At 71.3% G+C, this 83,879-nt stretch carries 84 protein-coding genes, 2 tRNA genes and 1 other RNA gene (1 of these 87 cut by a window edge); 44 read left to right on the top strand and 43 right to left on the bottom strand.

Annotation, left to right across the window (positions count from 1 at the left end):
• Window positions 1-275 precede the first annotated feature (275 nt).
• Window positions 276-351: transfer RNA gene (locus tag EYW40_RS05525), tRNA-Cys, on the top strand.
• A 146-nt stretch (window positions 352-497) separates the two neighbouring features.
• Here the strand turns inward: EYW40_RS05525 and EYW40_RS05520 are convergent.
• The 10 genes from EYW40_RS05520 to EYW40_RS05475 all read right to left on the bottom strand — a co-directional run bounded on the left by EYW40_RS05520 (window position 498) and on the right by EYW40_RS05475 (window position 10,803).
• A complete protein-coding gene (locus tag EYW40_RS05520) occupies window positions 498-1,328 on the bottom strand; it encodes a HEAT repeat domain-containing protein (protein ID WP_135820591.1) in 831 nt (276 codons plus the stop codon).
• Window positions 1,325-2,203 (bottom strand): DUF8068 family protein, encoded by an 879-nt coding sequence (locus tag EYW40_RS05515; protein ID WP_135820590.1) that lies wholly within the window; start codon window positions 2,201-2,203, stop codon window positions 1,325-1,327. Before EYW40_RS05515 ends, EYW40_RS05520 begins: the two co-directional genes overlap by 4 nt.
• Window positions 2,203-2,940 (bottom strand): molecular chaperone TorD family protein, encoded by a 738-nt coding sequence (locus EYW40_RS05510; protein ID WP_135820589.1) that lies wholly within the window; start codon window positions 2,938-2,940, stop codon window positions 2,203-2,205. The genes EYW40_RS05515 and EYW40_RS05510 overlap by 1 nt, the downstream gene beginning before the upstream one ends.
• Window positions 2,941-2,950: 10 nt before the next feature.
• Complete coding sequence (locus tag EYW40_RS05505; protein ID WP_135820588.1) at window positions 2,951-3,781, bottom strand: ethylbenzene dehydrogenase-related protein; 831 nt, start codon at window positions 3,779-3,781, stop codon at window positions 2,951-2,953.
• Between the two features lie 104 nt (window positions 3,782-3,885).
• Window positions 3,886-4,959, bottom strand: a complete 1,074-nt coding sequence (narH, locus tag EYW40_RS05500) for a nitrate reductase subunit beta (protein WP_135820587.1) — start codon at window positions 4,957-4,959, stop codon at window positions 3,886-3,888.
• A complete protein-coding gene (locus EYW40_RS05495) occupies window positions 4,956-7,955 on the bottom strand; it encodes a nitrate reductase subunit alpha (protein WP_135820586.1) in 3,000 nt (999 codons plus the stop codon). Before EYW40_RS05495 ends, narH begins: the two co-directional genes overlap by 4 nt.
• Window positions 7,952-8,155 carry a DUF8120 family protein gene (locus tag EYW40_RS05490; RefSeq protein ID WP_135820585.1) on the bottom strand — a complete coding sequence of 68 codons (204 nt, stop codon included), beginning with the start codon at window positions 8,153-8,155 and terminating at the stop codon, window positions 7,952-7,954. Before EYW40_RS05490 ends, EYW40_RS05495 begins: the two co-directional genes overlap by 4 nt.
• Window positions 8,148-9,623, bottom strand: a complete 1,476-nt coding sequence (locus EYW40_RS05485; protein WP_135820584.1) for a cytochrome b — start codon at window positions 9,621-9,623, stop codon at window positions 8,148-8,150. Before EYW40_RS05485 ends, EYW40_RS05490 begins: the two co-directional genes overlap by 8 nt.
• Window positions 9,623-10,273, bottom strand: a complete 651-nt coding sequence (locus EYW40_RS05480) for a QcrA and Rieske domain-containing protein (RefSeq protein ID WP_135820583.1) — start codon at window positions 10,271-10,273, stop codon at window positions 9,623-9,625. The genes EYW40_RS05485 and EYW40_RS05480 overlap by 1 nt, the downstream gene beginning before the upstream one ends.
• Window positions 10,270-10,803, bottom strand: a complete 534-nt coding sequence (locus EYW40_RS05475; RefSeq protein WP_375137147.1) for a hypothetical protein — start codon at window positions 10,801-10,803, stop codon at window positions 10,270-10,272. The genes EYW40_RS05480 and EYW40_RS05475 overlap by 4 nt, the downstream gene beginning before the upstream one ends.
• Window positions 10,804-11,117: 314 nt before the next feature.
• Between EYW40_RS05475 and EYW40_RS05470 the strand changes: the two genes are divergently transcribed.
• Together EYW40_RS05470 and EYW40_RS05465 are read left to right on the top strand one after the other, a co-directional pair.
• The gene (locus tag EYW40_RS05470; protein WP_202614433.1) at window positions 11,118-11,756 is read left to right on the top strand and encodes a helix-turn-helix domain-containing protein; all 639 of its coding nucleotides are present in this window, start codon (window positions 11,118-11,120) and stop codon (window positions 11,754-11,756) included.
• A 114-nt stretch (window positions 11,757-11,870) separates the two neighbouring features.
• The gene (locus EYW40_RS05465) at window positions 11,871-12,029 is read left to right on the top strand and encodes a DUF7560 family zinc ribbon protein (protein ID WP_202614432.1); all 159 of its coding nucleotides are present in this window, start codon (window positions 11,871-11,873) and stop codon (window positions 12,027-12,029) included.
• A 21-nt stretch (window positions 12,030-12,050) separates the two neighbouring features.
• Here the strand turns inward: EYW40_RS05465 and EYW40_RS05460 are convergent, their stop codons facing one another.
• Together EYW40_RS05460 and EYW40_RS05455 are read right to left on the bottom strand one after the other, a co-directional pair.
• Window positions 12,051-13,361 (bottom strand): DUF342 domain-containing protein, encoded by a 1,311-nt coding sequence (locus EYW40_RS05460; protein ID WP_135820581.1) that lies wholly within the window; start codon window positions 13,359-13,361, stop codon window positions 12,051-12,053.
• Between the two features lie 83 nt (window positions 13,362-13,444).
• Window positions 13,445-16,261 (bottom strand): beta strand repeat-containing protein, encoded by a 2,817-nt coding sequence (locus EYW40_RS05455; RefSeq protein ID WP_135820580.1) that lies wholly within the window; start codon window positions 16,259-16,261, stop codon window positions 13,445-13,447.
• A 379-nt stretch (window positions 16,262-16,640) separates the two neighbouring features.
• Between EYW40_RS05455 and EYW40_RS05450 the strand changes: the two genes are divergently transcribed.
• Complete coding sequence (locus EYW40_RS05450) at window positions 16,641-17,471, top strand: hypothetical protein (protein WP_135820579.1); 831 nt, start codon at window positions 16,641-16,643, stop codon at window positions 17,469-17,471.
• 220 nt (window positions 17,472-17,691) lie between these two features.
• Here EYW40_RS05450 and EYW40_RS05445 read toward each other — a convergent pair.
• A tRNA-Lys gene (locus EYW40_RS05445) sits at window positions 17,692-17,765 on the bottom strand.
• Between the two features lie 94 nt (window positions 17,766-17,859).
• On the opposite strand from EYW40_RS05445, the gene EYW40_RS05440 reads away from it, so the two are divergent.
• The gene (locus EYW40_RS05440) at window positions 17,860-19,104 is read left to right on the top strand and encodes a M20/M25/M40 family metallo-hydrolase (protein WP_135820578.1); all 1,245 of its coding nucleotides are present in this window, start codon (window positions 17,860-17,862) and stop codon (window positions 19,102-19,104) included.
• A gap of 19 nt (window positions 19,105-19,123) precedes the next feature.
• On the opposite strand, the gene EYW40_RS05435 is transcribed toward EYW40_RS05440, so the two are convergent.
• Together EYW40_RS05435 and EYW40_RS19865 are read right to left on the bottom strand one after the other, a co-directional pair.
• Window positions 19,124-19,801 (bottom strand): DUF7119 family protein, encoded by a 678-nt coding sequence (locus EYW40_RS05435; protein ID WP_135820577.1) that lies wholly within the window; start codon window positions 19,799-19,801, stop codon window positions 19,124-19,126.
• A gap of 54 nt (window positions 19,802-19,855) precedes the next feature.
• Complete coding sequence (locus EYW40_RS19865) at window positions 19,856-19,993, bottom strand: hypothetical protein (protein WP_202614431.1); 138 nt, start codon at window positions 19,991-19,993, stop codon at window positions 19,856-19,858.
• 303 nt (window positions 19,994-20,296) lie between these two features.
• Here EYW40_RS19865 and EYW40_RS05430 point away from each other — a divergent pair, with 303 nt between their 5' ends.
• From EYW40_RS05430 to EYW40_RS05410, 5 genes are all read left to right on the top strand, one after another.
• Window positions 20,297-20,611 (top strand): DUF8134 family protein, encoded by a 315-nt coding sequence (locus EYW40_RS05430; RefSeq protein WP_135820576.1) that lies wholly within the window; start codon window positions 20,297-20,299, stop codon window positions 20,609-20,611.
• A gap of 117 nt (window positions 20,612-20,728) precedes the next feature.
• Complete coding sequence (locus EYW40_RS05425; protein WP_135820575.1) at window positions 20,729-22,507, top strand: nitrite/sulfite reductase; 1,779 nt, start codon at window positions 20,729-20,731, stop codon at window positions 22,505-22,507.
• 69 nt (window positions 22,508-22,576) lie between these two features.
• Window positions 22,577-22,861 (top strand): DUF6360 family protein, encoded by a 285-nt coding sequence (locus EYW40_RS05420; RefSeq protein WP_202614430.1) that lies wholly within the window; start codon window positions 22,577-22,579, stop codon window positions 22,859-22,861.
• Between the two features lie 349 nt (window positions 22,862-23,210).
• Complete coding sequence (locus tag EYW40_RS05415; protein ID WP_135820574.1) at window positions 23,211-24,332, top strand: hypothetical protein; 1,122 nt, start codon at window positions 23,211-23,213, stop codon at window positions 24,330-24,332.
• Window positions 24,333-24,432: 100 nt separating this feature from the next.
• A complete protein-coding gene (locus tag EYW40_RS05410) occupies window positions 24,433-25,725 on the top strand; it encodes an MBL fold metallo-hydrolase (protein ID WP_135820573.1) in 1,293 nt (430 codons plus the stop codon).
• A 28-nt stretch (window positions 25,726-25,753) separates the two neighbouring features.
• Here the strand turns inward: EYW40_RS05410 and EYW40_RS05405 are convergent, their stop codons facing one another.
• Window positions 25,754-26,968, bottom strand: a complete 1,215-nt coding sequence (locus EYW40_RS05405) for an MFS transporter (RefSeq protein ID WP_135820572.1) — start codon at window positions 26,966-26,968, stop codon at window positions 25,754-25,756.
• Between the two features lie 174 nt (window positions 26,969-27,142).
• Here EYW40_RS05405 and EYW40_RS05400 point away from each other — a divergent pair, with 174 nt between their 5' ends.
• Both EYW40_RS05400 and EYW40_RS05395 read left to right on the top strand, forming a co-directional pair.
• Window positions 27,143-27,700 carry a hypothetical protein gene (locus EYW40_RS05400; protein WP_135820571.1) on the top strand — a complete coding sequence of 186 codons (558 nt, stop codon included), beginning with the start codon at window positions 27,143-27,145 and terminating at the stop codon, window positions 27,698-27,700.
• A 92-nt stretch (window positions 27,701-27,792) separates the two neighbouring features.
• Window positions 27,793-28,815, top strand: a complete 1,023-nt coding sequence (locus EYW40_RS05395; protein WP_135820570.1) for a DUF7544 domain-containing protein — start codon at window positions 27,793-27,795, stop codon at window positions 28,813-28,815.
• A gap of 13 nt (window positions 28,816-28,828) precedes the next feature.
• On the opposite strand, the gene EYW40_RS05390 is transcribed toward EYW40_RS05395, so the two are convergent.
• Window positions 28,829-29,119 (bottom strand): WNWW family protein, encoded by a 291-nt coding sequence (locus tag EYW40_RS05390; RefSeq protein ID WP_135820569.1) that lies wholly within the window; start codon window positions 29,117-29,119, stop codon window positions 28,829-28,831.
• 86 nt (window positions 29,120-29,205) lie between these two features.
• On the opposite strand from EYW40_RS05390, the gene EYW40_RS05385 reads away from it, so the two are divergent.
• From EYW40_RS05385 to EYW40_RS05365, 5 genes are all read left to right on the top strand, one after another.
• Window positions 29,206-29,592: a 30S ribosomal protein S6e gene (locus tag EYW40_RS05385; RefSeq protein ID WP_135820568.1), complete on the top strand. Its 387-nt coding sequence runs from the start codon at window positions 29,206-29,208 to the stop codon at window positions 29,590-29,592.
• Between the two features lie 37 nt (window positions 29,593-29,629).
• Complete coding sequence (locus EYW40_RS05380; protein WP_135820567.1) at window positions 29,630-30,076, top strand: DUF7112 family protein; 447 nt, start codon at window positions 29,630-29,632, stop codon at window positions 30,074-30,076.
• Window positions 30,077-30,154: 78 nt separating this feature from the next.
• Window positions 30,155-31,252 (top strand): hypothetical protein, encoded by a 1,098-nt coding sequence (locus tag EYW40_RS05375; RefSeq protein ID WP_135820566.1) that lies wholly within the window; start codon window positions 30,155-30,157, stop codon window positions 31,250-31,252.
• A gap of 36 nt (window positions 31,253-31,288) precedes the next feature.
• Window positions 31,289-31,720, top strand: coding sequence for a DUF5807 family protein (locus tag EYW40_RS05370; protein ID WP_135820565.1), 432 nt, complete (start codon window positions 31,289-31,291; stop codon window positions 31,718-31,720).
• Between the two features lie 115 nt (window positions 31,721-31,835).
• Window positions 31,836-32,762, top strand: a complete 927-nt coding sequence (locus tag EYW40_RS05365) for a carbohydrate kinase family protein (protein WP_135820564.1) — start codon at window positions 31,836-31,838, stop codon at window positions 32,760-32,762.
• On the opposite strand, the gene EYW40_RS05360 is transcribed toward EYW40_RS05365, so the two are convergent.
• The 4 genes from EYW40_RS05360 to EYW40_RS05345 all read right to left on the bottom strand — a co-directional run bounded on the left by EYW40_RS05360 (window position 32,759) and on the right by EYW40_RS05345 (window position 35,826).
• The gene (locus tag EYW40_RS05360; protein ID WP_135820563.1) at window positions 32,759-33,571 is read right to left on the bottom strand and encodes a BtpA/SgcQ family protein; all 813 of its coding nucleotides are present in this window, start codon (window positions 33,569-33,571) and stop codon (window positions 32,759-32,761) included. The two genes, EYW40_RS05365 and EYW40_RS05360, sit on opposite strands and share 4 nt — an antisense overlap.
• Window positions 33,568-34,821 (bottom strand): DHH family phosphoesterase, encoded by a 1,254-nt coding sequence (locus tag EYW40_RS05355; protein WP_135820562.1) that lies wholly within the window; start codon window positions 34,819-34,821, stop codon window positions 33,568-33,570. The genes EYW40_RS05360 and EYW40_RS05355 overlap by 4 nt, the downstream gene beginning before the upstream one ends.
• A 90-nt stretch (window positions 34,822-34,911) precedes the next feature.
• Window positions 34,912-35,337, bottom strand: coding sequence for a universal stress protein (locus tag EYW40_RS05350; protein WP_135820561.1), 426 nt, complete (start codon window positions 35,335-35,337; stop codon window positions 34,912-34,914).
• A gap of 42 nt (window positions 35,338-35,379) precedes the next feature.
• Complete coding sequence (locus tag EYW40_RS05345; protein ID WP_135820560.1) at window positions 35,380-35,826, bottom strand: universal stress protein; 447 nt, start codon at window positions 35,824-35,826, stop codon at window positions 35,380-35,382.
• 84 nt (window positions 35,827-35,910) lie between these two features.
• On the opposite strand from EYW40_RS05345, the gene EYW40_RS05340 reads away from it, so the two are divergent.
• A complete protein-coding gene (locus EYW40_RS05340; protein ID WP_135820559.1) occupies window positions 35,911-36,390 on the top strand; it encodes a universal stress protein in 480 nt (159 codons plus the stop codon).
• Here the strand turns inward: EYW40_RS05340 and EYW40_RS05335 are convergent.
• Entirely contained in the window at window positions 36,382-36,918 is a 537-nt protein-coding gene (locus EYW40_RS05335; protein ID WP_135820558.1) for a GNAT family N-acetyltransferase, read from the bottom strand. The genes EYW40_RS05340 and EYW40_RS05335 overlap by 9 nt on opposite strands.
• Window positions 36,915-37,283: a universal stress protein gene (locus tag EYW40_RS05330; protein ID WP_135820557.1), complete on the bottom strand. Its 369-nt coding sequence runs from the start codon at window positions 37,281-37,283 to the stop codon at window positions 36,915-36,917. The genes EYW40_RS05335 and EYW40_RS05330 overlap by 4 nt, the downstream gene beginning before the upstream one ends.
• Window positions 37,284-37,417: 134 nt before the next feature.
• Here EYW40_RS05330 and EYW40_RS05325 point away from each other — a divergent pair, with 134 nt between their 5' ends.
• Window positions 37,418-38,077, top strand: coding sequence for a DUF5806 family protein (locus EYW40_RS05325; protein WP_135820556.1), 660 nt, complete (start codon window positions 37,418-37,420; stop codon window positions 38,075-38,077).
• A gap of 36 nt (window positions 38,078-38,113) precedes the next feature.
• On the opposite strand, the gene EYW40_RS05320 is transcribed toward EYW40_RS05325, so the two are convergent.
• Entirely contained in the window at window positions 38,114-38,596 is a 483-nt protein-coding gene (locus tag EYW40_RS05320) for a DUF7529 family protein (protein ID WP_135820555.1), read from the bottom strand.
• Between the two features lie 104 nt (window positions 38,597-38,700).
• On the opposite strand from EYW40_RS05320, the gene EYW40_RS05315 reads away from it, so the two are divergent.
• From EYW40_RS05315 to EYW40_RS05295, 5 genes are all read left to right on the top strand, one after another.
• Window positions 38,701-41,199 (top strand): dipeptide ABC transporter ATP-binding protein, encoded by a 2,499-nt coding sequence (locus EYW40_RS05315; RefSeq protein ID WP_135820554.1) that lies wholly within the window; start codon window positions 38,701-38,703, stop codon window positions 41,197-41,199.
• A gap of 160 nt (window positions 41,200-41,359) precedes the next feature.
• The gene (locus EYW40_RS05310) at window positions 41,360-43,000 is read left to right on the top strand and encodes an ABC transporter substrate-binding protein (RefSeq protein WP_135820553.1); all 1,641 of its coding nucleotides are present in this window, start codon (window positions 41,360-41,362) and stop codon (window positions 42,998-43,000) included.
• A gap of 15 nt (window positions 43,001-43,015) precedes the next feature.
• On the top strand, window positions 43,016-44,029 hold the full coding sequence (locus EYW40_RS05305; RefSeq protein WP_135820552.1) for an ABC transporter permease: 1,014 nt from the start codon (window positions 43,016-43,018) through the stop codon (window positions 44,027-44,029).
• Complete coding sequence (locus tag EYW40_RS05300) at window positions 44,026-44,988, top strand: ABC transporter permease (RefSeq protein ID WP_135820551.1); 963 nt, start codon at window positions 44,026-44,028, stop codon at window positions 44,986-44,988. Before EYW40_RS05305 ends, EYW40_RS05300 begins: the two co-directional genes overlap by 4 nt.
• 2 nt (window positions 44,989-44,990) lie before the next feature.
• A complete protein-coding gene (locus EYW40_RS05295) occupies window positions 44,991-45,329 on the top strand; it encodes a DUF7268 family protein (protein ID WP_135820550.1) in 339 nt (112 codons plus the stop codon).
• A 131-nt stretch (window positions 45,330-45,460) separates the two neighbouring features.
• Here EYW40_RS05295 and EYW40_RS05290 read toward each other — a convergent pair whose 3' ends face one another.
• The gene (locus EYW40_RS05290) at window positions 45,461-46,750 is read right to left on the bottom strand and encodes a dihydroorotase (RefSeq protein ID WP_135820549.1); all 1,290 of its coding nucleotides are present in this window, start codon (window positions 46,748-46,750) and stop codon (window positions 45,461-45,463) included.
• Window positions 46,751-46,789: 39 nt separating this feature from the next.
• Window positions 46,790-47,467 carry a lipoate--protein ligase family protein gene (locus EYW40_RS05285; RefSeq protein ID WP_135820548.1) on the bottom strand — a complete coding sequence of 226 codons (678 nt, stop codon included), beginning with the start codon at window positions 47,465-47,467 and terminating at the stop codon, window positions 46,790-46,792.
• 51 nt (window positions 47,468-47,518) lie between these two features.
• On the opposite strand from EYW40_RS05285, the gene EYW40_RS05280 reads away from it, so the two are divergent.
• The gene (locus tag EYW40_RS05280) at window positions 47,519-48,370 is read left to right on the top strand and encodes a DUF8155 domain-containing protein (protein WP_135820547.1); all 852 of its coding nucleotides are present in this window, start codon (window positions 47,519-47,521) and stop codon (window positions 48,368-48,370) included.
• On the opposite strand, the gene EYW40_RS05275 is transcribed toward EYW40_RS05280, so the two are convergent.
• On the bottom strand, window positions 48,367-48,939 hold the full coding sequence (locus EYW40_RS05275; protein WP_135820546.1) for a cysteine hydrolase family protein: 573 nt from the start codon (window positions 48,937-48,939) through the stop codon (window positions 48,367-48,369). The genes EYW40_RS05280 and EYW40_RS05275 overlap by 4 nt on opposite strands.
• Before the next feature lie 102 nt (window positions 48,940-49,041).
• On the opposite strand from EYW40_RS05275, the gene EYW40_RS05270 reads away from it, so the two are divergent.
• The 3 genes from EYW40_RS05270 (at window position 49,042) to EYW40_RS05260 (ending at window position 53,375) form a co-directional block, all read left to right on the top strand.
• A complete protein-coding gene (locus tag EYW40_RS05270; protein ID WP_135820545.1) occupies window positions 49,042-50,805 on the top strand; it encodes an Hvo_1808 family surface protein in 1,764 nt (587 codons plus the stop codon).
• 37 nt (window positions 50,806-50,842) lie between these two features.
• The gene (locus EYW40_RS05265; protein ID WP_135820544.1) at window positions 50,843-52,147 is read left to right on the top strand and encodes an Hvo_1808 family surface protein; all 1,305 of its coding nucleotides are present in this window, start codon (window positions 50,843-50,845) and stop codon (window positions 52,145-52,147) included.
• A 79-nt stretch (window positions 52,148-52,226) separates the two neighbouring features.
• Window positions 52,227-53,375, top strand: coding sequence for a nicotinate phosphoribosyltransferase (locus EYW40_RS05260; protein WP_135820543.1), 1,149 nt, complete (start codon window positions 52,227-52,229; stop codon window positions 53,373-53,375).
• Between the two features lie 15 nt (window positions 53,376-53,390).
• Here the strand turns inward: EYW40_RS05260 and EYW40_RS05255 are convergent, their stop codons facing one another.
• Window positions 53,391-54,161 carry a YihY/virulence factor BrkB family protein gene (locus tag EYW40_RS05255; RefSeq protein WP_135820542.1) on the bottom strand — a complete coding sequence of 257 codons (771 nt, stop codon included), beginning with the start codon at window positions 54,159-54,161 and terminating at the stop codon, window positions 53,391-53,393.
• 82 nt (window positions 54,162-54,243) lie between these two features.
• Window positions 54,244-54,566, bottom strand: an RNA gene (rnpB, locus tag EYW40_RS05250) — RNase P RNA component.
• A 309-nt stretch (window positions 54,567-54,875) separates the two neighbouring features.
• Here rnpB and EYW40_RS05245 point away from each other — a divergent pair.
• A complete protein-coding gene (locus EYW40_RS05245) occupies window positions 54,876-55,478 on the top strand; it encodes a TIGR00296 family protein (RefSeq protein ID WP_135820541.1) in 603 nt (200 codons plus the stop codon).
• 77 nt (window positions 55,479-55,555) lie between these two features.
• Here EYW40_RS05245 and EYW40_RS19860 read toward each other — a convergent pair whose 3' ends face one another.
• The gene (locus tag EYW40_RS19860; protein ID WP_202614456.1) at window positions 55,556-55,732 is read right to left on the bottom strand and encodes a hypothetical protein; all 177 of its coding nucleotides are present in this window, start codon (window positions 55,730-55,732) and stop codon (window positions 55,556-55,558) included.
• A gap of 1 nt (window position 55,733) precedes the next feature.
• Window positions 55,734-56,558 (bottom strand): amidohydrolase family protein, encoded by an 825-nt coding sequence (locus EYW40_RS05240; protein WP_135820540.1) that lies wholly within the window; start codon window positions 56,556-56,558, stop codon window positions 55,734-55,736.
• Between the two features lie 205 nt (window positions 56,559-56,763).
• Here EYW40_RS05240 and thsA point away from each other — a divergent pair, with 205 nt between their 5' ends.
• Window positions 56,764-58,308: a thermosome subunit alpha gene (gene thsA, locus EYW40_RS05235; protein ID WP_135820635.1), complete on the top strand. Its 1,545-nt coding sequence runs from the start codon at window positions 56,764-56,766 to the stop codon at window positions 58,306-58,308.
• Between the two features lie 232 nt (window positions 58,309-58,540).
• On the opposite strand, the gene EYW40_RS05230 is transcribed toward thsA, so the two are convergent.
• The 5 genes from EYW40_RS05230 to EYW40_RS05210 all read right to left on the bottom strand — a co-directional run bounded on the left by EYW40_RS05230 (window position 58,541) and on the right by EYW40_RS05210 (window position 65,411).
• Window positions 58,541-59,860, bottom strand: a complete 1,320-nt coding sequence (locus tag EYW40_RS05230) for a PKD domain-containing protein (RefSeq protein WP_135820539.1) — start codon at window positions 59,858-59,860, stop codon at window positions 58,541-58,543.
• Window positions 59,857-60,849, bottom strand: coding sequence for a CARDB domain-containing protein (locus EYW40_RS05225; protein ID WP_135820538.1), 993 nt, complete (start codon window positions 60,847-60,849; stop codon window positions 59,857-59,859). The genes EYW40_RS05230 and EYW40_RS05225 overlap by 4 nt, the downstream gene beginning before the upstream one ends.
• A gap of 3 nt (window positions 60,850-60,852) precedes the next feature.
• Window positions 60,853-64,020, bottom strand: coding sequence for a PKD domain-containing protein (locus EYW40_RS05220; protein WP_135820537.1), 3,168 nt, complete (start codon window positions 64,018-64,020; stop codon window positions 60,853-60,855).
• Between the two features lie 72 nt (window positions 64,021-64,092).
• Window positions 64,093-64,893 carry an SAM hydrolase/SAM-dependent halogenase family protein gene (locus EYW40_RS05215; protein ID WP_135820536.1) on the bottom strand — a complete coding sequence of 267 codons (801 nt, stop codon included), beginning with the start codon at window positions 64,891-64,893 and terminating at the stop codon, window positions 64,093-64,095.
• On the bottom strand, window positions 64,893-65,411 hold the full coding sequence (locus tag EYW40_RS05210; RefSeq protein ID WP_135820535.1) for a nicotinamide-nucleotide adenylyltransferase: 519 nt from the start codon (window positions 65,409-65,411) through the stop codon (window positions 64,893-64,895). The genes EYW40_RS05215 and EYW40_RS05210 overlap by 1 nt, the downstream gene beginning before the upstream one ends.
• Before the next feature lie 167 nt (window positions 65,412-65,578).
• Here EYW40_RS05210 and lonB point away from each other — a divergent pair, with 167 nt between their 5' ends.
• From lonB to EYW40_RS05195, 3 genes are read left to right on the top strand one after another with little or no spacing between them, the layout of a single operon-like run.
• Complete coding sequence (gene lonB / locus EYW40_RS05205; RefSeq protein ID WP_135820534.1) at window positions 65,579-67,711, top strand: ATP-dependent protease LonB; 2,133 nt, start codon at window positions 65,579-65,581, stop codon at window positions 67,709-67,711.
• Between the two features lie 3 nt (window positions 67,712-67,714).
• Complete coding sequence (locus EYW40_RS05200; protein ID WP_135820533.1) at window positions 67,715-68,590, top strand: CPBP family intramembrane glutamic endopeptidase; 876 nt, start codon at window positions 67,715-67,717, stop codon at window positions 68,588-68,590.
• 46 nt (window positions 68,591-68,636) lie between these two features.
• The gene (locus EYW40_RS05195; protein ID WP_135820532.1) at window positions 68,637-68,993 is read left to right on the top strand and encodes a hypothetical protein; all 357 of its coding nucleotides are present in this window, start codon (window positions 68,637-68,639) and stop codon (window positions 68,991-68,993) included.
• On the opposite strand, the gene EYW40_RS05190 is transcribed toward EYW40_RS05195, so the two are convergent.
• Window positions 68,994-69,452 carry an MGMT family protein gene (locus EYW40_RS05190; RefSeq protein WP_135820531.1) on the bottom strand — a complete coding sequence of 153 codons (459 nt, stop codon included), beginning with the start codon at window positions 69,450-69,452 and terminating at the stop codon, window positions 68,994-68,996.
• 203 nt (window positions 69,453-69,655) lie between these two features.
• Here EYW40_RS05190 and EYW40_RS05185 point away from each other — a divergent pair, with 203 nt between their 5' ends.
• Both EYW40_RS05185 and EYW40_RS05180 read left to right on the top strand, forming a co-directional pair.
• A complete protein-coding gene (locus tag EYW40_RS05185; RefSeq protein WP_135820530.1) occupies window positions 69,656-70,378 on the top strand; it encodes an SRPBCC family protein in 723 nt (240 codons plus the stop codon).
• On the top strand, window positions 70,375-71,541 hold the full coding sequence (locus tag EYW40_RS05180; RefSeq protein WP_135820529.1) for a zinc-dependent alcohol dehydrogenase: 1,167 nt from the start codon (window positions 70,375-70,377) through the stop codon (window positions 71,539-71,541). The genes EYW40_RS05185 and EYW40_RS05180 overlap by 4 nt, the downstream gene beginning before the upstream one ends.
• Before the next feature lie 23 nt (window positions 71,542-71,564).
• Here EYW40_RS05180 and EYW40_RS05175 read toward each other — a convergent pair whose 3' ends face one another.
• Both EYW40_RS05175 and EYW40_RS05170 read right to left on the bottom strand, forming a co-directional pair.
• Complete coding sequence (locus EYW40_RS05175; RefSeq protein WP_135820528.1) at window positions 71,565-71,765, bottom strand: helix-turn-helix transcriptional regulator; 201 nt, start codon at window positions 71,763-71,765, stop codon at window positions 71,565-71,567.
• Complete coding sequence (locus EYW40_RS05170) at window positions 71,762-72,178, bottom strand: DUF2178 domain-containing protein (RefSeq protein WP_135820527.1); 417 nt, start codon at window positions 72,176-72,178, stop codon at window positions 71,762-71,764. The genes EYW40_RS05175 and EYW40_RS05170 overlap by 4 nt, the downstream gene beginning before the upstream one ends.
• Before the next feature lie 145 nt (window positions 72,179-72,323).
• Between EYW40_RS05170 and trpC the strand changes: the two genes are divergently transcribed.
• The 7 genes from trpC to EYW40_RS05135 all read left to right on the top strand — a co-directional run bounded on the left by trpC (window position 72,324) and on the right by EYW40_RS05135 (window position 78,958).
• Window positions 72,324-73,124, top strand: coding sequence for an indole-3-glycerol phosphate synthase (gene trpC / locus EYW40_RS05165; RefSeq protein ID WP_237560565.1), 801 nt, complete (start codon window positions 72,324-72,326; stop codon window positions 73,122-73,124).
• Window positions 73,125-73,166: 42 nt separating this feature from the next.
• On the top strand, window positions 73,167-74,405 hold the full coding sequence (gene trpB, locus EYW40_RS05160; protein WP_135820525.1) for a tryptophan synthase subunit beta: 1,239 nt from the start codon (window positions 73,167-73,169) through the stop codon (window positions 74,403-74,405).
• The gene (trpA, locus tag EYW40_RS05155; RefSeq protein ID WP_135820524.1) at window positions 74,402-75,250 is read left to right on the top strand and encodes a tryptophan synthase subunit alpha; all 849 of its coding nucleotides are present in this window, start codon (window positions 74,402-74,404) and stop codon (window positions 75,248-75,250) included. Before trpB ends, trpA begins: the two co-directional genes overlap by 4 nt.
• Before the next feature lie 27 nt (window positions 75,251-75,277).
• Complete coding sequence (locus EYW40_RS05150) at window positions 75,278-76,072, top strand: 2-amino-3,7-dideoxy-D-threo-hept-6-ulosonate synthase (protein WP_135820523.1); 795 nt, start codon at window positions 75,278-75,280, stop codon at window positions 76,070-76,072.
• 50 nt (window positions 76,073-76,122) lie between these two features.
• Entirely contained in the window at window positions 76,123-76,899 is a 777-nt protein-coding gene (locus EYW40_RS05145; protein ID WP_135820522.1) for an SDR family NAD(P)-dependent oxidoreductase, read from the top strand.
• 67 nt (window positions 76,900-76,966) lie between these two features.
• Window positions 76,967-77,716, top strand: a complete 750-nt coding sequence (locus tag EYW40_RS05140) for a class I SAM-dependent methyltransferase (RefSeq protein ID WP_135820521.1) — start codon at window positions 76,967-76,969, stop codon at window positions 77,714-77,716.
• Between the two features lie 66 nt (window positions 77,717-77,782).
• Window positions 77,783-78,958: a 3-dehydroquinate synthase II gene (locus tag EYW40_RS05135; protein ID WP_135820520.1), complete on the top strand. Its 1,176-nt coding sequence runs from the start codon at window positions 77,783-77,785 to the stop codon at window positions 78,956-78,958.
• Between the two features lie 75 nt (window positions 78,959-79,033).
• Here the strand turns inward: EYW40_RS05135 and EYW40_RS05130 are convergent, their stop codons facing one another.
• The 3 genes from EYW40_RS05130 to engB all read right to left on the bottom strand — a co-directional run bounded on the left by EYW40_RS05130 (window position 79,034) and on the right by engB (window position 81,060).
• Window positions 79,034-79,438 (bottom strand): zinc ribbon domain-containing protein, encoded by a 405-nt coding sequence (locus EYW40_RS05130; protein ID WP_135820519.1) that lies wholly within the window; start codon window positions 79,436-79,438, stop codon window positions 79,034-79,036.
• Between the two features lie 29 nt (window positions 79,439-79,467).
• Window positions 79,468-80,151 (bottom strand): type I 3-dehydroquinate dehydratase, encoded by a 684-nt coding sequence (locus EYW40_RS05125; RefSeq protein WP_135820518.1) that lies wholly within the window; start codon window positions 80,149-80,151, stop codon window positions 79,468-79,470.
• A gap of 291 nt (window positions 80,152-80,442) precedes the next feature.
• Window positions 80,443-81,060 (bottom strand): GTP-binding protein EngB, encoded by a 618-nt coding sequence (engB, locus tag EYW40_RS05120; RefSeq protein ID WP_135820517.1) that lies wholly within the window; start codon window positions 81,058-81,060, stop codon window positions 80,443-80,445.
• A gap of 129 nt (window positions 81,061-81,189) precedes the next feature.
• On the opposite strand from engB, the gene EYW40_RS05115 reads away from it, so the two are divergent.
• Together EYW40_RS05115 and EYW40_RS05110 are read left to right on the top strand one after the other, a co-directional pair.
• Complete coding sequence (locus EYW40_RS05115) at window positions 81,190-82,560, top strand: TIGR00341 family protein (protein ID WP_135820516.1); 1,371 nt, start codon at window positions 81,190-81,192, stop codon at window positions 82,558-82,560.
• 90 nt (window positions 82,561-82,650) lie between these two features.
• Complete coding sequence (locus EYW40_RS05110) at window positions 82,651-83,421, top strand: SIMPL domain-containing protein (RefSeq protein WP_135820515.1); 771 nt, start codon at window positions 82,651-82,653, stop codon at window positions 83,419-83,421.
• A 43-nt stretch (window positions 83,422-83,464) separates the two neighbouring features.
• Here EYW40_RS05110 and EYW40_RS05105 read toward each other — a convergent pair whose 3' ends face one another.
• On the bottom strand, window positions 83,465-83,879 hold the 3' end of the coding sequence (locus tag EYW40_RS05105; RefSeq protein WP_135820514.1) for an NOG1 family protein. 545 nt of this gene lie beyond the right edge of the window; only the last 415 of its 960 coding nucleotides appear in the window; its start codon lies off the right edge, out of view; it ends in the stop codon at window positions 83,465-83,467.

Genomic DNA, 83,879 nt, shown 5'->3' with positions numbered 1-83,879 from the left:
ACACGGACGTTAAGCCCGCCAGCGTTCCGGCAAGTACTGGAGTGCGCGAGCCTCTGGGACCACCGGATCGCCGCCTCCCACTCATACTACAGCCCAGTCGGCACCCGCCGACTGGGCTTTTCTCATATCATTCGCGGAGCCACCAGGCTCCACCACACCTCTCCCGTCGAGTAGCACGCTCGACGAGACCATCACCGCCCAGTGCCGACAGTCGACTGCGAGCCACGCCTCGGAAGCGCTAGGCTTAAACGCCGGACGCCAGTAGTATCACCCGCGCCAAGGTGGCAGAGTCCGGCCGAACGCAGCGGCCTGCAGAGCCGCCCATCGCCGGTTCAAATCCGGCCCTTGGCTTTTCAAACTATTCGCGGAGAGGCATCTCGGTACCTCCGCCGGGGCGATAAGCGATCGGGAGAGACCGCCCTCCACGTTTTACAGCGGCGGGCACGCCGCCGCCAGTCGGAACGATCCGCCGAGCGCCGGCAGCGCCCACGGCCGGATCAGAGGTTCGGCGTCCGGTTGAGTTCGTCCTCGCCGGGGAGCGTGCGGTCGGATTCGTCCAGCGTCCCGCTGAACTGGCGGCGGAAGCTGCCGGCGTCGACGGTCCGGGCATTGGCGGCCGTCTCGCGCACGATCCGGCTGTCGTCGTCCACAAGGTCGGCGAGCGTTTCGTCCGCGCGTTCGTCCGCGACGCCGCCGAGCAAGTGGGCTGCCCACTCGCGGACGCGTTCGCTCGGGTCGGCGGCCGCGTCGACGAGGGCGGGGAGGGCGTCCTCGCCCCGGAGTTTGAACAGCGACACCAGCGCGTTCCGGCGGACGGCGTGGTGGTCGTCGTCGAGCGCGTCGGCGATGGCGGCCTCGTGTTCGCCGCGGTCCAGTCTGTCGAGCGTCACGAGGGCCTCGGCGCGGACCCACGGTTCGGGGTCGTCGGTCAGCGCGAGCGCGGTCTCCGCCGCGACGGCGCCACCGACTTTCCCGAGCGCCTCGACCGCGAACTGCCGCACCTCGGCGTCGTCGTCGCCCGTCGCGGCGGCCTGCAGCGCCCGGCGGACGCGTTCGCTGCCCTCCCGCTCGGCCAGCGCGAGCGCTGCGCGGCGGCGTTCGACCGCCTCGTCCCCGGCCAGCGCGTCGAGCAACTCCGCGGTTTCGTCGTCGGCGACGGGGTCGGTGTCGCTGGCCGCCAGTTCCGCGGGCGACGCCTCGCCGATCGTCACGTCGCGGTCGACCTCGATGTCGTCGAGCCCCGCGGGCGCATCGCCAAAGCCCGGGCTGCGCTCGGGGCGGAGCCCCGGGTCCGGCGGACCGTCGGTCGCCTCCTCCTCGTCCCTCACGGCAGTTCACCCCCTGCCTCGACGAGCAGCGCGAGGGCGACGACGACCCCCAGCGCCCGGGGCAGCGTCGCGGGGACGCCGGCCGCGAGCAACAGCCCCGCGCCGACCGCCAGGTCGCCCCGGCCGCGGCGGAGCGCGCGGGCGACCCCGGCGACGCCGCCGCCGACGGCGAAGGCGACGGCTCCGAGGGGCGCGCCGACGACGCCGCCGCCGACCAGCAACACCGCGCCGGCGACGTACGGCGCGCTCGTCGCCAGCGCGAACGTCAGGACGCCGGCCAGCGCCCCGACCGCGAGGCTCGTCCGGTCGCCGCCGACCAGCAGCGGCGTCAGCCCGACGCCGACCAGCGCGAGGCCGGACCCGAGCGGGCGCAGTGTTGCCGCCCCGACGCCGGCCGACGCCGCGAGCGAGGTGACGACGCCGGCCACGAGCACGCCGGCCACGCCGACGCGCCGCGCTTCCGGCCGGCCGTCCCGGGCCAGCTCCGACCCGACCGCGAGGCCCCCGCCGAGGACGGTGCCGACGACGGCCGGGAGCCAGGCCGCCGGGGACGCGAGCGACACCAGCCCGAAGCCGCCGACGAAGGCGAACCCGACGCGCTCGCCGGGTCGGTCGGCGGTCGCCGTGAGGCACAGCGCCGCGACCGCCGGCCCGGCGACGACGAGCGGGAGTGCGGCCCCGACGACCGCCGTGACTGGGCGCGGTAACGGCCCGGGCGCGTTGAGCGCGACCCGGTACAGCGTCGCCAGCGCGACCGGCAGGAGCGTGACCAGCCCGGCGGCGGTCCGCGGCGACACCGGCGACCCCGCCGAGAGCCTGGCGAGGCCGGCCGCGCGGCGTCCGTCGGTCGGCTCCCCGACTCGGCCGCCGCGCATCAGCCGTCACCCCCTTCGAACCGCCCGGCGAGGTCGGTCTGGTCGGCGGCCACGAACCGGTCGAGGAACGCGGCCAGGTCGCCGTACAGGGCGGTGCCGGGCTCCTCGGCTATCCGCTCGGCGACCCCGCCGGCGACGACGTGGAGGTGTCGGTCGTGGAAGTCCAGCCTGGCCCGCGCGGCGTCCGTCGACGACTCGGCCTCCCGGCGCGCGAGGTAGCCCGCGAACTCCAGCTGATAGGGCAGGTAGTCGTGGTTGTCCCGGACCGACCGGTCGACCTCCAGCCCGAAGTGGTCGTACGCCCGCGCGAGGTCGAGGTTCACGTCGTTCCACGACGCCTCCGGCCGGTACGACGTCTCGTACAGCGACACCGGCGGCCCGCTGCTGTCGAGCGACCCGTCGCTCCGGTCCTCGTACTCGGCATAGCCGACCGTGAACAGGTCGTTGAACCGCGCGCACAGCGTCTCGTGGTCGTCCGCGACGGTCAGGTCCGGCGGCTCGACGTCGAGGCCGCTCGCTTCGACAAGCTCCCGGCAGGCGGCGTCGACCTCGCCCGCGCGGAGTCGCCGGTGGAGCGACTTGCTCGGCTCGTCGAACAGCGTCGCCGCGAGGGCGTACACGCCGCCCCGCGCGGCCGCCGCCGGGTCGACGTCCGCCGCGTCGATGCGCTTTGCCCCCTCGTCGGGCGCGTTCGTCTCGGGTCCGTCCGTCGTGCCGTCGTTCGTGTCGATGTCCATTCGGGTCACCTCAGGTGCTCCGCACCGCGTGGACGGTCACCAGCGCGACGCCGGCGATCGCCAGCCCCGCGACGGTCCACAGGATCGTCTCGTACGGCGGTCCCTGCGGCCCGCCGCCGAGCGGGACGTGGTGCCACTCGCTGACGGCCTTCCGGCCGGAGCGTTCCATCCCCGAGCCGTTCCACACGGCGAAGGCGACGTCGACGTCGTGGTCGACCGCGAGCGAGGTCCGGTTCTCGGCGTTGGACTCCAGGTCCCGCGACATGACCACTGTCCAGCGGCCGTCGTCGTGGGTCGCCGTCGCGTTGACGCCGCCCTCCTCGATCTCGGTCGTCGTCCCGGCCCCGCCGGCGAGCAGTTCCTCCCCGTCGCCGTCGGCGCGCCAGTACCAGACGTTCACCATGTTCCGCGTCCCGCCCATCGCTATCGGCGGGCGGGTGCTGGCGTCGGCCGGCACCTGGACCGCCGCGGCGTCGACGAACCTGCGCGGCCCCGTGACGTTCCGGTCGGCCGTCCCGTCGGCCCACGACAGCCGGACGTAGAACCGGTCGTCCGTCCGGGCCGACTGGACGCGCACCGTCTCGACGGACGTGTCGCTGGCGTTGGGCAGGCCGCTCGGCGCGCTGGCCAGCGGCACGTCGGCCGCCGGCACCGTGTCCCACGCCTCGCCCGACGGCCGCTCGGGGTTCCCGTCCGCGGACACGGACTCGACCGGGACCTCGTACGCCGGGCGCGCCGCCACCAGCGCCGGGACGAGCGCGCTGACGACGAGGATCAGGCAGGCGAGCGCGACCGCGCCGACGGCGACGGCGCGGCGGTCGCCGTCCGCTTCGCTACGCATCGTCGAACACCTCCGGAACGACGTTCCGGCGAGCGCGACGATGCTTCGCTTCGCTCGCGACCGTCGGCCGCTCGCGTTGCCGAGCGGCGTCGGGGCTCGCTTCGCTACGCATCGTCGAACACCTCCAGCCGGTACTTGCGCGCCGGGTTGGTGTCGGTGAGCAGGTCGAGCAGTTCGCTGTCGCCGCCGCGGTTCACGCGCTCTCGCTCGCGCTCGATGGTGTCGAGCGCGTCGTGGACGCGCTCGCCGAACAGCTCCTCGAGGTACGGCCGCGGGATGCGGTCGACGTCGACCGTCTCGCCGTCCTCGGAGTGCTGGGGCGGCGCGAACGGGGGGATGTAGTACACGTTCGGCTGCGTGCGGTACTCGGGGTGGAGCGGCAGCGCGACCCCGTACTCCTCGACGAGCTTGTAGATCGGTCCCTCCTCGTCGTCGAGGTAGCCGACCAGTCGGAGCTGGGGCGGGCAGTCCTCCGCGCAGGCCGGCGCGAACGTCTCGCCGTCCGGGCCCTCCCCCTCGATGCGGGGGTAACAGAAGATGCACTTCTCGGACGTCTTCGTCGTCGCGTTGTAGTACACCTTCTTGTACGGACAGCCCTCGACGCAGTAGCGGTAGCCGCGGCAGCGCTCCTGGTCGATCAGCACGATGCCGTCCTCCTCGCGCTTGTAGATGGCCTTCCGCGGGCACGCCTCGACGCAGGAGGGGTGCGTGCAGTGGTTGCAGATGCGCGGGAGGTAGAAGTAGTAGGAGTTGGGGTACTCGCCGGCCCCCTCGTCCTCGTCCCAGTTCGGCCCCCACTCGGGGTCGCTGTCGGGGCGGAGCGGCTCGTCGCTCCCGTCGTACATGATCGACTCGTGGTTGAACTCCCACGCCTCCCCGTAGTCCTCCTTGGCCGGGATCTCGCCGGGCTGGCGCTCGGCGTGCTCGCCGGACTTCCAGCCGCCGCCCGACTCCTCCCAGCCGCGGGGATACCCCTCCCCGGGTTTCGTCTCGACGTTGTTCCAGTACATGTAGTCGCTGCCGTCGCCCTCGGTCCACAGCGACTTGCACGCGACCGTACACGTCTGACAGCCGACGCACTTGTTCAGGTCCATCACCATGGCGACCTGGTGGTCGACCCCCTCCGCGAGGCCGACGCCGTCGTCCTCGCCGTCGGACTGGGATCCGTCGGTGCTCATCCGCCGTCACCCCCTTTCTTCCGCACGTCGACGCGGACGTCGCTGTTGACGCCGGTCGGTCCCCAGTAGTTGGGGAAGAAGTGGAGGTGTTCGCCCGAGTCCTCGGGGTACTGCACCAACTGCGTCGGCTTCATGTACATCGGGACGAGCGTGTTGAAGTTGTTCCGGCTGTCGTACTGGAACCGCTCCCACGAGAAGTAGTGGCGGACGGTTCCCGGCTCGCTGCTGGGGTAGATCTTCGCCTGCACCTCGACGCTCCCCATGTCGTTGTACACCTCGACCGTGTCGCCGTCCTCGATGCCCCGCTCGGCGGCGTCCTCCGGGTTGAGGAAGACGGTCGGCTCGCCGCGCTGGAGGCGCAGCAGCTTCTCGCTGTCCCGCCAGGTCGAGTGGATCGCCCAGCGGCTGTGGGGCGTGTTGTACGACAGCGGGTAGTCGCCGCCGGTGTTCTCCGGCCCCTCCTTGTGGGTCGGCAGCTGCTCGTCGAGTTCGAGGAACCAGTCGTGGTCGACGTAGTACTGCTGTCTGCCGCTGACGGTCGGCCACGGGTTCTTCTCCTGCACGAAGTCCTGCCACGGGGCGTACGCCTCGCCGTCCTCGATGTCGGAGGTCCAGTGGTCGCCGGCCGCGAGCAGCCGCTGGGGCTGTTCGACGGTGTCGGCGAACTCGATCCGGTCGTCGGTGTCCGCGGGGTTCGTCTCCGCGGAGTGTTCGAGGATGTACTCGCAGGCCGCGCGGTCCTCCGCTAGCGCGCCCGGCTCGTCGGTCTCCCAGTCGCGGACGTAGTCGTCGTGGATCGACTGGAGGTCGATCTCCCGGTCGAACTGCCGGTCGGGGACGGGGTCGACGCCGCGCTCGGTGGCGACCTCCTGGATCTTCGCGGCGAGTTCGCGGAAGATCTGCCAGTCGGTCTTGGACTCGCCCAGCGGCTCGACCGCTGGCGTGAACGGGTGCACGTAGGTGTGCATGTCCGTCATCGAGAGGTCGTGTTTCTCGTAGTGGCTCGCGGCCGGCAACACGATGTCGCTGTACATCGCCGTCGAGTCCATCCGGAAGTTGATGTCGACGACGAGGTCGAGTTTCGGCCACAGTTCCTCCTCGACGGCGACGTTGCCCTTGGCCTGGTTGAAGTAGTTGCCCCGCCAGACGAACATCGTGGTGGGGTCGGGCCGGGAGCCGTCCTCGCGCTCCTCGGGGTACACCGGCATCCACCCCTCGTCGACTGCCTCGCGGATCTTCGCGGCGGTGTCGGCGTCGGCGGTGTCGAGGATGCCCGAGTGGTAGTACGTCCACAGCGTCGTCGGCACGCCCCGGACCGAGCCGGTCGGGAACGAGAGCGTCTTCCAGCCGTGGAACGTCCAGATCTTCTCCTGGCCGACGTAGTGGTCGAGGCCGGTGCCCTGCTCGCCGAGGTTGCCGGTCAGCGTGACGAGCAACTGGATCGCGCGGTTGCCCAGGTCGTTGTGGTACCAGTCGTTGACGCCCTTGCCGTGGACGATCTTCGCCTTCCCGGCCTCGGCGAACTCGCGGGCGATCCGCTGGTACGTCTCCCGGCCGACGCCGGTCTCCTCGTGGACCGTCCCGGGGTCGTACTCGGCGAGTTCGTCCCGGAGTTCGTTCCACACCGTCCGGACCTCGACGGGGCCGTCTTCGGTCTCGACAGTCAGTTCGGCGTCGAGCCGCGGGTCGAAGTCGAGGTCGATGCTCTTCGAGTAGTCCTTCTGTCCGTCGCGCTCCCCGAGCGACCCCGGGGCCTCCCGGAGGTTCCCGTCGCCGTCGACCAGCAGGAGCATCCACTCAGGCCGGTCGGCGTCGGAGTCGACGGCCGGCACGTCGCTCGCCCGGAGGAACTTCCCGGTGTCCTCCCGGACGAGCAGCGGCATGTCGGTCTGCTCTTTCAGGTGCGCCTCGTCGTACAGCCCCTCGTCGACGATGGTGCGTGCCATCCCGAGCGCGAGGGCGGTGTCGGTGCCGCCCTCGGGGCTGATCCACTCGTCGGTGTGGATGGCGGTCTGGGAGTAGTCGGTGAACACGCCGACCCGTTTGGTCCCGTCGTAGCCGGCTTCGAGGAAGTACTTCGCGTCGGGGATGCGCGTGACGTTGATGTTCGACCCCCACGCGATGATGTAGTCGGCGTTGTACCAGTCGGCGCTCTCGGCGTTGTCGGTCTGGGTCCCCCACGTGATCGGCTGGCCCGGCGGGAGGTCCGAGTACCAGTCGTAGAAGCTGTGGGAGACGCCCCCGAGCAGGTTGACGAGTCGGGAGCCGCTGGCGAACGACACCGGACTCATCGCCGGGATGGGGGTGAAGCCGCTGATCGCGTCGTACCGGCCCGCCTGCACCTCGTCGACGACGTGTTCGGCGATCTCGGTCAGCGCCTCGTCCCAGGAGATCCGCTGCCACTTCCCCTCGCCGCGCTCGCCGACGCGCTTGAGCGGGTGTTTGATCCGCTGGTCGGCGTTGACGTAGTCGGTGTAACACGCGCCCTTCTGACAGCCCCGCGGGTTCGGATCCGGCAGGCTCTCGTCGAAGCGCGGGTAGTCGCCCGACTGCTCCTCGCGCCACACCTGCCCGTTTTTCACGTAGACGTTCCACGAGCAGCTCCCGGTGCAGTTGACGCTGTGCGTCGAGCGGGCGACGGAGTCCCAGTCCCACTCCTCGCGGTAGAGGTCCTCCCAGTCCCGGTAGGGGTAGTTGCCGATGGGGTCGTCGACCGCCTCCAGCCCGTCCATCTCGAACAGGCTGTCGGCCGCCGACGCCCCGCCCAGCCCGAGCACGGAGGCGATCCCGACCCCTTCGAGGAAGCTCCGCCTGGAGACGGAGCCGTCGGCGGGGTCGCCGATCGGGTCGCCGACGTCGGGGCCGTCGCCCGGGTCGGCGTCGGTTCCGTCGCCGTCCGGCGGGGCTGCCGTGCCGTCCGAACGGCCGGCGGTCTCGTCGCCCCCCGGTGGGTCGGTCGTCTCGTCGTCGTCGGTGGTGTAGTCGTTTCTGCTCATTCGTTGGTGCGGAGGAAAACGGTCGTCAGTGCCAGTACCGCGCCGACCGCGCCGAGCGCGACCCCGGCGAGGGAGTCGCCGCCGAGTTCGAGGCCGACGGCGACAAGCCCCACGCCGAGGAGCTTGCTCGCGCGGTCGAGGTGCCGATACGCCCGTGCCGACAGTTCGACGCCGCGGACGGCGTCGCCGGCCTCAGTCATCGTCGACCGCCTCCGTCGTGGTGTCGGCGTCGGCCGCCTCGCTGCCGCCCCGGAGCACGTAGTAGGTCACCAGCCCCGAGACGACGGGAACGACGACCAGCGCGGCCGAGAGGATCGGGTTGACCGTCCCGGTCCCGACGCCGAGGGCGCGGCCGAGCAGGTTGTTCATCCCCGCGATGGAGGCGACCATGATGAACTGGACCGCCGCGACGCCGACCGCGGTCTGCCACGGCCGGTCGAGCGGGCTCGCGGTGAAGTGGGTCGGCTCCTCCCGGTAGTCGACGAACGGCCAGAGCGCGACCGCCGCGAACACGAGCGTCGGGAGGACCACGCCGCCGAGGAACTCCGTCGACACGTGGACGCCGAGGACGGTGAAGCTCATCCACGTCGGGAGCAGCTTCAGGAAGCCGTACACCCACATCAGGAACCAGTCCGGCATGATGAGCTCCGGGGTCGCCGCGGGGTTGTTCGGGCCGTACTCGGCGATGTTGTGGACCGGCAGGAAGCCGGCCAACGCCGACAGCGCCGCCAGCGTCAGGAAGAACACGACGGCGCTCACGGCCGCCTGGTTCGGGAACGCCGGCAGCCCGACCACGACGGTGTCGTCCTCCTTCGCGACGGTCGCCTCGCCGCCGTCGCTGACCGCGGGCGCGTCGCCGGCGTCGCCCGCCGACGCCTCGCCGGGCGCGGCGGCTCCGTCGGCGGGCCGCGCGCCCTGCCCCGGAACGTCGTCGTCACGGGGCGCTTCGGTGTGTTTCTGCCGGACGAGGATCGCCATGTGGACGGCCAACAGGACCGCGATGGCCGCCGGGATGACGAGCACGTGGAGGAAGTACAGCCGGGGGATCGTCGCGCTCGACGGGAACTCACCGCCGAACACGGCCTTCCCGATCACGTCCCCGACGAGCGGGACGGAGGTGGCGAGGTTGTAGCCGATCCCCGTCGCCGTCGCGGCGAACTCGTCGAACGGGAGCGCGTAGCCCGTGTAGGCCGCACCCATCGCCAGCCCGGCGAGCCCGGTCCCGACGACCCAGTTGGGCTCGCGCGGGTTGCGGTACGCCCCGGTGAAAAACACCCGGAGCATGTGCAACCCGATGGAGGCGACGAACAGGTGGGCCGCCCAGTGGTGCATCCGCCGGATGAACATCCCGAAGGGCACGTCGTAGGTGATCTGCAGGACGCTCGCGAACGACTCGGGCACCTCCTCGCCCTGGAACTTCTGGACGCTGCCCTCGTACTCCACGCCGGTCGTCGACGGCTCGAAGAACATCCCGAGGAAGATCCCGGTCAGCACGAGCACCAGGAAACAGACCAGCGCGACCTCGCCGAGCAGGAACGAGTCCTCGGCGGGGAACGCCTTCCCGAGGAACCGCCGGCCCCGCTCCACGTCGAACCGGTCGTCGAGCCAGCCGTAGGCCCGGCCGCTCGCGCCCGACGCCCGCTCGGAGAGGCGGTCGATCCGGGACATCACTCACCACCCGGGCCGACCGGCCCCTCGAAGTCGCCAGTGGCGACGAGATACCCGTCGCTGGACAGCGTGATCGGGAGCTGCGGCAGCGCCCGCGACGGCGGCCCGCCGACGACCGACGCGCCGCTCGTCGGGTCGAACTTCCCGAAGTGACACGGGCAGACCAGCGTCTCGCCCTCCTCGTCGGACACCATACAGCCGGCGTGGGTACACACCTTCGAGTACGCCGCGTAGCCGGCGACGGTGAACTCCATGCTCGTCTCGCCGCCGTACGCGTCCTCGGGGTGGCGCACGAGCAGCGTCGGCGCGCGCTCGATCCCCGGCCGCGGTTCGGGGAACACGGTCAGCTTCTCGCCCTCTTCCAGCGCCGACTCCCCGATCCGGTCGCCCTCGCCGTCGACGAGGTAGATGCCGTCGGAGTACACCGGGCCGGTGTACGACCGGTCGAACACCCGCGTCAGGCCGGCCAGCGGCGCGGCGAGGCTCCCGACGGCTGTCAGTCCGCCTACCGTGGCGAACAGCTTCGCGTAGTCCCGGCGGGCCATCGACGCCCGCGCGTCGGTGAAGATGCTCTGGCGGTGGCCGCCGTCCGCGCAGTCGGCACAGCCCCCGTCGCAGTCGTCGTCGGCGCGGTCCGTCCCCCGGCTCATGAGTGCTCCCTCCGTTCGGCGACCTGCACGTGCGGGAGGAACCAGGCGTAGTACGCGACGGTCAACAGTGCCAGCGAGACGAACATCCCCGTCGCGTAGACGCCGAAGTACTGCGTCCGCGCGAGGGTGAGGTACTCGCCGGTAAACAGCGCGGCGAAGACGATCGCGAGGATCGTCAGCCCACCCATCGCGAGGATCCCCTCCATCGCGTCGGAGGCGTCGTGGTACTCGACCACCCAGCGGTCCTCGGTCCGGAACCACGGCAGTCCGACCCGCCCGCCGTCGGCCACGGCCGTCTCGCTCGCCGCCTCCGGGTCGTCGGGCCGCACCGCCGAGTCCATGAACCGGTGGACCGCCGCAAGCACGCCGACGAGGCCGAACAGCGCGACCCAGACGATGACGCCGACCTGGCTGGGTGCGAGTTTCTCCGGCGTGTCGACGATCCCGGAGAGCGGCCGCATCTCGCTGACGCCCTCGTCGATCGCAATCTCCTCGCTCGGTGGCTCCCCGTGGAGCGCCACGAACCACATCGGGCCGAGCACCGCGGCGATCAGGAGGCCGACGACGGCGGCTTCGCGTCTCACGGGGGACCACCCCGGTACCCGGGCCGCCGCGGGGCCCCCGACGGCGGCCTCGCGCCGCCGGGGGCCGCCGGCCGAACGATCCGCCAGACCGACCGCAGACCTGTTCGAGACATGTGCGACACGTCAAAACGTACCCGCCGTACCCCGGTAACCCCCGCACCATAGGATGTTGGGGATTTAAGTCAGGGATCGAACGCCCCCGACGGCGGCCGAACATGTTCAGAAAAACCGCCTAACCGGAGCCGATCCCAACCCCTCATATGGTGGCTCAGGGCGTCCACGCGGAGGTCGAGGTCGCGGCGTCGGCCTGCCGCGTCATCGACGTCTCCCGCGAGGCCGGGACGGTCCGGGCCGTCTCGCGGTGTGCGTCCCCGGCGGACGACCCCGTCACGGTCGAGTTCAGCGCCGACGCGTCCGCGGAGTTCGACGACGTCGAGGAGGTGTTCAACTGCGGCGACGAGGCGGTGTACCGGTTCGACTGCGAGCGCGGGTCGACGTCGGACTGTGCGTGCGAACTGGTCGAGAGTCGCGGCTGCCCGGTCCGGCACCTCCAGGTCGAGGACGGGGTCATCGTCCTCTCCTTCGTCGCCGGCGACGTCGCGGACCTCCGGGAGACCGTCGCGGACCTCCGCGAGCGGTTCGACGAGATATCCCTGCGGCGGCTCACCCGCTCGAACCGCCCGGAGGCGGGCGACGACCTCACGCTCCTCGACCACGCCAGGCTCACCGAGAGGCAACGCGAGGTGCTGGAGACGGCCCACGGGATGGGCTACTTCGACCATCCGAAGGAGGCGAACGCGACCGAGGTGTCCGACACGCTCGGGATCAACCGGTCGACGTTCTCCGAACACCTCTCGGCCGCGCAGTCGAAACTCCTCGACTCCCTGCTCGAAGCATGACCCGGGCCGCGACCGACCGAAGTGGGGTCGGCCGGCGGCCGTCGCGCTCCCCCCGCGCGTCCCGGGGGCGACGGCCGGACCCCCACGATACCGGACCGCTGTCGGAGGTGTAGCGTGTCGAACCAGTTCACCTTCGACTGCCCGGAGTGCTCCGTCGACGTCGTCGTCGACGACCCCATCCGCGCCCAGATACTGGTCGACGGGTGCGTGCTGTGTGGCGCGCCCGTCGGCACCGACGCCTTCAGCCGGGCCGACCCCGCAACGTCGGGGTGACGGCCCCCCCGTCCGGCCGCTTCAACAGGTGCTCTCCTGCCCGCCCTCGGCGTCGATTTCGCCGTTCGTCGTGACGTCACAGCCGACGTACACCGTGCCGTCGGTCTCGACGTCGCCGTTGACCGAGGCCCCGTTCGTCAGGTAGACGTCGCCGCCGGTCTCGACGTCGCCGTTGACGGTCCCGCCGTCGACCGTAACGGCGTCGGAGGCCTCGATGCTTCCGGCCGTTGAGCCGTCGCCGAGCGAGACGCTCCCCTCCGACTCTATCCCGTCGTTGACGTTGACGTTCTCGCCGGCCGTGACGTCGCCGTCCGATTCGACGCCGTCGTTGACGGCCGCCCCGTCGCCGACCGAGACGTCGCCGTCGGCCTCGACCCCGTCATTGACGTTGGCGTCCCCGCCGACGGTCACGTCGCCGCCCGCTTCGACCTCGCCGGCGGTTTCGCCGTCGGGGACGGCGGCGTCGCCGCTCGTGTCGACGCTGCCGCCGTTCTCGGCGACGGCGACGACCGAGAACGAGGCCTGGTCCGTCCGCCCGGCGGCGTCGCTGTACTCGACGGTGCCGCCGTCGGCCGACTCGACCGCGAAGTTCTCGACCCGGATCTCGATTGTGCCCTTGGGGTTGCCCTGTGGCTCGTAGGTGATCTCGTCGCTGGCCGCGTCGTAGCTGGCGCTTCCCTTGCCGCTGACGACTTCGACGTCCCCGGCCGTCATCGTCGTGTAGTCGATCCCGCCGTTCTCCTGCGGGTCGGTCAGGTCGACCGTCGCGCTGTCCTTGGACCCGAGACCGGCGGCGTCGAACGTGAACGTCTGGCTCGGGGTGTCCGCGGTCGAGTCGACGTCGCTGGCGGTGAACGACGCCGGCCCGGGGTCGTTACCACCGCCGCCCGTACAGCTGTAGTCGAACGTGTGGCTGTACTGGTAGTCCCGGATCTCGATCCCCGAGCCGGTCGCGTTCGAGGTGATATCGACCGTCGCCGTGCCCGACCCGCCGCCCGAACACGTCAGCGTCAGTCCGGTCGTCCCGCCGGCCGCGAGGCTCCCGGCGAACCCGTCGCTGACGGCCAGCGTCGGATCGTCGACGGTCACCTCCGTCTCCAGGTTCGAGAAGTCCGTCCCGGCGTTGTTCGTGATCTCGACGACGACGGCGTCGCTTTGCTGGTCCGGCGTGTTTCCGGTCGCCTGCACGCCGAGCAGCGCGTCGGCGTCGTCGGTGACGGTCACCGTGCTCGTCCGCTCGGCCGCGATAGTCGTGAACCCGGACGTCGGAACGGCTAACAGGAGGCTCCCGGAGACGACGAACAGCACGGCGAGCTTCGTGAGCGACCGCATCGTGCGTTCCCATCTAGGTTTTGATTCGAAATTGGTAAAAAGTGCCTGTTTCGCTACCGCCCGACGGCCGGCCGACCCGACCGCTACGGCCCCGCAGGTCTGGTCGTCCCGTTCCCGGTGTCGGTCCCGTTCGGCGCGTCGGTGGGTTCAGTTGTAACCGGCTCCGTGCCGTCGGTAGTCGCCGCCGGACCAGTCGTCGTCTCGGCATCGGTCCCGTTCGGCGTTCCGGTGGCGTTCCCGTCGTCGGTGCCGTTCGTCGCCGCCCCGTCGTCGGACATGCCGTCCGGCGGTTCGACGACGCCGGCGAGACCGTCGTCCGCGCCGTCGGCCGTTTCGTTCGTCCCGTTCGCGGCCGCGTCGGTATCGTTCGTCGCCTCGGTCCCGTTGGCCGCCGCGCCGGTGTCGTTCACGTCGCCGTCCGCGACGGTCACGAACGCGTCGTCGACGACCGGACCGCCGGTGTCGTTCAGGTACGGGCCGTCGTCGTCGCCGCCGGACGTCAGGAAGTCGAACGTCCCGTCGCCGTCGGTGTCCCGGTGGACCATCGCCACGAGCGTCTGACTCCCGTTCAGCGCGGTCCGGTTCGTCTCCAGCCCGGGCACGTCGAACAGGTCGACGGTGACGTTCTCGGCCTGGCCGGCGTCGACGAACGCCGAGACGCCGACCACGTCGCCCACGCCGCCGGTCGGGGTCGTCTCATGGACCGCGACGAAGCTCCCGTTCGTGCTGTTCGTGGCGTTGACCACGACGCTCGTCCCGTCGGAGGTCTGGTTCTCGAACGTAACGTTCGCCGTCTCGGGCTCGTCGGCCGGGGTCACGGCGTAGCTGACGTTCGTCCCGTTCAGGGTCGCGCCGGTGTCGGCGTCGACGACTGCGACGCGCACCGTGGCGTTCTCCTCCAGCGGCGGGTCGAGGGTGAGGTTCCCCTCGAACGTCCCGTTCGCGTCGACTGCGGTCTCGTTCAGTACCGTACCGTTCTCGCTGGCTTCGACGACGAAGTCGACGCTGGCCGTCGCCTCGTCGACGGTGAGATTCGTCCCGTCGCCGGTCTGGTTCGAGACGTTGAGCGTCGCCGTCGGCGGTGCCGGTTCCGCCCCGGTCACGGTGTACGCCACCGTCCGGTTGGCGAGTTCGTCGCCGGTGTCGGCATTCACGACAGCCACGCGCACCGTCGTGTTCTCCTCCAGCGGCGGGTCGAGCGTGAGATTCCCCTCGAACGTCCCGTTCGCGTCGACCGCGGTTTCGTTCAGGGTCGTGCCGTTCTCGCTGGCTTCCAGGGTGAAGTCGACGCTGGCCGATGCCTCGTCGACGGTGAGGTTCGCCCCGTCGCCGGTCTGGTTCGCGACGGCGAGTTCGGCGGTTGGCTCCGGGGGCTCCGCGTCCGTCCCGTTACCGACGGTGTCGTTCTCGCCGGCCGCCCGCTCCACGGTGTCGTTCGCGGCGTCGGCGATCTGTCGCTGGTCGGTCACGCCGTCCTCGGCCGCGTCCTCGGCGGCCTCGCTCGCGGCGCGCCGGGTGACGGTCTGGACCTGCTCGACCGTCACCTCCTGGCGCTGCACCAGCCCCGTCGCGCCGGCGGCGGCACCGCGGGCGGCGCTCTGGATCTGGACGACGCTGGCGGACTGGCTCTGCGACACGGCCCCGCTCGACGCGCCGTCGGCGATGACCTGGATCTGGACGACGTTGACCGTCTGGACCTGCACGATCGAGCCCTGCCCCGCGCCCCGCGCCGCGGCCTGGATCTGCCGGACGTCGACGACCTGCTCCTGGGCGGCGGTGCGGGCCGCGCCGCTCGCGGCCCCCGCGGCGGCGCGCTGGACCTGCACGACGTTGACCGTCTGGATCTGGACGACGCCGCTCGCGCCGCCCTGCGCGGCGGACTGGATCTGCTCGACCGAGGCCGACTGGGACTGCGACACCGACCCCTTCGCCGCGCCGTACGCCGCCTCCTGGGTCTGTGTGACGCTGACGCGCTGGCGCTGGGTCAGCGCCCCTCGACACGCGCCGCGGGCGGCGGCCTGCACCTGTTCGACGCTGGCCGTCTGCGTCTGGACGAGCGCGCCGTGTGCCGCGCCGGTCGCGGCCGCGCGGATCTGTTTGGGGTCGGTCGTCCCGTTCTCGTCGTACGCGCCCTCCGCGGCACCGAAGGCCGCGGCCTGCACCTGCCGCACGGTGACGGTCTGGCGCTGCTCGCCGTCGCCCTGCTCTTGCTCGGCCTCGACCGCCTGGCCCTGCACGACGGTGACGTTCCGCGCCCCCGCGAGCGCGCCGTAGGCGGCCCCCTGTCCGGCCTCCGCGATCATCGACACGTTCTCGGTGTCCCGGTCGACGGCCATCGCGGTCGCCCCGCCCGCGGAGCCGTTGGCGACGCGCCGGAGCTGTGCGGTCGTCGCGTTCCCGCTGCCGGCGACGGTCCCGTGGGCCGCGCCGTACGCCGCGCTCTGGACCTGGACGGCGGTCGCCGCCTGCCGCTGGGCCGCACCCGCAGTCGCCCCGCGGACGGTCGCCCGGATCTGCGATTCGTTTGCCCGCTGGCCCTGGATCAACACCCCGTGGGCGGCCCCCTGTGCGGCCGCGCGTATCCGCGATGCGTTGCCGCCCGTCGCGTTCGCGACCCGCGTCGCGGCCGCGACCGCACCCGCAACGGCGGCATCGCGCTGGGCCTCGGTGACGTTCGCGCCCCGGGCCTCGGCGAGTTCGATCCCGTCCTCGACGCCCGCCTCCGCGGCGGCTTCCGCGTCCTCCTGCGTGACCTGGGCCTGCGCGGCGTCGGTCGCGGCGGCGCTCGTGTCGCCTCCGGCAGTGACAGCGCCCCCCGCGGCGACGGGCGCGCCGCCGGCACTCGCCACCATGAGCGCGGCGAACGCGAGCGCGCCGAGCGTCGTCCACCTGCCGCTCATCGGCGGTCCCCCGTGGGTGCGTCCGGTACCGCGTCGTTCGGCCGTCCGTCCGGCCGCCCCGTCCGGTCGGGCGTCGGCCGGTCGAGCGCGCGCTTCGCTGCGGGTTCGGTCATGACCGGTTCGGTCGATGGATCGGTCAATAAACGCGGGTAACCGTTTCGCCGGCTTCGTGTCACGGCCACGTGACGTGTGCGCGTCACGCCGCCTTACCGCGGGCCGCCACCGCGCCGTCTCCGCCGCGCGACCTGACCGCTCGACTGGACGTCGGCGCGGCGTAGGACCGCGTTCACCGCCGACCGGTCGGGCTTTCCGAGAGCTTCGCGCGACTTTCCTCGGGCGAAAAGTAACCGTTTTAGGGAGTGCGTACGTCGGTCGACACATGCAACGACGAGCAGCGGCGGTGTATATCGCGTTCTTCCTCGTGCTCGCTGCCGGGTCGTACGCGTTCATCGCGACGGCGCAGGGCCCGTCGGTAACGCTCGAAAACCCCGAGTACGAACTGCAGAACGGAACGCCGGTCGATGCGGGCGACCGGGCGTACACGGTGACGAGCGTCACCGCTCCGACGGCCGAGGATCCGGGCGAGGCGACGCTGTCGTGGACGAACGAGTCCGCACCGTTCTCCGCGACGCTCCAGAACAACGCGACGGCGACGTACAACGGGAGCGACCACTACGTGTTCATCGCCAACGTCTCGGACCCCTCCGAGGCGACGCTCCGCACCACGCCGGCCAACGGCACCAACGCGAACATCACGTACGACGGCGAGGCCGGTCAGTACTACGTGGTCCGCGAGTTCGACGACGGCAGCCGCGAACTGACGCCGTACCTGCAGGACGAGGCGTTCACCAACCTGACGATATCCGAGGGGCAGGAGTTCGAGTATCAGGGTAACTCGACGACCGTCGCCAACATCACGACCGACGGCGTCCTGCTGGAGTGGAGCGGCGAGCGCACCGAGGAGGTCTCGGTTACCGAGGGCGAGCCGTTCATCCTGAACTCCTCGCAGACCGAGGGGACCGAGTACGTCGCGCACTTCCCCAGCGACGACACATTCGTCCTGACCACCGACATCGAGGGCTACGAGGACCAGATCGCCGAGCAGGAGCACTTCCACGAGCGCATCAACGGCGTCTGGGCGGTCGTCATCATGAGCGGCCTCGCGGGCGTCCTGCTCACCGGGCTGGCGTACCTCCCGCGGAAGGAGTAGCCGGCTTCGGTTTTCGCCGTTTTCTCGCGGGTTTCCGACTGCGACCGATCCGTCTTTCTGCCGCCGCCGCACCGTGCTGAGAGAGCGATTTCACGGCTCACTGTCGTTAAACGGGCCGGGAGGGAGTTGAACTACGCCCGGACTGCTCGCTTCGCTGCGCGTCCGGTCTACTTCAACTCCCACGTAACCGCTGCGCTCCTCACGTCTGTTCGTCGCCCAGCGGGCCGGGAGGGAGTTGAACCCCCGACCATCTGGTTAAAAGCCAGACGCTCTGCCTAACTGAGCTACCGGCCCGCAGTCGAGGATTCACGCCGGGACGGCTAAAGGGTTATCGTTCCACGCGCACGCCGGCGAATCGTTTTTGCCCTCCCCCTGCGCGTGTCTCGGTATGAGTGACCTCGACGAGGAGGCCGCCTTGCGCGAGTTTCTCGAGGAACTGCTGCGGTTCGACACGACCGGCGGGAACGAGGCCCCGGCGATGGCGTGGCTCCGGGACCGGTTCGAGGCGTTCGGCTTCGACACCTACGAGTGGACCGCGGACGCCGCCAAACTGGCCGAACACCCGTCGTTCCCGGACGACCCGGCCGAGATCGAGACGGCCGACCGGCCGTCGGTCGCGGGCGTCGTCGAACTCGGCGACCCCGAGGCGGGGCCGACGCTGGTGCTGAACGGCCACGTCGACGTGGTGCCGGCGACGCGGTCGGCGTGGTCGAGCGACCCGTTCGACCCCGAGTGGGACGGTGACCGCGTGACGGCGCGGGGCGCGGCGGACATGAAGGGCGGCCTGACGGCCTGCGTGTTCGCGGCGCGGCAACTCGCCGACCGGACTGACCTCGACGGGCGGATCGTCGTCGAGGGCGTGGCCGGCGAGGAGGAGGGCGGGATCGGCGCGGCCGCGGCGGCGCTGTCGAACCCCTACCCGTTCGAGCGCGACGCCGCGATCATCGCGGAGCCGACGGAACTGGGCGTCGTGGCGGCCGTCGAGGGGAGCGTGATGAAACGCCTCCGGCTCCGCGGACGGGCGGCCCACGCGGCGACGCGCTGGCACGGCGAGTCGGTGCTGCCCCACTTCGAGCGGATCCGGCGGGCGTTCATGGATCTGGAGGCGGAGCGCGAGGAGCGCGTGACCCACCCGCTGTACGAGGACCACCCCGTGAAGTGGCCCGTCACTGTCGGGACCGTCGAGGCGGGCAACTGGGCGTCGTCGGTGCCCGACGAACTCGTCGCCGAGGTCCGGATCGGCGTCGCGCCGGGCGAGAGCGTCGCCGAGGTGGAGGCGGAGTTCCAGGAGCGGCTGGACGCGGTGGTCGCCGACAGCGACTGGCTCAGCGAGCACCCGCCGACGTTCGAGCGGTTCTCGATCCAGTTCGAACCGGCCGAGGTCGACCTCGACGAGCCGATCGTGGGGGCGGTCCGGGACGCGGCGACCGAGGCCGGACTGGACGCGACGCCGTGGGGCGGGACGTTCGGCGCGGACAGCCGACACTACCTGGCGGCGGACATCCCGACCGTGGTGTTCGGGCCGGGGAGCATCGACCAGGCGCACTTCCCGGACGAGTCGATCGACGCCGGCGAAGTGACGCGGGCGGCGGCCGTCATCGCGGACGCCGCCGAGCGGTTCTGCGAGGGGTGAGCGCGGGACGGGGCCGCGCTCAGAGGTAGCGGTCGAGCGCCTCGGCGACGAGTTCGTCCGGGTCGGTGTTCCGCAGGGCGGCCTCGCGGCGGAGCCGCTGGTACACGTCCGGCGGGAGCGTCGTCGTCAGTTCGCCGACGGCGACGCCGTGGTCGGCCAGCGCCTCCTCGACGTCCGTGCCGCCGTTGACCGCGCTGGCGACGCTGCGGACCTCGCGGACGGTCAGGTCGCCGTCGAGGACGGCGAACGCGAGGAGAAACCGGGCGTTGCCCGCGACGCGGGCGACGTGTTTCGCCGCGGTGGGTGCGATGTGGCCCATGGCGACGTGGCGGCGGATCGACTCCGGGAGGTCGTGGACCCGCGCCCACTTCCGGATGAACGCGACGGTGGCCTCGCCGCCGGCGCGCTCGGCGGCGGCCTTGTACGACCCCTCGCCCCGGACCAGCGCGGCGCAGGCCGCCGCCCCGCGGAGCATGTACACGTTGTCCTCGCCGCCGACGGTGTTCTCGGCGAACGCCCGCACCGTCTCGGCGGCGTCGGCGAGGCTCTCGGGGTCGTCGGGATCGAACTGAACGGCGTCCCGCGCGTGCCGGCCGGTGACCTCCGCATCCCCGCGCACCACCGGCTCGCCGACCGGCGACTCCCGGTCGGCCGGCAGCCGCCCCCCGTCACTCTCGTCCGACCCGTCAGGCGTCATCTACCCATCCTATGGAGAGCACGGTCAAAAACCCACCCCGTCGTCGGTCCGTCGCTACTCGTCTTCGCGCTGCTCGGAGAGGTGCTCCCAGATCTCGGTACAGCCTGCCCCCTCCTCGACGTCCGCGAGGTGGTCGTCGACGGCCTCCTCCTCGTCGGGGCTCTCCTCGTCGGCCTGTGTCGTCGTGGTCATCGCTGTCCCTCCGTCTCGTACAGTTCGGGCGCGACGTCGGCGGACGTGTGCTGGCGCGAGCCGTCGCGCGAGCGAGCGTCGTCAGTCATCACCCCTTCCTTGTGGCGCTCACCCCTTAAGCCGCCCTTCGTCCACAAGCCCTACCCGGACTCCCGATTACCGGATACACTGTCCGGTACTGCGGTCGGCAACCACGGACAGAACCGCGTGACTGCGGCGCGACCGACGCCGGAGCGGCGTCATCAGGCGGTAAGCCTTGTGACTGTCGACGGGCTAAGACGTGCCCGGGGGCAAGGGCGGGCGATGACGGTGCCCGTCCGCACGCTCGACGACGGGGCGTGGATCAGCGTGAACAACGCGCGAGCGGTGAGCAACAGCGAGGTCTGGCCGGTCTCGGGGGCCGGCGTCTGCGACTGCGAGGTGGCGCACCTCCTCCCCGAATCGTTCTACGACGTCTCCGTCGGCCGCGACGCCGTCGCGGTCGGGGCGATCGTCCAGTGTATCGACTGCGGCGGCCACGGGACGATCGACGCACTGCCCGTTGGCCGGGTCGTCGACGGCGAGTTCCGCGAGTTCGACCCCGGCGCGGTCCGGCGGCCGCGGGCGACCGACGGTTGACCGCACCGCCGTCTGGCATGGCGTCACACGCCAGGCAAACCTCTCCGGTATATCCGAGACGAGGGGAGTACTGACGGTAGGGGCGGGGGTTTACGGGATGATCCCGTACGGAGGCACATGCCTACCGACGTCGAGGAGTGGAAAGAGGAGGTCTACGGCACGGACATCCGTGCCCATATGGAGCGGTTCGCGGAGGAGGGGTGGGAGGCGATCCCCGACGACGAGCACGACGCCTGGTTCGAGCGGTTCAAGTGGTACGGGCTGTACCACCAGCGCGCCGGCCAGGAGAGCTACTTCATGATGCGGATCGGGACGCCCAACGGCGTGCTCGAACCCGGCCAGCTGCGAACCATCGGCGAGGTGGCGAAGGAGTACTCGCAGGGGCCCGTCGAGAACCCCGAGTTCGGCAACGGCTGGGCCGACTTCACGACGCGCCAGTCGATCCAGCTCCACTGGATCCGGATCGAGGACATGCCGGAGATCTGGGACACGCTGAACGAGAACGGGCTGGAGACGATCCAGGCCTGTGGCGACTCGTGGCGCAACATCGTCGGCTGTCCCGTCGCCGGCAAGGACAAACACGAGCACGTCGACGCCCTCGACACCATCCACGAACTGCACGACACGTTCAAGGGCAACGACGACCACTCGAACCTCCCGCGCAAGTGGAAGGTGTCGGTCACCGGCTGCGACGAGGGCTGTGGCCAGGGCGACATCAACGACCTCGCGTTCGAGCCGGCCCGGAAGGAGATAGACGGCGAGACGGTCGAGGGGTACAACGTCCGCGTCGGCGGCGGCCTCGCCCGGAACGAGCCGCGGTTCGCCCGGAACATCGACGTGTTCGTCCGGACGGAGCGCGCGGCCGACGTCGCCGGCGGCCTCTCGGCGCTGTTCCGCGACCACGGCGACCGCGAGAACCGCTACAACGCCCGGATCAAGTTCCTCGTCGACGAGTGGGGCCCCGAGAAGGTCCGCGAGACGCTCCAGGACGACTACGTCGACTTCGAGCTCGAAACCGCGGGCGAGGACATGCGCGAGGGCTACTCGTACAACGCCGGGACGAAAGAGGGCCACGCCGACCACGTCGGCGTCCACGAGCAGCAGGACGGCAACTACTACGTCGGCCTGAACGTGCTCGTCGGCCGGATGGGCGCCGACGAGGTCATCGAACTCGCCGACCTCGCCGAGGAGTACGGCAGCGGCGAGGCCCGCCTCACCCAGCGCCAGAACGTCATCCTCACCGACGTCCCCGAGTCCGAACTCGACGACCTGCTCGACGAGCCGCTGCTGGAGCACTACAGCCCCGACCCGAGCCCGCTGATGCGCGGCTCGATCGCCTGCACGGGGACTGAGTTCTGCTCGCTGTCGATCATCGAGACGAAGAACCGCCAGGTGCGCTACGCGCGCTGGCTGAAGGAGAACGTCGACCTGCCCGACGACGTCGACGACTTCCACATCCACCTCTCGGGCTGTACGGCCTCCTGCGCCCAGCCCCAGATCGCCGACGTGAGCCTGCGCGGCATGAAGACCCGCAAGGACGGCGAGCCGGTTGAGGCGATGGACATCGGCCTCGGCGGCGGCCTCGGCGAGAACCCGAACTTCGCGGACTGGGTCACCGAGCGCGTCCCGGCCGACGAGGTGCCCGGCGCGATCCGGAACCTCGTGGACAACTACGCCGACGCCCGCGAGGACGGCGAGACGTTCCGCGAGTTCGTCGTCGACCGCGACGAGGAGGAACTCGCCGACCTCGTCGAGCCCGAGGAGACGGACTACGACGACCCGTACATGCACAACACGAAGCGGACGTGGTACCCCTACGCCGAGGACGACGACCTGGACGAAAGCCCCGCGCCGAAGTCCGTCGTCGACGACGGCTCCGCGCCCGCCGACGACTGACCGGCGCTCCCGCTTTCCGTCCCGGCCCGCTCCGCGGGCGCTAAGTGGTTCTACCTCCTCCGTTCGCCCATGGCAGACCGACTGATGAAGGTCAACGCGTACACGACCTTCGACCTGATCGACGCCACCGTCACGGGCCACGACTTCGAGATGGAGACGCTCGCCGTCCTCAACGCGACGTCGCCGCGGAAGCACCCCGACCGCGTGCAACTCCAGTTCGAGGTCGACAACATGCAGGAGGAGCACCTCCCGGCCCACATGGAAGAGGTGACGCTCTCGCCGGACGAGGCCCGGGAACTCGCGGCCGACCTGGAGAAACACGCCGACAAGGTCGAGGCGGCCACGGAGGGGTGACGCGTCCGGCGGCGGGCGGTCGTCGCGTGGGGCGCTAGCACGCCGCCCGCCGTAGCTGTCGGCGCGGTTGCCTGTTCCCCGGTTACGGGCCGACGCGCTCGTGTCGCGCCGCCGGCCGGCGAACCGTTCGGACCGTTTCGAACCGTTGTTCCGGCACCGGCGTCGCGGCTAAGCCGCCGTTACCCCCGGTCGAGACAGGTGTCGCCGCGCGGACCAGCGGCCGGCGCGCCTCCGCCCGCGGACAGATACGCGGACGGAGCCGAAACCCGACCTTGTGGCGGGAAACCTCTCCCTCCGAAATCGAACGGTTTCGGCCGCTTATGCGGCCGAGAGCCCTCTTCACGGTTGCATGAGACGCCGAACCGCAAGCGCCGTTCTGATGGCGCTCGTCGTAGCACTGACAGCACCCGCCGTCGCCGCGCCCGCCGCGGCGGCCGCGGGCGCGGAAACCGACTCGGCCGACTCGACGGTCGTCCTGCAGGAGGTCACCGTCGAGGAGCTCGAACTGCAGAACGTGACGGTCGAGAACGCGACGATCGAGTCGCTGACCGTCGAGGAAGCCGACCTGGCGGAGCAGGAGGGGGCGGACGAACTGAACGATTCGCTGAGCGAGAACGGGACGACGACGCTCACGAACGTCTCCTTCGAGAGCCTGACGCTGGAGTCCGTCGGCATCGAGGACCTCAACGTCAGCCTCTCGAACGAGACCGACCTCTCGGACGTGGACGCGCTGAACGAGTCCGGCGGTGACGCGAACGCGACCGACACGACGGCCGACGGGAGCCACGAACTCGTCGTGGAGAACCTGACCATCGAGCGGATGACCGTCGAGTCGCTGACCGTCGAGAACCTGACCGTCACCGGCAATGCGACCGCCGACGAATCGGAGGGCGTGCTCGGCGACAACGAGTCGAGCAACGAGAGCGACGAGGACGAGGGCGTCCTCGGCAGCGACGACAACGAGTCGAGCAACGAGTCCGACGGGATGGCCGCCAACGACACCGTCGGCGACCGGAACTCCGACGCGGAACGCCTCGACAACGTGACGATCCGGACGGTCGAGGTCGACGACATGACGATCGAGAACATGACCGTCTCGGAACTCGACGCCGGGATGGGCGAAAACACCACCGCCGGCGACGGCCTCGGCGACAACGCGTCGAGCAACGAGTCCGACGAGGGCGTCCTCGGCAGCGACGACAACGAATCCGAGAACGAGTCCGACGGCATGCTGGGCGACAACGAGTCCGACGCGATGACCGACGGGGACGCGGGGATCGTCATCGAGACGTTCTCCGCGGGCAACGTGACCGTCGAGAACGCGACGTCCGACTCGCTGTCGTTCCGGACCGAGAACGGCACGATGGCCGACGACGGGGCGCTGGACGGCAACGACACGACCGACGACGGCATCGACCTCGGCAACGAGTCCGACAACGGGACGGACGCCGACACGGCGGTCCCGGCGTAACGCTCGCCGACTTTTTTCGGTCGCCGCCCGGACAGCGGCGGCGCTGCGCGTCGCAGCGGAACCGACGGGTCCAAGCCGCCGCGGCGACTACCGTCGGGCAATGGACGTTCGGTTTCTCGGCGGCGCACGCGAGGTCGGTCGGAGCGCCGTCCTCGTGAACGACGCGCTCCTCCTCGACTTCGGGATGCTGGCCGGCAACCCGCCGCGGTTTCCCGTGGAGACGCCGGAGCCGGACGCGGTCGTCGTCTCGCACGGCCACCTCGACCACGTCGGGGCGCTCCCGTCGCTGCTCTCCGGCAGCGCTCGGCCGCCGATACACTGGACGCCGCCGACCCGGGAGCTGGCGCTGACGCTGGCGCGGGACACGCTGAAACTCCACGGCGGGACGATGGCGTGCCCGTTCACCGAGAACGACGTCCGGCGGCTCACGCAGGTCTCCGAGACCCACGGCTACCGCGAGACGTTCGAGGCCGCCGGCCACGAGGTGACGCTGTACGACGCCGGGCACATCCCCGGCTCCGCGCACGTGCTCGTCGACGACGGCGACACGCGACTGCTGTACACGGGGGACTTCCACACCGAGGACCGGCGAGGCGACGCCACCGCCTTGGGCCGCGCGAACGGACGCGGGGGGTCCGTGAGCGGACAGCGGCTCGTCCCCGGGACGACGGCGCGGCCGGACGCCGACGTGGTGATCTGCGAGAGCACGTACAGCGACGTGGAACACGAGGACCGCGCCGCCGTCGAGGAGCGCTTCGTCGAGAGCGTCGAGCGGACGCTGTGGGAGGGCGGCACGGTCGTCGTCCCCGCGTTCGCGATCGGCCGCACGCAGGAGATGCTGCTGGTGTGTGCGGCACACGACATCCCCTGTTACGTCGACGGCATGGGACAGGAGGTGACGCGGATGCTCGACCGCCACCCCGCGTTCGTCCGGGACGCCGACGCGCTGGGCCGCGGCAAGTCCCACGCGCGGTTCGTCACCGGCCGGAACGGCCAGCGCGAGCGGATCACCGACCAGCGGGCGGCGATCGTGACGACGAGCGGCATGCTCTCGGGCGGCCCAGTGATGACGTACATCCCCGAGATCCGGCGGAATCCGACGAACAAGATAACGATGACCGGCTACCAGGTCGAGGGGACGCCCGGCCGCGACCTGCTGGAGACGGGCAGCGCGGAGATCGACGGCCGCCGGATGCCGGTGAGCGCGCAGGTCGAGCAGTACGACTTCTCGGCCCACGCCGACCGGGACGGCCTGCTCGGCTTCCTCGACTCGTACCGCGACGCGACGGTGCTGGTGAATCACGGCGACCGCTGCGGGGCGTTCGCGGACGAACTCGCCGCGGACGGGTTCGACGCGAGCGCGCCCGAGGTCGGGGACGCGTACGCCGTCTGAGCGCCGGACGGTCGCCCACTCCGCCGAGTCAGCCCGAATCCGCGGCCGCCGCGGGGGGCGACCCCGCCGCCCCGCTCCCCTCCCGGACCGGCGAGGCCGCCAGCCAGAGCACGGCCGCGGCTCCGGTGACGGTCAGCCCCGCCCACGGGAGCACGCCGACCGCGCCGAACGTCCCGGCTGCGGCCCCGCCGACCAGTTGCGCCGCGCCGCCCGCGAGCGACAGCGCCATCGACGCGCCCGAAAGCACCGTCGCCCGCCCCACGTCGTCGAGCCGGTCGTTCAGGTACTGGTTGCGCAGGGGGCGGGTGACGGTCCGCGTGGCGCGGTACAGCACGAGCACCGGGACCAGCGCGAGCGGCGTGACTGCGACGGCGGCGTACGCGACCGCGAACCCCGGCACGAGCAGGCCGAACGACCGGCGGACGCCGACGGTCTCCTCCAGCCAGCCGGTCGCGGAGGCGGCGACCGCCGAGACGGCCTTGAACCCGGCGTACAGGAGGCCGATCCCGACGACCGGGACGCCGACGGCGTCGAGGGCCGGCTGCTCGAACGTCCGGGTCACGCCGAACAGGCCGGCGAACAGCGCGGCGTAGGCGACGAACCACCGCACCTCGGGGCGGGCGGCCTGTGCGTGGAGCATCCTGACCGCCTCGCGGACGGTGAACGCCCCGTCGCTCTCGGTCTCGCACTCGATGCACGGGAACGTCGCGAGGACGAGGACGCCCGCGAGCGCGAGGCCGGCGTTCACGAGGAACGGCAGCCCGGCGTCGACCGTGTACAGCGCCCCGCCGACGACGGCCCCGACGCCGGAGGTGACGAGCAACACGGTGCTGCCGCGGCCGTCGATGCGGGCGTACTCGGACTCGTCGAACCGCGTCGACAGCAACTCGTACAGCAGGGCGCTCTGGGTCCCCGAGCGGAACGCCCAGCCGACCGCCCAGACGGCCTTCACGAGGAGGATGCCGAGGGCCGACCCCGCGAGGACGTATCCGACCATCGCGCCCGCCCGGAGGGCGTTGCCGAGGGCGAGCGTCTCCCGCCGGCCGAGGCGGTCGCCGAGGTAGCCCGACGGGATCTCCGCGGCCAGCATCCCGAACGAGAAGACGGCCTGCGCGAGGCCGATGAAGGCCAGGCTGTACCCCTGGTCTTTCATGTGCAGGATGCTGACGGGGAGGTAGAAGCCGGCGGCGCTGCTCGCCCGGTAGGCGTAGTACTTCCGGATGAGTCGCCGGGACTCCGTCATCGATCGATCGTTCGTCCGCCGGGCTGATGTTCGTTCCCGGAAACGTTCTTTTGTAACCTCGGTGTCACGCGGCGGCGCGACGACGGCACGGCTAACCCGGCTCAATCGCGGTAAAGTCGCGTTGACGGTGTCGGGCCTCTATGTCCGCCGGCCCCCTCGGCCCGGCGTGCAACGATGCACCTCGACAGATCGCCCGTCGCGGTCGGGCACGACACGGTTCGATCGGTGAGCAAGCTCCTGCTCGGCGCCGCGTCGCTCGTCTTCGTGCTGTACCTCGTCACGCTCCTGCCGGGCGTCGACCGGCTGGTCCCGCGGACGCCGGTGACGTTCGCCGCGGTCGTCAGCGCCGTCGCCACGGCCGTGCTGGCGGGGCTGTTGCTGTACGCCGCGCCGAAGCTCGCGCTGCTCACGCGGCTGACGCTTGCCGGCCCCCGCGCGGTCGTCGGGAACGTCGCGTCGGTCGCGTACTGGCTCGCCGTCCTCGCCGCGGTGCTCGTGGCCCACCGCGGGCTGGCCGGCGTCGTCACCCCCTTCGTCGACGGCGGGCTCTACGACCTCGGGTTCCTGTTGCTGGCGCTCCCGGCGGTAGTGACCGTCGCGGCGCGGCTGTACGCCGCGCTGGACCCGGGTGCCGACGCGCTCGCCGACAGGCTCGCCGGCGACGCGGCGGGCGACGGCGAAGCGACCGCTGACGCGGCACCGGACGGCGACGCCGACGGCGACGCGACGTAGCCCGCCGGCGCGTGCCTGACGACGCCCCGGTGTTTCGTGCCGCGAAACCGAACCCCCGGATAGATGTGGCCCCGGGGTGAATCCCGTGGCACATGTCCCTCCACGCGGTCGAAGCGATCGACGACGCGATAGACGCGACGCGGGCGTTCCTGTGGCCGATAGACGTCGGCACGTGGGTGCGGCTCGCGCTGGTCACCCTGTTTGCCCTCGGTCCCGGCACGAACGTCACCTCGATCCAGGTCAACGCGCCGACCGGCGGGGGGACCGTCCCGGACGGAACCGTAACCCCCCCGGACGGCGTCCCCGCCCCGGCGCTCGACGAGCCGTTCTGGCTGGCGGTCGCCGGGGCCGTAGCCGCCGCGCTCCTGCTCGGCCTCCTGTTCCTGCTGGTCGGGTCGGTCATGGAGTTCGTCCTCGTCGAGTCGATCCGGCGGGAGTCGGTGTCCGTCCGGGAGTACTGGGGGCGGCGCTGGCGGCAGGGCGTTCGGCTGTTTGCCTTCCGCCTGGCGTTCGCGCTGTTGCTCGTCGGCGGGGCCGCCGCGGCGGTCGCGGTCGTGGTGTTCCCGGCCGCCTTCGGCGGCGGGGACGGCCTCGCCGTCGCCGCCGTCCTGCTTCTGTTCCCGGTCGCCGCCGTCGCCGCGGTCGTGCTCGGCCTCGTCCACGGGTTCACGACGGCGTTCGTCGTCCCGGTGATGGTCCTGGAGGACTGCGGCGTCCTCGCCGCGTGGCGGCGGCTCTGGCCGGCGATCGCCGCGAACCCCGTCGAGTTCCTCGCGTACGCCGTCGTCGGGTTTCTGCTCTCCATCGCGGGCGGCATCGTTGTCGGGACCGTCGTCGCCGTCGCCGCCGTGGCGCTGCTGATCCCCTTCGGGATCCTCGGGGCGATGGGCGTCCTCCTGGTGGGCGTTGCCGGGCCGGTTGGGATCGCGGTTGTCGCCGTCGCGGTCGTCACGTTCGTCGCCGCCGTGGTCGCGGCCGTCGCGGTCGTTCAGGTCCCCGTGATCACGTACCTGCGGTACTACGCGCTGTTCGTGCTCGGCGACGTCGACCCGGACCTCGACCTCATCCCCGAGCGCCGCGCGGCGGTCCGCGGGGAGCCGGAGCCGACCGGCTGACGGTCGGCCGCGGTCACGCGTTCGGCGCGTCCTCCTCGTCCCACCGCGTCACGACGAACCGCTCGTACCCCCCGAACGCGGCCTCCAGCGCCCCCATCCACCAGTTCCACCGCTCCGCGGGGGTGCCCTCCCGGCAGTCGGCGAGGTTCTCCACCACGAGTTCGGCCGTCAGTTCCTCCCCCCGGTCCTCGGCGAACCGCCCGGAGTCGACCAGGTCGCTGGCCGCCCGGGCGACGGCCCGCCGCTCCGCCGGCGTGCCCGCGAACGCCTGGCGCAGTTGCAGCATCAGCACCTCCCGGTCCATACCCCGGCGTTCGCGCTCCGGGGGCTTGACTCTCCCGCCGCGGCCGTTTCGATGTCCTTTTGGGCCGCGACCGACTCGTTGCAGCCATGGCAAGCTTCAAAGTCGTCGTCTCGGACCCCGAAACGGGCGAGACGTACCAGCGCGACGCGGACGACCAGGACGCGAACCGATTCCTCGGCCGGTCGCTCGGCGAGGAGGTCGACGGCGGCGCCGTCGGCCTCGACGGCTACACGCTCGAACTCACCGGCGGCTCCGACGACGCCGGCCGCCCGCTCCGCGCCGACGTCGACGGCCCGGACCTGCAGGAGATCCTCTCGGACGGCGGCACGGGCTTCAACCCGACCCGCGAGGGCGAGCGCAAGCGCATCACCGTCCGCGGGGCCGAGATCAGCGAGTCGGTCGCCCAGATCAACGCGAAGATCGTCGCCCGCGGCGAGGCGTCCGTCGAGGACCTCCTCGCCGACGAGGAGTAACGCCCCAGCCAGCCGCGAGTTTTCTCCCTTCTCTTCCATGGCAGACCGTATCCCCAGCGACCACGACTCCGTCACCACCGTCCGCGCGACGCTCGGCACCGCCGGGTCCACCCGTCGCCCGCGCGTCGAGGTCCCCGCGGACGACGCCGAGCAGTTCCCGGCCGACGAGGTGGTCCGCCTCGTCGTCGACGGGGCCGAGCGCCACGCCCGGATCGAGACGGCGCTCGGCGACGACCGGCGGGTGATCCCCGGCGCGTACGACGCCCCGCGGCTCGCCCGCGACCCCGGCGACGCACCGAACCGGCTGCTGGAGTGGGTGGACGCGACCGACGCCGTCTCGGTCGGCGGGTCGGTCCTCGTCGACGTGATCGAACCGGAGTTCAAGTACGGCGTCCGCGCGCCCGGCGAGCGGGCCGTCTACGAGGCGACCGAGTCGCCCGACGAGAGCCTCGCGTCGATCGCGGAGCGCCTCGAGGACGGCTGATCCGACGGATCGGACGAACGGCGAACGCCTCGCCGATCTACCATCAGATTCTTTATCTGTCGTGGGAGTGGTGGGGGCATGGACAGGCGCACGTACCTCCGACTGCTCCCGGCGGCGTCGCTGGTCGGCGTGGCGGGGTGCTCGTCGGACGACGGCACAGGCGGCGGTGGAGACGACACTGCGGAGTCCGCGACCGACGCCGAAACGGAAACGACCGACGCCGGAACGGGGACGCAGTCCGACGACGAACCCGAGACCACCGACGCCGAAACGGAGACGACTGAGGCCGAACCCGCGGTCGACCCGGAGGCGTCGATCGCCGACGCGGCCGCGGCGCTGGACGACGCCCTTGACGGTATCGACAGCGAGTCGGACTCCTTCGGGGACATCTCCGGCGGTGCGAGGTTCGAGGACGCCCCGATACGGTCGTCGGTCGAGTCGGCCCGGGGCCACCTGGACACCGCCGAGGAGGCCGACCTCTCCGCCGAGCAGCAGGCGGCGGTCGACGGACTGCGCAACCTGGCCGACTACGTCTCGGCGCTCACCGACGCGATGGTGCCGATCGCGAGCGGCTTCGACAGCCTGGGAACGGCCCAGAGCTACATCGACACCGAACGATACGGCGACGGGATCGACGCGCTAGACGAGGCCCGCGACGCCTTCCGGACGGCGAGTACGCGCCTCGAAACCGCGCGGACGGCGTTCGACGGGGTCGACGAGGTCGCGTTCGACTACGTCGACGCGACGCAGTCCGAGAGCGAGGCGGGACTCGACACGGTCGACACGGTCGTCGAGACGATGGACCCGTTCATCTCGGGATATCGGGGGTTCATCCGCGGGTACCAGGAGTTCGAGGCCGGGACCACGGCGCTCGAAGCCGAGGAGTTCTCCGACGCGGCGAGCCAGTACGACGCCGCGTCCGTCCGGTTCGACGACGCGGAGTCGGCGTTCATGGACGCCGAGGACGTCGCGCCGCCGGAGATGCGCTCCGACGTAATCGACCTGACCTGTTTCTCCGGGGCGCTCCGGGACGCGTCCAAGCACTACGCGAACGCGGCGCGGGCGCTGGAGGAGGGCGACCGGTCGACCGCGAACGAGGAGGTCGAGGCGGCCGAGGAGGACGCGAACCGCTGCGAGTCGGGCAGTTCCGCGTCGCTCGCGACGCCGGCGCTGTAGCGGACCCTTTTTGCCCGTCGCCCGGCAACCGCGGGTATGACAGATTCGAAGCGCGACGCGTTCCTCGCCGGCGAGCGCCCCGAGGACGTGGCGTTCTACCTCGCCGAGGACGCGGTCGACGACCTCGGCAAACTCGAGGACTACGGCCAGCGGGTCGGCGACGGCATCGTCATCGTGGTGAACGGCGACGACGGGCGGTCGGCGTTCCAGGCCGCGACCGGGCTGGACCCGATGGCCTTCGCCAAGGAGGCGATGGGCAACGAGGGGACGATCCACGCCGACCTCGAGGGCGGCGACTGCCCGGCCGGCGACGGGCCGGACCACGCGGCCCGGTTCGTGTTCGCGTTCGCCGAGGAGCGAAACGACGAGGTCGGCGGCATCTACGCCGAGGGCGACGTGATCCACGCCTACGCGCAGTGTGACTGCGGGGACGCGTACTCCCAGAAGTGGGTCGTCGGCGAGCGCTGACCGGGACGACTGTCCCGGACTGCGGTCGCGGGTCGGATACACGGCCCCTCCGGGACTCCCGAGAACGCGCCCGTCGTCGTAAGCGGTTTCTCCGCCGACCGCCTCGGTCACGCCGATGAGCGAGTTCGACGTGCTGACGGTCGGGAGCGCCGTCGTCGACCGGGGGCACGCGGTGACGAACCTGCCGGAACCGGACGGCGGCGCGTTCGTCCGCGAGTCGTCGACGGCGGTCGGCGGCGTCGCCGCGAACGTCGCGGCCGCCGCCGCGCGACTGGGCCGTGAGGCCGGCGTGGTGTCCCGCGTCGGCGACGACGCGGACGGCGAGCGCGTGGTCGCGGACCTCCGGGAGCGCGGCGTCGACGCGACCCGCGTCCGCCGGGGCGACGAGCGGACCTCCTACACGCTGATCTTCCGCGACCCGGACGGGCGGCGGATGATCGTCGCGGGCGGCGAGAGCGTCCCGAACCTACGGCTCGACGCCGCTGACCTCGACTACCTCCGGCGCGGCGACGCCGCCTTCACCAGCGCGTACGCGCCGGACCCGGTCGTGTCGGACCTCGTGGCCGCCGCGGCCGACGACCGGCTCCCGCCGCTGGCGTTCGATCTGGCCGGCCCGCTTTCCGAACTGGAGGGCCGCGGGGCGAACCGGGAGACGATAGACGCGGCGGCGACCGCCTGCGACCTGTTCGTCGCCAACGAGGTGTCGGCGCGGTCGTACCTCGACTGCGGGCCGCGGGAGGCCGTCGAGGCCCTCCGCGAGCGGGGCGTCCGCCGGGCGGCGGTGACCCGTGGCGCGGACGGCGCGCTCCTGCTCGACGGCGACGAGGTGATCCCGGTGCCGGCCGTCGACGCCCCCGTCGTCGACACCACCGGCGCGGGCGACGCCTTCACCGCCGGCCTGATCCACGCGTGGCTGCTCGACGGGCGGCCGACGGCCGAGGCCGGGCGATTTGCCGCCGCAGCCGCGGCGAAAAACTGCACCGCAGAGGGCGCACGCGGCGGCCTGCCGACGGAAGGCGAAGCGAGCGAACTCCTCGATTAGCGCGCGTCGTCGGCGGCCGCGACCAGTTCCGCGACCCGTTTTTCGTCCACGGGGTTCGTCGTCTCGCCGCCCTCCTTCAGAGCGGTTCCGACGATGACTCCGTCCGCGGTGTCCAGCAGGTCTGCGACGTTCTCCACGGTCGTCCCGCTCCCGACGAAGACGGGGGCGTCCAGCCCGGCCCGGTCGCGGGCCTCGGCGACCGCTTCGAGGTGGTCGCCCGCGACCTCGTGGCCAGTGCCAGCGCCGCTGACGACGACGCCCTCGGCGAGGCCGCGCTCGACGGGTTCGGCCACGGCCTCGGCGTCGATCCGGCGCTCCGCGATGGGCGCGGAGTGTTTCACGTCGAGGTCCGCGAGGACGGCCACGTCCGAATCGAGTCGGTCGCGCAGGCGGATCGTCTCGTGGGCCTCGCCCTCGACGATCCCCTGGTCGGTGACGCGGGCGCCGACGTGGACGTTCACCCGGACGAACGCCGCGCCGACCGCGCTGGCGACCGAGAGGGCGGCCGTCGCGTCGTTCCGGAGGACGTTGACCCCCATCGGCAGGTCGACCGCGTCCCGGACCGCGCCCGCGACGCGGGTCATCGACGCGACCACGTGCTTTGGCACGTCGTCGGGGTAGAACGGCGCGTCGCCGAAGTTCTCCAGCATGAGGGCGTCGACGCCGCCCGCTTCGAGTCGGCGGGCGTCCCGCAGGGCGGCCTCGCGGACCGCGTCGAAGTCGCCGTCGAACTTCGGCGCGCCCGGCAGGGGCGGCAGGTGGACCATGCCGACGACCGGCTTCGCGGCGTCGACGGCGTCGAACGTCATTCGTCGCCGTCCGCCGCGTCGCCGTCGGTCCCCTCGTCGGCGTCCTCCTCCGGCACCAGCGTCCGGAACGCGTCGAGGATCACCTGCTTGGTCACCGCGCCGCGGGTCGTCCAGTGGTTCGCGTAGTCCAGCATGTCGTCGTAGATGTCGGGCTTGCAGCCCGCGGCCTTGGGGTGCCCGCCGCCGTTGACCTGCCGGGCGACCTCGTGGCACCGCTCGAACGCGTCCGTGCCGCGGATGGACGCCGACCCGGCGGGCTTGACGACCACGGAGGCGTCGGCCCCCCGCTCGCGCAGGCCCTCCGCGACCTCGTTTTGCGAACAGCGGCCGTAGGTGACGCCGACCGTCCACGGGCCGACCTCGCGCATGTCGGCGCGGGCGACGGCGCGGTCGATCAGCGCCTGCTTCTCGACGCGGCGCTCCTCGACGAACGCCCGCGCGTCCTCGGGCAGGTCCGGCCCGTGGCGCATCACGACGTCGACGTACTCGCCGGGGTCGCTCCAGTACGAGAAGTCCGCCAGGTCGTCGCTCCGGGGGTCCTCGCGGATCCAGAGGTCGTGGTCGCGGGTGACCGCGGCCAGTTCGGAGAAGCGCTCGGGGAACTCGTGGTCGAGCGAGCGCAGCGCCACGTCGGCGGTGCACTCCTCGTCGCTGTCGCCGATCACCAGGTCGACGCCGGCCGCCCGAACCCGCTCGGCGACGTCGTCGTCCCACTGGTGGTGGTCGAACCAGCGCACCGCGTCGGCCGTCTCGACGGCGGCTTCGAGTTCTTCCTCGACGTACTCGTAGCGGTCGGGACACAGATCACAGACGAAGAGATCGATCCCCTCGGCCCCGTACTCCGCGACGTACTCGATGCCCTCCTCCAGGTCGTGTGGCCCGGCCGGCACCAGCGCCACGTCGCGGGAGACGCGGCCGGGGGCCTCCTCCGCGACGTCGATGGGGGCGTCGGGGTCGACGGTCCCGTCGGGATCGGTCGTTCCGCCGGCCGTACCGGCCGACGCGTCCGCCTCGTCGCCCGCCGCTTCGGGCGGGTCGTCGCCGTACAGTTCCCGCAGGAGCGCGACGCAGGCGAGTCCGTCGGCGTCGGGGTCGGCGACGACCGCGACGCTCGCGCCGTCTAACGCCTCGGCGGCGGCCTCCTCCTCGTGGCTCTCCTCCAGCGAATCGGGGACGAAAAATCCCTCACCGGGGATCACTGACTTGCGCCCGAGCGAGAGGTCGTCGTCGTCGATGAGCGAATCGTCCATACCCCAACGTCCGGGCGGCGCGGCAAGAACCCGCCGGTTTCCGGGGTGGCGGCGGGCCGCCGGGTCACCCCGCGCCGGGTCCCGCCCCGGCTACTCGCTCAACTGCCGCACCGTCAGCACGGGGACGGGACAGGAGCGGACGACGTGTTCGGCGACGCTGCCGATGAGAAAGCGGTTCTCGCCGTGGCGGCCGCGGGTGCCGGTGGCGACGAGGTCGACGTCGTTCTCCCGGGCGTACTCGCAGATCTCGACGGCCGGCCGCCCCTCGCGGACCACGGGTTCGACCTCGCGGTCGGCGCGCCCCTCGACGGTCGTCAGCGCTTCCTCGCCGGTCTCCTGCAGCGCCGCCCGCAGGTCGTCCCGGATCGACTCCGGCGAGGAGTCCACGTCGCTCTCGTCGACGACGTACAGCGCGTGGACGGTCGCGTCGAAGCGCCGCGCGAGGTCGAGCGCCACGTCGACGGCCCGCTCGACGCTCTCGGAGCCGTCCGTGGCGATGACGACGGTGTCGATCATACGCGTCGTTTCCGGGGGACGGGGCTTTAAACCATCGCGTCGCTACGCCGTCAGCACCGTCACCGGCCCGTCGAACTCGAGCGCGACCTGCTGGGCGCGGTCGCCGAACAGCGCCTTCCCGGTCGGCGAGCGCTGGCTGCCCTGCACGAACACGTGGTCCACCTCGAACTCGTCGGCGGCCGCGAGGATCTCCTCTATCTCGTCGCCGAGGCGGCCGACGGCCTCGAACTCGACGTCGCGGTCCGCGAACACCTCGCGTCCGATGTCGCGGGCGAACTGCTCGGCCCCCTCCTTGGCCTGGCTGACCCCGTACGCCGCGTCGAAGTCGGTGATCCCGGCGAGGGCCTCCTCGCGCTCGGCGAACTCCTCCTCGCTCGTCACGTGCAGGAGGACCAACTCGGCACCGATGCCGGCGGCGATCCCGCCCGCCTCGCGCAGCAGTTCCTTCGTCGATTCCTCCCCGTCGACGACCGCCAGTGCGCGCTCCATGCGTGGTCCTTCCCCCGACCCGATGATAAATCATGTCCTTTCGGAGGCCGAGGGTTTTTGCTCCCCGGTTTCGCAGGTTGGGGTATGCATACGGAGCAGGGTGCCGCCGCCGCCGACGAGCCGATCGCGGTCGAGACGGTTCTCGTCCCCGTCGACGGGAGCGAGGCGTCGGTCCGGGCCGTCGAGTACGCGGTCGCGGTCGCGGACCGCTACGACGCGGCCGTTCACGCGGTGTACGTCCTCGGCGAGGGGCTCGTCCGCGCGATAGAGAGCGGGTCGGTCGAGGAGGAGGAGGCCGCCTCCGAGGCCCGGGGGTTCATCGAGGACGTCCGCGAGGTCGCGGACGAACACGGCGTGTCGCTGTCGAACTCGACGACTTACGGGTTCTCGACGAGCAGCAAGATGACCCACCCGGGGAGCGTCGTGCTCGACACCGCCGACGACGTCGACGCGGACTTCATCGTCGTCCCGCGCGAACAGCTCACGGGCGAGCCCGGGGAGGTGCTGTCGAAGGCCGCGGAGTACGTGCTGCTGTACGCCAGCCAGCCGGTGCTGTCAGTGTAGCCGGAGCGACATCTCCAGCTCGAAGCTCTCGGCGTTGCACGTCTCGAACCCCATCTTCTCGTAGAGGTTGACCGCGGCCGTGTTCCAGCGCTCGACGGTCAGCCACACGCGCTCGACCCCCTCCTGCTGGCCGTAGCCAAGCAGCGTCTCCATGAGCCGGCTGCCGATGCCGGCCTCCTGGTACTCCTGCAGGACGAAGATGGCGAGTTCGTACGTCGTCACCCCGTCGTCGCCGTCGGGCACGAGCGTCGCGTGGCCCGCCACGTCGTCCCCGTGCCAGGCGACGACGTTCAGCCCCTCGTCGACGAGCGTCTCCAGCCACGACCGGACCCGGGTCTCCCCGGTCGGCGGGATGCCCTGCGCGCGGTCCTGCGGGTCGAACTCCAGGTACATCTCGACGACGGCGTCCAGTTCCGACGCGTCGAACGGCCGGACGCGGATCTCCCGCCCCTCGCGGTCCTCGAACGTCACCGGCGGCTCGGGGAACCCCTCTGCCGGCTCGTCGGGGTACACGCGGTCGTCACTCATCGTACCAGCGTCACCGACACGCGCGCGTTCAGCAGGACGAACTCCGTGATCGACCCGAGTTGGATCTTCCCCATGGGGCTGCGCTGGCCCCCGCCGATGACGAGTCGGTCGAACCCCTCGTCCTCCGCGATGCGGACCAGTTCGCTCCCGGGGTTGCCCGTGACGTGTCGGACCGTCGCGTCGACGCCGACGTCCTCCAGCACCGCCTCGACCTCAGCCTCCATCTCGTCCCCGGTGCGGTCGTACTCCCCGTCCTCCAGGACGGCGACGGTCAGGTCGTCGCCCGCCTCCGCCGCCCGTTCGACGGTCTCGCGGAGCGTCACGTCCATCTCGTCGCTCCCGGCGAGTCCGAGCAGCACTCTCATGCGCTGGTGTTCCGCCCGCCGTGTCAAAACAGTTGCCCCCGGCGGCCGCGGCCCGGACGGCCGTCCGACACCCGCGCTATCACTTCCGCCCCGCCGTGGCAACCCTTTTGCCCGCCGCTCGGAAAGGGAGGGACATGACCGACGACGCGCCGACGGCGGACGACCCGGACGGGGACGACTCCGAAACGCCGGCGGACCCCGCCACCGAGGGCGACTCGGCCGCCGGCGGCGGCGACGCCGACGAGCCGACCGACCCCCAGCCCGGCGTCCCCGAGGACGTGCGGAAGTACGACCGCTTCCGGAAGATGGACGGGGCGCAGTACGACCGCGCCAACGAGTTCCTCCGGGACCGAACGTACATCACGGCCCGCGAGTGGGCGATCGCACGGCTCTGTGCCGACTTCCGCACGGAGACCGGCGTCGAGATGACGAAGATAGGCGAGAACCTGCCGGAACTGGTCCCCTTCATGACCGACACGTACACGCCGCAGGCGGTCAACCAGGCCCGCGCCTCCTTCGAGGAGAAGGTGCGCAAGGCCGGCGCGACGTTCCTCTACGGCGCGATGTGTGACTTCTTCACCGCCGAGGAACTGGACGAACTGATGTACGAGACGACGGAGGTGGCGAAGTTCCTGCTGGAGGTCGAGGGCGTCGACCTCTCCGTCGAGGAGGAACTGGAGGCCGAGGACCGCATCTCCGAGGTGATGCGGGAGGTGCGGGCGTCGAGCGAGCGGCTCCGCCACGAGGGGACCGAGTGCCCGAACTGCGGCCACGAGATAGCCGGCGACGACTGACCGCGGGCGATCCCGCGGCGCCGGTCAAAGAGCGCGCTACTCCCCGCCGGGCGGCAGCAGCGGCGACGGGTCCGACGGCTCGAACGTGACCACCTCGTCGACCGAGAGGGGGCGGAGGTGGATCGGCAGTTCGCCGCGGGCGGCGGCGCCCTCGACCGTCTCCCGGGCCTCCCGGACGCCGTAGAACGCCGGGACGACGACGACGCGCTCGGTCGCCGCGTCCTCGACGGCGACGACGAGGAAGACGCTGTCGCCGGTCGCGGCGCGGAACACCTCGACGGAGTCGAACGCCGCGTCCGGGTGGTCGACGGCGTCGGCGACGGCGTCGAACTCCCCGTCGGGCACCAGTACGTCCAGCCCGAACCGCTCGTGGTCGGGCGGGAGCGCGGTGACGTCGCCGGGGTGGACCTCGATCGGATCCCAGCCGTTCTCGCGGTACTCCGCCGCCGTGGCCTCCATGTCGTCGACGACCTCCTCCCAGAAGTCGGGGACCGGATCCCCGGTGCCGCGGCCTGTCATACTCGACACCGCGAGGGCCGACGGTCAAAAACCTTCGTTTCTCAGTTCCGGGCCGTCGATCGTGTAGAAAGCTATTTCACGTCCGACCGACGGAATGCGACATAGTGAGCGATCTACTGTCACTCTCCGACCTCCGAACGCAGTTCGCCACGGACCGCGGTCAGGTGAAGGCCGTCGACGGGATCGACCTGACCATCCGCGAGGGTGAGACGGTCGGTCTCGTCGGGGAGAGCGGCTCCGGGAAGAGCGTGACGGCGCTGTCGGCCATGGACCTCGTCGAGGACCCCGGCGAGGTCGTCGGCGGCGAGGTCCGGTTCCACGACCCCGACCTCGCCGACCGGCTCGCCGACGAGTTCCCCCGCCACGCGGACGCGTTCGTCGACCGGAGCGCGGGCACCGTCGACCTCACGAGCGCCCCCGAGCCGGCGATGCGGTCGATCCGCGGCGGCGAGGTGAGCATGATCTTCCAGGACCCGATGACCTCGCTCAACCCCGCCCTCACCGTCGGCGAGCAGGTCGCCGAGAGCCTCCAGCTCCACCAGTACGGCGGCCGGAAACCCGACTCGTGGTGGAACGGGCTCCGCGAGACGCTGCCGTCGCTGCGGGGCGACGGGATCAGCGAGGAGGTGCTGGACGCGACCGTCGAGATCCTGGAGGACGTGGGGATCCCCGAGCCGGGCGCGCGGCTCGACGACTACCCCCACGAGTTCTCCGGCGGGATGCGCCAGCGCGTCCTGATCGCCATCGCGCTGGCCTGCCAGCCCCAGTTGCTGATCGCCGACGAGCCGACGACGGCGCTGGACGTGACGATCCAAGCCCAGATCCTCGACCTCATCGACGACCTGCAGGACGAGGTCGGCATGTCCGTCCTCTTCATCACGCACGACCTCGGCGTCGTCGCCGAGACGTGCGACCGCGTCGCCGTGATGTACGCCGGCGAGATCGTCGAGGAGGGGCCGGTCGAGGAGATATTCCACGACCCGAGCCACCCCTACACGTACACGCTGCTGGAGTCGATCCCCCGCGAGGAGAAAGAGCGCCTCACGCCGATCGAGGGCAACGTCCCGGACCTCATCGACATGCCCGACGGCTGCCACTTCGCGCCGCGGTGTCCGTGGGCCCAGCCGGAGTGTACCGAGGGCGAGATACCGTTCCTCCAGCACGGCCCCGACGACGTGAACCACCGCTCGAAGTGCGTCCTTCAGGAGTTCGACGAGTCGGAGTACGGCGAGGGCGCCGGCGGGATGGCCGCCGGCAGCGAGACGTTTGGCGGCGACCCCCTCCTCTCCGTCGACGGCCTGAAGAAACACTTCTCGGAGGCCGACGACCTGCTCGACCGGTGGCTCGCCGACGAGCCACAGGCCGTCAGGGCGGTCGACGGCGTCGACTTCGACCTCTACGAGGGCGAGACGCTGGGCCTCGTCGGCGAGTCCGGCTGTGGCAAGTCCACGACCGGCCGGGCGCTGCTCCGCCTCGTCGAGCCGACCGACGGCACGGTGCTGTTCGCGGGCGACGACCTCGCGACGCTCGACGACGACGCGCTCCGCGAGCGCCGGAAGGACATGCAGATGATCTTCCAGGACCCGCTGTCGTCGCTGGACCCGCGGATGACCGTCGCCCAGACGGTGATGGAGCCGCTGAAGATCCACGACCTGCCCGAGCGGCCGCCCGACGACGACCGGTCGAAGCGGGAGGCCCGCCAGGAGCGGGTCGACGAGCTGATCGAGGCGGTCGGCCTCGACGTCGACCAGCGCGACCGCTACCCCCACGAGCTGTCGGGCGGGCAGCGCCAGCGTGTCGGCATCGCGCGGGCGCTCGCGGTCGACCCCGACTTCATCGTCGCCGACGAGCCGGTGTCGGCCCTGGACGTCTCCGTGCAGGCCCAGATCCTCAACCTCATGGAGGACCTCCAGGAGGAGTTCGACCTCACGTACCTCTTCATCGCCCACGACCTCTCGGTCGTCCGCCACATCAGCGACCGCGTGGCCGTGATGTACCTCGGCAACATCGTGGAGGTCGCCGAGACCGCCGAGCTGTTCGCCGACCCGAAACACCCCTACACGGAGGCGCTTCTCTCGTCGATCCCCGAACCGGACCCGCTCGCCGACACCGACGACCGGATCATCCTGAAAGGCGACGTTCCAAGCCCCATCGACCCGCCGAGCGGCTGCCGGTTCCGCACCCGCTGTCCGAAGGTGATCCAGCCCGACGGCCTCGACGTGGACCAGGACGCCTACCGCGCGGTGATGGACTTCCGCGAGCGCGTCGAGAACGAGGCCATCTCCGTCGAGGCGATAGCGGAGTCGGCCGCTGACTCGCGTGCGGCGACCGACGGCGGGCAGACCCGGACCGACTCGGCGGCGTCCCCGTCCGCGGGCGACGACCCCGCCGTCTCGGACCTCCGGGCACACCTGTTCGACGACCCGCTCCCGCCGGAACTCCGCGACCCCGTCGACGAGGCGCTCGCCCTCGTCCGGGACGGGGAGTGGGACGAGGCGGCCGACCTGCTCCGCGACCGCTTCGAGAGCGTCTGCGAGCGCGAGGAGCCGACGCTCGGCGACGTCTCCCACCCGGCGGCCTGTCACCTCCACCCCGACAGCTAACCCCCGGTTCCGGCCGCTTTCGGGCGGTCGACCCTTATAGTATCCGCGCCGATCCGTTACTACGACGATAGTAAACTCGTCCCCGTTCGGCGGTCTCGGTGTGGCAATACCTACCGCAAGTTCGTTATATTTATACAGGGGTGAGGTCACATAGCAGGGTATGGCACGGGATATGGACCGTCGCACGTTTCTGACCGCGGCGGGCGGTGCAGCGGTAACGACTTCGATGACCGCCGGGTGTATCTCCGGACTCGTCGGAGAGGACGGCAACGACAACGGCGGCGAGGGCGGCACCCTCACGTACGGCCGCGGCGCGGCCTCCGACACGCTGGACCCGCAGGGGTCGACCAGCGGCGAGGTCGCCAAGGTGACCAACCAGGTGTACGACGCGCTCATCGGCTTCGAGCCGGGCGGTTCCGCGCTCGTCAAGTCGCTGGCGACGAGCTTCGAACTCGACGGGACGACGGCGACCCTCGAACTCCGCGAGGACGCCACGTTCCACAACGGCGACGACTTCACCGCCGACGACTTCATCGCGACGTACCGCCGCTTCCTCGACGAGGAGTACGAGTACTACTTCGAGGACGGCTCGATCTACGGCCCGTACCTGCTGGGCTCCGTCGAGGACGTCACCGCCGAGGACGACTACACGCTGACCTTCGAGATCAGCAAGCGCTATGCCCCGTTCCTAGCCAACCTGGCGGCGTTCGCGCTGGTCGTGCTCCCCAAGTCCGAGATCGAGAGCGGCACCGACTTCTCGACGACGATGGTCGGGACCAGCGCGTTCCAGTTCGAGAACCTCGACGAGGGCAGCGGCCGCATCCGCCTCTCCGGGTACGACGACTACTACGGCGAGGGCCCCCACGTCGACGAGGTCGTGTTCGAGGTCGTCAGCGAGAACTCGACGCGCGCCTCCTCGCTGAACGCGGGCGAACTGGACATCATCGACGGGCTCGACCCGCAGTCGGTCCAGCAGGTCCAGAACGGCGAGGGCGAGGTCGAGCGCATCGCCGGCATGAACGTCGGCTACATGGCGATGAACATCGCCGAGTTCGAGCCGTTCCAGGACAAGCGCGTCCGGCAGGCGATGAACTACGCCGTCAACACCGAGGAGCTGGCAAACAGCATCTACCAGGGGATCGCGACCCAGGCCAGCCAGCCCATCCCCGACAGCATCATGGGCTACAACGAGGACCTCGACCCGTACCCCCACGACCCCGACCAGGCGCAGTCCCTGCTCGAGGAGGCCGGCTACGGCGACGGGTTCGAGATGGAACTCGCCACGTTCCAGAACCCCCGCGCGTACAACCCCTCGCCGGTGCAGGCCGCCGAGACGGTCCAGTCGTACCTCGAGGACATCGGCCTCAGCGTGACGATCAACCAGCAGACCTGGGAGTCGTACCTCGAGTACACCAGCCAGGGCGAGCACGACGCCTGCTTCCTCGGTTGGATGACCGACAACGGCGACCCGGACAACTTCTACTACGCGCTGCTGCACCCGCAGGTCGACGCGCCCGAGGACCAGGACTGGGTGAGCTGGGACACCGAGGGGTACAACACCTCCAACCGCGCGGCGTGGGCGAACAACGAGTTCATGGGGCTCGTCGAGGACGGGCAGACGACCTACGACGACGACGAGCGCGAGAGCGTCTACCAGGAGGCCGGCGCGATCTTCCACGAGGAGTGTCCGTGGGTGCCGCTGGTCCACACCGAGGAGCTCCGCGCGCGCGGTTCCAACGTCGATAACTACGTCGTCGAACTGATCGGCGGCCCTTTCCTCAATCAGGTGGAACTGAGCTAACCCCTCGCTCACCTGATGATTAGCAAGCGATACGTCCTGAAGCGTCTGCTGTTGCTCGTCCCGGTGTTGCTGGGAGTGGCGACGCTGGTGTTCTCGATACTGCAGCTCTCGCCGGGCAACCCCGCGCGGGTGATCGCCGGCGAGCGCGCGAGCCGCGCCGCCGTCCGCGAGGTGGAGCGCCAGCTCGGCCTCAACGACCCGATCTGGGTGCAGTACGGCCGGTTCCTCTGGGACCTGCTCCACCTCGACCTGGGCGAGTCCTACATCATCCGGCGGGGCCAGCCGGTCACGAGCGTCCTTCGCTGGAAGTTCCCGATCACGCTCGAACTGGCCGTCTACGGGCAGATATTCGGCATCCTGTTCGGCATCCCCGTCGGGATCATCAGCGCCGTCAAGCAGGACACGCTCACCGACCACTTCTCGCGGTTCGGCGCGCTCGCGGGTATCAGCGTCCCGATCTTCTGGAGCGGGCCGCTTTTGATCCTGCTTTTCTCCGTCGAACTGGGGTGGTTCCCGACGAGCCGGCGGATCGGCTCCGAGTTCGCGGTGCCCCAGCTGACCGGGATCCTGAGCGTCGACACCCTGCTTTTGGGCCGGGTCGACGCGTTCGTCTCGGCCGTCCACCACCTGCTGCTCCCGTCGCTGGTCATCGGCGTCTACTCGATGGCGCTCATCTCCCGGATGATGCGCTCGTCGATGCTGGAGGTGATCCGGCAGGACTACATCCGGACCGCACGCGCGAAGGGGCAGGGCGCGAAGATCACGCTGATGAAACACGGGTTCAGGAACGCGCTTATCCCGGTCGTGACCGTCATCGGGATCCAGTTCGGCAGCCTGCTGGGCGGCGCGGTGCTGACCGAGACGGTGTTTGCCATCCCCGGGATCGGCCAGCTGCTGGTCGACGCGATCCAGGACGGTGACTACCCGCTCGTCCAGGGCACCGTCCTCGTGTTCGCGTTCGTCTTCACGCTGGTGAACCTCGTCGTCGACCTGACCTACTCGTATCTCGATCCGAGGATCGAACAATGAGCACGGACACCGACACCGCCGCCGAGGAGCGAGCGAGCCGCGGCCTGATAGACAGGCTGCGGGCCTCGCCGTTCCTCTCCGAACTCCTGTCGAACCGCCTGGCCGTCTTCGGCCTCCTCATCATCCTGGCGATGGTCCTTACCGCCCTCTACTCGCGGATCTTCCTCGACGTGGAGGCGATAAGCGACACGGCGCTGAGCTCGAACCCGCAGCTCGCCGGCCCCTGCGGCCAGCGCACGCTCACGGGCGCGCTCGGCAACGCGGGCTCGTGTGCTCACCCGTTCGGGACCGACATCCAGGCGCGGGACGTGTTCCTGCGCACCCAGTACGGGGCGTGGCTGGCGCTGAAGTACGGCACCGTCACGGTCGCGGCGTCGACGACGCTCGGCGTCGGGCTCGGCATCGTCGCCGCCTACTACGGCGGCTGGGTCGACAACGTGATCATGCGGACGATGGACGTGCTGCTGTCGTTCCCGTCGCTGCTGCTGGCGCTGGCGCTCGTCGCCATCTTCGGCGTCGGCCTCTGGAAGGCCGTCTTCGCGCTGACGCTGGTGTACACGCCGCGGTTCGCCCGCGTCGTCCGCGGCGCGGCGCTGAAAGTGCTTGAGGACGAGTACATCGACGCTTCCGTCGCGCTCGGCGCGCGGGACTCCCGGGTGATCGTCCGCCACGTCCTGCCGAACTCGCTCGCGCCGATCACCGTCCAGAGCACGCTCAACTTCGGCCTGGCGATCATCGACCTGGCGGCCCTCTCGTTCCTGGGCTTCGGCGCGCAGGCCGGCACGCCGTCGTGGGGCCTGATGCTGTCCAACGGCGTCCGCAACGGCCTGCTGGCCGGGGTGTGGTGGTGGTCGTTCTTCCCCGGTCTGTTCCTGGCCGTCACCGTCCTCGGGTTCAACCTGCTGGGTGACGGGATGCGCGACGCCCTGGACCCGCGGATGCGGGAAGCGGTCGACTGACCGTGGCCCCCGCGTGGCTCGCCGCCGCCGCCCGCCGGTTCCTCCTCGCTGCCGCCGCCGGCGGTGGGGTCGGCGTCGCCGGCGTCGCGGCGTTCGTCGTCCGGGCCGATCTCCGGACGGCCACCGAGCAGGTGTTTGCCCTCGGCGCGCTCGCCTTCGGCCTCGGCCTGCTCGGCTGGTCGGGGTCGGTGATGGCCGGCCGCGGCTTCGAGAACATGCAGCGCTACCTCGACACCGGGTCGAACTGGACCGAGTCGGACTCCCGGCGCGCGATGGGCCGGATCGCCGGGTTCGGCCTCGGCGTGATGGTCGCGGCGTCGCTCGCGACCGTCGGGCTGTAGCGGGTCCGCCCGCTACGCCACACCTTTTTCCGCGAAGCCGCGGCCAACGGGCGGCGTGACCTGACCGCCGCCCCGCGGCGCTCCGCGATAGCGCGACACGCCGCCGCGGGTCCCCCAGTGTCGCCTGCCCGCTAGCCGCGCACGTTCTCCCCGTCGGCGTCCCCGAACCGCTCGCCCTCGCGGGCGTCGTACACGACCTCGCCGCGGAGCAGGGTTAGCTCCGGGAACACGGCCGTCCGTCCCTCGAACGGCGTCCACCCGCACTTCGAGTGCAACTCCTCGCCGCGGACCGGCCGGGCGTCATCGGGGTCGAACAGGACCAGGTCGGCGTCCCGCCCGGCTTCGATCCGACCCTTGTTCGGCAGGCCGAAGATCGCGGCCGGGTTGGCCGCCACGAGGTCCCGCACGCGCTCGTAGGAGAGCCGGCCCTGCCGGGCCTCTTCGAGCAGCAGCGGGAGCATCGTCTCCACGCCGGGGACGCCGCTGGGCGCGTCACGGATCCCCGCGTCCTTCTCCGCGCGGGTGTGGGGCGCGTGGTCGGTGGCGACCACGTCGACGGTGCCGTCGGCGACGCGCTCGTACACCGCCTCGCGCCGGTCCTCGCTCCGGAGCGGCGGGTTCATCCGGCCGAACGTCCCGAGGCCGTCGAGGTCGTCCCGCGAGAGGAAGAGGTGGTGCGGCGTCACCTCGCAGGTCGCGCCGGCCTCGCTGGCGGCGTCGATCCCCGCTGGCGTGCTGGTGTGAGCGATGTGCAGGTCGGCGTCGGCGTCCGCCCCGACCTCGACGGCGCGCTCGACGGCGGCGGCCTCGGCCGCGGCGGTCCGGTAGGCCGACCACGCGTCGGCGTCCGCGTCGCGGCCGGTGCCGTCGCCGGCCCGCTCCAGCGCGCCCGCGTCGAACAGTTCGGCGTCCTCCGCGTGGACCGTCACCGGCACGTCGGCCTCGCTCGCCCGCGCGACGGCGTCGGCGAACCGGTCGGCGTCGATCCCCATGTCGCCGGTCGAGTCCGCGAGGAACACCTCGCCGAGCGCGAACAGCGGCCGCTCGAACAGCGAGTCGGGGTCCCAATCCGGCGACACGCCGCCGTTGATCCCGTAGTCCACGTGGGATTCGCGGGCGAGCGCCGCCTTCTCGTCGAACGCCGCCCCGGTCACCGTCGCCGGGTCGGTGTTGGGCTGGTCGACGACGGTCGTCACCCCGCCTGCTGCGGCGCTTTTGCTCCCGGTCGTCCACGTCTCCTTGTGCGGGAACCCCGGCTCCCGGAAGTGGACGTGGGCGTCGACCGCGCCGGGGAACAGCCGCTTTCCGGTCGCGTCAACGTCGGGTTCGCCCAGCCCCGTCTCGACCGCGGCGATGGTCCCGTCCTCGATGCGCACGTCGCGTTCCCGCCCGTCCGGCAGGGTCGCCGACCCGATGATCATACGGCCCACTCCGCGGGGCGTGTCGGTAAGTCCCCCGGATCAGTCCACGCGCTCGACGGCGGCGTCGCGGTCGCCGACGAACGCGCCCTCGATGGCTGCCCGAACCGGTTCCGGCTCCGCGGGGCCGCCCGCGGCGGCGACGCTCCCGACCGAATCCGGGTCGAACGGGACGCCGAGCGCGCCGTACACGTCGGTCAGCACGGTGGCCAGTTCCTCGCGGTCGGTCACGATCACGACGCCCGCGACGAGCGCGGCGTCCTGCCGGACGCGCTGGGCGATGCCGACGAGTTTCCCGTCGCTCCGGAGCGAGTGCGTGCCGGGACAGAACGCGTCGGCCGGTTCGCCGCGCTCGGCGTCGACGCCGACGCTTCGGAGCGCCCGCTGGACCGCCGCCGTGGCGCGCTCGTAGCGTTCGTCGATCCCCCCGCGGAGGTCAGCGACGGGTTCGGCGAGCGCGAAGGCGAGCGTCGACCCCGCGTACGCGACGGCGCGGCCCCCCACGTCGCGCTCGACCGGCTGGAACCCCCGATCCGCAGCCGCGGCCCGCGCGGCGTCGTAGCCGTCCGCGCGGGCGTCGCGCCGGCCGAACGCCACCTGGCGGTGCGGCGTCCAGACACGCAGGGCGGGCTCGCCATCCTCGCCAGTCGTCGACAGCATCCGCGCCGTCGCGTCGCGGTCGGCGTCGACCGTCGCCGCGCGGCCCCGGAGTACGCGCATACCGGCCCCTGAACCCGAGACGACAAAACGCCTCGGTCCCAACGGCGGACGATGGCCGTCACGCTGTCGGTGCCACTCGACTCACCGTACCCCCGGTTCTCGCTGTACAACTCCCCGTACGCGGCCCACGACCGCGGCCGCGCAGTCGACCTCTACCCGGCGACGAACGACGCGCCGAGCCCGGTCGCCGGCGAGGTGGTCGACACCCGGACGGTGACCGCGCCGGGGAAGCCGTACGCCGTCGAGCACGACCACCTGATCCTGATCGCCGTCGACGAGGCCGCTTCGCCCGTCGAGCGCCCGGACGGCGACGGCCCCGTCGCCCGCGTCCTCCACGTCGACCCGGCCGTCGAGGCGGGCGACCGTGTCGCCGTGGGCGAGTCGCTCGGTGAGATGGTCCGGTCGGGCTTTTTCGCGCCGTGGGTCGACAACCACCTCCACGTGGGCTTCCGCGACCCCGACGCGAACCCGTACCGGGCGTCGGGGTCGCTCTCGCTCGACGTCGCCGCGGACGTGCGACCGCTGGCGTGGGACGGGACCGGAATCGTCGTCGAGACGGGGGAGACGTACGCCGTCCTCGACTCGCCCGCCCATCCCGCCCCCGGCGCGTACTACGCGGGGATCCGCGCCGGCGGCGGCGTCCTTGACGGCGGCCTCCCGCACTACGCCGGCGGCGGGCTGCTCGGGGACCGCTCGGACGGGCCAGTGTCGCTGCTTGGCACGCGGGTCGGCGTCGCGGACGGGCGGACGGTCGCCTGGGACGACGTGGCGGTGACGGCGAACGGCGACCGGGTTATCGGGCTCTCGCTGTTCCTCGGGCGGGACCGCGCGGGCGCGAAGATCGTCTGTCCCGACGCGGATCTGTCGGTCGGGGACTGCGTCAGCGTCGCCGTTCGCGACTAGTCGAACGCGACCGCGTCGAGCGGTTCGACCTCGCCGAACAGCCACTCGGCGTGGTCCAGGGCGTACTCGCGGTGGTCCTCCTCGATGAAGCCGACGGCGTCCTCGACCAGTACCGGCCGGTAGTCCCGGAGGCCGGCGCTGCCGGCGGTGTGGAGGACGCAGACGTTCGCCAGCGTCCCGCAGATCACGAGGTCGTCGACGCCGTGGCTGTCGAGGTGGCCCTCCAGGTCCGTCCGGTAGAACGCGTCGTACGTGTGTTTCGTGACGACGTGGTCGTCCTCGGCGACGTGCAGGCCCTCGACGATCTCGGCCTCCCAGGACCCCTCCACGACGTGCTCGCCCCAGCGGTCGAACTCGTCGTAGTAGTGGGCGTCCTCGAACTGCTCCGGGGGGTGGACGTCGCGGGTGAACACGACGGACGCCCCGGCGTCGCGGGCGCGCCCGAGCAGGTCGTCGATCGGGTCGATGACGTCCTCGCTGGCGGGGGCGTACAGGCTCCCGTCGGGGTGGGCGAAGCCGTTCTGCATGTCCACGACCACGACCGCGGTGGAGTCGGGATCGAGTCGCATGGCCGACCGTACGCGTTCGGGTGGAAAACCGTTTGGGCCGCCCCCGGGTCGGGTCGGCTTTCCGATCTTTTTTACACTCCCGCACCAACCGTCGACTATCGTATGCGAGCGATACCCACAGCCCTGATCGTTGCGATGGTCGCCCTCTCCGCGGTGGTGCCCGCTGCGGCGGCGGCCGACGCGTCGGACCGGCCGACCGTCGAGCGAACCGCCCCGGACCGGCCGGCCGCCACGCAGGCAACGGCCGCACAGGAGGCAAACGACACCGCACCGGCCGACCCCGACGAAGACGTGATCGGCTGGGAGAACGGCCACTGGTACAACGAGAGCGTCGACGTGGTCCGGAGCGACGGCCTGAACGACACCGAACTCGACGCCGTCGTCGCCCGCGGGATGGCCCGCGTCGAGCGGGTACGCGGGCTGGAGTTCGAGCGGACGGTCCCGGTCGACGTGATCTCCCGCGACCAGTACCGCGAGGAGAACGCGGGACAGTTCACCAACCTCACCGACGCACAGGCCCGCCACGAGAACGTGAAGTGGGAGGGCACGCTGATGGTCGGCGAGGACACGGACGCGGTGGCCGCCCAGGAGAGCCTGTACGGCTCCAGCGTCGGCGGCTACTACAGCCCTTCCGAGGGGCGGATCGTGGTCGTCTCGGAGAACACGACTTCCCCCGAGATGGACGAGATCACCCTCTCGCAGGAGCTGTTCCACGCCCTCCAGGACCAGCAGTTCAACATCTCCGGCTACAACCAGTCGACGCGGGAACTCCACAACGCCCGCGACGGGATCATCGAGGGCGACGGGAACTACGTCGACTACCTGTACGAACAGCGCTGTGAGTCCGAGTGGGACTGCCTGATGCCGAGCGGCGGCCAGAGCAGCGCCGGCGACGTCCACCTCGGCATCTACCTCACCATCTTCCAGCCGTACAGCGACGGCCCGTCGTTCGTCGAGGGGATCTACGAGAGCGAGGGCTGGGACGGCGTCAACGCCGTCTACGGCGACCCGCCCGCGAGCACCGAGCAGGTGATCCACCCCGAGAAGTACCGCGAGGACGCGCCGACGAACGTCTCCGTCGCCGACCCGCCGAGCGACGAGTGGGAGCGCCTGGCGATCGAGAACGGCATCGACTACGCTAGCTTCGGCGAGGCCGGCATCTTCTCGATGATGCTGTACCCGACCTACGACAGCAACGGGGCGACCCAGATCGTTCAGGTCCAGAACTTCATCAACCGCGGGAGCGACGGCCAGCCGAACACGCTCGACCCGTACAACTACTCCCACCCCTACAGCGACGGCTGGGACGGCGACAAACTCGTCCCGTTCGTCAGCGACGACGCCGCCGAGAACGAGACGGCGTACGTCTGGAACACGACGTGGGACTCCGAGGCGGAAGCCACGGAGTTCGTCGAGGGCTACCGGCAGGTGCTGGAGTACCGCGACGCCGAGGCGGTCGAGGGGTACGACGGCGTCTACCGGATCCCCGACGAGGCGGCCTTCGGCGACGCGTTCGCGGTCCTGCAGGACGGCGACACCGTCACCATCGTGAACGCGCCGACGCTGGACCAGCTAGACGCGGTCCACGCCGACGCCCCCGACGTGACCGGGTACGACACGGGCGACGAGGAAGACGGCAACGATTCCGGCTCGGACACCGAATCCGGGAGCGGCGACTCGGATAGTGACTCCGATAGCGATGATTCTGATTCAGACGACAGTGACTCCGACTCGGATAACGACTCCGAGAGCGACGACTCAGGTTCGGATAGCGGCCCCGACTCCGGCGGTCAGCCCGGCTTCGGCGTCGGCGCGGCCGTCGCCGGCCTGCTCGCCGCCCTGCTGCTGGCCCGGCGGCACGCGTAGGCCAACGGTTATCCTCCCCGCCCCCTTTCTTCCGACGATGCGCGTCCGCGTCCTCGTCGTCGCCTGCCTGCTCGTGACCGCCGGCTGTGCTCTGCCCGGCGGGCGGGACACGCCGGCGGGCCACGACGAGGACCCCCTCGGCTGGGAGGACGGCCGCTGGTACGACGACGGCGTCGACGTCGACGCGAGCGACGGCCTCGACGAGCGGGAACTGGAGGCGGTCACCGCCCGCGCGAAGGCCCGCGTCGAACGGATCCGCGGGCTGGAGTTCGAGGGCGACGTGTCCGTCGAGGTGATCTCCCGCGCGGAGTTCCGGGAGCGCGGCGGGCTGGGGCGGTCGTACTCCGCCCACGACGACCAGGTGTGGGAGGCGGCGCTGCTCGTCGGCGAGGACACGACCGCGCAGGCCGCGTTCGGCGAGGTGTACGGCGGCTCCGTCGCGGGCTACTACTCGGGCGGCCGGATCGTCGTCGTCGCGGACGACCCCGACGTGGCGGCCGTCTCCCGGGAGACGCTCGTGCACGAACTGGTCCACGCGCTCCAGGCCCAGCACCTCCGGCTGGGCGGGTCGGCGTCGTCGGTCGACGGGCGGCGCGCCGCCACGGCGCTGGTCGAGGGCGACGCGAACTACGTGATGGACCGCTACGAGGAGCGTTGCGGGAGCGAGTGGGACTGCATCGAGCGGGCCCAGCGGGGGTCGTCCTCGCGGTCGTACAACCGCGGGCTGTTCGTCGCCACGTTCCTCCCGTACTCCGACGGGCCGGAACTCGTTTCCGACCTGCGCGAGCGCGGCGGCTGGGACGCCGTCGACGGCGCGTACGACGACATGCCCGCGAGCACGGAGCAGGTTATCCACCCCGAGCGCTACCCGGACGAGAAGCCGGTCGACGTGACGGTGCCCGACCGCTCGGCCGACGGCTGGGAGCGGTTCGGCGGGACGGAGACGCTAGGCGAGGCGACGCTGTACGCGACGTTCCGGCACAACGGCGTGATCCCCGAGGACCACCTGACGAGCGACGCCCGGCGGTACAACTACTCGCACCCGATCACGGACGGCTGGGCGGGCGATACGGTGGTCCCGTACCGCTCGGGCGGCGAGTTCGGCTACGTGTTCGAGAGCGAGTGGGACACCGTCGCCGACGCCCGCGAGTTCGCCGGGGCGTACCGCGACCTGCTCGGCGAGCGCGACGCGACGGCGGTCGGCGACGGCGTCTACCGCGTCCCGGAAGACGACGCGTTCGGCGACGCGTTCCGGGTGGTCCGCGAGGGCCGGACCGTCCGCGTGGTGAACGCGCCGACGGTCGACGACCTCCCGGCGGTCCACGCGGAACGGGCCGGCTAGACGGGTCGGCGCGAGCCGTCCCGCCGGGGACGCGGGTCGGACCGGATAGCTTTTTCGCGAGCGCCGGGAACGTGCCGGTATGACGAACCCCTTCGACACGGTGTCGGCCGACGCGATCCTCGACGGGACCGCGACGGACGCCTACTTCGAGCGCACCGAGCGGACGCTCGAACACGCCGGCAGGAACCCCCGCGTCGTGGCGGAGGTGACCTGCGACCAGTTCCCGACCGGCGAGTTCCAGGCGTTCGCGGGCGTCGAGGACGCCGCACAGCTGTTCGAGGGTCGCGACGTCGACGTGGACGCGCTCCGCGAGGGGCGGCTGTTCGACGGCGGGCCGGTCCTCCGTATCGAGGGGCCGTACCTGGAGTTCGCCCGCTTCGAGACGTCGCTGCTTGGCTTCCTCTCGGGGGCCAGCGCCTTCACCACGAACGCGCTCCGGGCGCGCAAGGCGGCCCCCGAGTCGCTCGTGCTCTCCTTCGGCGCGCGCCACGTCCACCCGGCGATCACGCCGGTCGTCGAGCGCGCCGGCCTGGTCGCCGGGCTCGACGGGTTCTCCCACGTCGCCGCCGGGGAGGTGCTGGGCCGGGAGGCCGGCGGCACGATGCCCCACGCGCTGATGATCTGCTTCGGCCGGGGCAATCAGGAGGCCGCGTGGGCGGCGTTCGACGAGGCCGTCGGCGAGGACGTGCCCCGCGTCGCGCTCTGTGACACGTTCACCGACGAGAAGGACGAGACGATCCGCGCGGCCGAGACGCTCGGCGACGCCCTGGACAGCGTCCGCCTCGACACCACCGGCTCGCGGCGCGGCGACTTCCGGCACATCGTCCGGGAGGTGCGCTGGGAGCTGGACGCCCGCGGCCACGAGGACGTGGGGATCTTCCTGTCGGGCGGGCTGACGCCCGAGTCCCTGCGGAACCTCCGCGACGTGGCCGACGGCTTCGGGATCGGCGGCTACGTGACCGACGCCGACCCGTTCGACTTCGGGCTGGACATCGTGGCCGTCGACGGCGAGCCGGTCGCCAAGCGCGGGAAGCTCTCCGGGACGAAGCAGGTGTACCGCACGCCCGACGGCCGCCACCACGTCGGCCTGGCGGCGGCGGACGCGCCCGCCGACGCCGAACCGCTGCTGGAGCCGCTCGTCCGCGACGGCGAGATCGTCCGCGAGTTCGACATCGACGAGGCGGCGGCCCGCGCCCGGGCGGACGTCGAGGCGGTCGGGTTCGAGTGAGCCGCCGGCCGCGGGTCAGCCGGGCCGTCCGGGCTGTCTGACGGCGTTTACCGCCGCGCCGAGCAGGACGACGATGCTCGCGAAGTACAGCCACGTGACGAACAGCAACACGCCGCCGATGTAGCCGTAGGCCTCGTACGTCCCGGCGTTGGCGGCGTACAGGCGGAACCCGAGCTGGAGGAGCACCCAGCCGACGGCGGCGACCACCGTCCCCGGCAGCACCTCCCGGACCGTCACCTCGTCCGGCGGGAGCACGTAGTACAGCGGCAGGAAGGCCAGCGCGAGGACGGCGACCAGCGCGAGCGTCCCCAGCACGTTGACGTACGGGATCCGGAGGTCGATCACCCTGAGCGCCAGCGCGACGGCGACCACCAGCGTCGCGGCCGCGCCGACGGCGACGACGACGACGAGCGCGTCGCGGACCTGTTCGGCCAGCCCCGGCTGCTGCTCGTCGCCGTACACCTCGTCGAACGCGATGTCGAGTCCCCGGAACAGCTTCAGGCCGCTCCAGGTCAGCGCGACGAGGCTCACGACCGACGCGCCGACCCGGCCCTCGGCGTTGGTCAGCGCCTCGGTCACGACCTGCTGCCCGGACCCGGACAGGTACTGGCCGGCCAGCGAGACGACGCGGTCGGCGAAGGCCTGCCCGCCGACGGCCGAGGCGACGACGAGCGCGAGCAGCATGAGCGGGATCAGCGAGACGAACGCGTAGTAGGCGATGCTCGCCGCGAGGAAGGTGAGGTTCCGTTCCCGGACGAGCCCCGCCACGGAGCGAGCGGTCGACACGTCCGACGTACGACGTCAAGGGGGTCGTTCGTTCGGCCTCGCGGCGGCCGGCGCAGCCGCTGGACGCGTGTAGCTGGCAGAGAGGAGTAAGCCCCCTTCTGTTCGGCCCGACATTCGGCTGAGCGTCCGCGCCACCCCGAAGGGTTCGCCGGGCTACCTGTCGCGCGGACTTGCACCGGCGAGGTTTCGCCGTTCCACCGCTCCTCCGTCGTCGGCGTGGTCACGGAGTGACCGCGCGTCCCTCGGCGGGTCAGCTCCCCTCCCTCGCGGTCGGGTTCGCGCGCCTCATCGGTCGGACGGAGACGTGTCGTTTCTGTTCCAGAGCCAGCGGTCTCCCGCTCCGGACTTGCGCCCGGTCGCCCGCCCGGCGGTGGGGGGACTTTCCTCGCGGTCGCGGGGCGTCCCGGGGGGACCGCCCCGCGTGGCACGCGCGGCCCGTCGCCGGGCCGCGCGCCGCGGCAGTCAGGCTCTCTCTACCGGCCGATCGTACTCCGTTCGCGCGGTTAAGTCGTTCGGTCGGATCGCCACATGCCGCGCCGGTAAGACCGTCTTACGCCGGGTAACGTCGCCTTTCGGCCGCCGGCGCGGTGCTTGCGAGGTACGTACCAGTCCGAGGCCGAATACCAACGTTTCGGAGCCGCTTCCCCGGGAACGAATCCAGTTTCGACCGTTCGAAGGGAAGGGTTGAAGGCCGTCTACCCCTTTGGAAGGTGTATGTCTCAGGTACAGAGCGTCGATCTCTCGTACGAAGACGGCGCGCGAGCGGTGGAACTGGCGCGGGAAGCCGTCGAGTCGTACGTTCGAAACGGTCAACGCGAGCAGCCGGGAAGCATGCGCGACGCGTTCTACGCCCGTACCGGCGCGTTCGTCCGTCTCGAATCGACGCGAGGGCGGGGGAGTCTCCGGGGCTGCTCCGGCGGGTATCAGGGCAACGACCAACTCGGCCACGTCATCGTCGACTCGGCGATCCGCGCGGCCAGCGACGACTCCTGTGGCTCCGAGGTGACGCCCGCCGAGCTGTCGAACCTCACTGTCTCGGTCTGTGCCGTCTGTAACGTCGTCCTCACGGACGACCCCGTCGCGGACATGGAACTCGGCACACACGGCGTCGCCGTCGACGCCGGCGGCAAGAGCGGCTGGCTCTACCCGACCGTCCCGGTCGAGAACGACTGGTCCGAGGCCGAGTACCTCGCGCGCGTCTGCCGCAAGGCCGGCCTCCCCCCGAACGCCTGGCAGGACGACGACGTGATGGTGAACCTGTTCGAGGGGCAGATCTTCCGCGAGCGCGAACCCGAAGGGAGCACCGAGGAACTGTAGGGACGCTTCTCCGATCGACGCTGCGGCCGTCACAGCGACGGCTCAAGCGGCAGGTCCACCCGGTGATGCCCTCCGCGTCAGTCCTCGGCCGCGTCGTCCGACTCGCCGCCCGTCCCGCCGTCACCGGACGTGTCGGCCTCGGCGGTCCGCGGGTCAGCGTACTCCCGACCGAAAAAGCCCCGAAGCGCCATCGTGGTCCCGATGTACGACGCGGCGACGAGAAACAGGAACCCGACGACGAACTCCCAGACCATCCTATCGCTCGCCCTCCGGCGCGAGTGCGTCTATCACGCGCGCGGCGTTCTTCGAGAACGCCCGGCGCATCTTGTCCTCGGAGACGTCCAGCGTGAGTAGCTCCATGACGCCGACGTTCGGGTGGGCCGACGGCGCGCCGCTGCCGAACATGACCCGGTCGGGGTGTTCGAGCAGGGCGCGCTCCAGTTGTTCGCGGTAGCGGACGAAGCTCGTGTCGAGGTAGTAGTCGTCGAACTCGCCAAGCAGGTCGATCGCATCGTCCATCAGTCCGCGGTCGAGCGGGTGGCCGCCGAAGTGCGCGAGGACCACGGGGAACGAGCGGTCCAGCAGGGCGTCGGCGACGACGTCCGGCGGACAGGACGCGCCGCCGTGGACCAGCACCGGCAGCCCGACGTCGTCGAGTTCGTCGAGCACCCCCTCGTCGGGCAGGCCGTCCGTGGCGGGGTTTATCTTGAAGCCGTAGAAGCGGTCGTCGTAGGCGTACTGCTCCACGTCCTCCGGGGAGGTGTGGCTGTCGTCGCGGGACGCCGTCAGGTTACGGAGCCGCGCGCCGGCGGACTCGCCGGGCGTCCGCGGGCCGTTGATGCGGGCGAAGGCGACGAACGGGCGCTCGACGGAGAGCCGGGCGACGGCGTTGTTCGACTGCAGGTAGCTCCGGCCGTCGCCGGAGCCCGGGAACACGACCGAGCGGACGACGCCGGCCTGGTGCATCTCGCGCTCCAGCTTGTCCGGCGAGATGGCCCGGCCGCGGACGGCCGAGACGTCGTCCGGGTTCAGCCGCGCGTGCACGTCGACCACGCGGAACCGGTGTTCCAGCTCCAGCATTTCGTGGACGTTCCCGGTCGCGGTATTTCTGGATATCGGTTCCTCCGGGGCGGGGCGCCCGCGGCCGTCGTCACGCCCGCCCCGACGATTGCTTGCGGTTCGCCCGCCCGGGACCACCAATATTTATATAGAACCGCAAACGATTCGTAGGCGAGGATTCACCATGGCAGACTCGAACCCACAGCAGCGCATGGGCGGACAGCCGATGTTCGTACTCTCGGAGGACAGCCAGCGAACACACGGGAAGGACGCCCAGCAGTCCAACATCTCGGCCGGGAAGGCGGTCAACGAGGCCGTCCGGACGACGCTCGGCCCCCGCGGGATGGACAAGATGCTCGTCTCCGACTCCGGCGACGTCGTCATCACGAACGACGGCGCGACGATCCTCCAGGAGATGGACATCGAACACCCCGCCGCCGAGATGATAGTCGAGGTCGCCGAGTCCCAGGAGGAGGAGGTCGGCGACGGCACCACGACCGCCGCCGTGCTCGCGGGCCAGCTCCTCGCCAAGGCCGAGAGCCTGCTGGAGGACGACGTCCACCCGACGACGATCGTCGAGGGGTACCACGCCGCCGCCGAGGTGGCCGTCGACGCCGTCCAGGACCAGGCCGTCGACGCGGACGTTGACGACGACCTGCTCGCCCAGGTCGCCGAGTCCAGCATGACCGGCAAGGGCACCGGCGGCGTCGCCGCCGAGGCGCTGGCCCGGACGGTCGTCGACGCCGTGGCCCACGCCCGGACGGACGACGGCGTCGACCGCGACGCGGTCACCGTCCACACGCGCGTCGGCGCGAGTTCGACGGCGACCGAACTCGTCGAGGGGATCGTCCTCGACGAGGACCCGGCCAACGACGGGATGCCCCGCGCGGTCGAGGACGCGACGATCGCCGTCCTCGACGTGGACCTGGAGGTCAACACGGGCGACGTCGACGCCGAGTACTCCGTCGACTCCGTCGACCAGCTGACCACCGCCATGGAGTCCGAGGAGCGCGAGCTCCGCGAGTACGCCGAGACGCTCGACGACGCGGGCGTCGACGTCGCCTTCACGACCGGCGACCTCGACGACCGGGTCGCCTCCTACCTCTCGAAGCGCGGGATCCTCGCCTTCTCCGGCGTCGACGACGACGACGCGAAGGGGATCGCCCGGGCGACGGGCGCGGCCCGCGTCGGCGCGCTCGACGACCTGGCGGACGACGACTTCGGCAGCGCGGACCGCGTCCGCACCGAGGCGTTCGGCGACGACGAACTGGCGTTCGTCGAGGGCGGCGCGGCCGCCGAATCCGTCACGCTGTTCGTCCGCGGCGGCACCGAACACGTCGCCGACGAACTGGAACGGGCCGTCAACGACGCGCTCGACGTCGTCATCGCCGCCGCCGAGACGGGGCAGGTCGTCCCCGGCGCGGGGGCCAGCGAGATCGCGGCCGCCGACGCGGTCCGCGACGCCGCGACCGGCACGGAGGGCCGCGAGCAACTCGCCGTCGAGGCGTTCGCCGACGCGCTCGACGTGCTCCCGCGCACGCTGGCCGAGAACGCGGGCATGGACCCGATCGACGCCCTCGTCGACCTCCGGGCCGCCTACGACGCCGAGGGCCGCGCGGGCCTCATCACCGACGGCCAGTCCGGCGAGGTCGGCGACCCCGTCGAGCACGGCATCGTCGACCCCGTGGCCGTCAAGCGCGAGGCCATCCAGTCGGCCACCGAGGCCGCGACGATGATCGCCCGCATCGACGACGTCATCTCCGCGGAGTGACGCGGTAACCGCCTCCGCCCGTCCGCGACTTTTACCTCCGTCGGCGTCGCCGGGACCGCGCTGTTTTTCCCGCTGTTGCTGTCACCTCTACGTCGACCGGCGCGGCGCGTTCGTGACGGTGGTGGCCGTCGCGACGCTGGTCGTCGTGGCCGAACTCGCGTACTTCGAACGGCGCTCCCTCCTGGAGGGGGTCCGGCGCGTCGAGAAGCGCGCGTAACGGGTCGCCGGCCGCTCACCTGTCGTCCAGTTCCGATCCGCAGTCCGGACAGAACTCCAGGGTCGGCAGGTCGTACTCCGCGAGCGCCGCCCCGCAGTGTGGGCAGTACGCCGGGGACTCGATGGTCCCCTCGGGCTCGGTGCCGGCCCCGGATTCCGGTCCGCTGTCGGGAGCGGCAGCGCTCGGCGGGTCGGCGTCGCCGCCGCTCGGCGGTGCGGGGTCGTCGTTCGGCCGCGATTCCGCGGCGGTGGCTCCGCCGCCGACGTGCCGGTCCGGCTCCCCACGGGCCACCCGCCCAGTTCCACCCGCGGCCTGCCTACCGTTCGCCGCCCGCCGCTCGCGACCGGCGCGTTCCCGCGACGCGGACCGGTCGTCCGGCGGCGCGTCCTCGTCTGTCGGTCCGGGATCCCCGCTCCGCGACGGCCCGCTCGCCGCGCCCGGGTCGGAGCCGTCGGCGGGAGCCGCGTCGTCGCCGTCGTCGCCGCCGACGAGGTACCAGCCGGCGAACAGGACGAGCAGCGCCGCGCCCGCGGCCCCCAGGAGGAGCGGCGCGTTCTCCAGGTCGAACGGCGACCCGTCGTGGGCGGCGGCCGCCGCCGCAGTCGTGTTCCCGTCGCCGTCGTCGTCGCCGCTACCGTCGGTCGTCGCCGCGCGCACCTGGACGTCGCGCACCTGCATCGCCTTCGCCCCGTCGTCGTCGGTGACCTGCAGTTCGACCGCCCGCTCCCCGGGCTCCTCGAAGGCGTGTTCGACCGTCGCGCCGGTCGCCTCGTAGCTGCCGTCGCCGTCGAGGTCCCACTCGTAGCGTTCGATCGTCCCGTCAGGGTCCGACGACCCGGAACCGTCAAGCGTCACCGCCTCCCCGACGGTCGCCTCGGTGGGCGCGTCGACCGACGCCTCCGGGGCCCGGTTCGGGGGCACCACGTCCACCGTGACGCTCCGGCGAGTCTCGGTGTCCCCGCTCGCGGCCCGGACGGTGAACTCGTAGGCGTCGGTCGGGGCCGCCTCGTCGACCGCGACAACGTACGTCGCCGTCACCGTCCCGCCGGCCGGCACCGGGTCGGTCCAGAAGACGGAGTTGCGGTTCGCGGCGACGGAGCCGTTCGGCGACCGGATCTCGGCGACGGTCAGCGAGTCGGGGACCCCTTCGACCCGGACGCCCATCGCGTCCGACGGCCGGTCCCCGTCGTTCGTCACGGCGACCGTGACCTCGACGGTGCCTCCCGGGGTCGTCTCGCCCGGGTCGGACACCGAGAGGGCGATCGGCACGGTCGCGGCGGCGGCCGGGACCGCGAGCAGCAGGGCGACGGCCACGACGGCGAACGCCCGTCTCATGACCCCCGCCGGTTGTACGCGGCGATGACGCCGACCACGTCGGCGAAGTCGAGGGTCATCCCGTCGGTCTCGGGGACCGGTTCGTCCTGGTTGTAGAGGCTGATCGCGGTGACGACGCCGTCGAACGTCACCTCGCCCTCCGGCCCGGCGATGGCCTCGACCGGCGTGGCCGGCTCCCCGGCTTCCTCGCGCACGACCACCGTGGTCTCGCCGCTGGAGACGCCGCCGCTCTCGGAGTCGACCCGGAAGTCGAGGGAGTACTCCCCGGGCCTCGTCGCAAGCACCGTGAACTCGACGTCGCGGCGCTGGCCGGGTTCGACCGGGACCGGCCCACGCCGGTCCGGGCTGGCGACCAACCCGTCCTCGGCCTCGACGGTCACCGTCACGTCCCCGGCGCGGCGGTCGCCGACGTTCTCGACGGTGGCCGCGACGGCGAACTCCTCGTCGACGGCCCGCTCGGTCGCGGCCCCGTCGATCGCGACGACCTCGACGCTGGCGGGGAGCGTCGTCGATTCGAGCGTCTCGGCGACGCTCTCGGCCGACGACTGTAGATCCCGCTCCTTGCCCTGGAGCGTGTCGGCCGCGTCGGTGACGTCGCCGGTATCGGCCGACCGGTCCTCCAGATACGTCGTCGCGGCCCCGAGGAAGCCGGCCCTGTCGAGGCTCGTCTCGGTCGCGTTCTCGATGTGTGCCTGCAACGCCGCCAGCGTCTCCCGGTCCGGGTCGTCCTCCTCGCGGGTCAGCGCCGCCTGTTCGACGGACGACCGCTCCTCCGGTCTGCGCTCCTGTATCCGGCCCTCGATCCGTCTCAGGAGCGTCTCGGCCTGCGCGTCGTCGCCGCGCTCAACCGCCGTCCGGAACTCGTCGAGCAGTTCCGGAAGCGGCGGGCTGGCCTCGGTGATCGCCCGCTGGGCGTCGAGCGCCGTCTCGATGTCTCCGGTTCGGATCGCCTCGGCGAGTCGGTCGTGGTGGTGTGGGATGTCCGTCATCTGTTACCCCGGCGTCCAGCCGTCGACGCGGTGTTCGCCGGCGAGCGCGCTGTCGACGACCTCCGCGTGTATCTTGCGTGCGATCAGGATCGCGGTGCCGGTCGCGCCGACCGCGAAGCTCTCCACGAGCAGGCTGAAGATGCTCGACAGCAGCGAGACGAGCGCCTGCAGGGCCTGGAGGCCGTAGTCGGCCCAGGAGTCCGCTTCGCCGATGTCGGCGACCGAGTCGACGACGTTGAAGTCGCCGAGGTCCTGCTTCAGCGTGTCGAGGTCCGACGCGATGCTCTCGAAGTTCCGTTTGACGGTGGCGACGGCGTCGTCGCGGGCCCGTTCGACCGCGGCCGTGCTCCCCGGGAGCCCGCCCGCCACGCTGTCGGGCTGGAACCCGCTGTGTAACTGGATCTGTTCCTTCCAGATGCTGGTTCCGAACGCGATGTCCCCGAGCGACTCCGGCGGCGACGACATCGACAGCGGGGCGACGCGGGAGAACTCGACGGTGGCGCGGACGATCCCCTCGACGACGTCCGCGAGGCTCTCTATCGCCTCGGCGATGAGGTCGGCCGTCGCCGCCGCCCCCGCGGCGATGTCGCCCCAGAGGTTCCGGCACTCCGATTTCGCCTCCGTGCGTGCTTCGGTCCGGCCGTCGTCGGCCGGGAGCATGTTCGTAAACAGGTAGTCGACCCCGTCGGCGATCGTCTCCCCGGCCGTGTACAGCAGGCCGCTCGCCAGCACTCCGGACGCCATCGACGCGAGCTTCTCGCCGATGGCGATCTTGAACAGCAGGAGCTTGATCCCCGCGCTACACACCGACTCCGCGAGCCGCCGGGCGAACCGCAGCCCGGTGGTGTCGTTGCCGGGACCTATCGCCTCCAGCACGCCGTGGGTCGCCTCCTCGCCGATACGCAGCCGGCGGACGGCCTCGTTGCCCGCGCCCGGGCTGATCTCCCCGGTGGCGGCCGCCGTCTCCAGTTCGCCGATCGTGTACGCCGCGAGCTCCCGGTCGCCGGCAACCTCCGTCAGCGGGTCGAGCGTGGAGAGGACCGAGTCGTCGTCGATCGACTCCGCGAGGTCGAGCTTCTCCGAGCGCCGGCTGCGGAACGTCGCGCCGACGTTTACCTCCCGCCGGGCGACGCCCTTCAGCCCGTCGTCGTCCGTGATCCGCAGGGACACCTCCGTCGACTCGGCCGTCTCGAACCGGTGGGCCACTCGCTGGCCGCGGCTCTCGTACTCCCCGTCGCCGTCGAGGTCCCACTCGTAGGTCGCGACCGTTCCGTCGGGGTCGGTGGAGCCGGACGCGTCGAACGTGACCTCCTCGCCGAGCGCCGGCTCGGCGGTCGAGACCGAGATGTCCGGCTCCGGCCCCTGTAGCTCGGCGACGGACACGGTCCGGGTCACGTCGTCCGTCGCGCCGGCGTCGTCGGCCACCCGGAGCGTGACCGCGTGGTCGCCCGCCTCGCCGAACGCGTGGTCGACGGTTCGGCCGGTCGCCTCGTAGCTGCCGTCGCCGTCGAGGTCCCACTCGTAGGTCGCGACCGTCCCGTCCGGGTCCGTCGACCCGGACGCGTCGAGGGTGACCCGCTCGTCGACCGCCGGGTCGGCCGGGGCGTAGTCGAACGCCGCGGACGGCGGCTCGTTCGCCGTCGCGACGCCGACGGTCCCGGTCGCGGTGTCGGTCGCGCCGTCGTCGTCCGTGACCCGCAGCGTCACGTCGTACGTCCCCGCCGAGTCGTACGTCACGCCGACCGCCTGACCCCCCGTCTCGTAGCTGCCGTCGCCGTCGACGTCCCACTCGTAGCTGGCGATGCTGCCGTCGGGATCGCTCGCGGGGCTGCCGTCGAGGGTCACTCGCTCGCCGACCGCCGGGTCCGACGGCGAGACGGTGAAGTCGGCGGTGGGGCCGGCGTTGCCCTCGCCGACCGGGACCGTCCGCTGGGCTGTGTCGTGGCTCCCGTCGTCGTCCTCGACTGCGAGCGTCACCGTGTACTCCCCGGCCGACTCGTACGTGTGGCGGACGACCTCGCCGCGCACGTCCGCGGTGCCGCTCCCGTTGAGGTCCCAGTTGTACGCCTGAACCGTCCCGTCGGGGTCGGCGGACGGGCCGGCGTCGAACGTCACCTTGTCGCCCACGGCGGGGTCCGACGGCGAGTAGGTGAACGCGGCGTCCGGCTGGCTGTTGGCCCCGCTGACCGGGACCGTCCGGGTCGTCGTGTCCTGGTTCCCGGCGTCGTCGGTCACCCGGAGCGTCACGTCGTAGTCGACGTCGTCGGTGAACCGGTGGTCGACGGTCCGCCCCGTAACGTCGAACGAGCCGTCCCCGGTGAAGTCCCACTCGTAGCTCGCGATGCTGCCGTCGGGGTCCTCGGAGCCGCCGGCGTCGAACTGCACCGTCTCGTCCGTCACCGGCTCCGAGGGCGAGAAGGTGAACGCCGCCGACGGCCCGCCGCCGTCGCCGGTCGTCAGCACCACGTCGTCCCAGTACACCGTGAACTCGCCGCTGGACAGCGTGAGCCACGAGATGTCGTTCTCGAAGTCGGTGACCGGCCGGGTCGCCGACCCGCGCTCCTCGCCGTCGACGGCGAAGCTGAGGCTGACCCCCGTGTCCGTCCGGTCGTAGGTGAACTCCAGGGTCTGCCACTGTCCGGTCTCGTACGGCCCGAGGTCGGTGCCGCCGGGGCCGACCAGCCGGCCGTCGAGGCCGAACTGGACCAGCCGCCAGCCGTCGCCGTCGTCCCACGACTCGGCGCTCGTCCCGAGGCCGACGTCCCCGCGGTTGTCGTGGCAGCCGACCTCGCCGTTCGTCGTCGGGTACACCGAGAGCCGCAGCGTCGCGGAGCCGGACTCCGGCAGCTCTATCGGCGCGTTCGCGATCGCCTCCCAGCAGCTGCCCGAACTGCCTGTCAGCCGCAGCGCCCTGCTGCCGCTGGCTGTCGGCGCGTCGACGACCTGTTGGTCGGTGTTTCCGTTCTTCTTCCACCCGTTCGGGTAGTCGCCGACCGCGTAGTCCTCGAACCCCTCCGAGAGCGTCGCCGCGTCCCGTCCGGCGGCGGTCCCCGCGCCCCCGACGACCCCGACGCCCAGCGACCCCGCAGCGGACTTGAGCACCGTCCGCCGACGTACCGGCAGCGTCCCCTCGCTACCGGCGTCTCCCGGCGGCGGCTGTTCGGATCCCATAGATGTTCGATACCTAATGTTGGCCGATGAAAATGTTAACGGCCGAGACAGAATACTGCGACGGTGCGTGCGCTAGAGTTCCAGCCGCACCGCGTCCCCCGGCTCCACGCCGAACGCCTCGTCGCCGCGCCCGCGATTCACGTCGAGTTCGACGTTGCCGTGGCTGCCGACGGTGACGAGCCACTGCCCCTCCGGCACCGCGGCGAACGTCTCGCCGACGGGGACCGACTGGCCGTTCACGGTCACGGCGTCCAGCGCGGCCACCACGTCCCCGGGGACGTTCGTGATGGCGTTGCCGAAGCCGTCGACGACGAGCACCTCGCCGACGACGGCGTCGTCCTCGACGGTCGGGTCGGGGAAGGTCAGGTCCTTGACCCCGTCGACGGGCGTCAGCCGGTCCAGCGAGCCGAGGTCGGCGACGCCGGCCTCGTGGACCGCGGCGGCGGCCGGGGCGAACACGTCGCGGCCGTGGAACGTGTTGCTCCTGCGTCGCGGCTCCGCCGCTTCGCCCGCCGCGGGGCGTGGCACCTCGGCCGCGTCCTCGTCGATGGCGAACCACTCGACGGCGCCGCCGCCGGCGAGTTTCCGTGCCGCCGGCACCAGCACGCCGTTGTCCGGCCCGACGAGCGCGTGGCCGCCGGCGCGGGCGACGACGGCGGCGCGGTCCGTGCCGACGCCGGGGTCGACGACGGCGAGGTGGACGGCCGGCGGGAACCACGGGAGCACCTCGCGGAGCCAGAACGCCGCCGCGCGCACGTCCTGCCGCGGCAAGTCGTGGGCGACGTCGACCAGGCGGGCGTCGCTCTCGTTCAGGATCACGCCCTTCATCGCCGCGGGGTACGGCGAGCCGAAGTCGGTGGCGAGCGTGATCATCACTCGCCGTTGCTGTCGCTCTCGCTGACCCGCTGGATGCGCTCGATCCCGCCGATCTCTTGGATGACCTCGACGACGGGGTCCGGCACCAGCGGCTGCCAGTTGGTGCCCTTGATCATGCGCTCGCGGACCTCCGTCCCCTCCAGGACGTCGCGGTTGAACATCGGCGACTGGCGCACCTCCACGCCGGCCTCGTTGAACAGCTGGATCACGAGGGGGTTGTTCGAGTAGGCGACGTCGAAGTCGGGGCTCATGCTCTGGACGTGGCTCACCCACACGGAGTTGCGGTCCAGGTCCTCGATGGGGACGGCGTAGGTCACGAGGTCGACGTCGACCAGCGCCTTCGTCACCATCATGATCCGCTCGCCCGCGGTGAAGGGGTCGTGCTTGCTGTGGGAGTCCCCGGCGCTCCCGATGCCGAGGACGAGTTCGTCGACGTCCTCGGCGATAGCCTGTACCATGTTGCGGTGGCCGTTGTGGAAGGGCTGGAACCTGCCGATGTAGAAGCCCCGTTGCATCGTTCGTACCTGGGACCTGTCTGTTTATAAGGGTGGCGAGTCCGGGGGTTCGGGGAGATCGGGGGCTACAGTTACTGTACTGGTGTTTCTAGGCGTATGGGAGATCGGGAAAGCAGGGAGAAAGTATATCAGTTCCCCAGCCTTCGGATCAGCCAGCAAAGCATTCTATGAGCAACGATACGGACACGGACGACGTCTCCCCCGAGTCGGCGGAACACGACCCCGGCGAGGGGGCCGACGTCCCCGCCGACGAAGAGGAGGGCGTCGCTCGGGGCCCGGACGAGACCCGGGAGCCGGACGACGCTCCGAACCCCGACGAGCGCCCCCGCGCCGAGGCGTCGGACGCGGAGGCCGAGGAGGACCCGCTGGCTGACCTCGGGAGCGAGGTCGACGCGGAGATCGTCGACGACTCCGAGGAGGACAACCTGCTCGGGGGGCTCCAGATAGAGTCGACCGAGGACATCGACGTGCCGGACAAGCTCGTCGACCAGGTCATCGGGCAGGACGACGCACGGGACATCGTCAAGAAGGCCGCCAAGCAGCGCCGCCACGTGATGATGATCGGCACCCCGGGGACGGGGAAGTCGATGCTGGCGAAGGCGATGAGCGAGCTCCTCCCGAAGGAGGACCTCCAGGACGTGCTCGTCTACCACAACCCGGACGACGGCAACGAGCCGAAGGTCCGGACGGTGCCGGCCGGGAAAGGCGAGCAGATAGTCGAGGCCCACAAGGACGAGGCCCGGAAGAAAAACCGGATGCGCTCGTTTTTGATGTGGATCATCATCGCCATCGTGCTTGGCTACACGCTGCTGTCGCCCGCGAGCATCCTGCTTGGCATCCTCGCGGCCGGCGTCGTGTATCTCGCCTTCCGCTACTCCAACCGCGGCAGCGACGCGATGATCCCGAACCTCATCGTCAACGCCGCCGACGAGAGCACCGCGCCGTTCGAGGACGCGACGGGTGCCCACGCCGGCGCGCTGCTGGGCGACGTCCGCCACGACCCGTTCCAGTCCGGCGGCATGGAGACGCCCAGCCACGACCGCGTCGAGCCCGGCGCGATCCACAAGGCGAACAAGGGCGTCCTGTTCGTCGACGAGATAAACACCCTCGACATCCGCAGCCAGCAGAAGCTGATGACCGCGATCCAGGAGGGCGAGTTCGCGATCACGGGCCAGTCCGAGCGCTCCTCGGGCGCGATGGTCCAGACCGAGCCCGTCCCCTGTGACTTCATCATGATCGCGGCGGGGAACTTAGACGCGATGGAGAACATGCACCCCGCGCTCCGCTCGCGCATCAAGGGGTACGGGTACGAGGTGTACATGGACGACACCATCGAGGACACCCCGGAGATGCGCCGCAAGTACGCGCGGTTCATCGCCCAGGAGGTCGAGAAGGACGGCCGCCTGCCCCACTACACGCCCGAGGCCATCGAGGAGGTCATCCTCGAAGCCAAGCGCCGCGCGGGCCGCAAGGAGCACCTGACGCTGAAGCTGCGCGACCTGGGCGGGCTGGTCCGCGTCGCGGGCGACATCGCCCGCGCCGAGGACGCCGAGTTCACCACCCGCGACCACGTGCTGCAGGCCAAGCGCCGCAGCCGCTCCATCGAACAGCAGCTCGCGGACGACTACATCGAGCGCCGGAAGGACTACGAGCTCACCGTCAACAAGGGCGACGTGGTCGGCCGCGTCAACGGCCTGGCGGTCATGGGCGAGGACAGCGGCATCGTCCTCCCCGTGATGGCCGAGGTGACCCCCTCCCAGGGGCCCGGCCAGGTGATCGCCACCGGCCAGTTGCAGGAGATGGCCGAGGAGGCCGTCCAGAACGTCTCCGCGATCATCAAGAAGTTCTCCGACGAGGACATCTCGGAGAAGGACGTCCACATCCAGTTCGTTCAGGCGGGCGAGGGGGGCGTCGACGGCGACTCCGCCTCCATCACGGTCGCGACGGCCGTCGTCTCCGCGCTGGAGGACGCGCCGGTCCGGCAGGACCTGGCGATGACCGGGTCGCTGTCGGTCCGGGGCGACGTGCTCCCGGTCGGCGGCGTCACCCACAAGATCGAGGCCGCCGCGAAGGCCGGCCTCGACACGGTGATCATCCCGGCCGCCAACGAGCAGGACGTGATGATCGAGGAGGAGTACGAGGAACAGGTCGAGATCGTCCCGGTCACCCACATCAGCGAGGTGCTGGAGGTGGCGCTGGCCGGCGAGACCGAGAAGGACGGGCTGGTCGACCGCATCAAGAGCATCACCGGCTCCGCCCTCGAACGGCAGGTCGGCCGCGGTAGCCCCAGCCCGCAGTAACGCGTGGCCGACTGGGCGACGTTTACGGGCGTCGCCTTCGTCGTCGTCTCCTTACTTCTGCTGCTCTCGCGTGCGACACAGACTTCGATGACCGCCGAGCGGCCGCGCTCACGGTCCGATGAGGTCCGAGGCGATCCCACGTCGCCCGACGCGGAGGCCGTCGACGGCGGCGTCGCCGACCCCCGGGACGGGGACGCCGAAGTCGTGGGCGGGCCCCACAACCCGTTTCCGCCGGGGTCGCCGTCCCACGAGACGCTTCGACCGGACGAACGGTCCGGGATGACGTCGGGCGTACTGCTCGCGAACGTGGCGCTCTCGCAGGGGCTGTTCGGCGCGGTGCTCGTCGGCGCGGCGCTGTACACGGGCGTCCCGGCGGCGGCGCTGGGGATCGAGCCGACGCCGGCGAGCACGGGCTGGCCGGCGCTTGCGGTCGGGGTCGGCCTCGGCGTCGCGCTGTACGCCGGCAACGAGGCGGCCGCCGCCGCGTTGCGCCGGGCGGGCGTCGAGCCGAACGACGAACTCCGGGCGCTGCTCGCGCCGGAGAGCGCGACGGGGTGGGTGGTCCTGCTCGGGACCGTCCTGCCGGTGATCGCGGTCTTCGAGGAACTGCTCTTTCGCGCGGCGCTGGTCGGCGCGGTGTCGACCGGCTTCGCCGTCTCGCCGTGGGCGATGGCGGTCGTCTCGACGGCGGCGTTCGCCCTGGGTCATGGAATGCAGGGGCCGGGCGGCGTCGCCGTCACGGGCGCGCTGGGGTTCGTGCTCGCGGCGGCGTTCGTCGTCACCGGGAGCTTCCTCGCCGTCGTCGTCGCCCACTACCTCGTCAACGCCCTGGAGTTCGTCGTCCGCGAGGGGCCCGTCGCGGAGCGGTTGGGCGGGTAGCCGGCCCATGGAAAGACACTTGTCGCGGCTGCGAGTTGCACCCGGCATGGTGTCGCTGGACGACGTCGACGTGCGCGGCCTGACCGTCGCCGCCGCCGTCGTCTACCTCGTCGCCGCGGGCTATGCCCTCGCCACGAACGACGCGACCGCGACGCTGCTGACCGACGCGACCTTCTCGCTGGTGATGGTCGGCTTCGGCGTCCTGCTGCGCGTCCGGAACCCCGGCGCGGGGCGGATGCGGGTGGCGGGCGGCCTCTTCGTCGCTGCCGGACTCGTGCAGGCGTACCTGCTTGTCGCCGCCGACCCGGCGGTCGGCGACGGCGCGGTGAGTTTGCTGTTGCTGGCCGCGTTCTCGCTGTACGTCTACGAGGTGTTCGTCCGGCCGCGGATTGAGGCGCGGTAGCTACAGCCCCTCCAGCGACCGCAGGCGCTGTTCGACGGCGGGCGGCGCGGCGCTCGGGCCGTCGCCGACGCGGTGGTCGGGGATGAGCAGCGGCGCGGGGTTGTCCGCCAGCGCGGACCGGACGAGCCGCAGGTCCTCGTCCGCCTCGGCGTCCAGTCCGGGCGTCATCCGGGCCAGCGCCTGCACGGTCACGCCCTCGCCGTACGGGAGGTCCCGGACGGTTTCGAGGACCGACCGCCGGTCCGTGGGGACGGTGAGCGCGACCCGCACGTCCGCGAAGTCGTCCTCCTGGCCCTCCAGGTAGGCGAAGATCCGGTCCAGCAGTTCGTGCTCGCCCTCGGCGTCGTCGGCCGGGTCCTCGGGGAACGAGACGCTCACGACCCGGCCGCTCGCGACCCCGACCTGGACGTGGCGGTCGAGGTACGGCGACTCCCGCGCGTAGATGCCGGCGTCTTCCATACCTCGGCGGTGGGCGGTCGCGGACTTCAACGTTCGCACGCCCCGGCGGGGATCACAGCTCCCGGACCTGTCGGCGCGTGCGGCCCAACATACAATGCGGCCCCTGTGGTCCCTCGGACGGGGATACGCATGGACGCGTTCGACCGTACGACGCCGGGCGGGGGGTGGGGAGCCGACGCCCGCACGGGAACGGGGGGAACAGTATGACGGCGGAACATGGGGCCGAGTCCGTCGGAACCGGAAGCAACGAAACTGGGAAACAGGGGCTGTCCGGCGCGCGGCTAGCCGTCGCGGTCGTGGGCGGGGCGCTCGTCGCGGCGGGCGTCCGCCGGCGCTCGGCAGGCGGGGCGGCGCTCGCGGCCGCGGGCGGCTGGCTGCTCTACCGGAGCGTCCGCGGCCGGGGCTCGGCGACCGAACGGGCCGGCGCGCCGCCGGATGCGCAGACGGTAGAGCGGGCCGTCACGGTCCGGGCGTCGGCCGACGACCTGTACGAGCGGTGGCGCGACCCCGACGAACTCGACCGGTTGCTGGCGGGGTTCGCGGACGTGAGGGCCGCCGGCGAGGACCGCCAGCGCTGGACGGTGGCGGAGCCGCTCGGGCGGCCCGTCGCGTGGAACGCGCGGATCACGGAGGACAGCCCCGGCGAGGCCCTGCGCTGGGAGTCCGAACCCGGCGCGACCGTGCCCAACGAGTGGTCGGTACGCTTCGCGGACGCTCCCGGGGACCAGGGGACGGAGGTGACGCTCCGGATCCGGTTCGACCCGCCGGGCGGGTCGGTCGGGGACGCCGCGATGTCGGTGTTCGGCGTCGTGCCCGAGGTGCTGGTCGGGGAGGCGCTGCGGCGCTGCCGGAGCCTCGCCGAGGCGGGCGAGACGCCGACGCTGGACGGGAACCCGTCGGGCCGCGGCCGGGGTGATCGGCTGTGAGGGCGCTCTGCTGGGAGGGGGTCGACGACCTCCGCGTCACGGAGGTGCCCGACCCCGAGGTGGTGAACCCCCGGGACGTCGTCCTGCGGGTGTCGCTATCGTCGGCCTGTGGCTCCGACCTCCACATCCTCAACGGCTACCTCCCGACGATGCGGGAGGGCGACGTGATCGGCCACGAGTTCATGGGCGAGGTCGCCGAAGTCGGCCGCAAGGTCGAGGACGTGTCGGTCGGCGACCGCGTGGTCGTCCCGTCGTTCGTCGGCTGTGGCAACTGCGCGTACTGCGCGGACGACCTGTGGTCGCTCTGTGACAACACGAACCCGAACGCGTCGCTCCAGGAACCGGTGCTCGGCGACGCGACGGCGGGCATCTACGGCTACACGCACGCCTTCGGCGGCTACGCGGGGTCCCATGCCGAGTACGTGCGGGTGCCCCACGCCGACACCAACTGCTTCCACGTCCCGGACGAACTCGACGACCAGCAGGCGCTGTTCGCCTCGGACGCGTGGCCCACGGGCTACATGGGCGCGGACTTCTGCGACATAGAGGACGGCGACGTGGTCGCGGTGTGGGGCTGTGGCGGCGTCGGGCTGATGGCCCAGGAGAGCGCCGCGCTCATGGGTGCCGAGCGGGTGATCGCGATAGACCGGCTCCCGGAGCGCCTGGCGATGGCCGAGGAGCACGCCGGCGCGGAGACGATAGATTACACCGAAGTCGACGTCGTCGACGAACTCAAGCGCCGGACCGGCGGCCGCGGGCCCGACGCCTGCATCGACGCGGTGGGGATGGAGGCCCACGGCACCGGCGTGGCCCACGCCTACGACCGCGCGAAACAGCGGTTGCGTCTGCACACGGACCGCGGCGAGGCGCTCCGGCAGGCGATGCGGGCCTGCCGCAAGGGGGGGACGCTGTCCGTACTGGGGGTGTACGGCGTGATGGACAAGTTCCCGCTCGGGGTCGCGGTGAACAAGGGGCTCACCGTCCGGACCGCCCAGCAGCACGGCCAGCGGTACGTGCCGCAACTGCTCGACCACGTCGCCGAGGGCGAGATGGACCCCTCCTACCTGGCGACCCACGAGCTCCCGCTGGCGGAGTCGCCCGAGGGGTACGACCTGTTCAAGCACAAGGAGGACGGCTGCGTCCGGCCCGTGTTCAGGCCCTGACCGGCGGCCCAAACCGGCGGGCGTCAGTCCGCCGACTCCGGGAAGAACAGGTCCTCGATCCGGCAGTCGAAGTGGTCGGCGAGCTTGAACGCGAGTTCGAGCGAGGGGTCGTAGCGCTCGCGCTCGATCGAGTTGATCGTCTGCCGGGTCACGTCGACCGCCGCGGCGAGGTCGGCCTGGCTCATGTCCGCGCGGTCGCGCCGCTCGCGGAGGTCGTTTCTCATGAGCGGCGGCTCACCCAGGTGTAGGCGACGCCGAACACCACGAACACGAGGACGTAGCCGTACAGCGCGCCCCAGACGGCCGCCGGCATCGTGTAGATATCCAGCGCGGCGAGCGTGCGGGACGCCGACGCGCCGACGACGAGGACGACGCCGATGACCCCTAACGTCGTCTGGCTCGCCCGGCGTTCGACCTCGTTGTCGCGCTCGTCGAACAGCTCCACCGGGGAGAGCCACGCCGCGGCGGCGAAGCCGACGATGCCGAGCCAGTACACGGCCTCGCCGATCAGCGGGTAGTCGAGGAAGCGAAGCGAAAGCGAGAGGACGACCGCGACGGCGATGCTGCCGAACATGAGCCGGCGGTAGTGCCGGCGGCTTGCGACCCGTTCCTTTGCCGAGAGTGCTGTTTCAGTCATGGGTGTTGGGCGGGAAAAGTGGTGTAAAGCCACCTTTACAGTAAAGTCTACTTTACACTCCCACTTAGTTCTGCCGGTGAGACCGCTTCGACTCCCGCTCCGGCCCGCAAGTCTTATGTACAAATCCGTCCGTTAATGTACGATGATGAACGCCGACGAGGTCGCGCCGGCGGTGCGGTCGATACTGGAGGCCGCCCGTGAGCGCGGCGACGACGGGCGAGCGCGGGTGAGCGTCGACGCTCGCTCGCTGCCGAACGCGCTGGCGGCCGCCGAGGCCGACGGGCGCGTGCCGGTGATCGCGGAGGTGAAGCCGACGAGTCCGACGACCGACGGGACCGCCGAGGCCGACCCCGTCGAACTGGCGACGACGATGGTCGAGGGCGGCGCGGCGGCGCTGTCCGTGCTGACCGAACCGGCCCACTTCGGCGGGTCGCCGGAGTACCTCCGGGCGGTCCGCGAGGCCGTCGACGTGCCGGTGCTCCGGAAGGACTTCGTCCTGCGCGAGTCGCAACTGGACGCCGTCGCGGCCGACGCGGTCCTGCTGATCGCGCGGTTCGTCGGCGACGACCTGGCCGACCTGCTCTCGGCCGCGCGCGAGCGGGGGTTTCAGGTGCTCGTGGAGGTCCACACCCGCGAGGAACTGGCCCGTGCAGTCGAGGCCGGGGCCGACGTCGTGGGCGTGAACAACCGCGACCTGGCCGCGCTGGAGGTCGACCTCGGGACGTTTGAGCGCGTCGCCCCGGACGCGCCCGAGGGCGTGACGCTGGTCGCCGAGAGCGGTATCGGGACGCGGGCGGACGCGGCGCGGATGCGGGCGGCGGGCGCGGACGGCCTGCTGATCGGCTCGGCGGTCATGGACGGCGTACGGAGCGAGGACGACGAGCGGGCGCCGGCCGACATCGTCCGGGCGAACGCGGAGCGACTGACGCGACCGACGGACCACTGATACTATGAACGAACGAGCCACACGAGCGACGGGACGGACACGATGAGCACGAGCAAGTTCGGGGAGTACGGCGGACAGTACGTGCCGGAGGCGCTGATGCCGGCCGTCGAGGAACTGACCGACGCCTACGAGCGGTACGTCAGAGGCAACGAGGACGGCTTCATGGACGAGTTCCGGCGGCGGCTCCGGGACTTCGGCGGGCGGCCGACGCCGCTCCAGCGCGCCGAACAGCTGTCGGCGCGCTACGACAGCGAGGTGTACCTCAAGCGCGAGGACCTGGTCCACGGCGGCGCGCACAAGCTGAACAACGCCTTGGGCCAGGTGCTGCTGGCGAAGTACATGGGCAAGGAGCGCATCGTCGCCGAGACGGGCGCGGGCCAGCACGGCACCGCGACGGCGATGGCCGCGGCCCACCTCGGGATGCCCTGCGAGGTGTACATGGGCGAGCGCGACATCAACCGCCAGCGGCCCAACGTGTTCCGGATGCGACTCAACGGGACCGAGGTCACCCCCGTCACGGCCGGCCGCGGTACGCTGAAGGAGGCCATCAACGAGACGATGCGCGACTGGGCGACGAACGTCGAGGACACCCACTACGTCATCGGCTCCATCGTCGGCCCGCACCCGTTCCCGCGGATGGTCCGGGACTTCCAGTCGGTGATAAGCGAGGAGGCCCGCGAGCAGGTCCGCGAGCGGGCGGGCCGGCTGCCCGACAGCGTCGTCGCCTGCGCGGGCGGCGGGTCGAACACGATGGGCGTGTTCCACGAGTTCGTCGGCGACGCGGACGTCGACCTGTACGCCGTCGAGGCGGGCGGTAGCTCGCTCGACGTGGACGAGGAAGCGGGCGTCGCGCCCAACTCCGCGTCGCTGTCGACCGGCGACGAGGGCGTGCTCCACGGCGCGCGGACGAAGCTCCTCCAGGACTCCGACGGGCAGGTGATGGAGTCCCACAGCGTCTCGTCGGGGCTGGACTACGCCGGCGTCGGGCCGGAACTGGCCCACCTCGTCGACGAGGGGCGCGTGACGCCGGCCACCGTCGACGACGACGCCGCGCTGGAGGCGTTCCACCGGCTCTCCCAGGAGGAGGGGATCATCCCCGCGCTGGAGACGGCCCACGCCTTCGCGTTCGCCCACGAACACCCCGACGAACTGGGCGACGTGACCGTGATCAACGTCTCCGGCCGCGGCGACAAGGACTTGGAGAGCGTCATCGAGGAGAGCGCCGAGCGCGACCTCGACGCCGCGCCCGACATGGACGCGTTCGCGGGGGGTGGCCTGTGAGCCGCATCGACGAGGCGTTCGCGGACGGCCCCGCCTTCATCCCGTACCTCGCCGTCGGCGACCCCGACTACGAGTCCTCGAAGGCGTACGTCGAGGCGCTGGCCCGCGGCGGCGCCGACGTGATCGAACTCGGCCTCCCGTTCTCGGAACCCGTCGCGGAGGGGCCGACGATCCAGGGCGCGGTGACCCGCGCGCTGGATGCCGGGATGACGCCGGACCGCTACTTCGAGTTCGTCGAGGAACTCGACGTGGACGTCCCGCTCGTCTGCATGACCTACTACAACCTGATCTACCAGTACACCGCCGGGGACGACCGGCGCGAGGGTCCCCGCCCGTTCGTCGAGCGCGCCGCCGAGGCCGGCATCGAGGGGTTCGTCGTGCCGGACCTCCCGGCCGAGGAGGCCGACCCGCTCCGCGAGGCCTGCGACGACCACGGCCTCGACCTGGTGTTCATCGTCGCGCCGACGACGGAGGGCGACCGACTTGATCGGATCATGGAGCGGGTGTCGGGCTACGTGTACGTGCAGGCGCGGCTGGGCGTCACCGGCGCCCGCGGCGACGTGAGCGGGCAGACCGACGAGGCGCTGGCCCGCCTGACGGAGTGGGACGTGCCCAAGGCGGTCGGCTTCGGCATCAAGACCGGCGAACACGCCGAGCGCATCGTCGCCGGCGGCGCGGACGGGATCATCGTCGGGTCGGCGCTGGTCGACATCGTCGCCGAGGGCCACGAGGCGAACCGCCCCGTCGACGAGGTGGCCGCCGACCTCGAAGCGAAGGCCCGGGAACTGGCAGAGGGCGCGGCGGCCGGCTACGCGCAACGCGTGCCCGAACCGGAACGCACATAACCGCGACTTGCCACAGGTTCACACACTATGACAACCGGTACCGAGGCGCGACTCGAACGGATCGGCACAGGGGGGCGATACGTCATCGTCCCGATGGACCACGGCCTCACGATGGGGGCCGTGAAGGGGCTCGCCGACATCGAATCGACCATCGACGCGGTGACCCGGGGCGGCGCGGACGCCGTCCTCACGCAGAAGGGGATCGCCCCCCGCGTCCACGACAACAAGAACGGGCAGGGCTACGTCGTCCACCTCAACGGCTCGACGACGATCGGCCCCGACGAGCAGGACAAGCGCCTCACCGGCACCGTCGAGGAGGCCGTCCGGGCCGGCGCGGACGCCGTCTCCTTCCACATCAACGTCGGCAGCGACTACGAGCCCGACCAGCTCTCCCAGCTCGCCGAGGTGACCGCCGAGGCCGACCGCCTCGGCATGCCCGTCCTCGCGATGGCGTACGCCCGCGGCCCCGGCGTCGACTCGACGGACCCCGAGTCGCTCGGGCACGCGGTCCGGCTGGCCGAGGAACTGGGCGCGGACGTCGTCAAGACGGGGTACAGCGGCGACGCGGCGAGCTTCGAGCGCGTCGTCGAGGCGACGCGCCTCCCGGTCGTCATCGCGGGCGGGAGCAAGGGCACCGACCGCGAGACGCTGTCGATGGTCCGCGGCGTGATGGACGCGGGCGGCGCGGGCGTCTCGATGGGTCGCTCCATCTTCCAGCACGACGACCCCGGTGCGATCGCGGCGGCCGTCGCCGCCGTCGTCCACGACGACGCGAGCGCCGACGAGGCGCTCGAAGTGTCCGGCCTCGCCGTCGAGGCCTGACCCCGGTCGAGCCGCTACTGTTTTCTCGGCGTTTCCCGTACGTCGGGGGTATGGGAGACGCGACGTTCGACTTCGAGGACGAGACCGTGATCGTCACCGGCGGCAGTTCCGGCATCGGCCGCGCCATCGCGACGGCGTTCGGCGAGGCCGGCGCGACGGTGGTCGTCGCCGACCTCCGCGAGGAGCCCAAGGACGTGGACGCCGACCTGCCGACCCACGAGGCCATCGAGGACGCCGGCGGGCGCGCGGAGTTCGTCGAGACCGACGTGTCCGACCCCGACGAGATGCGCTCGGTCGTCGAGGCGGCCCGCGAGTTCGGCGGCGTGGACGTGATGGTGAACAACGCGGGCATCTTCGGCGGCGGGTCGATCCTCGAAACCGACCCCGACACGCTGGACAGCCTGCTCGGCGTGAACGTCCGCGGCGTGTTCGTCGGCTGCCAGGCCGCCGCCGAGGACATGCTGGAGCGCGACGACCCCGGCGCGATCGTCAACACGGCGTCGATCAGTTCGAACCTCGCCCAGCACGGGCAGGTCGCCTACGACACCTCGAAGGGCGCGGTCCGGATGATCACCCGCGGCGCGGCGCTGGAACTGGCCGACCGGGGCATCCGCGTCAACGGCGTCGCGCCCGGGCAGATCGCCACCGAAATCTCCGAGGGCTGGACCGAGGAGGCCGAGGAAGGCGAGTTCCTCAAGCCCGTCCCGCAGGGCCGCGCGGGGCGGCCCACGGACGTGGCGGGGGCCACGCTGTTCCTCGCCAGCGACGCGGCAGGCTACACGACCGGCGAACTGGTCCACGTCGACGGCGGCTGGCAGGTCTGCTGAGAGCGGCGCGTGGTACTGAGTGGCACGCCCCCGAAACGGCTTTCTCGGCGGTCCTGCATCCGCCCGTATGGACGACCCCGACCACGGCTACCGCGGCGAGCAGGTCGCGTTCTACGACCGACTGGTAGGCGAGCGCGGCGACGCGGCGTTCTACCGCGACCGGGCGCTGGCGGCCGACGGGCCGGCGCTGGAACTCGCCTGCGGCACCGGGCGGGTGTACCTGGAACTGCTCCGGGCGGGCGTCGACGCGGACGGCCTCGACGCCTCCGCCGACGCGCTCGACCGCCTCCGGGGGAAGGCGACCGAGGCCGGCCTCGACCCCGACGTGTGGCGGGCCGACATGGCGTCGTTCGCGGCCGACCGCGCGTACGGCCTCGTCTACTGCCCGTTCAACGCGCTCCAGTTCTGCCGGACGATAGCGGAGCAGGAGGCCCTCCTCCGGCGGGCCCACGACGCGCTCGCCTCCGGCGGCGAGTTCGCCTTCGACGTCTTCGTCCCGGGGTTCGACGTGATCAGCGCGGAGTACGGCGAGTGGCAATCCGAGTCGGTCGAGTTCCGGGGCGAACCGCACGAGTTCCGGCGGCGCACCCGGATCTCGGACGAGGTGGCTCAGGAGATCCGCGTCGAGGACGAACTGTACGACGCGGACGGCGAGCGGGTGTTTTCGGAGTCGCGCCGCCTGAAACTGCTCCCGAAGCGCGAGGTGGAACTGCTGGTCCACCGCTCGCCGTTCGCGGAGTGGTCGGTCGCGGGCGGCTTCGACGGGTCGCCCCTCGAGGACGGCGACGACGTGCAGGTCTGGACGCTGCGGACGTGACGGCGCCCGCTGGCTAACGGTGACGGTTCCGCCACGTTCATGGCCGCCCCATTCGAGCGTTAGGACATGACACGATCGGTGTGGCTCAAGGCCGACGGGAGCGTCGGCGACTGGGAGGCGCGGCGGCGACGGATCACGGCCGGGCTGGAGTCCGGCGTGGACTGGGTGCTGGTCGACGACCACGACGTGGAGCGCGTCCGCGAACTGGGCGACGTGAACGTCGCGGCGTTCGTCACCGGCGGCGACGTGGACGTGATAGACGACCCGGAGAGCGAGGGGGGCGCGACCGCCGACGCCTACGTCGTCGGCAAGGAGGGCGAGGGAGACGGAACGGTCGACCTGCCCAACGACTTCTCCGGGTCGGCGGACCTCTCGACGCTCCGGCGCGACGACGAGCGGGCCGACGGCGCGTACGTCCGCATCTTCGACGAGGACTACGAGGCGTTCGCCGAGGCGGCGGCCGCCGAGGCCGACTACACCATCGTCGTCGGCGAGGACTGGACGATCATCCCGCTGGAGAACCTCATCGCCCGGATCGGCTCGGAGACGGAACTGATCGCCGGCGTCACGACCGCCGAGGAGGCCCAGACCGCCTACGAGACGCTCGAACTCGGGGCCGACGCCGTCCTGCTGGACAGCGACGACCCCGACGAGATCCGCGAGACGGTCGCGGTCCGCGACGAGGCCGAGCGCGAGACGCTTTCCCTGGAGTCGGCGACGGTGCTGACGGTCGAGCGCGCCGGCAGCGCCGACCGCGTCTGCGTCGACACGGGGAGCCTGCTGGACCACGACGAGGGGATGCTCGTCGGGTCGATGTCGCGGGGACTGGTGTTCGTCCACGCCGAGACCGCCGAGTCGCCGTACGTCGCCTCGCGCCCGTTCCGGGTCAACGCCGGCGCGGTCCACGCGTACGTCCGGACGCCCGACGGCGGCACGAAGTACCTCTCGGAACTGCGAAGCGGCGACGAGGTGCAGGTCGTCGACACCGACGGCAACACCCGCGAGGCGGTCGTCGGCCGGGCGAAGATAGAGCAACGCCCCATGTTTCGGGTGGAACTGGAGGCCGACAACGGCGACCGCTTCGAGACGCTGATCCAGAACGCCGAGACGGTGAAAGTCGCCACGGAGGACGGCCGCACCGCCGTCACCGAACTGGCGGAGGGCGACCGCGTGCGGGTGTACTACGAGGACACCGCGCGCCACTTCGGCGAGGCCGTCGAGGAGAGCATCATCGAGAAGTGAGGCGGACCGCCGCACCCGTCCCGGTAGTTGCCGACTCGGGCGGCAACGGCCGGAACTGAGGACAGCGGACGAACGTTACGTCGCCGGGCCCTCGGCCTCGTCGGCCGGTTCGCCGATCCGGCTCGTACACCAGTGACAGAAGTCCAGTTCCTCGTCGATCTCGTTCCCGCAGTTGGGGCAGTGGACCGCGTCGGGGTCGTAGTTGGCCTGCCGGACGGAGATGACGAACGCGTCGATGGCCGCAAACAGCGTCACCGACAGCAGGACGAACGTCTCGGTCCGGGACATCGCCTCGACGGTCGCGGTGGCGCGCTCTATCACCGTCCCGGACGTCGCCGGTTCGGGCATCAGAAGTGCCGACGCGGAGATCGAGAGGGCGGCCCACAGCAGCGCCCGGACCCACTGCCGCAGGTAGGCGTGGCCGAGACCGGGGAACAGAACGGAGAGGCCGACCGCGAGTGCCGACCGTAAGCGGGACATACTGACGCGACCTTGACAGCGCCCGGCCGTTAAGCTTCGGGTTTCGAACGCAAACGCTCGACCAGGTCCCGGAGCGTCGCGAGGTCGTACTGGCCCGGCGCGGTCGCCTCGTCGGGGTCGACGGGCGCGTAGCCGATCCGCGAGCCGTACACCGGCGCGACGGCACGGGAGTGGCGGCCCGGTTCGCCCATCGCCATCGTTGCGACGGTCTCGCCGCGCGCGCTGAACTCGCGGGTGAGCATCAACACGGTGAGCACGTCCGCCGGGTCGGTCGCCGTCACGGCCAGTTTGCCGACGTCGGCGTTGTCGACGGCGTCGGCCAGCATGTCCCGCAGTTCGTCGGCCGCGGGCGTGCCGTCGAAGTCGTGCATGGAGGCGATCGCCGCCGCGTCGTGCTCGCGCGCGTGGTCGACGACGCCGCTCCCGCCGCCGTGCCGGATGGCGTTCAGCTCCACGTCGACGGCCTCGACGGCGTCGTGCTCGGCGGCTTCGGCGAGGTCGTCGAGCCGGCCGGCGTCGCCCGCCTCGCCGCCCTCCCACTCCGCGCGGTTGGTGGCGATGAGCGGCAGCACGCCGTCGTAGGCCGCAAGCTGGTCCAGCGGGTCGTCGGCGAGGTCCATCCGGAACTCGACGGCGTCGGCGTGCTCCCGGGCGGCGGGTTCGTCGTCCAGGTCGGCGGTGGCCGCCGCCAGGACGAACGAGTCGAAGTTCATACGGACGAATGGTGCGGGCGGGCCAAAAAAGGGCGGTTCGCGCCGGCCGGCCGGCGACGAACCGACGCAACTGTCCCACCCGACGGGGCCGGGCGGGACCGCTCCGCCCGCGGAGCGTGTCCCGATTCGGGGAAGGGCAGGCCGTAGCGTCACAGCATCCGCGAGCGAAGCGAGCGGTTCACCGCGGTCGAGCGGAGCGAGGCCGCGGCCTTTTTGATCGACATTTTTGCCGGGAGGGTGCCCGCAGCGGGCCGAAGGTCCGTGAGGACACCCGACCGGGAAAAAGGTCGCCTAGAAGAACTTGAACAGGTCGTCCCGTTCGGCCTCGTGGAGGTGGTGGCGTATCGCCTCGTTCAGCGCGTCGATGTCGCCCTTCTTCGCGGAGATGGGGGCGACCGACTCCTGCCACTGCTGCCACGGCGGGTAGAGGCCGAACCGGTCACAGATGGCGTCGAGGCGCTCGTCGCGGTCGTCGACCTTGTCCATCTTGTTGACGGCGATGACCGTCGGGATGCCCAGGTCCTGCAGGAAGCCGTACATGTCGATGACGTACGGCACCTCGTCCTCGCCGGAGTGGCGGTCGATGATGTCGACGGCGCTCTTGCCGTCCAGCACGAGCACGGCGACGAGGACGTTGTCCGCGCGGTCCTCCAGGTAGCGGACGATGCCGTCCTTCGTCGCCTCGCGCTGTTCCTCGGAGACGCCGGACATGAAGCCGAAGCCGGGGAGGTCGGTGAGCACGAAGTCCTCGGGGGCCCAGTCGTAGTGGTTCGGCGAGCGCGTGACGCCGGGCTTGCGGCCGGTGTCGAACGTGTGGCCCGTGATCTCCCGCATCAGCGTCGACTTCCCGACGTTCGACCGGCCGACGAAGGCGACCTCGGCGTCGCGGTCGGGGCGCTCCTCGAACATGGTCGCCGGTAGCGCTCGCCCGGGGTTAAGGGTGCCGTCTCGGGGTGCGGGGCGGCGTCCCGGCCGGGGGCCGCGCAGCCGAGGCGTAGGCACGGGGGTTTATTCCCCCGCGGGCACGAACCGCCGCCCGTGCGCCTCGTAGAGGTCATGATCCCGGCGGGCAAGCGCGAAGCCGTCCTGCGCGAACTGGACGACGAGGGGATCGACTACGCCGTCACGGACGAGACGAGCAGCCGCGAGTACACCGCGGTCGTCACGTTCCCCCTGCCGCGCAACGCCGTCGAACCGGTGCTGGACCGCCTCCGGGAGATCGGGATCGACGACGACAGCTACACGATCATCATCGACGCCCGGACGGTCGTCTCGAACCGGTTCGAGAAGCTACAGGAGCGCTACGCCGACGAGGAGCAGTCGGACCAGCGCATCGCCCGCGAGGAGATCCGGACGGAGGCGTCCGACCTGATGCCGGACCTCCGGACGTACCTGACGCTGGCGGTCGTGAGCGCCGTCGTCGCGACGGCCGGACTGCTCGTCGACTCGCCGGCGGTCGTCGTCGGGTCGATGGTGATCGCGCCCGTGCTCGGCCCGGCGATGGCGACGAGCGTCGGCACCGTCGTCAACGACGAGGATCTGTTCCGGCAGGGGGTCAAGTACCAGGTCGTCGGCTTCAGCGTCGCCGTCATCTCGGCGACGGTCTTCGCCGTGCTGGTGAAGTCGCTGTATCTCGTGCCGCCCGGGCTGGACGTGCTCGGACTCGGGCAGGTACAGGGCCGGCTCTCGCCGGACTTCCTCTCGCTGGCCGTGGCGCTCGGCGGCGGGATCGCCGGCGCGATTAGCCTCTCGGGGGGCGTCTCGGCGGCGCTCGTGGGCGTGATGATCGCCGCGGCGCTCATCCCGCCGGTCGCGGCGGTCGGGATCGGCGTCGCGTGGGGGCTGCCCGACATCGTGCTCGGCGCGGGCGTGCTGGTGCTGGTGAACCTGTTTTCGATCAACCTCGCCGCGCTGGCGGTGCTCCGGTACATGGGCTACCGGCCGGAGCAGTGGTTCGAGGCCGACGAGGCCCGGTCGAAGACGCTCCGGCGGCTCGGGACGCTCGTCCTCGCGCTGGTCGTCCTCTCGGGCTTTCTCGCCGGGGTGACGGTCACCTCGTTCCAGACGGCGACCAGCGACCGGGTGATCCGCGACGAGGTAAACGCCGTCCTCTCCGAGGAGCCCTACGGGAACGCCACGCTGATCGACGTGACGATCGAGCGGTCCGGCGGCCCGGTCGGCACGCAGGCCGAGCGGGTGACCGTCACTGTCGGCCGGCCGGTCGACGAGCAACAGCCGGGGCTCGCCGACCGGATCAGGGAACGGGTGGAGAACCGGACCGGGAACGACGTCGCCGTGCAGGTGCAGTTCGTCTCCGTCCAGAACGCCGAGGGGTCGACGCGGCTGGCGGAGCGGGACGGACTCCGGGAGCGACCTGGGGCAGCGCTCGGACGCACCGCGCCGGCGTAGCGGCGACGGGACCCGGCGTCCCCCGATAGCTCAAACGGCCGTTTCACATTCCGTGAGCTACTTTCTGTCGGGTGTCGCAGATACGCCCGCATGTCACGAAAGATCATCGCAACGCTCGCCGTCGCGACGCTGCTCGTCACGGCGGGCTGTCTGGGAGCTATCGGGGACTCGTCGGCGGACACGCCGACCACGGCGGCCGACGACGGTGCCGACACTGCGGACCGCGGCCACGACGACGGCCGAACGGTCCAGGTGCGGGCGAACGGCGAAGTGACGGCCGACCCCGACCGGGCGATCCTCGACGTCGCCGTGCGGGCGACGGCCGACGATCCCGAGACCGCACGGGAGCGACTCAGTGCGAACGTCTCGACGATGCGGGCGGCGCTGGCCGAGATCGGCATCGAGGACGACCAGGTCGAGACCGGCCACTACGTCATCCGGCAGGACCGGGAGTCCCGCCGGAACGACGACGTGACCCGTTACGTCGCGATCCACTCCTTCGAGGTCGAAACCGACGACGTCGACGGCGTCGGCTCCGTCATCGAGACGGCCGTGAACAACGGCGCGACCGACGTGAACCAGGTACAGTTCACCCTCTCCGAGGAGGCGCGGAGCGACCTCCGCGCGGACGCGCTGACGGCCGCCATGGAGAACGCGCGGGCTGACGCCGACGTCCTCGCGGAGAACGCGAACCTCTCGATCGCGGGGGTCTCAGCCGTGTCGACCGGCTCGGTCGACGTGCGGCCCTACCACGCCGAGGCGATGACCGCCGCGGCCGACGCCGGCGGCACGAACGTCGAGTCCGGCCCGGTCACCGTCTCCGCGCAGGTGCAGGTGACGTACAACGCGACCGCGGCCTGACGACCGCGGACCGCCCGCGGGTCGTTCGCGACCCCGCGGGGGCCTACCCGTCGAACGGCAGTTCGGGCTCGTAGCCGATCGCCTCGACCGCCGCGTCGAGCACGCCCTCGACGTTCTCGCCCTCCGCGACGCTCATGTAGTGGTCGGCCTCCACGTCCCGCGAGCGGTCGGCCTTGTTACAGACCGTCAGCACGGGGACGGCCTCGAAGTCGCCCTCGACCGCGTCCCGCAGTTCCAACTGGGCGTCGAGCGGGTAGCCGCAGTCGCCGCTCGCGTCGACGAGAAAGAGGACGCAGTCGGCGAGGTGCTCCAGGGCCGAGATGGCCTGGGACTCGATGTCGTTTCGCTCGTCGGCCGGCCGGTCGAGCAGTCCCGGCGTGTCGACGATCTGGTAGCGGATGCGGTCCCGGTGGAAGTGGCCGACGCCGATCCCCTTCGTCGTGAACGGGTACGACGCC

The organism is Halostella litorea, assembly GCF_004785955.1.
Lineage (GTDB): Archaea > Halobacteriota > Halobacteria > Halobacteriales > Natronoarchaeaceae > Halostella > Halostella litorea.
The sequence above is the reverse complement of the archived record's forward strand: the minus strand, read 5'-3'. Positions and strand labels throughout refer to the sequence as shown.

Bases quoted from the DNA above. Each gene is read 5' to 3' on its own strand.
- trpC (WP_237560565.1), top strand. From the start codon at position 72,324: ATGAACGCCGACGAGGTCGCGCCGGCGGTGCGGTCGATACTGGAGGCC.
- EYW40_RS05435 (WP_135820577.1), bottom strand. From the start codon at position 19,801: ATGACGCCTGACGGGTCGGACGAGAGTGACGGGGGGCGGCTGCCGGCC.
- EYW40_RS05330 (WP_135820557.1), bottom strand. From the start codon at position 37,283: ATGAGAGTGCTGCTCGGACTCGCCGGGAGCGACGAGATGGACGTGACG.
- EYW40_RS05175 (WP_135820528.1), bottom strand. From the start codon at position 71,765: ATGAGAAACGACCTCCGCGAGCGGCGCGACCGCGCGGACATGAGCCAG.
- EYW40_RS05405 (WP_135820572.1), bottom strand. From the start codon at position 26,968: ATGACGGAGTCCCGGCGACTCATCCGGAAGTACTACGCCTACCGGGCG.
- EYW40_RS05495 (WP_135820586.1), bottom strand. From the start codon at position 7,955: ATGAGCAGAAACGACTACACCACCGACGACGACGAGACGACCGACCCA.
- EYW40_RS05510 (WP_135820589.1), bottom strand. From the start codon at position 2,940: ATGGACATCGACACGAACGACGGCACGACGGACGGACCCGAGACGAAC.
- EYW40_RS05305 (WP_135820552.1), top strand. From the start codon at position 43,016: ATGATTAGCAAGCGATACGTCCTGAAGCGTCTGCTGTTGCTCGTCCCG.
- EYW40_RS05280 (WP_135820547.1), top strand. From the start codon at position 47,519: ATGGCCGTCACGCTGTCGGTGCCACTCGACTCACCGTACCCCCGGTTC.
- EYW40_RS05340 (WP_135820559.1), top strand. From the start codon at position 35,911: ATGCATACGGAGCAGGGTGCCGCCGCCGCCGACGAGCCGATCGCGGTC.
- EYW40_RS05490 (WP_135820585.1), bottom strand. From the start codon at position 8,155: ATGACTGAGGCCGGCGACGCCGTCCGCGGCGTCGAACTGTCGGCACGG.
- EYW40_RS05245 (WP_135820541.1), top strand. From the start codon at position 54,876: ATGTCTCAGGTACAGAGCGTCGATCTCTCGTACGAAGACGGCGCGCGA.
- EYW40_RS05190 (WP_135820531.1), bottom strand. From the start codon at position 69,452: ATGGAAGACGCCGGCATCTACGCGCGGGAGTCGCCGTACCTCGACCGC.
- EYW40_RS05230 (WP_135820539.1), bottom strand. From the start codon at position 59,860: ATGAGACGGGCGTTCGCCGTCGTGGCCGTCGCCCTGCTGCTCGCGGTC.
- thsA (WP_135820635.1), top strand. From the start codon at position 56,764: ATGTTCGTACTCTCGGAGGACAGCCAGCGAACACACGGGAAGGACGCC.
- EYW40_RS05420 (WP_202614430.1), top strand. From the start codon at position 22,577: ATGGCAGACCGACTGATGAAGGTCAACGCGTACACGACCTTCGACCTG.
- EYW40_RS05195 (WP_135820532.1), top strand. From the start codon at position 68,637: ATGGTGTCGCTGGACGACGTCGACGTGCGCGGCCTGACCGTCGCCGCC.
- EYW40_RS05380 (WP_135820567.1), top strand. From the start codon at position 29,630: ATGGCAGACCGTATCCCCAGCGACCACGACTCCGTCACCACCGTCCGC.
- EYW40_RS05290 (WP_135820549.1), bottom strand. From the start codon at position 46,750: ATGATCATCGGGTCGGCGACCCTGCCGGACGGGCGGGAACGCGACGTG.
- EYW40_RS05260 (WP_135820543.1), top strand. From the start codon at position 52,227: ATGACGAACCCCTTCGACACGGTGTCGGCCGACGCGATCCTCGACGGG.
- EYW40_RS05350 (WP_135820561.1), bottom strand. From the start codon at position 35,337: ATGATCGACACCGTCGTCATCGCCACGGACGGCTCCGAGAGCGTCGAG.
- EYW40_RS05240 (WP_135820540.1), bottom strand. From the start codon at position 56,558: ATGCTGGAGCTGGAACACCGGTTCCGCGTGGTCGACGTGCACGCGCGG.
- EYW40_RS05470 (WP_202614433.1), top strand. From the start codon at position 11,118: ATGGTGGCTCAGGGCGTCCACGCGGAGGTCGAGGTCGCGGCGTCGGCC.
- EYW40_RS05210 (WP_135820535.1), bottom strand. From the start codon at position 65,411: ATGCAACGGGGCTTCTACATCGGCAGGTTCCAGCCCTTCCACAACGGC.
- EYW40_RS05270 (WP_135820545.1), top strand. From the start codon at position 49,042: ATGCGAGCGATACCCACAGCCCTGATCGTTGCGATGGTCGCCCTCTCC.
- EYW40_RS05395 (WP_135820570.1), top strand. From the start codon at position 27,793: ATGTCCCTCCACGCGGTCGAAGCGATCGACGACGCGATAGACGCGACG.
- EYW40_RS05410 (WP_135820573.1), top strand. From the start codon at position 24,433: ATGGACGTTCGGTTTCTCGGCGGCGCACGCGAGGTCGGTCGGAGCGCC.
- EYW40_RS05480 (WP_135820583.1), bottom strand. From the start codon at position 10,273: ATGAGCCGGGGGACGGACCGCGCCGACGACGACTGCGACGGGGGCTGT.
- EYW40_RS05150 (WP_135820523.1), top strand. From the start codon at position 75,278: ATGACAACCGGTACCGAGGCGCGACTCGAACGGATCGGCACAGGGGGG.
- EYW40_RS05310 (WP_135820553.1), top strand. From the start codon at position 41,360: ATGGCACGGGATATGGACCGTCGCACGTTTCTGACCGCGGCGGGCGGT.
- EYW40_RS05425 (WP_135820575.1), top strand. From the start codon at position 20,729: ATGCCTACCGACGTCGAGGAGTGGAAAGAGGAGGTCTACGGCACGGAC.
- EYW40_RS05360 (WP_135820563.1), bottom strand. From the start codon at position 33,571: ATGACGTTCGACGCCGTCGACGCCGCGAAGCCGGTCGTCGGCATGGTC.
- narH (WP_135820587.1), bottom strand. From the start codon at position 4,959: ATGAGCACCGACGGATCCCAGTCCGACGGCGAGGACGACGGCGTCGGC.
- EYW40_RS05455 (WP_135820580.1), bottom strand. From the start codon at position 16,261: ATGAGCGGCAGGTGGACGACGCTCGGCGCGCTCGCGTTCGCCGCGCTC.
- EYW40_RS05505 (WP_135820588.1), bottom strand. From the start codon at position 3,781: ATGCGTAGCGAAGCGGACGGCGACCGCCGCGCCGTCGCCGTCGGCGCG.
- EYW40_RS05335 (WP_135820558.1), bottom strand. From the start codon at position 36,918: ATGAGTGACGACCGCGTGTACCCCGACGAGCCGGCAGAGGGGTTCCCC.
- EYW40_RS05390 (WP_135820569.1), bottom strand. From the start codon at position 29,119: ATGGACCGGGAGGTGCTGATGCTGCAACTGCGCCAGGCGTTCGCGGGC.
- EYW40_RS05265 (WP_135820544.1), top strand. From the start codon at position 50,843: ATGCGCGTCCGCGTCCTCGTCGTCGCCTGCCTGCTCGTGACCGCCGGC.
- EYW40_RS05325 (WP_135820556.1), top strand. From the start codon at position 37,418: ATGACCGACGACGCGCCGACGGCGGACGACCCGGACGGGGACGACTCC.
- EYW40_RS05320 (WP_135820555.1), bottom strand. From the start codon at position 38,596: ATGACAGGCCGCGGCACCGGGGATCCGGTCCCCGACTTCTGGGAGGAG.
- EYW40_RS05170 (WP_135820527.1), bottom strand. From the start codon at position 72,178: ATGACTGAAACAGCACTCTCGGCAAAGGAACGGGTCGCAAGCCGCCGG.
- EYW40_RS05130 (WP_135820519.1), bottom strand. From the start codon at position 79,438: ATGTCCCGCTTACGGTCGGCACTCGCGGTCGGCCTCTCCGTTCTGTTC.
- EYW40_RS05300 (WP_135820551.1), top strand. From the start codon at position 44,026: ATGAGCACGGACACCGACACCGCCGCCGAGGAGCGAGCGAGCCGCGGC.
- EYW40_RS05345 (WP_135820560.1), bottom strand. From the start codon at position 35,826: ATGGAGCGCGCACTGGCGGTCGTCGACGGGGAGGAATCGACGAAGGAA.
- EYW40_RS05400 (WP_135820571.1), top strand. From the start codon at position 27,143: ATGCACCTCGACAGATCGCCCGTCGCGGTCGGGCACGACACGGTTCGA.
- EYW40_RS05220 (WP_135820537.1), bottom strand. From the start codon at position 64,020: ATGGGATCCGAACAGCCGCCGCCGGGAGACGCCGGTAGCGAGGGGACG.
- EYW40_RS05110 (WP_135820515.1), top strand. From the start codon at position 82,651: ATGTCACGAAAGATCATCGCAACGCTCGCCGTCGCGACGCTGCTCGTC.
- lonB (WP_135820534.1), top strand. From the start codon at position 65,579: ATGAGCAACGATACGGACACGGACGACGTCTCCCCCGAGTCGGCGGAA.
- EYW40_RS05275 (WP_135820546.1), bottom strand. From the start codon at position 48,939: ATGCGACTCGATCCCGACTCCACCGCGGTCGTGGTCGTGGACATGCAG.
- EYW40_RS05440 (WP_135820578.1), top strand. From the start codon at position 17,860: ATGAGTGACCTCGACGAGGAGGCCGCCTTGCGCGAGTTTCTCGAGGAA.
- EYW40_RS05140 (WP_135820521.1), top strand. From the start codon at position 76,967: ATGGACGACCCCGACCACGGCTACCGCGGCGAGCAGGTCGCGTTCTAC.
- EYW40_RS05225 (WP_135820538.1), bottom strand. From the start codon at position 60,849: ATGACGGACATCCCACACCACCACGACCGACTCGCCGAGGCGATCCGA.
- EYW40_RS05285 (WP_135820548.1), bottom strand. From the start codon at position 47,467: ATGCGCGTACTCCGGGGCCGCGCGGCGACGGTCGACGCCGACCGCGAC.
- EYW40_RS05215 (WP_135820536.1), bottom strand. From the start codon at position 64,893: ATGATCACGCTCGCCACCGACTTCGGCTCGCCGTACCCCGCGGCGATG.
- EYW40_RS05135 (WP_135820520.1), top strand. From the start codon at position 77,783: ATGACACGATCGGTGTGGCTCAAGGCCGACGGGAGCGTCGGCGACTGG.
- EYW40_RS05145 (WP_135820522.1), top strand. From the start codon at position 76,123: ATGGGAGACGCGACGTTCGACTTCGAGGACGAGACCGTGATCGTCACC.
- EYW40_RS05365 (WP_135820564.1), top strand. From the start codon at position 31,836: ATGAGCGAGTTCGACGTGCTGACGGTCGGGAGCGCCGTCGTCGACCGG.
- engB (WP_135820517.1), bottom strand. From the start codon at position 81,060: ATGTTCGAGGAGCGCCCCGACCGCGACGCCGAGGTCGCCTTCGTCGGC.
- EYW40_RS05460 (WP_135820581.1), bottom strand. From the start codon at position 13,361: ATGCGGTCGCTCACGAAGCTCGCCGTGCTGTTCGTCGTCTCCGGGAGC.
- EYW40_RS05415 (WP_135820574.1), top strand. From the start codon at position 23,211: ATGAGACGCCGAACCGCAAGCGCCGTTCTGATGGCGCTCGTCGTAGCA.
- EYW40_RS05355 (WP_135820562.1), bottom strand. From the start codon at position 34,821: ATGGACGATTCGCTCATCGACGACGACGACCTCTCGCTCGGGCGCAAG.
- EYW40_RS05475 (WP_375137147.1), bottom strand. From the start codon at position 10,803: ATGTGGTTCGTGGCGCTCCACGGGGAGCCACCGAGCGAGGAGATTGCG.
- EYW40_RS05385 (WP_135820568.1), top strand. From the start codon at position 29,206: ATGGCAAGCTTCAAAGTCGTCGTCTCGGACCCCGAAACGGGCGAGACG.
- EYW40_RS05375 (WP_135820566.1), top strand. From the start codon at position 30,155: ATGGACAGGCGCACGTACCTCCGACTGCTCCCGGCGGCGTCGCTGGTC.
- EYW40_RS05450 (WP_135820579.1), top strand. From the start codon at position 16,641: ATGCAACGACGAGCAGCGGCGGTGTATATCGCGTTCTTCCTCGTGCTC.
- EYW40_RS05485 (WP_135820584.1), bottom strand. From the start codon at position 9,623: ATGTCCCGGATCGACCGCCTCTCCGAGCGGGCGTCGGGCGCGAGCGGC.
- EYW40_RS05430 (WP_135820576.1), top strand. From the start codon at position 20,297: ATGACGGTGCCCGTCCGCACGCTCGACGACGGGGCGTGGATCAGCGTG.
- EYW40_RS19865 (WP_202614431.1), bottom strand. From the start codon at position 19,993: ATGACCACGACGACACAGGCCGACGAGGAGAGCCCCGACGAGGAGGAG.
- trpB (WP_135820525.1), top strand. From the start codon at position 73,167: ATGAGCACGAGCAAGTTCGGGGAGTACGGCGGACAGTACGTGCCGGAG.
- EYW40_RS19860 (WP_202614456.1), bottom strand. From the start codon at position 55,732: ATGGTCTGGGAGTTCGTCGTCGGGTTCCTGTTTCTCGTCGCCGCGTCG.
- EYW40_RS05185 (WP_135820530.1), top strand. From the start codon at position 69,656: ATGACGGCGGAACATGGGGCCGAGTCCGTCGGAACCGGAAGCAACGAA.
- EYW40_RS05125 (WP_135820518.1), bottom strand. From the start codon at position 80,151: ATGAACTTCGACTCGTTCGTCCTGGCGGCGGCCACCGCCGACCTGGAC.
- EYW40_RS05370 (WP_135820565.1), top strand. From the start codon at position 31,289: ATGACAGATTCGAAGCGCGACGCGTTCCTCGCCGGCGAGCGCCCCGAG.
- EYW40_RS05515 (WP_135820590.1), bottom strand. From the start codon at position 2,203: ATGCGCGGCGGCCGAGTCGGGGAGCCGACCGACGGACGCCGCGCGGCC.